Origin of the sequence: Micromonospora sp. CPCC 206171 (assembly GCF_036906755.1) — a bacterium.
Lineage (GTDB): Bacteria > Actinomycetota > Actinomycetes > Mycobacteriales > Micromonosporaceae > Micromonospora > Micromonospora purpureochromogenes.
In genome coordinates this window covers 55,252-169,756 of sequence record NZ_JBAKHT010000008.1, presented here as the reverse complement: position 1 = coordinate 169,756, position 114,505 = coordinate 55,252, and the positions used below count along the sequence as shown (strand labels likewise).

105 protein-coding genes, 2 pseudogenes and 1 riboswitch (2 of these 108 running past the window's edge) are annotated in these 114,505 nt (G+C 72.3%); of the genes and pseudogenes, 64 read left to right on the top strand and 43 right to left on the bottom strand.

Annotation, left to right across the window (positions count from 1 at the left end; translation table 11 throughout):
* The 4 genes from V6U89_RS12720 to V6U89_RS12705 form a co-directional block, all read right to left on the bottom strand.
* Positions 1-84, bottom strand: the 5' end (the start) of a protein-coding gene (locus V6U89_RS12720) for a putative glycolipid-binding domain-containing protein (protein WP_334571137.1). The gene continues 537 nt to the left of window position 1, outside the view; only the first 84 of its 621 coding nucleotides appear in the window; its start codon is at positions 82-84; its stop codon lies beyond the left edge, outside the window.
* A 99-nt stretch (positions 85-183) separates the two neighbouring features.
* Complete coding sequence (locus V6U89_RS12715) at positions 184-2,208, bottom strand: DEAD/DEAH box helicase (RefSeq protein WP_334571136.1); 2,025 nt, start codon at positions 2,206-2,208, stop codon at positions 184-186.
* A 232-nt stretch (positions 2,209-2,440) separates the two neighbouring features.
* Positions 2,441-3,904: a hypothetical protein gene (locus V6U89_RS12710; RefSeq protein WP_334571135.1), complete on the bottom strand. Its 1,464-nt coding sequence runs from the start codon at positions 3,902-3,904 to the stop codon at positions 2,441-2,443.
* Between the two features lie 136 nt (positions 3,905-4,040).
* Positions 4,041-5,624: an NlpC/P60 family protein gene (locus V6U89_RS12705; RefSeq protein WP_334571134.1), complete on the bottom strand. Its 1,584-nt coding sequence runs from the start codon at positions 5,622-5,624 to the stop codon at positions 4,041-4,043.
* Between the two features lie 239 nt (positions 5,625-5,863).
* Here V6U89_RS12705 and mqnE point away from each other — a divergent pair, with 239 nt between their 5' ends.
* The 4 genes from mqnE to V6U89_RS12685 are packed head-to-tail and all read left to right on the top strand — an operon-like array spanning position 5,864 to position 8,327.
* Positions 5,864-7,033 (top strand): aminofutalosine synthase MqnE, encoded by a 1,170-nt coding sequence (gene mqnE / locus V6U89_RS12700; protein WP_334452096.1) that lies wholly within the window; start codon positions 5,864-5,866, stop codon positions 7,031-7,033.
* A gap of 23 nt (positions 7,034-7,056) precedes the next feature.
* Positions 7,057-7,479 carry a hypothetical protein gene (locus tag V6U89_RS12695; protein ID WP_334571133.1) on the top strand — a complete coding sequence of 141 codons (423 nt, stop codon included), beginning with the start codon at positions 7,057-7,059 and terminating at the stop codon, positions 7,477-7,479.
* A gap of 43 nt (positions 7,480-7,522) precedes the next feature.
* Positions 7,523-7,801, top strand: coding sequence for a DUF4229 domain-containing protein (locus V6U89_RS12690; RefSeq protein ID WP_334571132.1), 279 nt, complete (start codon positions 7,523-7,525; stop codon positions 7,799-7,801).
* A 49-nt stretch (positions 7,802-7,850) separates the two neighbouring features.
* Positions 7,851-8,327, top strand: coding sequence for a hypothetical protein (locus V6U89_RS12685; protein ID WP_334571131.1), 477 nt, complete (start codon positions 7,851-7,853; stop codon positions 8,325-8,327).
* 115 nt (positions 8,328-8,442) lie between these two features.
* On the opposite strand, the gene V6U89_RS12680 is transcribed toward V6U89_RS12685, so the two are convergent.
* Entirely contained in the window at positions 8,443-9,771 is a 1,329-nt protein-coding gene (locus V6U89_RS12680) for a peptidase C39 family protein (RefSeq protein ID WP_334571130.1), read from the bottom strand.
* 204 nt (positions 9,772-9,975) lie between these two features.
* On the opposite strand from V6U89_RS12680, the gene V6U89_RS12675 reads away from it, so the two are divergent.
* From V6U89_RS12675 to V6U89_RS12660, 4 genes are all read left to right on the top strand, one after another.
* Positions 9,976-11,835 carry a M14 family metallopeptidase gene (locus V6U89_RS12675; RefSeq protein WP_334571129.1) on the top strand — a complete coding sequence of 620 codons (1,860 nt, stop codon included), beginning with the start codon at positions 9,976-9,978 and terminating at the stop codon, positions 11,833-11,835.
* 108 nt (positions 11,836-11,943) lie between these two features.
* Positions 11,944-12,007: riboswitch (cobalamin riboswitch) on the top strand.
* A gap of 110 nt (positions 12,008-12,117) precedes the next feature.
* A complete protein-coding gene (locus tag V6U89_RS12670; protein ID WP_334571127.1) occupies positions 12,118-13,056 on the top strand; it encodes an ABC transporter substrate-binding protein in 939 nt (312 codons plus the stop codon).
* Between the two features lie 205 nt (positions 13,057-13,261).
* Positions 13,262-14,290 carry a FecCD family ABC transporter permease gene (locus V6U89_RS12665; RefSeq protein ID WP_334571224.1) on the top strand — a complete coding sequence of 343 codons (1,029 nt, stop codon included), beginning with the start codon at positions 13,262-13,264 and terminating at the stop codon, positions 14,288-14,290.
* The gene (locus V6U89_RS12660; protein ID WP_334571126.1) at positions 14,287-15,063 is read left to right on the top strand and encodes an ABC transporter ATP-binding protein; all 777 of its coding nucleotides are present in this window, start codon (positions 14,287-14,289) and stop codon (positions 15,061-15,063) included. Before V6U89_RS12665 ends, V6U89_RS12660 begins: the two co-directional genes overlap by 4 nt.
* A gap of 64 nt (positions 15,064-15,127) precedes the next feature.
* Here the strand turns inward: V6U89_RS12660 and V6U89_RS12655 are convergent, their stop codons facing one another.
* Both V6U89_RS12655 and V6U89_RS12650 read right to left on the bottom strand, forming a co-directional pair.
* Positions 15,128-15,889: a VOC family protein gene (locus V6U89_RS12655; protein ID WP_334571125.1), complete on the bottom strand. Its 762-nt coding sequence runs from the start codon at positions 15,887-15,889 to the stop codon at positions 15,128-15,130.
* Positions 15,890-16,004: 115 nt separating this feature from the next.
* The gene (locus V6U89_RS12650) at positions 16,005-18,125 is read right to left on the bottom strand and encodes a HelD family protein (protein WP_334571124.1); all 2,121 of its coding nucleotides are present in this window, start codon (positions 18,123-18,125) and stop codon (positions 16,005-16,007) included.
* 519 nt (positions 18,126-18,644) lie between these two features.
* Here V6U89_RS12650 and V6U89_RS12645 point away from each other — a divergent pair.
* From V6U89_RS12645 to V6U89_RS12635, 3 genes are read left to right on the top strand one after another with little or no spacing between them, the layout of a single operon-like run.
* Positions 18,645-19,229 carry an ArsR/SmtB family transcription factor gene (locus tag V6U89_RS12645; protein WP_334571123.1) on the top strand — a complete coding sequence of 195 codons (585 nt, stop codon included), beginning with the start codon at positions 18,645-18,647 and terminating at the stop codon, positions 19,227-19,229.
* Positions 19,230-19,269: 40 nt separating this feature from the next.
* Complete coding sequence (locus V6U89_RS12640) at positions 19,270-20,571, top strand: MFS transporter (RefSeq protein ID WP_334571121.1); 1,302 nt, start codon at positions 19,270-19,272, stop codon at positions 20,569-20,571.
* A 33-nt stretch (positions 20,572-20,604) separates the two neighbouring features.
* Positions 20,605-21,456, top strand: coding sequence for a menaquinone biosynthetic enzyme MqnA/MqnD family protein (locus V6U89_RS12635; RefSeq protein WP_334571120.1), 852 nt, complete (start codon positions 20,605-20,607; stop codon positions 21,454-21,456).
* Between the two features lie 10 nt (positions 21,457-21,466).
* On the opposite strand, the gene V6U89_RS12630 is transcribed toward V6U89_RS12635, so the two are convergent.
* The gene (locus tag V6U89_RS12630) at positions 21,467-22,405 is read right to left on the bottom strand and encodes a hypothetical protein (RefSeq protein WP_334571119.1); all 939 of its coding nucleotides are present in this window, start codon (positions 22,403-22,405) and stop codon (positions 21,467-21,469) included.
* A complete protein-coding gene (locus V6U89_RS12625; protein ID WP_334571118.1) occupies positions 22,405-23,394 on the bottom strand; it encodes a hypothetical protein in 990 nt (329 codons plus the stop codon). Before V6U89_RS12625 ends, V6U89_RS12630 begins: the two co-directional genes overlap by 1 nt.
* 368 nt (positions 23,395-23,762) lie before the next feature.
* Here V6U89_RS12625 and paaA point away from each other — a divergent pair, with 368 nt between their 5' ends.
* Genes paaA through paaE form a run of 5 tightly spaced genes read left to right on the top strand, consistent with a single transcriptional unit; the run spans position 23,763 to position 27,415 of the window.
* Positions 23,763-24,830, top strand: coding sequence for a 1,2-phenylacetyl-CoA epoxidase subunit PaaA (gene paaA / locus V6U89_RS12620; RefSeq protein ID WP_334571117.1), 1,068 nt, complete (start codon positions 23,763-23,765; stop codon positions 24,828-24,830).
* Positions 24,827-25,114: a 1,2-phenylacetyl-CoA epoxidase subunit PaaB gene (gene paaB, locus V6U89_RS12615; protein WP_088959289.1), complete on the top strand. Its 288-nt coding sequence runs from the start codon at positions 24,827-24,829 to the stop codon at positions 25,112-25,114. Before paaA ends, paaB begins: the two co-directional genes overlap by 4 nt.
* The gene (paaC, locus tag V6U89_RS12610) at positions 25,111-25,836 is read left to right on the top strand and encodes a 1,2-phenylacetyl-CoA epoxidase subunit PaaC (RefSeq protein ID WP_334571115.1); all 726 of its coding nucleotides are present in this window, start codon (positions 25,111-25,113) and stop codon (positions 25,834-25,836) included. The genes paaB and paaC overlap by 4 nt, the downstream gene beginning before the upstream one ends.
* Positions 25,833-26,309: a 1,2-phenylacetyl-CoA epoxidase subunit PaaD gene (paaD, locus tag V6U89_RS12605; RefSeq protein WP_238447717.1), complete on the top strand. Its 477-nt coding sequence runs from the start codon at positions 25,833-25,835 to the stop codon at positions 26,307-26,309. The genes paaC and paaD overlap by 4 nt, the downstream gene beginning before the upstream one ends.
* The gene (gene paaE / locus V6U89_RS12600; protein ID WP_334571114.1) at positions 26,306-27,415 is read left to right on the top strand and encodes a 1,2-phenylacetyl-CoA epoxidase subunit PaaE; all 1,110 of its coding nucleotides are present in this window, start codon (positions 26,306-26,308) and stop codon (positions 27,413-27,415) included. Before paaD ends, paaE begins: the two co-directional genes overlap by 4 nt.
* A 195-nt stretch (positions 27,416-27,610) precedes the next feature.
* On the opposite strand, the gene V6U89_RS12595 is transcribed toward paaE, so the two are convergent.
* Both V6U89_RS12595 and V6U89_RS12590 read right to left on the bottom strand, forming a co-directional pair.
* Positions 27,611-28,120 carry a hypothetical protein gene (locus V6U89_RS12595; RefSeq protein WP_334571113.1) on the bottom strand — a complete coding sequence of 170 codons (510 nt, stop codon included), beginning with the start codon at positions 28,118-28,120 and terminating at the stop codon, positions 27,611-27,613.
* Positions 28,121-28,179: 59 nt separating this feature from the next.
* Positions 28,180-28,575: a hypothetical protein gene (locus tag V6U89_RS12590; RefSeq protein WP_334571112.1), complete on the bottom strand. Its 396-nt coding sequence runs from the start codon at positions 28,573-28,575 to the stop codon at positions 28,180-28,182.
* A 178-nt stretch (positions 28,576-28,753) separates the two neighbouring features.
* Here V6U89_RS12590 and mqnC point away from each other — a divergent pair, with 178 nt between their 5' ends.
* From mqnC to V6U89_RS12480, 22 genes are all read left to right on the top strand, one after another.
* Positions 28,754-29,944, top strand: coding sequence for a cyclic dehypoxanthinyl futalosine synthase (gene mqnC / locus V6U89_RS12585; protein ID WP_334571111.1), 1,191 nt, complete (start codon positions 28,754-28,756; stop codon positions 29,942-29,944).
* A gap of 167 nt (positions 29,945-30,111) precedes the next feature.
* Positions 30,112-31,329, top strand: coding sequence for a cell wall anchor protein (locus V6U89_RS12580; RefSeq protein WP_334571109.1), 1,218 nt, complete (start codon positions 30,112-30,114; stop codon positions 31,327-31,329).
* 404 nt (positions 31,330-31,733) lie between these two features.
* The gene (locus tag V6U89_RS12575; RefSeq protein ID WP_334571107.1) at positions 31,734-32,924 is read left to right on the top strand and encodes a hypothetical protein; all 1,191 of its coding nucleotides are present in this window, start codon (positions 31,734-31,736) and stop codon (positions 32,922-32,924) included.
* 552 nt (positions 32,925-33,476) lie between these two features.
* Positions 33,477-34,712 (top strand): LPXTG cell wall anchor domain-containing protein, encoded by a 1,236-nt coding sequence (locus V6U89_RS12570; protein WP_334571106.1) that lies wholly within the window; start codon positions 33,477-33,479, stop codon positions 34,710-34,712.
* A gap of 110 nt (positions 34,713-34,822) precedes the next feature.
* Complete coding sequence (locus V6U89_RS12565) at positions 34,823-35,533, top strand: demethylmenaquinone methyltransferase (protein WP_154940367.1); 711 nt, start codon at positions 34,823-34,825, stop codon at positions 35,531-35,533.
* A gap of 87 nt (positions 35,534-35,620) precedes the next feature.
* A complete protein-coding gene (locus V6U89_RS12560; RefSeq protein ID WP_334571104.1) occupies positions 35,621-35,845 on the top strand; it encodes a hypothetical protein in 225 nt (74 codons plus the stop codon).
* 134 nt (positions 35,846-35,979) lie between these two features.
* Complete coding sequence (locus tag V6U89_RS12555) at positions 35,980-37,257, top strand: geranylgeranyl reductase family protein (RefSeq protein ID WP_334571103.1); 1,278 nt, start codon at positions 35,980-35,982, stop codon at positions 37,255-37,257.
* 133 nt (positions 37,258-37,390) lie between these two features.
* Positions 37,391-37,756, top strand: coding sequence for an NADH-quinone oxidoreductase subunit A (locus V6U89_RS12550; RefSeq protein WP_088959279.1), 366 nt, complete (start codon positions 37,391-37,393; stop codon positions 37,754-37,756).
* 14 nt (positions 37,757-37,770) lie between these two features.
* Positions 37,771-38,448, top strand: coding sequence for a NuoB/complex I 20 kDa subunit family protein (locus V6U89_RS12545; RefSeq protein WP_088959278.1), 678 nt, complete (start codon positions 37,771-37,773; stop codon positions 38,446-38,448).
* Positions 38,445-39,182: an NADH-quinone oxidoreductase subunit C gene (locus V6U89_RS12540; RefSeq protein WP_334571102.1), complete on the top strand. Its 738-nt coding sequence runs from the start codon at positions 38,445-38,447 to the stop codon at positions 39,180-39,182. Before V6U89_RS12545 ends, V6U89_RS12540 begins: the two co-directional genes overlap by 4 nt.
* A complete protein-coding gene (locus tag V6U89_RS12535) occupies positions 39,179-40,504 on the top strand; it encodes an NADH-quinone oxidoreductase subunit D (RefSeq protein WP_334571101.1) in 1,326 nt (441 codons plus the stop codon). The genes V6U89_RS12540 and V6U89_RS12535 overlap by 4 nt, the downstream gene beginning before the upstream one ends.
* Positions 40,501-41,649 (top strand): NADH-quinone oxidoreductase subunit NuoE, encoded by a 1,149-nt coding sequence (nuoE, locus tag V6U89_RS12530; protein WP_334571100.1) that lies wholly within the window; start codon positions 40,501-40,503, stop codon positions 41,647-41,649. Before V6U89_RS12535 ends, nuoE begins: the two co-directional genes overlap by 4 nt.
* Entirely contained in the window at positions 41,646-42,962 is a 1,317-nt protein-coding gene (gene nuoF, locus V6U89_RS12525) for an NADH-quinone oxidoreductase subunit NuoF (RefSeq protein WP_179802750.1), read from the top strand. Before nuoE ends, nuoF begins: the two co-directional genes overlap by 4 nt.
* Positions 42,962-45,478, top strand: a complete 2,517-nt coding sequence (locus V6U89_RS12520; RefSeq protein WP_334571098.1) for an NADH-quinone oxidoreductase subunit G — start codon at positions 42,962-42,964, stop codon at positions 45,476-45,478. The genes nuoF and V6U89_RS12520 overlap by 1 nt, the downstream gene beginning before the upstream one ends.
* Positions 45,475-46,827, top strand: coding sequence for an NADH-quinone oxidoreductase subunit NuoH (gene nuoH / locus V6U89_RS12515; protein ID WP_334571096.1), 1,353 nt, complete (start codon positions 45,475-45,477; stop codon positions 46,825-46,827). The genes V6U89_RS12520 and nuoH overlap by 4 nt, the downstream gene beginning before the upstream one ends.
* 1 nt (position 46,828) lies before the next feature.
* Positions 46,829-47,485 carry an NADH-quinone oxidoreductase subunit NuoI gene (gene nuoI / locus V6U89_RS12510; protein ID WP_334571094.1) on the top strand — a complete coding sequence of 219 codons (657 nt, stop codon included), beginning with the start codon at positions 46,829-46,831 and terminating at the stop codon, positions 47,483-47,485.
* The gene (locus V6U89_RS12505) at positions 47,482-48,252 is read left to right on the top strand and encodes an NADH-quinone oxidoreductase subunit J (protein ID WP_334571092.1); all 771 of its coding nucleotides are present in this window, start codon (positions 47,482-47,484) and stop codon (positions 48,250-48,252) included. Before nuoI ends, V6U89_RS12505 begins: the two co-directional genes overlap by 4 nt.
* Positions 48,249-48,548 (top strand): NADH-quinone oxidoreductase subunit NuoK, encoded by a 300-nt coding sequence (nuoK, locus tag V6U89_RS12500; protein ID WP_088959269.1) that lies wholly within the window; start codon positions 48,249-48,251, stop codon positions 48,546-48,548. Before V6U89_RS12505 ends, nuoK begins: the two co-directional genes overlap by 4 nt.
* An 11-nt stretch (positions 48,549-48,559) precedes the next feature.
* Positions 48,560-50,488, top strand: coding sequence for an NADH-quinone oxidoreductase subunit L (gene nuoL, locus V6U89_RS12495; protein WP_334571091.1), 1,929 nt, complete (start codon positions 48,560-48,562; stop codon positions 50,486-50,488).
* 64 nt (positions 50,489-50,552) lie between these two features.
* A complete protein-coding gene (locus V6U89_RS12490; RefSeq protein WP_154940345.1) occupies positions 50,553-52,085 on the top strand; it encodes an NADH-quinone oxidoreductase subunit M in 1,533 nt (510 codons plus the stop codon).
* Positions 52,082-53,635 (top strand): NADH-quinone oxidoreductase subunit NuoN, encoded by a 1,554-nt coding sequence (nuoN, locus tag V6U89_RS12485; RefSeq protein WP_334571089.1) that lies wholly within the window; start codon positions 52,082-52,084, stop codon positions 53,633-53,635. The genes V6U89_RS12490 and nuoN overlap by 4 nt, the downstream gene beginning before the upstream one ends.
* A 91-nt stretch (positions 53,636-53,726) precedes the next feature.
* Positions 53,727-54,812, top strand: coding sequence for a polyprenyl synthetase family protein (locus V6U89_RS12480; protein WP_334571088.1), 1,086 nt, complete (start codon positions 53,727-53,729; stop codon positions 54,810-54,812).
* Between the two features lie 39 nt (positions 54,813-54,851).
* Here the strand turns inward: V6U89_RS12480 and V6U89_RS12475 are convergent, their stop codons facing one another.
* The 3 genes and pseudogenes from V6U89_RS12475 to V6U89_RS12470 all read right to left on the bottom strand — a co-directional run bounded on the left by V6U89_RS12475 (position 54,852) and on the right by V6U89_RS12470 (position 56,661).
* Positions 54,852-55,211 (bottom strand): hypothetical protein, encoded by a 360-nt coding sequence (locus V6U89_RS12475; RefSeq protein WP_334571087.1) that lies wholly within the window; start codon positions 55,209-55,211, stop codon positions 54,852-54,854.
* A 61-nt stretch (positions 55,212-55,272) separates the two neighbouring features.
* Positions 55,273-55,443, bottom strand: a pseudogene (locus V6U89_RS30180) (DUF6915 family protein); the annotation flags it as partial.
* Between the two features lie 33 nt (positions 55,444-55,476).
* Entirely contained in the window at positions 55,477-56,661 is a 1,185-nt protein-coding gene (locus tag V6U89_RS12470; RefSeq protein ID WP_334571086.1) for an MFS transporter, read from the bottom strand.
* Positions 56,662-56,817: 156 nt separating this feature from the next.
* On the opposite strand from V6U89_RS12470, the gene V6U89_RS12465 reads away from it, so the two are divergent.
* Positions 56,818-57,600, top strand: coding sequence for an IclR family transcriptional regulator (locus V6U89_RS12465; protein WP_334571085.1), 783 nt, complete (start codon positions 56,818-56,820; stop codon positions 57,598-57,600).
* A gap of 182 nt (positions 57,601-57,782) precedes the next feature.
* Here the strand turns inward: V6U89_RS12465 and V6U89_RS12460 are convergent, their stop codons facing one another.
* Entirely contained in the window at positions 57,783-59,903 is a 2,121-nt protein-coding gene (locus V6U89_RS12460; RefSeq protein ID WP_334571083.1) for a PhoX family protein, read from the bottom strand.
* Between the two features lie 234 nt (positions 59,904-60,137).
* On the opposite strand from V6U89_RS12460, the gene V6U89_RS12455 reads away from it, so the two are divergent.
* Positions 60,138-60,632, top strand: a complete 495-nt coding sequence (locus tag V6U89_RS12455) for a sigma-70 family RNA polymerase sigma factor (protein ID WP_280840715.1) — start codon at positions 60,138-60,140, stop codon at positions 60,630-60,632.
* Positions 60,629-61,327, top strand: coding sequence for an anti-sigma factor family protein (locus V6U89_RS12450; protein WP_334571082.1), 699 nt, complete (start codon positions 60,629-60,631; stop codon positions 61,325-61,327). The genes V6U89_RS12455 and V6U89_RS12450 overlap by 4 nt, the downstream gene beginning before the upstream one ends.
* Positions 61,328-61,334: 7 nt before the next feature.
* Here the strand turns inward: V6U89_RS12450 and rarD are convergent, their stop codons facing one another.
* From rarD to eccE, 4 genes are all read right to left on the bottom strand, one after another.
* Positions 61,335-62,258, bottom strand: a complete 924-nt coding sequence (gene rarD, locus V6U89_RS12445) for an EamA family transporter RarD (RefSeq protein WP_334571079.1) — start codon at positions 62,256-62,258, stop codon at positions 61,335-61,337.
* Positions 62,255-62,740, bottom strand: a complete 486-nt coding sequence (locus tag V6U89_RS12440) for a GNAT family N-acetyltransferase (protein WP_334571078.1) — start codon at positions 62,738-62,740, stop codon at positions 62,255-62,257. Before V6U89_RS12440 ends, rarD begins: the two co-directional genes overlap by 4 nt.
* A gap of 111 nt (positions 62,741-62,851) precedes the next feature.
* Positions 62,852-63,238, bottom strand: coding sequence for a phage holin family protein (locus V6U89_RS12435; RefSeq protein WP_334571077.1), 387 nt, complete (start codon positions 63,236-63,238; stop codon positions 62,852-62,854).
* A 55-nt stretch (positions 63,239-63,293) separates the two neighbouring features.
* On the bottom strand, positions 63,294-65,168 hold the full coding sequence (gene eccE, locus V6U89_RS12430; protein ID WP_442933911.1) for a type VII secretion protein EccE: 1,875 nt from the start codon (positions 65,166-65,168) through the stop codon (positions 63,294-63,296).
* A gap of 204 nt (positions 65,169-65,372) precedes the next feature.
* Here eccE and V6U89_RS12425 point away from each other — a divergent pair, with 204 nt between their 5' ends.
* Both V6U89_RS12425 and V6U89_RS12420 read left to right on the top strand, forming a co-directional pair.
* Positions 65,373-65,690, top strand: coding sequence for a WXG100 family type VII secretion target (locus V6U89_RS12425; protein WP_088959256.1), 318 nt, complete (start codon positions 65,373-65,375; stop codon positions 65,688-65,690).
* Between the two features lie 24 nt (positions 65,691-65,714).
* On the top strand, positions 65,715-66,008 hold the full coding sequence (locus V6U89_RS12420) for a WXG100 family type VII secretion target (RefSeq protein ID WP_334571076.1): 294 nt from the start codon (positions 65,715-65,717) through the stop codon (positions 66,006-66,008).
* Between the two features lie 67 nt (positions 66,009-66,075).
* On the opposite strand, the gene mycP is transcribed toward V6U89_RS12420, so the two are convergent.
* Complete coding sequence (gene mycP, locus V6U89_RS12415; RefSeq protein ID WP_334571075.1) at positions 66,076-67,299, bottom strand: type VII secretion-associated serine protease mycosin; 1,224 nt, start codon at positions 67,297-67,299, stop codon at positions 66,076-66,078.
* A 140-nt stretch (positions 67,300-67,439) separates the two neighbouring features.
* Between mycP and V6U89_RS12410 the strand changes: the two genes are divergently transcribed.
* Positions 67,440-70,655, top strand: a complete 3,216-nt coding sequence (locus V6U89_RS12410) for an SseB family protein (RefSeq protein WP_334571074.1) — start codon at positions 67,440-67,442, stop codon at positions 70,653-70,655.
* Complete coding sequence (locus V6U89_RS12405; RefSeq protein ID WP_334571222.1) at positions 70,652-71,017, top strand: hypothetical protein; 366 nt, start codon at positions 70,652-70,654, stop codon at positions 71,015-71,017. The genes V6U89_RS12410 and V6U89_RS12405 overlap by 4 nt, the downstream gene beginning before the upstream one ends.
* 16 nt (positions 71,018-71,033) lie before the next feature.
* Here the strand turns inward: V6U89_RS12405 and V6U89_RS12400 are convergent, their stop codons facing one another.
* The 7 genes from V6U89_RS12400 to acs form a co-directional block, all read right to left on the bottom strand.
* Positions 71,034-71,966, bottom strand: coding sequence for an alpha/beta fold hydrolase (locus tag V6U89_RS12400; RefSeq protein WP_334571071.1), 933 nt, complete (start codon positions 71,964-71,966; stop codon positions 71,034-71,036).
* Between the two features lie 74 nt (positions 71,967-72,040).
* Entirely contained in the window at positions 72,041-72,457 is a 417-nt protein-coding gene (locus V6U89_RS12395) for a hypothetical protein (RefSeq protein WP_334571069.1), read from the bottom strand.
* 289 nt (positions 72,458-72,746) lie between these two features.
* Positions 72,747-75,134 carry an immune inhibitor A domain-containing protein gene (locus tag V6U89_RS12390; RefSeq protein WP_334571220.1) on the bottom strand — a complete coding sequence of 796 codons (2,388 nt, stop codon included), beginning with the start codon at positions 75,132-75,134 and terminating at the stop codon, positions 72,747-72,749.
* Between the two features lie 319 nt (positions 75,135-75,453).
* On the bottom strand, positions 75,454-77,760 hold the full coding sequence (locus V6U89_RS12385) for an immune inhibitor A domain-containing protein (RefSeq protein WP_334571065.1): 2,307 nt from the start codon (positions 77,758-77,760) through the stop codon (positions 75,454-75,456).
* Positions 77,761-78,087: 327 nt separating this feature from the next.
* Complete coding sequence (locus tag V6U89_RS12380) at positions 78,088-78,441, bottom strand: hypothetical protein (RefSeq protein WP_334571064.1); 354 nt, start codon at positions 78,439-78,441, stop codon at positions 78,088-78,090.
* 94 nt (positions 78,442-78,535) lie between these two features.
* The gene (locus tag V6U89_RS12375) at positions 78,536-79,738 is read right to left on the bottom strand and encodes an amidase domain-containing protein (protein ID WP_334571063.1); all 1,203 of its coding nucleotides are present in this window, start codon (positions 79,736-79,738) and stop codon (positions 78,536-78,538) included.
* A 499-nt stretch (positions 79,739-80,237) separates the two neighbouring features.
* Positions 80,238-82,202, bottom strand: a complete 1,965-nt coding sequence (gene acs, locus V6U89_RS12370) for an acetate--CoA ligase (protein WP_334571062.1) — start codon at positions 82,200-82,202, stop codon at positions 80,238-80,240.
* Between the two features lie 344 nt (positions 82,203-82,546).
* On the opposite strand from acs, the gene V6U89_RS12365 reads away from it, so the two are divergent.
* Positions 82,547-83,293: an oxidoreductase gene (locus V6U89_RS12365; protein ID WP_210776147.1), complete on the top strand. Its 747-nt coding sequence runs from the start codon at positions 82,547-82,549 to the stop codon at positions 83,291-83,293.
* Positions 83,294-83,413: 120 nt separating this feature from the next.
* Here the strand turns inward: V6U89_RS12365 and V6U89_RS12360 are convergent, their stop codons facing one another.
* From V6U89_RS12360 to V6U89_RS12325, 8 genes are all read right to left on the bottom strand, one after another.
* A complete protein-coding gene (locus V6U89_RS12360; protein WP_334571061.1) occupies positions 83,414-84,217 on the bottom strand; it encodes an HAD family hydrolase in 804 nt (267 codons plus the stop codon).
* A gap of 353 nt (positions 84,218-84,570) precedes the next feature.
* A complete protein-coding gene (locus V6U89_RS12355) occupies positions 84,571-85,263 on the bottom strand; it encodes a tyrosine-type recombinase/integrase (RefSeq protein ID WP_334571219.1) in 693 nt (230 codons plus the stop codon).
* A gap of 204 nt (positions 85,264-85,467) precedes the next feature.
* Complete coding sequence (locus V6U89_RS12350) at positions 85,468-86,649, bottom strand: low temperature requirement protein A (RefSeq protein ID WP_334571059.1); 1,182 nt, start codon at positions 86,647-86,649, stop codon at positions 85,468-85,470.
* Between the two features lie 184 nt (positions 86,650-86,833).
* Positions 86,834-88,003, bottom strand: a complete 1,170-nt coding sequence (locus V6U89_RS12345) for a low temperature requirement protein A (protein ID WP_334571058.1) — start codon at positions 88,001-88,003, stop codon at positions 86,834-86,836.
* A gap of 343 nt (positions 88,004-88,346) precedes the next feature.
* Positions 88,347-89,528 carry a low temperature requirement protein A gene (locus V6U89_RS12340; protein ID WP_334571056.1) on the bottom strand — a complete coding sequence of 394 codons (1,182 nt, stop codon included), beginning with the start codon at positions 89,526-89,528 and terminating at the stop codon, positions 88,347-88,349.
* A 492-nt stretch (positions 89,529-90,020) separates the two neighbouring features.
* Positions 90,021-90,524: a HEAT repeat domain-containing protein gene (locus tag V6U89_RS12335; protein ID WP_334571055.1), complete on the bottom strand. Its 504-nt coding sequence runs from the start codon at positions 90,522-90,524 to the stop codon at positions 90,021-90,023.
* A gap of 662 nt (positions 90,525-91,186) precedes the next feature.
* The gene (locus V6U89_RS12330) at positions 91,187-91,816 is read right to left on the bottom strand and encodes a DUF1963 domain-containing protein (RefSeq protein WP_334571053.1); all 630 of its coding nucleotides are present in this window, start codon (positions 91,814-91,816) and stop codon (positions 91,187-91,189) included.
* 132 nt (positions 91,817-91,948) lie between these two features.
* Positions 91,949-92,731 (bottom strand): transposase family protein, encoded by a 783-nt coding sequence (locus tag V6U89_RS12325; RefSeq protein ID WP_334571052.1) that lies wholly within the window; start codon positions 92,729-92,731, stop codon positions 91,949-91,951.
* Between the two features lie 278 nt (positions 92,732-93,009).
* Between V6U89_RS12325 and V6U89_RS12320 the strand changes: the two genes are divergently transcribed.
* Positions 93,010-93,345, top strand: coding sequence for a hypothetical protein (locus V6U89_RS12320; RefSeq protein ID WP_334571050.1), 336 nt, complete (start codon positions 93,010-93,012; stop codon positions 93,343-93,345).
* A 153-nt stretch (positions 93,346-93,498) separates the two neighbouring features.
* On the opposite strand, the gene V6U89_RS12315 is transcribed toward V6U89_RS12320, so the two are convergent.
* The 3 genes from V6U89_RS12315 to V6U89_RS12305 all read right to left on the bottom strand — a co-directional run bounded on the left by V6U89_RS12315 (position 93,499) and on the right by V6U89_RS12305 (position 95,989).
* Positions 93,499-93,957, bottom strand: a complete 459-nt coding sequence (locus V6U89_RS12315) for a hypothetical protein (protein ID WP_334571048.1) — start codon at positions 93,955-93,957, stop codon at positions 93,499-93,501.
* 292 nt (positions 93,958-94,249) lie between these two features.
* Positions 94,250-94,696, bottom strand: coding sequence for a DUF6069 family protein (locus V6U89_RS12310; RefSeq protein ID WP_334571047.1), 447 nt, complete (start codon positions 94,694-94,696; stop codon positions 94,250-94,252).
* Between the two features lie 294 nt (positions 94,697-94,990).
* Positions 94,991-95,989 (bottom strand): RNA polymerase subunit sigma-70, encoded by a 999-nt coding sequence (locus V6U89_RS12305; protein ID WP_334571046.1) that lies wholly within the window; start codon positions 95,987-95,989, stop codon positions 94,991-94,993.
* Between the two features lie 82 nt (positions 95,990-96,071).
* Here V6U89_RS12305 and V6U89_RS12300 point away from each other — a divergent pair, with 82 nt between their 5' ends.
* The 3 genes from V6U89_RS12300 (at position 96,072) to V6U89_RS12290 (ending at position 97,179) form a co-directional block, all read left to right on the top strand.
* Positions 96,072-96,215, top strand: a complete 144-nt coding sequence (locus V6U89_RS12300; RefSeq protein WP_334571045.1) for a hypothetical protein — start codon at positions 96,072-96,074, stop codon at positions 96,213-96,215.
* A 51-nt stretch (positions 96,216-96,266) separates the two neighbouring features.
* Positions 96,267-96,599 carry a hypothetical protein gene (locus tag V6U89_RS12295; protein ID WP_334571044.1) on the top strand — a complete coding sequence of 111 codons (333 nt, stop codon included), beginning with the start codon at positions 96,267-96,269 and terminating at the stop codon, positions 96,597-96,599.
* 169 nt (positions 96,600-96,768) lie between these two features.
* Positions 96,769-97,179, top strand: a complete 411-nt coding sequence (locus V6U89_RS12290) for a hypothetical protein (RefSeq protein ID WP_334571043.1) — start codon at positions 96,769-96,771, stop codon at positions 97,177-97,179.
* Positions 97,180-97,300: 121 nt separating this feature from the next.
* On the opposite strand, the gene V6U89_RS12285 is transcribed toward V6U89_RS12290, so the two are convergent.
* Together V6U89_RS12285 and V6U89_RS12280 are read right to left on the bottom strand one after the other, a co-directional pair.
* Positions 97,301-98,155 (bottom strand): alpha/beta fold hydrolase, encoded by an 855-nt coding sequence (locus V6U89_RS12285; protein ID WP_334571042.1) that lies wholly within the window; start codon positions 98,153-98,155, stop codon positions 97,301-97,303.
* Between the two features lie 822 nt (positions 98,156-98,977).
* Positions 98,978-99,319: a hypothetical protein gene (locus V6U89_RS12280; RefSeq protein WP_334571041.1), complete on the bottom strand. Its 342-nt coding sequence runs from the start codon at positions 99,317-99,319 to the stop codon at positions 98,978-98,980.
* Positions 99,320-99,501: 182 nt separating this feature from the next.
* Between V6U89_RS12280 and V6U89_RS12275 the strand changes: the two genes are divergently transcribed.
* From V6U89_RS12275 to V6U89_RS12235, 9 genes are all read left to right on the top strand, one after another.
* Positions 99,502-99,801, top strand: a complete 300-nt coding sequence (locus V6U89_RS12275; RefSeq protein ID WP_334571039.1) for a DUF1330 domain-containing protein — start codon at positions 99,502-99,504, stop codon at positions 99,799-99,801.
* Between the two features lie 132 nt (positions 99,802-99,933).
* A complete protein-coding gene (locus tag V6U89_RS12270; protein ID WP_334571037.1) occupies positions 99,934-100,206 on the top strand; it encodes a hypothetical protein in 273 nt (90 codons plus the stop codon).
* Between the two features lie 404 nt (positions 100,207-100,610).
* A complete protein-coding gene (ssd, locus tag V6U89_RS12265; protein WP_334571218.1) occupies positions 100,611-101,666 on the top strand; it encodes a septum site-determining protein Ssd in 1,056 nt (351 codons plus the stop codon).
* Complete coding sequence (locus V6U89_RS12260) at positions 101,663-102,868, top strand: TadA family conjugal transfer-associated ATPase (RefSeq protein ID WP_334571036.1); 1,206 nt, start codon at positions 101,663-101,665, stop codon at positions 102,866-102,868. Before ssd ends, V6U89_RS12260 begins: the two co-directional genes overlap by 4 nt.
* Positions 102,865-104,142, top strand: a complete 1,278-nt coding sequence (locus V6U89_RS12255; protein WP_334571035.1) for a hypothetical protein — start codon at positions 102,865-102,867, stop codon at positions 104,140-104,142. Before V6U89_RS12260 ends, V6U89_RS12255 begins: the two co-directional genes overlap by 4 nt.
* Positions 104,139-104,906 (top strand): type II secretion system F family protein, encoded by a 768-nt coding sequence (locus V6U89_RS12250; RefSeq protein WP_334571034.1) that lies wholly within the window; start codon positions 104,139-104,141, stop codon positions 104,904-104,906. The genes V6U89_RS12255 and V6U89_RS12250 overlap by 4 nt, the downstream gene beginning before the upstream one ends.
* Positions 104,907-104,970: 64 nt before the next feature.
* On the top strand, positions 104,971-105,099 hold the full coding sequence (locus V6U89_RS12245; protein ID WP_208418639.1) for a DUF4244 domain-containing protein: 129 nt from the start codon (positions 104,971-104,973) through the stop codon (positions 105,097-105,099).
* Positions 105,096-105,464, top strand: a complete 369-nt coding sequence (locus V6U89_RS12240) for a TadE family type IV pilus minor pilin (protein ID WP_334571033.1) — start codon at positions 105,096-105,098, stop codon at positions 105,462-105,464. Before V6U89_RS12245 ends, V6U89_RS12240 begins: the two co-directional genes overlap by 4 nt.
* Positions 105,465-105,598: 134 nt before the next feature.
* Entirely contained in the window at positions 105,599-105,991 is a 393-nt protein-coding gene (locus V6U89_RS12235; RefSeq protein ID WP_334571032.1) for an Rv3654c family TadE-like protein, read from the top strand.
* Between the two features lie 344 nt (positions 105,992-106,335).
* Here V6U89_RS12235 and V6U89_RS12230 read toward each other — a convergent pair whose 3' ends face one another.
* The 3 genes and pseudogenes from V6U89_RS12230 to V6U89_RS12220 form a co-directional block, all read right to left on the bottom strand.
* On the bottom strand, positions 106,336-106,914 hold the full coding sequence (locus tag V6U89_RS12230; protein WP_334571031.1) for a hypothetical protein: 579 nt from the start codon (positions 106,912-106,914) through the stop codon (positions 106,336-106,338).
* Between the two features lie 47 nt (positions 106,915-106,961).
* Positions 106,962-107,168, bottom strand: a complete 207-nt coding sequence (locus V6U89_RS12225; RefSeq protein ID WP_334571029.1) for a hypothetical protein — start codon at positions 107,166-107,168, stop codon at positions 106,962-106,964.
* Positions 107,169-107,567: 399 nt separating this feature from the next.
* Positions 107,568-109,916 (bottom strand): annotated as a pseudogene (locus V6U89_RS12220) (DEAD/DEAH box helicase); the annotation flags it as partial.
* Positions 109,917-110,056: 140 nt separating this feature from the next.
* On the opposite strand from V6U89_RS12220, the gene V6U89_RS12215 reads away from it, so the two are divergent.
* The 5 genes from V6U89_RS12215 to V6U89_RS12195 form a co-directional block, all read left to right on the top strand.
* Positions 110,057-110,413, top strand: coding sequence for an STAS domain-containing protein (locus tag V6U89_RS12215; protein ID WP_088959229.1), 357 nt, complete (start codon positions 110,057-110,059; stop codon positions 110,411-110,413).
* Positions 110,413-110,847, top strand: coding sequence for an ATP-binding protein (locus tag V6U89_RS12210; RefSeq protein ID WP_334571028.1), 435 nt, complete (start codon positions 110,413-110,415; stop codon positions 110,845-110,847). The genes V6U89_RS12215 and V6U89_RS12210 overlap by 1 nt, the downstream gene beginning before the upstream one ends.
* 319 nt (positions 110,848-111,166) lie before the next feature.
* Entirely contained in the window at positions 111,167-113,518 is a 2,352-nt protein-coding gene (locus V6U89_RS12205; protein WP_334571027.1) for a sodium-translocating pyrophosphatase, read from the top strand.
* 114 nt (positions 113,519-113,632) lie between these two features.
* Positions 113,633-114,175, top strand: coding sequence for a hypothetical protein (locus tag V6U89_RS12200; RefSeq protein WP_334571026.1), 543 nt, complete (start codon positions 113,633-113,635; stop codon positions 114,173-114,175).
* On the top strand, positions 114,166-114,505 hold the 5' portion of the coding sequence (locus V6U89_RS12195) for a hypothetical protein (RefSeq protein ID WP_334571025.1). 278 nt of this gene lie beyond the right edge of the window; only the first 340 of its 618 coding nucleotides appear in the window; the start codon lies at positions 114,166-114,168; the stop codon falls past the right edge of the window. Before V6U89_RS12200 ends, V6U89_RS12195 begins: the two co-directional genes overlap by 10 nt.

Below are 114,505 nucleotides of genomic sequence, written 5' to 3'. Positions count from 1 at the left end.
CGCGACGAACCCGGGGCCGTCGTCGAGGACGGCGTGCTCGGCACCGGCGATGTCCGTCCGGCTCCAGAAGAGTGACCTCGGCATGATTCGGACGCTACGCCAGCCGGCCGACCCCGGCAGCGCATGCGGAAACGCCGCCGCGGAGCGCGAGCTCCGCGACGGCGTTCCGGGTGGTCGGACGGATCAGTGGGTACGCGCCGGCGGCCGGCCGCCGAAGCCACGCCGGTCGTCGCGCGGCCGGTCGTCGCCCCGGCCCTCGGGGCGGAACCCGCCCCGGCGCTCGGTGCCGCGCTGCTCGCCGCCGAAGCGCCGCTCGCCCTGCGGCCGGTCGCCGAAGCGCTCGCCGCGGTCGCCGTAGCGGTGCTCGCCGGCCGGCCGTTCGGTGCGGTCGCCGAAGCCGCGCTGGCCCCGGTCGCCGAACGAGCGGTCGCCGGTCGGCCGGTCGCCCCGGTCGCCCCGGTCGCCGAAGGAACGCTCGCCCGCCGGGCGGTCGCTCCGGCCGTCGAAGCGCCGCTCACCGAAGCGCTCGCCGCGCCCGTCGCGGTCGCCGTAGCGCCGCTCGCCCTGGGAGCGGTCGGCGTAGCCCCGGTCACCCCGGTCGCCGAAGGAACGCTCGCCCGTGGGGCGGTCGCTCCGGCTGTCGAAGCCGCGCTGGCCCCGGTCGCCGAAGGAACGCTCGCCCGCCGGACGGTCGAAGCGGCGCTCGCCGAAGCGCTCGCCGCGCCCGTCCCGGTCGCCGAACCGGCGCTCGCCGGTCGGCCGGTCGCCGTAGCGGCGCTCGCCGGTCGGCCGGTCGCCGTAGCGGCGCTCGCCGGTCGGCCGGTCGCCGTAGCGGCGCTCGCCGGTCGGCCGGTCGCCGTAGCGGCGCTCGCCGGTCGGCCGGTCGCCGTAGCGGCGCTCGCCGGTCGGCCGGTCGCCGTAGCGGCGCTGCCCGCCGGCGCGGCGCGGCTCCGGCTCCTCGCGGACCGGGACGCCGCTGGGCTCGCGGGCACCGGTCAGTTCGGCCAGGGCCGGGTCGCCGACGCGGACCCGGGTCTCGGCCGGCGCGACGCCGGCCTTCTCCATCATCGCCAGCGTGGTGCGGCGCTGCTTGGGCAGCACCAGCGTCGCCACCGCGCCGGACTCGCCGGCCCGGGCGGTACGGCCCGCGCGGTGCAGGTAGTCCTTCGGGTCCTTCGGCGGGTCGATGTGCAGCACCAGCGAGACCCCGTCGACGTGGATGCCCCGGGCGGCCACGTCCGTGGCGACCAGGACGTTCATCCGGCCCTCGCGGAACTCGGCCAGCGTCTTGGTACGCATCCGCTGGGTCTTGCCACCGTGCAGGCCACCGGCCCGTACGCCGACCGCGGCGAGCTGCTCGACCAGCCGGTCGACTCCGAGCTGGGTTCGCGCGAAGAGCATGGTCCGGCCGTCCCGGGCCGCGATGGACGCCGCCACCGCGAACTTGTCGTGCGGCGGGATCAGCAGCATGTGGTGGTCCATGGTGGACACCGACGCGGTCGACGGGGCGGTCGAGTGGGTCACCGGGTCGGTCATGAACCGCTTGACCAGCGAGTCCACGTCACCGTCCAGAGTGGCCGAGAAGAGCAGCCGCTGGCCGCCCGCCGGCGTCTTCGCCAGCAGCTCGGTCACCTCGGGCAGGAAGCCCATGTCGGCCATCTGGTCGGCCTCGTCGAGGACGGTCACCTCGACGTCGTCCAGGTGGCACACGCCCCGGTTGATCAGGTCGCCGAGCCGGCCCGGGGTGGCCACGACGATCTCCACGCCACGGCGCAACGCGTCGATCTGCCGGTCGTACGGCACGCCGCCGACGGCGGTCTTGAGGAAGATGCCGACGGCCTTGCCGAGCGGCATCAGGGCGTCGTTGACCTGCATGGCGAGTTCCCGGGTGGGGACCAGCACCAGGGCCCGGGGGTGCAGCGGACGGGCCCGGTTGCGGTCGGCGAGCCGGGCGATCAGCGGCAGCCCGAAGGCGAGGGTCTTGCCGGAGCCGGTCTGGCCCCGGCCGAGCACGTCCCGGCCGGCGAGCGCGTCGGGCATGGTGGCCCGCTGGATCTCGAACGGGGTGGTGATGCCCTGTCGGGCGAGCGCCTCGACCAGCGGCCGGGGCAGGCCGAGGTCGGCGAAGTCGACGTCGGCGGCGGGGGTGTCCCCGACGGTCGGGTCGAGGACGGACGGAGTGGTGCCGTGGTCAGCGAAGGTGGTCAAGAAATGCCTTTCGAGCGGGGCGCATCTTCGCGATGGCCCGCTGCGGCTGCACGCCGCCGAATCGCCCGCAAGATCGCCCATGGGCGCGCACCAGGCGCGCCGGGTCAGTGATCTCCACAAGTGTACGGCGGTCCGGCCACGCCGCCAGTCGATCGCGAGGGGGTAGTGGGCGGGCTCACCCTCGCCCCGGGTACCTCCACGGACCGGACGCCGTGGCCCGAACCGCCCTCGGTCACTTATTCAGGATGCTGCCCACCAGCCCGTCCATGGCGTCGTTGGCGAGCAGGACGACCAGCACGCTGATCGCCACCAGCAGCCCCAGCGAGGCGGCCAGGACGACCACCACCCGGGTGGTACGGGACCGTTCGGCGGGCGTGTCGGCCCAGCCCTGGGCCAGGATGTGCCCGGTCAGCGAGCCGGAGTTCTCCAGCGGGTTGCCGGCCGGGAAGGAGACCGTGGCGAAGCCGGGCCCCTCGGTGCCGCCGTAGACGGTGCTGGCCAGGTCCGGGCCGCCCCGGTAGGGCGTACCGGGCCGGCTGGCGACGCCGGCGGCCGGCGTACCCCAGTCGGGGCGCGCGACGGGGGCCGAGGCCGGCCGGACCGGCGCCGCCGGCGGGGCCGAGACGGGCGCGGCGGCCCGGGCGGGTGGCGCGGAGACCTGGGCGGCGGCCCGGAACGGCGGCGGGGCGGAGACCGGCGTGCCCGCCCCCGGTACGGCCGGCGGCGGCGGGAACGGCGGGGCCGGCATCGGGCCCGGCGGGGGCGGCGGCGGGGGGACCGCCGGCCCGGGCGGGGGTACCGGCGGGCCGGGCACGGGCGGGACCGGTCCCGGCGGGGTCGGGCGCGGAGGGGGCGGGGTCGGGCGCGGCAGCGGGGGCACCGGCGGGGGGAACGGCCCGGGCACCGGCGGTTCCGGGGTCGGCGTCGGCGCGGGCGGGGCGGGCGTGGGCGCGGGCGCCGGCCTGGGCGGTTCCGGGGTCGGTGCGGGCTCCGGCTCGGGCGTCGGCGGGGTGGGCGGCTGGGCCGGTTCCGGGGGCTGGGCGGGCTCGGGCGGTTCCGGGTTGACCGGCGTCGACCGGTAGACCGTGGGGGCTCCGCCACCGGACCGGGCGGCCGCGTCGGCCGCACCGGCGGTGGCCTCCTCGGCCGAGATCCGGCTCGGCCCCGGCACGGAGGCGCTGGCCCGGGTGCCCGGCGTCGAGCCAGCGCCGCGCTGCCCGGGTACCGGCGCGGCGCCCACCACGGGCGCGGCGCCGGTCGGGACGCGTGCCCAGCCGGAATCCTCGGCCCGGTCGGGGGCGCTCTCCCCGCCGGCCCGGGCGCTCTCCGGCGCGCCGGCCCGGTAGGTGGTGCCGGCGGCCGGCGGCCCCGGCAGGTCTTCGTCCTGCGGTGGCGCGGTCACGGTGGCGACGCTGGCCCGGGCGCGGGCGGGCGCGGCGGACGACGACGGCGGGGACACGGCCGGCGGCAGGTCCGCGCTCGCGCCCGAGCGGTCCGCTGCCGGCCCGGCGTCGGACGCGGACGCGGCCGGCGAGGCATCGGGTGCGGCCGGGGCGGCGTCGGGTGTGCTCGGCGCGACGTCCGCCCGCGGCCGGTCGACCGCGGAGCGTCCGGTCGGGGCGGCGCCGGTCGAGGCGGCCGGTTCGGGCACGGATCCCCGGTCGACGGTCTCCGCCGGAATCTGTCGCTCGCCCATGCTCGCCCTCCGCGCCGCGCTCGCACCCGCACCCCTGACACCGGGCCGGGTGTGCCTGGATGTCACGGTGCCACATTCCTACCCGCCGGCACAGCCGGAGCGCGTACCGGGCGGGGTGTCGGCCGGGTGGCGTCGGTCAGGCGCCGGTGCTCGCCGAGGCCGAGGCCGACGTCGACGCCGGGGCGCTGCTCTCCGGGGCCAGGCTGCTCGGCGCGGTGCTCGGCGCCGCGCTGCTGGTCGTCGGGCTCGGCGCGCTCGACTCCGACGGGGTCGGCGACGGCGACGGGCTCTGCGACGGCGACGGGCTCTGCGACGGCGACGGCGACGCCGGCGGCGTGGTCGGCGGCGTGGTCGGCGGCCGGGTGGGCACCTTCGTGGAGGTGGGCGAAGGGTTCGGCGCCGGGGTGGTCGGCTTCGGCGACGTCGATCCCGTCGGCTTGGGGGCCGGCGTGGTGGGCGTGACGGGCGGTGCCGGGGTGGTCGGCGCGGGTACCGCCCCGACGACCCGGGTGGCGGCGTACAGGCCGGACCACCGGACCGTGGAGATCTTGACGACGTCGCCGGTGGACGGTGCCTGCACCATCTTGCCGCCGCCGATGTACATGCCGACGTGGTGGATGGTCGTCCAACTGCTACCCGAGGCGAAGAAGAGCAGGTCGCCGGGGAGCAGGGCGCTGCGGTCCACCGAGCGGGCCCGGGTGGCGTAGTACTGGTCCCGGGAGACGCGGGGCAGGTCGTAGTAGCCGGCCGAGCGGTACGCCGCCCACATCAGACCGGAGCAGTCGAACCGGTCCGGCCCCTCGGCCGACCAGAGGTACGGGTCGCCGAGCTGCGCCAGCGCGTACCGGACCGCGGCCAGGGCCTGCGGGTTGGCGATCAGGCCGGTCGTGCTCTGCCCCTCGACGTACGCGGCACCCAGCTTCTGCTCGGCGGCCTCCTGCTGCCGCTCCAGCTCGATCAGCTGGGCCTGGTTGTCCGCGCGGAGCTTGACCAGCTTCCGCTCGTTCTCCCGCAGCGCCTTCTCCACCGCGGTGAACTGCTCCTCCGCCCGGCGGACCCGGTCCTGTGCGGAGGCGACCGCCTGGGTGGCGACCTGCTCGGCGGTGCGGGTGCGGGACAGCTCGCCGGCGGCGGCGGTGGTGGTGCCCTCGGACTGCTCGCCGCGGGAGATCCGCGACAGCCGGCTCAACCCCTGGAGGTCCTCGGCGATCTCGCCGGGCGGCAGGGCGGCGGCGGCCTTGAAGGCGTCGGCGGCCACGGAGTCGGCGCGCTGCTGGGCGGCGGCCAGGGCGTCGCGGGCCCGGGCCAGCTCACCCTCGGCGGCGGTGAGCTGCGTTCGGGCGTCGTCGCGCTGCTGGCGGAGCCCGAGCAGTTGGTCGCCGAGCTGGCCGTTCTGCGTCTCGAGGGCGGTGATCTGGGCCAGCAGCGGGCTGGTGACGACCCCGCCGACCGGCAGGGTCGGCCCGCCGGTGGGCAGGCCGGTCACGCCGCCGGACAGGCCCGGGGCGGCACCGGGCAGGCGCAGGCCGCCGGTGGCCACCGGGCGGGAGCCGGTGTCGGGAACGGCGTTGGGCAGCGCCGGTTCGGCGTACGCGGGGGTGGCCAGGGCCATCGCGGCGACGGCGCCGAGCAGGGCCGACCAGAGCGCGGGACGCAGCACCGGCGAGATCACCGGGCTCCTGCGTCGTCGCTGCCGTCGCCCGTGCCCGCTGTCGACCATTCCGCTCCCCGTCCGGCGCGCTCGTGCCGCGCACGGTGGGCGCGGCGACCGGGACGCTACCAGTGTGTGTCGCGCCCCACCCTGTCTTACCGCACCGAGGCAGCGATGTCGATGCGTCGCCCGGTCACGGGTACCTGAGAGTCCGGTGAGGTAGGTCGCTGGCGGTGCCCGTGTCGCCGGCTCGTCGGGGGCCCGACGTAGGCTCGACCGGGACACAGGTGGAAGGGACGTGGCTTTCGATGGACGCCGGACTCAAGCGCGAGCTCGAAGCGAAGGTGTACGCCGGTGAGCGGCTGACCCGGGAGGACGGGATCGCGCTCTACGACAGCGACGACCTGGCCTGGCTGGGGCGGCTGGCCCACCACCGCCGTACCGAGCTCAACGGCGACCGGGTGATGTTCAACGTCAACCGGCACCTCAACCTGACCAACGTCTGCTCCGCCTCCTGCGCGTACTGCTCGTTCCAGCGCAAGCCGGGCGAGAAGGACGCGTACACGATGCGCATCGACGAGGCCGTACGCAAGGCCAAGGAGATGGAGGACGAGCAGCTCACCGAGCTGCACATCGTCAACGGCCTGCACCCGACCCTGCCGTGGCGCTACTACCCGAAGGTGCTGCGCGAGCTGAAGGCGGCGCTGCCGAACGTCAAGCTCAAGTGCTTCACCGCCACCGAGGTGCAGTGGTTCGAGAAGATCAGCGGGCTGAGCGCCGACGAGATCCTCGACGAGCTGATGGACGCCGGCCTGGAGTCGCTGACCGGTGGTGGCGCCGAGATCTTCGACTGGGAGGTCCGGCAGCACATCGTGGACCACGAGTGCCACTGGGAGGACTGGTCGCGGATCCACCGGCTGGCCCACTCGAAGGGCATGAAGACCCCGTCGACCATGCTCTACGGCCACATCGAGGAGCCCCGGCACCGGGTCGACCACGTGCTGCGCCTGCGCGAGCTGCAGGACGAGACCGGCGGCTTCGCGGTCTTCATCCCGCTGCGCTACCAGCACGACTTCGTCGACTCGGCGGACGGCAAGATCCGTAACCGGATCCAGGCCCGCACCACGATGGCGTCGCCGGCCGAGTCGCTGAAGACCTTCGCGGTCTCCCGGCTGCTCTTCGACAACGTGCCGCACGTGAAGTGCTTCTGGGTGATGCACGGTCTCTCGGTGGCCCAACTGTCGCTCAACTTCGGGGTGGACGACCTGGACGGCTCGGTCGTGGAATACAAGATCACCCACGACGCCGACTCGTACGGCACCCCGAACACGATGCACCGGGACGACCTGCTGCACCTGATCTGGGACGCCGGCTTCCAGCCCGTCGAGCGGGACACCCGCTACAACGTGGTCCGGGAGTACGACAAGGCCCCGTCGCTGGCCGAGCGGCGTTCCGAGCCCCAGCAGGTCTGGGCCTGATCCGGCCGTATCCTCGTAGCACCATGACCGAGCAGCGGAGCGGATTCCCCCGGCGGGACGCCGAGGGGCGCGTCCTCACCCTGGGCGACCTGCTCGGGGTCAGCCTGGCCGGGTGGGTCATCGGGATGCTGGCGCTGGTGCTGTTCGACTGGGCCTTCGCGTCGATCGGCGCGGGGGAGTTCGGGCGCACCAACGGCTGGCTGGCGGTGATCCTGCCGGCGTGGCTGTACTGGGACGACTTCCGGGCCTGGGAGTTCGGCGCGGCCCGGGTGGTGGCGGCGCTGGTCGCCGCCGTGGTCGCGGTGGTCGGCGGGCTGCTGGTCGCCGGGGTGGCGGGCGGCCTGGCGCCGCTGCTCACCGGCGGCCTGGCCGCCCTCGCGTTCACCCTGGTGTACGCGGTGCTCTGGTTCCATGGCGTGCACTGGCTGGCCCGACGCACGGGCTGAACCCGACCCGGGTCACCCCGGCGGCGGAGAACGGAGTGGAAACGTGAGCGCGGCGGTCAAGTACACGCTGGGCCGGATCGGGCTGTTCGTGGTGGTCGTGCTGGCCCTCTGGCCGGTCGACATGGACATCTTCCTGAAGCTGATCCTGGCGCTGGCGTTCTCCGCCGCCGCCTCGTTCTTCCTGCTGCGGGGCTGGCGGGACGAGATGGCCGAGGAGATGGCCGCCGCGGCCGAGCGGCGGCGCGCCGAGAAGGAGCGGCTCCGGTCGGCGCTGGCCGGCGACGACGAGCCGGACCAGGCGGATCCGCATCGCGAGGGATAGCCGGCGACGGGGCAGCGAAACCGGGGCGGCCCGGCTAGGGTCTGCCGCCATGGACAAGATCAACGGGTGGCGGACGAAGGTTTTCGTCTGGATCGGGCTGCCGGTCATCGCCGCCATCGGGCTGATGATGGGCGCCACCGACCTCGTGCCGGCCTGGCAGGCCAAGGGCGGCAGTGGTACGGCGGGAACCTTCACGGCCGTGAGCGAGGAATGCTCACGGCGTAACTGTGAGTGGCACGGGGACTTCGTGGCCACGGACGGCTCTGCCGGGCGCACCGACGTCATCCTCTACGACGCGCCGGACAGCCTGGCCAAGGGCGGCACGGCCGAGGCGCGCGACACGGGCGCCCGCAAGGGCGTCTTCTCCACCACGGGCGGATCGACGTACCTGCTGGCCACGGGGCTGACCCTGGCCGGGGTGGTCGCCGCGGTGGCCTGGGTGGTCATCCTGGTCCGCACGGTCCGCCGCCGGCGGGCCGCCGACGAGACGTCCGCTCCGCCCACCACGTTCGCCCCGTCGCGCTGAGCCAGGGCCAGGAATCCTGACGGCCCGCCCTGACCGGGCGAGCCCCTACCGAACAAGCCCCACCGACGAGCCCGGCACGGAACTCGTGCCGGGCTCGTCGCGTCGGTGCCGGCTGTCACCAGTTGGTGGACCCCGCGACAACGGGCCACGGCACGTCGGTCGGCTTGATCAGGTAGGCGATGCCGCCGGAGCCGCTGCCGGTGCCGCCGCTGGCGGTGGTCCGCTTCGTCCGCAGCCAGATCTGCTCGAACTGCTCCCGCTGGTAGACGTTCCGGACCGCCTCGTTGCTGGACGAGGCGGGGTCGTTGGCGATGACGTCGCCGTCGGCGGTGAAGCCGACCACCACCATCAGGTGCCCGGAGGTGCCGTAGCCCGCCCCGTCCAGCTCGCTGGCGAGGAAGGACTGGCTGGTCACCACGGGGATGCCTGCGGCGATGAAGCGCTCCAGCTCGTCCAGCGAGTGCAGCCGGGTCACCCGCCCCTCCAGGCCCGGGAAGCTGGCCGCGTACGCGGTGTTGAAGGGCCAGTTGCCGGCGCCGTCGTACTGGTAGTCGTAGGTCATCCGGGCGGCGTGGTTGACCGTCGGGTCCGGGTACGTCGGGTCCACCCAGGACGTGTCGGCCGCCGAGGGCCTGCGGCCCCAGTACTCGACGACCATCTCGGTCGAGGTGGGGGAGCACCAGGCCTCGCCGCCTCCGTCGTACTCCGGGTAGTGGCCGGAGTGGATGTTCTGCGAGTAGCGCGGTACGGCCAGCTCGGTGCCCCAGGCGATGCCGCCGGCGCTCGGCGTGACGGTGAACCGGTCGGGCACGTGCGAGCTCATCGCGCCGACCGTGCGGACCACCGGCGACGCGGTGCCCGCCGGGTCCCGGTAGAGGGTCAGTCGCAGCTGGTACGCCCGCAGCAGCACCCCGGCGGCGGCGTCGTCGATGGCGAAGGTGTCGGTCCAGATGCTCGAGATCTTGTCGCCCTGCTTGTCGACGGTGGTCCGCTTGATGTCGGCGTCGCCGGAGGCCCAGCGCCCCATCACGTACCAGGGGGTCTGGGTGCCGGTGGTGTAGGTGCCCTGGAGCTCGACCTGGATCCAGGTGCCGGCCGGGGTGTCGGCGTTCCAGGAGGTGACCAGTTCGGTGGCGTCGAAGCCGACCTGGGTCACCGGTGACGTCCAGGTGCCGTACGCCCAGCTCCGCTTGCTCTTGTCGTGCGGGTCCTTGTAGACGGTGGTGCCGACCGGGGTGCCGAGGCTGAGCCCGGTGGGGGTGACCACCGTGCCGGCGGCGTCGCCGGTCGCCCAGTCGGTGTCGCTGGTCCAGTCCTGCCAGGTGATCTGCTCGTCGTGGACGAGGGCGGTGACCGGATCGGCCTGGGTCGGGACGGCGGTGCCGAGGAGGGTGAGCGCGGCGACGCCGGCGAGGGCGAGGGCGCGCAGGGATGTGCTGGCCATGGCAACTCCGCGAGGTGGGGAATCGTTGCCGTTCACTGTCCCGCTCGGAGGGAAGTTCCGCCAGGTATCCAGGGGTAGAAAATTATTGCCGGCAGGAGGATCCGGCCGGGATGGACCATGGCAGTGATGAATGTTGATATGACCATGTGGCTCCTGGTGAAGTGTGCGGACAACGGGATCTCCCGTACCCCGAGGAGGTTGTCCATGGCCCTCCGCATGTCCCCACTCCGCCGCCGGCTGGCGCTGGCCGTCGCCGTCGGGCTCGGCCTCGTCACCGTCGCCGCCGGGCCGGTCTCCGCCCGCCCCGCCCCGGACCCGGAACCGGCCGCCGCCGGCTACCGGGTGCTCGGACCACGCACCCTCGCCGACCGGAACGCCGTCGCCCGCACCGGCGCGGCGATCGACTACTCCGAGCACGGCATCCTGCACGTCTCGGCCACCCGGGCCGAGGCGGCGGCGATCACCCGGCTGGGCTTCCGGCTGGAGTCCGAGCCCGCGTCGACGCATTCCCACGACGAGGCCGGCACCCTCGCCTTCCCGCCGGCCGACTCCAACTACCACGACTACGCCGAGCTGACCGCCGTCGTGAACCAGGCGGTCGCGGACCACCCGGCCATCGCCCGCAAGATCAGCATCGGTACGTCGTACGAGGGCCGCGACCTGATGGCGGTGAAGATCTCCGACAACGTCGGCACCGACGAGAACGAACCGGAGATCCTCTTCAACGCCCAGCAGCACGCCCGGGAGCACCTGACCGTCGAGATGGCGATCTACCTGCTCAACCTCTTCACCGACAGCTACGGCAGCGACTCCCGGATCACCAACATCGTCAACTCCCGGGAGCTCTGGATCGTCCCGACGGTCAACCCCGACGGTAGCGAGTACGACATCGCCACCGGCTCGTACCGCTCCTGGCGGAAGAACCGGCAGCCCAACAGCGGCTCCACCGCCGTCGGCACCGACCTGAACCGGAACTGGTCGTACCAGTGGGGCTGCTGCGGCGGCTCGTCCGGCACCACCTCGTCGGACACCTACCGCGGCCCGTCCGCCTTCTCCGCCCCGGAGACCAGCGCGCTGCGCAACTTCGTCAACAGCCGGGTGGTCGGCGGGACGCAGCAGATCAAGGCCAACATCGACTTCCACACCTACTCGCAGCTGGTGCTCTGGCCGTTCGGCTACACCACCGCGAACACCCCCACCGGGATGGGCGCCGACCAGTACAACACCTTCGCCACCATCGGCCAGCAGATGGCGAACACCAACGGCTACACCCCGGAACAGTCCAGCGACCTCTACATCGCCGACGGCACCAGCATCGACTGGATGTGGGGCGCGCACGGCATCTGGGCGTACACCTTCGAGATGTACCCGGGCTCGGCCACCGGCGGCGGCTTCTACCCGCCGGACGAGGTGATCCCCGCGCAGACCTCCCGCAACCGCGAGGCCGTGCTGCTGCTCTCCGAGTACGCCGACTGCCCGTACCGGGCGATCGGCAAGCAGTCCCAGTACTGCGGCGGCGGTGGCGGCACCACGGTCTGGGCGGACACCTTCGAGACGGCCACCGGCTGGACCACCAACCCGGCCGGCACGGACACCGCCACCACCGGGGTCTGGGAGCGGGGCGCCGCCCAGGCGACCAACTCCTCCGGGGCCAAGCAGCTCGTCCCGTACGCCGGCGCCAACGACCTGGTCACCGGCCGGCTCGCCGGCACCGCGGCGGGTGACCACGACGTCGACGGCGGGGTGACCAGCGCCCGGTCCCCGGCGGTGACCCTCCCGGCCACCGGCACGCTCACCCTCTCGCTGGCCTGGTACCTGGCGCACGGGTCGAACGCCTCGTCGGCGGACTACCTGCGGGTCAGCGTGGTGCACAACGGCGGCACCACCACCCTGCTCAACCAGGCGGGCGCGGCCACCGACCGGGACGCCGCCTGGGCGGTGGCGAACCTCAACCTGACGCCGTACGCCGGGCAGTCGGTGCGGATCGTGGTGGAGGCGGCGGACGCCTCCGGCGCGAGCCTGGTCGAGGCGGCTGTGGACAACGTCACCATCACCAGCTCCTGACAGCCGGGTGGGGTCCCGTTCCGCCCCCGACGGGACCCCACCCACCCCTCCCGTCCGGACGATCTCCGCTGGTCGTGCGCTACCGTGGCTCCGACCAACCGCAGCGAAGCCGGTGCGAAACCGGCGCTGTCCCGCAACTGTGATGCCCCGCCCCGCGCGGGGACGAGCCAGGTCGCCTGCGTCGGTGGTCGCGACACGCGCTCTCGAGGAAGGGCGCCTCGCGGGCGGGCACCCAGGTTCCTGTCGGCGAAGCACCACGCTCCTCGACCGACAGGAGGACAAATGTCCGGACGTACCCCCCGGCTGCTCGCCGCGACCCTCGCGGTGGCCGCACTGACCCTCGGCGCCTGCGCCGAGAAGACCTCGAACGACACCCCCGCCGCCGGCAGCAGCAGCGCGGCGGCCAGCTTTCCCGTCACGGTGGGCAAGCTGACGCTGGAGAAGCGCCCCGAGAAGATCGTCTCGCTGTCGCCGAGCGTGACCGAGATGCTCTTCGCCATCGGCGCCGGCAAGCAGGTCACCGCCGTCGACGACAATTCGAACTACCCGCCGGAGGCGCCGAAGAGCGACCTGTCCGGCTTCCAGCCCAACGCCGAGGCGATCGCGGCCAAGACGCCCGACCTGGTGGTGCTCTCCAACGACACCAACAAGATCGTCGACCAGCTCACCACGCTGAAGATCCCGGTGCTGCTCACCCCGGCGGCGGCCACCCTGGACGACTCCTACCGGCAGATCACCGACCTGGGCGCGCTGACCGGTCACCCGGCCGAGGCCGACGACGTCACCAAGCGGATGAAGGACGACATCGCCAAGCTGGTCAAGGACCTGCCGCAGCGGTCGGAGAAGCTGACCTACTACCACGAGCTGGGCCCGGAGCTCTACACCGCGACCAGCAAGACCTTCATCGGCTCGATCTACTCCCTCGCCGGCCTGGAGAACATCGCCGACGCCTCGGACGCCGACGGCAAGAACGGGGGCTACCCGCAGCTCTCCCAGGAAGTGATCGTCAAGGCCGACCCGGACTTCGTCTTCCTGGCCGACACCAAGTGCTGCCAGCAGACCCCGGAGACGGTCAAGGCCCGCAGCGGCTGGGCCGGCCTCACCGCCGTCAAGAACAACCAGGTGGTCGTCCTCGACGACGACATCGCCTCGCGCTGGGGCCCGCGGGTGGTCGACCAGCTCCGCACGGTCGTCGACGCGGTCGCCAAGGTGCCGGCGTGACCGTTCGCCGCCGGTGACCGTGCGACCCACGCAACCCCGATCGGCCGGGACGCCCGACGCGTCCCGGCCGACCGGCGTGCCCGCGTCCCGCCACCCCGCCGGCCCCGGGTCGGACGGCCCGGCCTCGGCGTCGGGTCCCGGCCGTCCGTCCGTCGCGCCGCCGGTCGCCGGACCGGCGACCGCCGGTACGGCCAGGCCCGCCGGGCTGCGCCGGCGCTGGCTGGCCGCCGGGCTGGCCGCGGTGCTGGTCGCCGTCGTCGCCGGGGTGTCGCTCGGCCCGGTCAGCCTGCCGCCCGGCAGCGTCGCCGCCGAACTGCTCAACCTGCTGCCCGGGGTGCACCTGGACAGCGGCCTGACCGGCGGTGAGATCGCCATCGTCACCGAGCTGCGGCTGCCCCGGGTGGTGCTCGGCCTGCTGGTCGGCGCGCTGCTCGCGCTGGCCGGCGGCGCGTACCAGGGGGTGTTCCGTAACCCGCTGGCCGATCCGTACCTGCTGGGCGTGGCGGCCGGCGCCGGGCTGGCGGTCACCGCGGTGATCTCCCTCGGTGCGGCCGGTGCGGCGCTGACCGGACTGTCGCTGACCGTGCCGCTGGCCGCGTTCGTCGGCTCGCTCGGCGCGGTGGCGATGACGTACGTGCTCGGCGTGGCCGGCGCGCGCGGCCGGTCCCCGGCGACGCTGATCCTGGCCGGGGTGGCGGTCTCGGCGTTCCTCTCGGCCGGGCAGACGTACCTGCTGCAACGGCACTCGGACAGCATCCAGCTGGTCTACTCCTGGCTGCTCGGCCGGCTCGCCACCGCCGGCTGGCACGACGTGCTGCTGGTCCTGCCGTACTTCGCGCTCACCGCGGTCGTGGTGCTGCTGCACCGTCGCGAGCTGGACGTGCTGTCGCTCGGCGACGACGAGGCGGCCAGCCTCGGGCTGCACCCGCAGCGCTCCCGCTACCTGCTGATCGCCGCCGCCTCGCTCGGCACCGCGGCTGCGGTGTCCGCCTCCGGGCTGATCGGCTTCGTCGGGATCATCGTCCCGCACACCGTGCGGCTGCTCGCCGGGTCCAGCTACCGGGTCATCCTGCCGCTGTCCATGCTCTTCGGCGGCGCGTTCCTGGCGCTGACCGACGTGGTGGCCCGCACCGTCGCCGCCCCGGCCGAGATCCCGATCGGCGTGGTCACCGCCCTGCTCGGCGGTCCGTTCTTCGTCCTGGTGCTGCGTACCTCCCGGCGGGTGCTGTCGTGACGCCCGCGGTCGAGGTGCGCGACCTGCACGTGCGGCTGGGCGGCGCGCCCATCCTCGCCGGGGTCGACCTGACCGTCGCGGCCGGCGAGTGGGTCACCGTGATCGGCCCGAACGGCGCCGGCAAGTCGACCCTGCTGCGCGCCGTCGGCGGCCTGCTGCCCGCGCCGCACGCCGTCTCCCTCTTCGGTACGCCGCTGCGCGCGCTGCGCCCCCGGGAGCGGGCCCGGGTGGTGGCCACCGTCGCCCAGTCCCCGGTGGTGCCGGCCGGGATGTCGGTGCTCGACTACGTCCTGCTCGGCCGCACCCCGTACATCGCGCCGCTGGGGCGGGAGTCCGCCGCCGACCTGGCCGCCGTGTGGGAGGTGCTGGACCGGCTGGATCTGGCCGCGTTCCACGGCCGGGAGCTGGCCACCCTCTCCGGCGGTGAGCGGCAGCGGGTCTTCCTGGCCCGGGCGCTCGCCCAGGGCGCCACCCTGCTGCTGCTGGACGAGCCGACCAGCGCGCTGGACATCGGCCACCAGCAGGAGGTGCTGGAGCTGGTCGACCAGTTGCGGCGGGCGCACGGGCTGACCGTCTTCGCCACCATGCACGACCTCTCCGTCGCCGGCGAGTACGCCGACCGGCTGGTGCTGCTCGCCGACGGCCGGGTGGTCGCCGCGGGTCCGCCCCGCGAGGTGCTCACCCAGGAACTCCTCGCCACGTACTACCGCGCCCACGTGCGCGTCATCGACGGCGATCACGGCCCGCTGGTGGTGCCGATCCGCCCCCACTGACCCCCGCGCCGTCGCGGGACGGTCTCGGGCCTCGACCAGGCGTGCCGGATCGCCGGCAGCGCGCTCAGGGGAGGGTGATGACGGAGAAGAGGGCGCCCTGCGGGTCGCGGAGGGCGGCCAGGCGGCCCTGGGGGATGTCCCGGGGCGGGACGAGGATGGTGCCGCCGGTCGCGGCGGCCCGGGCGGCGGTCGCGTCGGTGTCCGCCACCGCGAAGTAGACCGACCAGTAGGCCGGCATGTCGGCGGGGAAGTCGTCGCCGAGCGGCGGCATCATCCCGGCCACGATCCGCGCCCCGCACCGCCAGCCGGTGTAGGGGACCGGATCCATCGGCTCGTCCTCCGGGTGCCAGCCGAAGACCAGCTCGTAGAAGGCCTTCGCACCCTCCGGGTCCGGGGTGACCAGCTCGTTCCAGCACATCGCGCCGGGGACGTTGAACAGCTCCGCACCCCTCATCGCCATCGGCTGCCAGACGCTGAACACCGCGCCGGCCGGGTCCGCGAAGACTCCCATCCGGCCCTGGTCGAAGACGGCGAACGGGGCGACCAGCACCTGCCCGCCCGCCCGCTCGACGCGGGTGGCGGCCAGGTCGGCGTCATCGGTGGCCACGTACGTGGACCAGATCGGCACCTGGTCCGGGGTGGCGGGCGGTCCGGCGCCCGCCACCGCCCGGCCGTCCTTGAGGAAGGTCGTGTAGCCGCCCGCCTCGGGCTGCGGCGAGACCCGGCCGGTCCAGCCGAACAGCTCGGGGTAGAAGCGCTTCGCGTCCTCCAGGTCGGGGGTGGCCAGGTCGGCCCAGCAGGGCGTGCCGGGCTCGACGCCGCTCACGATGGCCCCTCTCCGCCGGTGGCGGCCGTCGACGGCACGCCCTGCCGGCATCCTGGCACCGTCCCGCCGTCGGGTGCGCAGGAAACGGACGAAAGGTCAGCCGTACCGGCGACCCTCAGTCGGCCGGGTCGGTGAGCGGGGCGGGCAGCGGCGCGGTGTGCAGCACGGCCAGCCGGGACACCGCCCGGGTCAGCACCACGTAGAGGCGGTGCAGGCCACGCGGTTCGGCGGCGACGATCGCGGCCGGCTCGACGACCACGACGTGGTCGTACTCCAGGCCCTTGACCAGCGTCGCGGGGACGACGGTGACCCGCGCCGCGGTCTCGACGTCGTCGGCGGTGGCGGTCGGGACACCGGCGGCGGCCAGCGCTGCGCGGAGCCGGTCCACCGCGTCGTCGGCGGCGATCACGCCGACGGAACCGTCGTGCGCGAGCGCCGCCCGCACCTCGGCCACGGTCGCCGCGTCCAGGTCGGTCACGGTACGCACGTCCAGCCCGCCGTCGCGGCGCAGCGACCGCGCCGGGGGTACGTCGACGGCGAGCGCGGGCAGCAGCCGGTTGGCGAACGCGACCACCGCCGCCGGCACCCGGAAGCCGACGCTCAGCGGCACCACCGCCGCGTCCGGCTTGCCCAGGTGGGCCAGGGACTCCCGCCAGTCGGTGGCCGCCCACGGGGCGGTGCCCTGGGCCAGGTCGCCGAGGAGGGTGATCGAGCCGTGCTCGCTGCGCCGGGCGATGGCCCGGCACTGCATGGGGGAGAGGTCCTGCGCCTCGTCGACCACCACGTGCCCGAAGCCGGCGGGCCGTTCGATCAGGCCGGCGGCCTCGTCGATCAGCACCGCGTCGGCAGCGGTCCACTTCGTCGCCTTCGGGGTGCGCCCGAGCCTCGTCCCGGTCCGCGCGGTGGTGTCGGTGCCGTTCAACAGCGCCTGCTCCGCCGCCGTGAGCAGCCCGTCGGCGGCGGCGGCGAGCGCCTGCGGGTCGCCGAGCAGCGTGTGCACCAGCCCCTCCGGGGTGAGCGCCGGCCAGACCGCGTCCAGGAAGGCGGTGACCGGCCGGGCCTTGGCCATCCGGCGCAGCCAGGCGTCGCTGGGTGACTCGGCCCGGCGCGCCTCGGCCTGGCGTTGCAGCAGCCCCACCACCCGGGCCCGGACGCGGTCGCGGCCGGTGGCGTACGGCAGGCCCTCCCGGTGGGTCTCCTCGACCACCCGGTGCAGCGGGTCGAGGCCGATCCGCCAGCGGAACGAGCCGTCGGACACCATGATCGGCTCGGTCGGCGCGCCGATGTGCGCGTCGACGGCCCGGCGCAGCACCGCGGCCATCCGGACGTCGTGTTTCAGCGTGGCCACGGCGGGGTGGTCGACCGCGGTCACCGGCACCCGGGTGACCAGGTCCTCGACCGTGGCCTGCTCGACCTCGACCTCGCCGAGCGCCGGCAGCACCGCCGCGATGTACGACAGGAACGCCCGGTTCGGCCCGACGATCAGCACTCCCGAGCGGCGCAGCCGCTCCCGGTGCAGGTAGAGCAGGTACGCGGCCCGGTGCAGCCCGACAGCCGTCTTGCCGGTGCCCGGCGCGCCCTGCACGCAGATCGAGTCGGCCAGGTCGGCCCGGACCAGTTCGTCCTGCTCAGGCTGGATGGTGGCGACGATGTCGCGCATCGGGCCGACGCGCGGGCGCTCGATCTCGGCGGTGAGGATCCGGCTGGCCGTGCCCAGTTCCTCGCCCCGGTCGAGGTGTTCGTCCTCGAAGCTGGTCAGCGCGCCGCCGCTGAACCCGAACCGCCGCCGGACGGCGACGCCCTGCGGGTCCCGGGCGCTGGCCCGGTAGAACGACCGGGAGACCGGGGCCCGCCAGTCCAGCACCAGCGGCTCGCCCCGCTCGTCGGTGACGTGCCGCCGGCCGACGTGGTACTCCCGTCCGGCATGGTCAGGATCCGTGTGGCCGAAGTCGAGCCGGCCGAAGAAGAGCGGGGTGCTCGGGTCGTCGGCCAGCTCCTTGACCCGCCGGGCCATGTGCCGGCCGAGCTGCTCGGCGGTGTAGGCGTCCCCGGCGACCTTGTCGCCGGTGGCGAAGAGGGCCTCGGCGCGTTCGCGCATCCGGCGCAGCGCGGCGCGGGAGGTGTCCAGGTGGGCCCGCTCGGCGGCGAGCTGCGCGTCCAGGGTGTCGGCCGGGTCGGTGTCGGCGGCGGCGGAGGGTCGGACGGGGTCGGTGGTGGGCGTGGCGGCACGGGTCATCCGAGGCGACCTTCCGGTGGCGTTCGTGTGATCGGTTGACCTGGGCCGCCCGGCGCTCCGTCAGACGCGGTACCGGCTGTGCCCGGTGAGGAAGGCGCGCGGTCCGCGCGCGGCGCTCCACGTTACGCCCCGCCCTCGACGGCGGCCACGCATTTACGCCGACCCCCGGTCGCACCTGCCGCCCTCGCCGGTCCGGCGCCTGCGCCCGAGCTACTGGCCGGCGTCGGGAGCCGGGCGCCAGCCCGGCCCTCGGGAGGTTGCGATGCTCTACACGTCGCTGTGGAGCTGATGTCGCAAACGATTCAGCCCCGGCTCGGCACGACCCGGGCATCGCACAGGGCGGGCGACAGTCGTGACGGCACCCGGTCCGGTGAGTCGTTTGCGACATCAGGTCCACAGCATGCTGTGAGGACCCAGCCGGTGGGTGCGGGCGTCGGCAGGGGCGTGGAGCGGCAGGCCGTGTCGGGCGGGACGGACCGGTGCTGGTCCCGCCGGGCGGCGGGGCGGGATCATGGGGGGATGACGGAGGCGCGGCCCGAGCAGCGCCGGATGACGATCAGTGACCCGCAGGTGATGCGGGCGCTGGCCCATCCGGCCCGAATCGCGATCATGGAACACCTGAGCACCCGGGAGGGCGGCGCGACCGCCACCGAGTGCGCCGAGGTCGTCGGCATGTCGCCGAGCGCGACCAGCTACCACCTGCGGGCGCTGGCGAAGGCCGGCCTGGTGGAGCAGGCGCCCAGCCGGGGCGACGCGCGGGAGCGGCTCTGGCGCACCGTCAGCCAGAGCTGGTTCGTCGACCCGGGCCAGGACGCGGGCCCCGAGGCCCGCGCCGCCGAGCAGGCGCTGGTGGAGGCGCACGCCGCCCGGGACATGGAGCGGACCCGGGACTGGTTGCGACGCGCCGGGGACGAGCCTCCCGAGTGGTACGACGTGGCGCTGTTCAACGACAGCCTGCTGCTGCTCACCGCCGCCGAGTTGGCCGAGCTGAACGAGGCGGTGCTGGCCCTGCTCCGGCCGTACCGGCAGCGGAACCGGCAGGCCGATCCGCCGGCCGGTGCGCGGTCGGTGGCGGTGCAGTACAAGGTGGTGCCGTTGGCGTAGGGGGTTGTGTCGATCAGGTGTGAAGGATTATTTTCGAAGTATGTACTTCACATCTGGCGGTTCTCGGTGGTCCGACGTCTGGCTGGCCGCCACCGCGCGGGGCACCACCATCTGCGGCGACTTCCTCGCCGCCACCGCGCTCGCACTCGCCCTCCAGGCCGCCGGCGCCAGCGGGCTCGCCGTCTCCGGGCTGCTGCTGGCCGCGACCCTGCCGCTGGTGGTGCTCGCCCCGCTCGCCGGGCGGCTCGCCGACCGGGTGGACAGCCGCCGGCTGCTGGTCACCGTCGGGCTGGTGCAGGCCGGGCTCTGCGCCCTGCTCGCGTTCGCCGAGCATCCGGTCCTGGTCATCGGGCTGGTCGCGCTGCTCGCCTGCGGGCTCGCGGTCACCCAGCCCTGCCTGGCCGCGCTGCTGCCGGCGATGGTGCGTTCCGACGACCTGCCCCGGGCCAGCGCGGTCAACCAGACCGCCGTCTCACTCGGCGCGCTCGCCGGCCCGGTGCTCGCCGGGCTGCTGGTCGGGCAGTTCGGCACCCGCGTACCGCTGCTGCTGGACGCCGTCAGCTACCTCGCGCTGGTGGTCGCCGGCCTGCTGCTGCGTACCCGCCGGGGTGGCCGGCGGACCGCGACCGCCACGGCCGCGACCACGACCGGACCGGCGCCGGCCTGGCGGCTGCGCCGGGACCCGCTGCTGCTGGCCATGGTCGTCACCACGGCCGCGGTGATCGCCGCGATCGGCGGCATCAACGTGATCGAGGTGTTCTTCATCCGCGACACGCTGGACAGCTCGGCCACCATCTACGGCCTGGTCGGCGCGGCCTGGATGGCCGGCATGCTGCCGGGCAGCTGGCTCGCCGCGCGGCTGGCCCGCCGGCTCACCGACGACGGCGCCCTGGTCTACGGGGTGCTGGCCACCCTCGGCGGCTGTAGCCTGATGGTGGTGCTCGCCTCCGCCGTGCCGGCGGCCGGACTGCTGGTCCCGCTCTGGCTGGTGGGCGGCGCGGCGAACGGTGGGGAGAACGTCTTCGCCAACGTGCTGACCGCCCGGCGGGCCCCCGAGGCGCTGCGGGCCCGGGCCTACGCCACCTACGGCGCGGCGGTCCAGGGCGGTTCGATGGCCGGGTACCTGGCCGGCGGCGCGCTGCTGGCGGTGCTGCCGCCGCGCCCGTTGATCGCGGTGGCCGGGGTCGCCGGCCTGCTGGTCGTGCTGGCGTTCGTGCCCGTGGTCGTCCGCGCCGTCCGGCGCGCGGGACCGGCCGTCGGCCCGGTCGAGCCGGCAGCGGTGGCCGAGCCCGGTGGACGGGCGGTGAATGCGGAGTTGGCCACTCCGGTACCGGGCCGCTGAGCAGGCCGAGGAGCACGGGGCTACGGTCGGGTCATGGTTGAACGCGTGGCGCGCCCCCGGGTCGGGCACATCCAGTTCCTGAACTGTCTGCCCATCTACTGGGGGCTGATGCGCTCCGGCGCGCTGCTCGACGTCGACCTGCACAAGGACTCGCCGGACCGGCTGAGCGCCGCGCTGGTCGCCGGCGACCTGGACATCGGGCCGATCTCGCAGGTGGAGTACCTGCGGCACGCCGACGAGCTGCTGCTCCTGCCCGACCTCGCGGTCGGCAGCGACGGGCCGGTGCTCTCGGTCAACGTGGTCTCCACCAAGCCGCTCACCGAGTTGGACGGCGGCCGGGTCGCGCTCGGCTCCACCTCGCGTACCGGGGTGCTCCTCGCCCAGCTCCTGCTCGGCGAGCGGTACGGCGTCCGCCCCGAGTACTTCCGCTGCCCGCCGGACCTGACCCAGATGCTGCTGGAGGCGGACGCGGGCGTGCTCATCGGCGACGTGGCGCTGCGCGCACTCTACGAGGCCCCGCGTCGTGGCCTGGCGGTCACCGACCTCGGGCAGGCCTGGCGGGAGTGGACCGGACTGCCGATGGTCTTCGCCGTCTGGGCGGTACGCCGCGACTTCGCCGCCGCCCATCCGGGCATGGTCAAGGAGGTGCACGAGGCGTTCCTGCGCTCCCGTGACCTGTGCCTGGCCGAGCTGGACCAGGTGGCCGAGGCGGCCGCCCGCTGGGAGCCGTTCGACGCGGCGACCCTCGCCACGTACTTCCGTACCCTCGACTTCTCCCTCGGCGAGCGGCAGGTGGCCGGGCTGCGTGAGTTCGCCCGGCGGGCCGCGGCGATCGGCGAAGCACCGGCGCTGCCGGACGGCGGTCCCGAGTTCTTCGCCGGCTGACCCAGCCGGCTCAGGTGCCCGACCGGAGCACCGCCTCGGTGATCTTCTGGCAGTTCTTCATGCCGTACGCGTAGCCCATGCCGATCGGGTAGCGGACCATCACGCCCATCGTCCAGTTGTCGCCGATGGCCAGGCAGTTGATGTGCATCTCCTGCTCGCGGGTCCGGTCGACCCAGCCGTTCTTGATGGCGATGGTCTTCCGCTCGGCCTCGGGGAACGCCTTGCGGATCCCGAAGTCACCATCGCCGCGCACCTGCCGCATCTCGTTGAGCAGCCAGTTGGTCCACTTCGGGCCGGCGGCGCGACCGTCCTTGATGCACGCACCGAGCCGGGCGGTGTCCCGGGGGGAGAGGTTCGTCCGACTCCAGCCGCCGTCCGCGGCCGGGCTGCTGTCGGTGGTCTTGCAGATGGAGACCATCCGCTTGATCGAGGGGGACCGCCCGACGCTGTTGTAGAACTTCTCGGCGAGGGTGTTGTCACTGTCCCGGATGATCCGGGTGGCCTCGGCGAGCTTGGCCTGGCTCGGCTGCTGGCCGGCGTCGTCGGCCCGGCGCAGGTAGTCGGCGACGATCCAGGACTTGATCAGCGACGCGGTGGTGCTGGTCTCGTCCATGTTCTCCGAGCCGATGATCTTCCCGGTCCGGGTGTCCAGCACGCTCCAGCCGTACCAGCCCTTGATGTCGAGGTCGATCTGCTCGTCCCCGAACGGCAGCGGCTCCAGGGACGGCGTCGGGGACGGGGTCGGCTTCGGGCGGTTGCTGCGGTCGGTGGGCTCGCCGGTGGAGCGGTCCTGGGTCGCCTCACCCCAGTGCGAGGCGGCGGCCGACTGCAGCGGTGAGCCGGGCAGCAGCCGCAGTGACACCAGCACCAGGCCGATCAGGATGGCGGCGACGGCGGCCAGCGTCAGTGGCGTGGCGTTCCGCCGGCCTCCACGGCGGCTGCCGGCCATCAGAGCTTCCCGACCGGCTGCTGCGGCACCTTCAGCGCCGCACCGGGCTGCGGCGTGACCAACTGGGTCGCGACGCTGGCGCAGACCTTCGCGCCGTACTCCAGCTTGCTGCCCTGCGGGTAGCGCAGCATCACCGCGAGGCTCCACTTGTCGGTGACCGCGAGGCAGCTGACGTGCCAGTTGCCGTCGTAGTTCAGGGCGGTCCAGCCGTTCTTGATGGCGACCGGGCCCTGCGCCTTGATCTCGGCGGGCAGGCCGTCGACGATGCCCCACTTGCCGCCGCCGGACCTGGCCTGCTGCACCTTGACGCTGCCGCGGACCTGCGCCATCTCGTTGAGCACCCACTTGGTCCACTTCGGGCCGGCCGCCTTGCCGTCGGCGATGCAGTCGCCGAGCCGGACCGCGTCCCGGGGGGACATCCGGGTGAAGCTCCACCAGCCCTCGTAGCTGGGCACGTTGCCGCGCTTGGTGTCGGTGAGGCCGCAGATGCTGATCGCCCGCTTGACCACCGGGCCGGGCTGGCCGCCCCCCGGCACCTTGTACGAGCCGCCGGCGGCCTTGTAGACCCGGTTCGCCGCGTCGTCGTTGCTGTCCCGGATCGCGAGGCTCGCGTCCTTCTTGAGCGAGGCCGAGGGCTCCTTGTCGCCGAGCTGGCGCAGGTAGTCGGAGACGATCCAGGCCTTGAGCATCGACTCGGTCGAGCTGGTCGAGGCCATGTTCTTCGAGCCGGAGATCTTCCCGGTCTGCCGGTCCATCAGGGCCCAGCCGAAGAACTCGCCCTTGAAGTTCACCGAGACCGGGCCGGCGGCCAGCGTCGGCGGCGGGGGCGCGGTGGGCGTCGGCGCGGGGACCTGCTCGGCCGTGCCGCCACCGATGCCGCCGAGGCCGCTGCCGTCGCCGGCCAGCTTCGCGTACGCGGTGGGCACCAGCAGGCCGGCGCCGAGCAGGACCGCCAAGACGGCGAGCACCATGGTCACGCGAGATCGCATGAGTGGGTGAGCTCCAGATGTCAGGGCCGGGGGGACCGGCTGTTTCCGCATGGGTCGGCTCGACCGCTGAGGCCGGGGGATGGCCGTCGTGGTGGTGCGATCGTCAGCAGCCGATCGGTGGTGACCGGGGGAAGTCTACGTCCGGACGGGCGACTCGCCAGAACCCGACGCACGGCAACTTGCCGTGAACCCGGGATAAACAGCAGGTTTGCCGCCCTTGGGAGGATTCATCTTCGGTAAGTGACGCATGTCACAGCGCGCAGCCGGTGCAGGTGTCCACCCAGAGCGGCTGTCCGGTGACGCAAAGGCTTCTCGCAATCCTGTTACACCCTCTGGTGCCGTCGGGGATGAGCTGTAACACTTGGGCCATGTATGGCAACGACTTCGCCGCCGAGGGGGACGCTCCCGGTGGTGACCTGCTCGGTCAGGTCGAGGCGGCCGAGGCGGCGCTGCGCGAGGCGGCGGCGCGCGGTCGGCGCGGCGCTCCGGAGCCCGGTGCTGACCTGGCGGCCTACTTCGCCGAGGTCATCGACGCGGACCAGAAGATCGAGCCGCGCGACTGGATGCCCGAGGCGTACCGCCGGACGTTGATCCGGCAGATCGCCCAGCACGCGCACTCCGAGATCATCGGTATGCAGCCCGAGGGGAACTGGATCAGCCGCGCCCCCTCGCTCAAGCGCAAGGCGATCCTGCTGGCCAAGGTGCAGGACGAGGCCGGCCACGGGCTCTACCTCTACGCGGCGGCCGAGACCCTCGGCATCAGCCGGGACGAACTGGTCGAGATGCTGCTCAACGGGCGGCAGAAGTACAGCTCGATCTTCAACTACCCGACGCTGACCTGGGCCGACGTCGGCGCGATCGGCTGGCTGGTGGACGGCGCCGCGATCGTCAACCAGGTGCCGCTGTGCCGCTGCTCGTACGGCCCGTACGCGCGGGCGATGATCCGGGTCTGCAAGGAGGAGTCGTTCCACCAGCGGCAGGGCTACGAGATCCTGCACACGCTGGCCCACGGCACCCCCGCGCAGAAGGCGATGGCGCAGGACGCCGTCGACCGCTGGTGGTACCCGTCACTGGCGATGTTCGGCCCGCCGGACGGCGACTCGACCCACTCCGCGCAGTCGATGGCCTGGAAGATCAAGCGCTTCTCCAACGACGAGCTGCGCCAGCGCTTCGTGGACATGTGCGTGCAGCAGGCCGAGATCCTCGGCCTCACCCTGCCCGACCCCGACCTGCGCTGGAACGACGAGCGCCAGGCCTACGACTACACCCAGCCGGACTACGACGAGCTGATGCGGGTGATCAAGGGCGAGGGCCCGTGCAACCGGCAGCGGATGGAACACCGCCGCCGTGCCCAGGCCGAGGGCGCCTGGGTACGGGAGGCCGCCGCGGCGTACGCCGCCAAGCGGGCGCAGCAGAGGGAGAAGGTGGCCGCATGAGCAAGGAGTCCTCGCCGCTGTGGGAGGTGTTCGTCCGGGCCCGGCGCGGGCTGTCGCACACCCACGTCGGCAGCCTGCACGCCCCGGACGCCGAGCTGGCCCTGCGCAACGCTCGCGACCTCTACACCCGCCGCCAGGAGGGGGTGTCGATCTGGGTGGTGCCGGCGAGCGCCATCACCGCGTCCAGCCCGGACGAGAAGGACGCCTTCTTCGACCCGGCCGCCGACAAGGTCTACCGCCACCCCACCTTCTACGAGGTGCCGGACGGGGTGGCGCACCTGTGAACGGTCTCTTCGACTTCACCCTCGCGCTCGCCGACGACGCGCTGGTCGCCGCGCAGCGGCTCGGCGAGTGGGCCACCCGCGCGCCGGAGATGGAGGAGGACATCGCGCTGGCCAACATCGCCCTCGACCAGCTCGGCGCGGCCCGCCTGCTGCTGTCGTACGCGGGCGAGCTGGAGGGCGCCGGCCGGGACGAGGACGCGCTGGCGTACCTGCGCGACGACCGCGAGTTCCGCAACTGCCTGCTGGTGGAGCTGCCCAACGGCGACTTCGCGGTGACCATGGTCAAGCTGCTGCTGCTCTCGGCGTACCAGCTGCCGCTGTACACCGCGCTGGCCGGGTGCGCCGACGAGCGGCTGGCCGCGATCGGCGCCAAGGCGCGCAAGGAGTCCGCCTACCACCTGGACCACAGCTCGCTGTGGGTGAAGCGGCTCGGCGACGGCACCGAGGAGTCGCGCCGCCGGGCCCAGGCCGCGCTGGACCAGATCTGGCCGTACCACCACGAGCTGTTCACGGCGGATCCGGCGGCGCCGGTGGACCCGGCCACCCTGCGGGCCGACTTCGACACCACCGTGTCCGCCGTGCTCGACGAGGCGACGCTGACCCGCCCGGAGACCGGCTGGGCGCCGGCCGGCGGGCGCGCCGGCGTGCACACCGAGCACCTGTCGTACCTGCTCGCCGAGATGCAGGTGCTGCACCGCGCGCACCCCGGAGCCCGGTGGTGACCGACCCCAGGGCGGCCGTGGCGGCGGTGGTGGACCCGGAGATCCGGGTCATCACCATCGACGAGCTCGGCATCCTGCGGGCGGTCGACGAGGACCCGGCCACCGGCCGGGTCGTCGTGACCATCACCCCCACCTACACCGGCTGCCCGGCGATGGACGTGATCCGCGCGGACATCCGCCGGGCGCTGGCCGCCACCGGTCACCCGGACGCCGAGGTGCGCACGGTCTACAGCCCGGCCTGGAGCACCGACTGGATCTCCGACAGCGGGCGGGCCAAGCTGGCCGCCGCCGGCATCGCCCCGCCCGCCCCGGCCCGGACCGCGACCGTGGTGCCGCTGACCCTGGCCGTCCGCTGTCCGCGCTGCGGCTCCCCGGAGACCGAGCAGGTCAGCCGCTTCGGCTCCACCGCGTGCAAGGCCCTCTGGCGCTGCCGCTCCTGCTCCGAACCCTTCGACCACCTGAAGGCGCTGTGACTGTCACCATCACCCGACCGGTCCGCCGTCGGCCGGCCTTCCACCCGCTGACCGTCGCCGCCGTCGACCGGCTGACCGACGACGCCGTGGCGATCACCTTCGCCGTGCCCGAGGAGCTGCGGGAGACCTTCGCGTTCTCCGCCGGCCAGCACCTCACCGTGCGGCGCGCGGCCGAGGACGGGACGGACGTGCGGCGGTCGTACTCGATCTGCTCGACCCCGGACGACCTGGCCCGGCACGGGCGGCTGCGGATCGGCGTGCGGGAGATCCCCGGCGGCGCGTTCTCCGCGTTCGCCTGCGGGGCGCTGCGCGGCGGCGACACCGTCGAGGTGCTGCCCCCGCTGGGGCACTTCACCACGGCGTTCGCGCCGGAGCGGGTCCGGCACTACGGCGCGGTCGTCGCCGGTTCCGGCGTCACCCCGGTGCTCTCGCTGGTCGCGACCGCCCTGGCCGTCGAGCCGGCCAGCACCTTCACCCTGGTGTACGGCAACCGCACGGCCAACACGGTGATGTTCGCCGAGGAGCTGGCCGACCTGAAGGACCGCTACCCGACCCGGCTGCACCTGGTGCACGTGCTCTCCCGCGAGCAGGGCGAGTCGCCGCTGCTGTCGGGGCGGATCGACGCCGAGCGGCTGGGCCGGCTGCTGGAGACCATCGTGCCCGGCGACGCCATCGAGGAGTGGTTCCTCTGCGGCCCGTACGACATGGTGGTGGCCGCCCGGGAGCTGCTGACCGGGCGCGGCCTGCCGGAGTCGGCGGTGCACACCGAACTGTTCCACGTCGACGCCCCGCCGGAGCCGGTGCGCCGCCCCGGTGACGAACCCGGTGCCGGGGCGGAGGTGACGATCCTGCTCGACGGGCGGTCGTCGAGCTTCACGATGGGGCGCGACGAGCGGGTGCTGGACGCGGCGCTCAAGGTCCGCGGCGAGCTGCCGTACGCCTGCAAGGGCGGCGTCTGCTCCACCTGCAAGGCGAAGGTCGTCGACGGGGCGGTGACGATGGCCCGCAACTACGCCCTGGAGCCGGACGAGGTGGCCGCCGGGTACGTGCTGACCTGCCAGTCCAGCCCGACCACCGACCGGCTCACGGTCGACTACGACGCCTGATCCGTGTTCATAGCCGTGGCACCGAGCAAATTTTGGCTTGTCAGCTGCTGAACCAGCGCGCCAGCACGGCGTTGCCTTGTCTGGAAGCTTCGGACAGAGGTAACCTGCAAATGCCAGGGGCAGTAGCTCCGTGGAAGTGGACCCGGCAGCCTTCCGGACGGTGGGTGAGCCGGGTTTCGCGCTTCTCAGCCTGGGTCAGACCTGCCGCGATTCACTGACCATGTGCCGTACGGAGTTTCGCCATCGGCCACCCTTGGCCCAGCACCAGGCCAGTGCGTCGGGAATGGCCAGCAGGCATTCCTCGTGAGCTCGTAGCTGGTCGTAACGGAGCGCGCCCGCCATCCCGGATTGCCTGACCTGCTCGAAGAGCAGGCGCTGGTCGGCCCGGAATGTCGAGTCGTCGCGTTCCAGGACGAGACGAGCGGCGCTGATCTTTGCTGCATACTCCACGAGTTCGACGAGGCAGGCTTCACGAGCAGCTCTGGCGTTTCGGTGGTCCTTCGCATCGAAGATCACGGCATGCGCGGACAGGGTGGCAAGGGCGTCGATGATCTGTCGGCGCCTGTCGTCTCTCTCCTTGTGAAAGTGGATACGGCGCTGACCGGGGAGGATCAGCTCGCGAATCGTGCGCCGGGCGGCGGTCAGGTCCGCGGGAAGCACGACTGCGGCGGCGACGAGAAGGCCCCGCTCCTTCGTCTCGTCCACGAAGACGTGCGCATTTACGGAGCTGTCGACCTTCCTCTGGCGAGCGGAGAGCTTCCGGGTCAGGCGTTGACGATGTCCCGAATTCGTTCGAGCTTCTGTTGCGGGGTCAGCGCGCCCAGGTTCTTGGTGCCGATGACGTCGAGTTCCGCTCGAACGTTGCAGTCATCGGGCTGCAGCACCGCGTCGATCACTCGTGCCCGGGGACCACCGTCGCGGACATAGATCCAGACCGTCTGCCATTGGCGTGGCTCGGTGTTCAGTTCGGCGTTGAGTCGCTGCGGAGGGAAGAAGCCGAGACCGGTCGCCCTGAGCGTCTCGGCGATCTCCGCCAGGACCCAGCGGCCGAGCTTTCGGTAGCCCAGCTCGTCCCGCAACTCGCCGAGCGTCGCTTCCGTTAGTCCACCGTCGGCTCGGCATCGGGCGGCAATGCCCGGAGCCGTGTCCATCTCGCTCACGTCCGCCTCCGCTGACATCGATGTGGGCCAGCGGAATCTTTGCGTCTGGCGAGACATGATGTTAAGCGATCCGGAAATATCTTATTTCGATCTTCCAAATATGTTGGATGCTTGGCGACGCATCACATGTCGGGGCCGGCACGACGAGGTTCACCACGGCCGACGTAGGCTCGGGGGCGTGACGGTGAGCCGGGAGATCGACGACATCCTGCAGCGCGGCGCGGACGGCGGGCGGATCACGCCCGAGGAGGCCCTGCTGCTCTACACCGAGGCGCCCTTCCACGCGCTGGGCGAGGCGGCGGACGCGGTACGCCGACGCCGCTACCCGGACGACATCGTCACGTACCTGATCGACCGCAACATCAACTACACCAACGTCTGCGTGACGGCGTGCAAGTTCTGCGCGTTCTACCGGGCCCCCAAGCACAAGGAGGGCTGGACCCACCCGACCGAGGAGATCCTGCGCCGGTGCGGCGAGGCGGTCGAGCTGGGGGCCACCCAGGTGATGCTCCAGGGCGGCCACCACCCGGACTACGGCGTCGAGTACTACGAGGAGCTCTTCTCCTCGGTCAAGCAGGCGTACCCGCAGCTCGCCATCCACTCGATCGGGCCGAGCGAGATCCTGCACATGGCGAAGGTCTCCGGCGTGAGTCTGGACGAGGCCATCGCCCGGATCAAGGCGGCCGGGCTGGACTCGATCGCCGGCGCCGGCGCCGAGATGCTGCCCGACCGGCCGCGCAAGGCCATCGCCCCGCTCAAGGAGTCCGGCGCGCGCTGGCTGGAGGTCATGGAGCTGGCCCACCGCCAGGGCATCGAGTCGACCGCGACGATGATGATGGGCACCGGCGAGACCAACGCCGAGCGGATCGAGCACCTGCGGATGATCCGCGACGTGCAGGACCGCACCCAGGGCTTCCGGGCGTTCATCCCGTGGACGTACCAGCCGGAGAACAACCACCTCAAGGGCCGCACCCAGGCGACCACGCTGGAGTACCTGCGGCTGGTCGCGGTGGCCCGGCTCTTCTTCGAAACCGTGCCGCACCTGCAGGCGTCCTGGCTGACCACCGGCAAGGACGTCGGCCAGCTCTCGCTGCACATGGGCGTGGACGACCTGGGCTCGATCATGCTGGAGGAGAACGTCATCTCCTCGGCCGGCGCGCGGCACCGCTCCAACCTGCACGAGCTGATCGCCATGATCCGTTCGGCCGGCCGGATCCCCGCCCAGCGGGACACCCTCTACCGCCGCCTCGCGGTGCACCACACCCCGGCCGACGACCCGACCGACGAGCGGGTGGTCTCGCACTTCTCCTCGATCGCCATGCCGGGCGGCGGCGCCGGTAAGTCGCTGCCGCTGGTCGACGCCCGCTGACGGGCGGCGACCCGAGCCGACACCCCGGGGGTACGTGAATACCGTCCGGGGACGCGGCGATCGGCGGCGGTCGGAATGGTGACCGGACGGCGCACGGGACAGCACGGCGGATGACGCGCCGCTAGCCTGCGGCGTACCTGTCAGCTTTCCCACGGGGGGAACCTTCCATGATCTTCCGTAACCGGCCGTTGGCGCGGCTGGGCGCCGTCGCGCTGCTCGCCTCCGGCGCGTTCACCGTCCTCGGCACTCCGGCGTACGCCGACAACCCGGCCACCGACCTGTCGCTGGACGTCGCGGGCACCCGCGTCGCGGCGGGCACCCCGGGCAAGATCGCCTTCGCCAAGCTCTCCAACACGGGCGAGAACACGCCGACCGAGGTCGTGCTCGCCGTCGATGTGTCCAAGCTGGACCCCGCCAAGGTGGACGTCATACCTCTGCTCGAACAGTGCGAGGAGATCACGGTCGAGGGGCGGCGCACGTGGGCGTGCGCGCTGACCAAGGAGGAGATCCCGACGCCGGGCGCGACCCTCGAGCTGCCGGCGCTCGCGTTCAAGGACACCGACGCGGTGACGGGCGACTACTCGGCGCCCGTCACGTTCCAGATCCAGTCGGAGAACGACACCGACACCACGAACAACTCCCGGACCACCCAGGTGGAGTTCACCGCCGAGAGCGGCGTGGACCTGCTGGTGCTGGCGCCGGACGTGCGTACCCAGGTCTTCTGGCGGGCCGACGGCGAGCCGGACGTGAAGAAGTCGACCCTGAACCCGGGCGACGAGACGACCGTCTTCGCACTCATCCTCAACCAGGGCGACATGATCGCCGACGGGGTCGACCTGAAGATGTCCCTGCCCAGGGGCGTCACCTTCAGCCAGGACCTGAAGGAGTGCGAGTACACCGCCGACCGGCGTACCGCCGACTGCCGGAGTGGCCTCACCCGGCTCAAGCCCGGCGCCGACCTGTACGGCGTCTTCCCGGTGAAGGTGGCGGCCGACGTCGATGCTCCGGTCAGCCTGACCGGCGGCGCCGTCGAGGTCAGCTCGCGAGGCGCGCTGCCGGCCACCGAGCGGAGCCTGGCCGACACCCCGAGCGAGCTGGCCTCGTTCCTCACCACGACGGCGCCGGCCGGGCTGGCCACCGACGTGGACCCGAGCGACAACAGCGACAACTTCGCGGTGATCGTGGCGGCGAAGACCGGCGGCGATGGCGGCGGCGATGGCGGCGGCGAGGGTGGCGGCGGCGGGCTGCCGGTGACCGGTCCGCGGGCCGGCCTGCTCGGTGGCGTCGGCGCGGCGGTGCTGGCCGCCGGTGGCGCGATGTTCGTGCTGGCGCGTCGCCGCCGGGTGGTCCTGGTGACTCCGGGCGACGAGAAGCCGACCGCCTGACCGGCGGGAGTGGGACCGACCGGCCGCGACGAGGCCGGTGGACGCGGGTGGGACGGGTTGCCGTCCCACCCCGCGCCGTATCACGGGGTCCATCCCGCCGCGACCGACCGGAAGTCGTGCCCGAATGGTCGCGCACTTCTCCTCGATCGCCATGCCCGGCGGCGTCCCGGCAGGCAGTTGCCGCTGGTGGACGCCGGTTGACCGGCGGCGGTTGCCGGGTGGCGTGTTCCTGGTGGCCGTTCGGGCGAGAAGCCGGTCGCGGCTGTCCCCACAAGCTTGGGTAATCCGGGCGCTCCGGCGGATGATGCCCGGCCGGACCGCCCGGCACGGGGTGGCGGGACTGATCGACGGCCGCTAGCGTGCGGCGGCGTACCCGGCCGCTCTTCCCAACGGGGGAAAATTCCATGATCTTCCGCCACCGACCGCTGGCGCGGTTCGGCGCCGCCGCGCTGCTCGCCTCCGGTGTGTTCACCGCCCTCGGCACCCCGGCGCACGCCGAGGGGGCCGGCACCGACCTGTCGCTCGACGTCGCCGGCACCCGGGTCGCCGCGAACGTCGAGGGCAAGGCCGCCTTCATCAAGATCAGCAACAAGGGTACGAACGAGGCGTCCAGCGCCAAGGTGAACGTGGACGTCACCGAGTTGGACCCGAGCAAGGCCGAGGCGATCCCGCTGGCCGACGACTGCGAGGAGATCACCCTCGACGGCCGCCGCATCTGGCAGTGCGCGCTCTTCGACGGCAACCTGCCGACGCCGGGTCGCACCGCCGAGGTGCCGCTGCTGGTGTTCAAGGACAATGTGGAGGGCGCCTACTCGGCGCCGGTCACCATCACCCTCGTCTCGCCGGACGACACCACGCCGGACAACAACACCAGGACCGTGCAGGTGGAGTTCACCGAGGAGAGCGGCGTCGACCTGGGCGTGCGCGTCCCCGACGTGACCAAGCACATCGGGCCGGACGAGTACGACCCCGACACCGAGGGCCTCCCGCCGCTGCGTCCCGGCGACACCACCGTGCTCGTCGGTCACATCTTCAACCAGGGTGACCTCGCCACCGACGGCCTCCGGGTGACCCTGGAGCTGCCGACCGGCGTCACCTTCGCCACCACCTTCACCGACTGCGAGCACTCCACCGGCAACCGGAAGGCGACCTGCGAGATCGAGAACCTCGCGCTCACCGCCGACGGCGACGACCTGCACATCTTCGTGCCGATCACCGTCGCCGCCGACGTGGCGGCGCCGGTCGCCCTCAAGCCCGGCACGGTGACCGCGACCGCCCTGGGCCAGGCGCCGGCGGACCGGCCGTCGGTCAAGGCCGGCACTCCGAAGCTGCCGTCCATCATGAAGCTGGTCCCGGCGCACGAGGTCGACCCGAGCGACAACAGCGACGACTTCGCGGTGATCGTGGCAGCGAAGACCGGCGGCGGTGGCGGCGGCGAGGGTGGCGGCGGCGGGCTGCCGGTGACCGGTCCGCAGGCCGGCCTGATCGGTGGCGTCGGCGCCGCGGTGCTGGCCGCCGGTGGCGCGCTGTTCGTGCTGGCGCGGCGTCGGCGGGTGGTGCTCGTGACCCCGGGCGACGAGAAGCCGACCGCCTGACCGGCGGGTGTGGATCCACCGGCCGCGACGAGGCCGGTGGACGCGGGGTGGGACGGGCGGCCGTCCCACCCCGCGCCGCGTCCCGGGTCTATCCCGCCGCGACCGACCGGAAGTCGTGCCCGCGGGGGTCGGACGGGCATTCATGGCGGCCGTTCGGACGACGGTTGACGGGTGAGCATCGGTGCAAGGCCGGTGGTCCGGACAATCGCCTGGTGACGGCTGGGGCACAGCTCGGAAACGATCGGCGCGCAGGGATGGCGGGGCCGCGCCGGCGACGGCTAACGTGCGGCCGACGCACCTGCTACTTCGCGGGATTCGCCGGCGGCGGGAAGCGGGCAGCCGGGGGCACGTCCTCCATCGGCCCATGAGGGCCGTTCACATATAACGCACGGCAGTGGGGGCGGGATGGGTGACCATCCCGCCCCCACTGTTTCGTCCGGACGGGCGCCGATGGCCGCGAATCGCGCGGCGGCGCTGGCGCACGCCCGTCGATCTCCGATACCGTCCGCTCGGTCCGCAACCCATTCCACAGTCCCTAACCCCGGGGGATCGATGACACTGTTCCACCGCTCGGCCCTGGCGCGCGCCGGTGCCGTCGCCCTGCTCGCCGTCGGTGGTCTCGCCACCGTCGCCGCCCCGGCGTACGCCGCCGACCAGGCGGATCTCGAGCTGATCCCGATCAGCAAGGAGCTGGCCAAGGGCGTCAAGGAGGCCAAGGCCAAGCCGTTCAAGTTCCAGGTCGACAACACGCGCGGCACCGTCGACGCCAAGGACGTCGCGGTCACCGTCGAGACCAAGGGCCTCAAGGCCGGCAAGGTCGGCGTGGTCGTCCCGGACGGCTGCGAGGTCGAGGACACCCGCTTCACCTGCCTGCTCGGCGACCTGACCGCCGGCACCACTGAGGACTTCGGCATCCCGCTCTTCTCCACGGGCGGCCGCGGCGACGCCGGCACGCTGACGGTCACCATCAGCGCGGCGACCGCCGACCCCGACCTGGAAAACAACACCGTCGAGCACGACATCACCGTCGCCCGACCCGGCTACGACCTCACCACCTGGGTGCAGGACGTGTACGCCGACGTGGCGGTCGACGGCGACGAGGCCGGCGAGTCGGGTCTCACGCCGGTCAAGCCCGGCGACACCGCCCCGCTGGACTGGGCGATCTACAACGACGGCAGCCGGAAGGCGACCGGCGTCGCGTACGGCATCACGCTGCCGGCCGGCGTCACCTTCGCCGAGGTGCCCGAGGGCTGCGTCGAGCAGGAGCTGGGTGGGCTCGCCCAGGCGTACTGCGAGGACGCCGGCGCGGTGCTGCGGCCGGGCCAGTTCTACACCTCTGACGTACGCGTGAAGGTCGGCGCGGACGTCACCGAGAAGGTGCTCCGGCCGGGCTTCGTCTTCGCCGCCGGTCTCGACGGCGCCCAGGGGCAGCCGGAGGAGGAGCCGCAGGTCGCCAGCCTCGGCCAGCGCCGGGCGTTCACCGAGACCGACGACCTGGACAACACCGCCCAGTTCGACGTCTTCGTCGACCTGAGCACCGGGCCGTCGCCGAGCCCGAGCCCGACCGGCCAGCCCACCGCCACGCCGAGCGGCCAGCCGACCGCGACCCCGACCTCGGGCGGCGGCACCGGTGGCGGTGACGGCGGCCTGCCGGTGACCGGCGTGCAGGTCGGCCTGATCGGTGGCATCGGCGGCGCCGTGCTGCTCGCGGGCGGCGCGCTGCTGGTGCTCTCCCGCCGCCGCAAGGTGGTGCTGGTGACCCCGGGCGACGAGAAGTCCGAGGACTGATCCGACGAACGACGCGAGGGCGGGATGGGCGACCATCCCGCCCTTTCGCGTACCCGCCGGCCGGCCGACCCAGCGCCCGTCGGGCGCAGCCGGGCTGGCAGAGTGGAGGGGTGAGCCGAACTCCGCAGGGCCAACGCGCCAGCCTGGACAAGCAGCCGCACGAGGTCGCCGCGATGTTCGACGGCGTGGCGGCCCGCTACGACCTGACCAACACCGTCCTCTCCTTCGGGCAGGACCGGTCCTGGCGGCGGGCCACCCGGGCCGCGCTCGACCTGCGGCCCGGGGAGCGGGTGCTGGACGTCGGCGCGGGCACCGGGGTCTCGACCGAGGAGCTGGCCCAGTCCGGGGCGTACGCGATCGGCGCCGACCTGTCGCTGGGGATGCTGCACGCCGGCAAGCGGACCCGGCCGGGAGTGCCGCTGCTGGCCGGTGACGCGCTGAAGCTGCCCTTCGCCGACGCCAGCTTCGACGCGGTGACCATCTCCTTCGCGCTGCGCAACGTCAACGACACCGACGCGGCGCTGCGCGAGCTGGCCCGGGTGACGAAGCCGGGTGGCCGCCTGGTGGTCTGCGAGTTCAGCACCCCGGTCAACCCGGCCTTCCGCACGGTCTACCTGTCGTACCTGATGCGGTCGCTGCCGACGGTGGCGCGCGCGGTGTCCAGCAATCCCGACGCGTACGTCTATCTGGCGGAGTCGATCCGGGCCTGGCCCGACCAGGCGGCGCTCGCCGCCCGGGTCGGTGCGGCCGGCTGGGGGCGGGTGGCCTGGCGCAACCTGACCGGCGGCGTGGTGGCGCTGCACCGGGCGATCCGCGATTGACGACGCCGGGCCGGTGGCGATCCGGTCAAACAACCTTCTTTCGTGAATATCCGTCTTTGGTCCACTTTGCCCCGTAGGCTCGCCCCCATGACGGGATCAGAGCAGGTGGGTGGGGCCACCGACGAGGACGCCGCCGAACTCATCGCCCAGCTCAAGGAGCTGGCCGGCGCGGATCCCGCGGACGTCCGGCAGGTCGTCGCCGAGGTGCTCGCCGCGCTGGACCGCGCCGCCGGCGGGGCGCTGCGCGAGCACCTGCCCGAGACGATCCGGGTCGACGCCGGCCTGGACACCGCCGCGCCGGCCCGCCCCTGACCTCGGCACGGACGCCGAACGGCGGATTTCCGGCGAGTTAGGTACCCCTCATCCGGCAGTGGTGTAACGCCGGTCATAGACTCCAACCCGATCGGCTTGTGAAGCATTTCACGAGCATGCGGGAGGAGGCGCAGATGACCGCGGTGGAGAACGACGCCGACGTGATCGTCGTGGGCGCCGGTCCCGGAGGATCGGCGACCGCGTACCACCTGGCGCGGCACGGCGTGCGTGTGCTGCTGCTGGAGAAGACCGAGTTCCCTCGGGAGAAGGTCTGCGGCGACGGGCTCACCCCGCGCGCCGTACGGCAGCTCGTCCGGATGGGTGTGGACACCTCACCCGAGGCGGGTTGGCTGCACAACAAGGGCCTACGGGTGATCGGCGGCGGCGTACGCCTCGAACTGGACTGGCCCGACCTGGCCAGCTTCCCCAACTACGGCCTGGTCCGCACCCGGCTGGACTTCGACGACCTGCTCGCCCAGCGCGCGGTCGCCGCCGGCGCCAAGCTGCGCACCAGCGTGAACGTGGTCGGTCCGGTGCTCGACGCCGACGACCGGGTGATCGGCGTGCAGGCGGAGGTCGGCCCGGAGAAGGAGCCGGCCACCTTCCGCGCGCCGCTGGTGGTCGCCGCCGACGGCGTCTCCGGCCGCTTCCCGCTCGCCCTCGGGCTGGCCAAGCGCGAGGACCGGCCGATCGGCGTGGCCGTCCGGCGCTACTACCGCTCCCCGGCCAAGCACGACGACAACTACCTGGAGTCCTGGCTGGAGCTGCGCAGCAAGGACAGCGGCGACAACCTGCTGCCCGGCTACGGCTGGATCTTCGGCCTCGGCGACGGCCGGGTCAACGTCGGCCTGGGCGTGCTCAACTCCTCCTCGGCCTTCGGCAAGACCAACTACCGCCGGCTGCTCACCGACTGGCTGGCCAACACCCCCGAGGACTGGGGGATGACCGACGAGGCGAACGCCGAGGGCCCGATCCTCGGCGCGGCGCTGCCGATGGGCTTCAACCGGGTTCCGCACTACACCCGGGGCGTGCTGCTGGTCGGCGACTCCGGCGGCATGGTCAACCCGTTCAACGGCGAGGGCATCGCGTACGCGATGGAGTCCGGCGAGCTGGCTGCCGAGGTGATGGTGCAGGCGCTGGCCCGGCCCGCCGGCCCGGAGCGGGAGCGCGCGCTGGCGGCGTACCCGACGGAGCTGAAGGCGCGGTTCGGCGGCTACTACCGGCTCGGCGGGATCTTCGTGAAGCTGATCGGCCGTCCGGAGATCATGCGGATGGCCACCAAGCACGGCATGCCGCACCCGACCCTGATGCGCTTCGTGCTCAAGCTGCTGGCCAACCTGACCGACCCCCGGGGCGGGGACGCGATGGACCGGGTCATCAACGCGATGACGAAGGCGGCGCCAGCCGTCTGAACGACCACGTCCGGGCCGGTGCCGGCCCGGACGGGGAGAGAGATCGACCCCCGCCGGAGGACCCGGCGAGGGACGTGAATAGTGTGATTTTCGTCAAGCACCAGGGGCAGGGGAAGGACGAGCAGGAGAAAAGATGTCGCTCTCGCCTTACGCACCGATCATCGGGCTGTTCGCCCTCGCCGCGGGGTTCTCGCTGTTCTCCGTGGCCGCCGCCCGCTTCGCCGGTCCCCGGCGCTTCAACAAGGCCAAGCTCGAGGCGTACGAGTGCGGCATCGAGCCGAGCCCGCAGCCGGTCGGCGGCGGTCGGTTCCCGATCAAGTTCTACCTGACGGCGATGCTCTTCATCGTCTTCGACATCGAGATCATCTTCCTCTACCCCTGGGCGGTCTCGTTCGACGCCCTGCCGATCTTCGGCTTCGTGGAGATGGTCATGTTCATCGTCGCGGTCTTCGTCGCTTACGCCTACGTGTGGCGGCGCGGCGGCCTGGACTGGGACTGAGGGAGGTACGTCAGATGGGCATCGAGGAGAAGCTCCCCGCCGGCGTCCTGCTCACCTCCGTGGAGAAGCTGGTCAACTGGTCGCGGAAGTCGTCCGTCTGGGGCGCCACCTTCGGCCTGGCCTGCTGCGCCATCGAGATGATGGCCGCCGGTGGCCCGCACTACGACATGGGCCGCTGGGGCATGGAGGTCTTCCGGGCCTCGCCGCGTCAGGCCGACCTGATGATCGTGGCCGGCCGGGTGAGCCAGAAGATGGCTCCGGTCCTGCGCCAGATCTACGACCAGATGGCGGAGCCCCGCTGGGTGCTCTCCATGGGCGTCTGCGCCAGCAGCGGCGGCATGTTCAACAACTACGCGATCGTCCAGGGCGTCGACCACGTGGTGCCGGTGGACATGTACCTCCCCGGCTGCCCGCCCCGGCCCGAGATGCTCATCGACGCGATCCTCAAGCTCCGCGAGAAGATCATGTACGAGCCGCTGGGCGCGAACGGCCGCAAGATGCTCCAGGCCCGCCAGGAACGCGGCGACGTCCCGGTCGTGCCGTACGGCTCGATGCCGTCCTCGTACCGCAACGACAAGGCCCGGCGTGCCGAGTGGACGAAGGCTGTCCGCGAGGGGCGCGAGGAGCAGCTGCGGATCGAGAACTGGATGAACGCCCAGAACCACCTCCACGCGCACGGGGGCCCGAAGTGACCGCACCGAACGACAGGACCACCGACGGCGGGGTGCCGGTACCGGTAACCCCGGCGGGGGCCAGCAGCGGCGCCCCCGCCGAGCACCCGCCGTCCAGCCCGGCCGGCCGAGGCATGTTCGGCAACCAGGGCAGCGGTGACGTCTCCGGCTACGGCGGCCTGGTCCGCCAGCGCCGGCCGATCGAGGAGACCCCCCGGCCGTACGGCGGGTACTTCGACGAGGTCCGCGACGCGCTGGAGGAGGCGTACCCGGCCTTCGGCGACGCGATCGAGAAGGTCGTCGTCGACCGCGGCGAGCTGACCCTGCACGTCCGCCCGGAGCGGATCGCCGAGGTCTGCCAGGTGCTGCGGGACGACCTGGCGCTGCGCTTCGAGCTGTGCTCCTCGGTGTCCGGGGTGGACTACCTCGGCGCGGACGACCGGCGGCTGCACGTCGTCTACCAGCTCACCTCGATGACCTACCGGCGTCGGGTCCGGCTGGAGGCCGCGGTCTCCGCCGAGCAGCCGCACCTGCCGAGCGTCACCGCCGTCTACCCGACCGCCGACTGGCAGGAGCGGGAGGCGTACGACATGTTCGGCATCGTCTTCGACGGCCACCCCAACCTCACCCGGATCCTCATGCCGGACGACTGGGAGGGGCACCCGCAGCGCAAGGACTACCCGCTCGGCGGCGTGCCCGTCGAGTACAAGGGCGCGGAGATTCCCCCGCCGGACCGTAGGAGGTCCTACCAGTGACCACGTCCAACTACGCGACCGAGCGCGAGACCACCGAGGGCAGGGTCTTCACCGTCACCGGCGGGGACTGGGACCAGGTCGTCGCCGGCACGGACCCGATCAACGACGAGCGGATCGTCGTCAACATGGGTCCGCAGCACCCGTCGACGCACGGCGTGCTCCGGCTGATCCTGGAGCTGGAGGGCGAGACGGTCCGCGAGGCCCGCTCGGTCGTCGGCTACCTGCACACCGGCATCGAGAAGAACCTCGAATACCGCAACTGGGTCCAGGGCTCGACCTTCGTGACCCGGATGGACTACCTCTCCCCGCTGTTCAACGAGACGGCGTACGCGCTGGCGGTGGAGAAGCTGCTCGGCATCACCGACGAGGTGACCGAGCGGGCCACCACCATCCGGGTCCTGATGATGGAGCTGAACCGGATCTCCTCGCACCTGGTCTGGCTGGCCACCACCGGCATGGAGCTGGGCGCGATCTCGATCATGCTGTACGGCTTCCGCGAGCGGGAGTACATCCTCGACATCTTCGAGACCATCACCGGCCTGCGGATGAACCACGCGTACGTCCGACCGGGCGGCGTCGCGCAGGACGTGCCGGACGAGGCGGTCGCCAAGATCCGCGACTTCCTCAAGATGATGCCGAAGAAGCTCAAGGAGTACGAGGACCTCCTCTCCGGCCAGCCGATCTGGACCGAGCGGACCAAGGGCGTGGCGGTCCTCGACGTGACCGGCTGCGTCGCGCTCGGCGTGACCGGCCCGGTGCTCCGCTCCGCCGGCCTGGCCTGGGACCTGCGCAAGACCATGCCGTACTGCGGGTACGAGACGTACGAGTTCGACGTCCCGACCCACCCGGACGGCGACGTCTGGGGTCGCTACCAGGTCCGGCTCGCCGAGATCCGCGAGTCGCTGAAGCTGGTCGAGCAGGCGCTGGACCGGTTGAAGCCGGGCCCGGTGATGGTCGCCGACCGCAAGATCGCCTGGCCGGCGCAGCTGGCCATCGGTGTGGACGGCATGGGCAACTCGCTGGAGCACGTCGCCAAGATCATGGGTCAGTCGATGGAGTCGCTGATCCACCACTTCAAGCTGGTCACCGAGGGCTTCCGGGTTCCTCCGGGCCAGGTGTACGTCGGCATCGAGTCGCCCCGCGGCGAGCTGGGCGTGCACGCGGTCTCCGACGGCGGCACCCGGCCCTACCGGGTGCACTACCGGGAGCCGAGCTTCGTCAACCTGCAGGCCCTCCCGGCGATGGCCGAGGGCGGCCTGATCGCCGACGTGATCGCCGGTGGCGCCTCGCTGGACCCCGTGATGGGTGGATGTGACCGATGACGACGACTTTCACTGAGCAGACCCGGGAGCGGGCGCGGGAGATCATCGCCCGGTACCCGGCCGACCGGTCCCGGTCGGCGCTGCTGCCGCTGCTGCACCTGGTGCAGTCCGAGGAGGGCTACGTCTCCCCGGCCGGCGTCGAGTTCTGCGCCGAGGTGCTCGGGCTGAACAAGGCCCAGGTCGGCGCCGTGGCGACCTTCTACACCATGTACAAGCGCAAGCCGACCGGCGACTTCCTGGTCAGCGTCTGCACCAACACCATGTGCAACGTGCTCGGCGGCCAGGAGGTCTACGACACCCTCGCCGAGCACCTGGGCGTGGGGCACGACGAGACCACCGCCGACGGCAAGATCACCCTGGAGCACGCCGAGTGCCTCGCGGCCTGCGACTACGGCCCGGTGATGACCGTCAACTACGACTTCTTCGACGGCGTCGACCCGCAGGGCGCGCTCGGGGTGGTCGAGGAGCTGCGCGCCGGCGGCCGGCCGATGCCGACCCGGGGCGCCCGGCTCTGCACGCTCAAGGAGATGGCGGTGCAGCTCGCCGGTTTCGCCGACGAGCGCGAGGGCGCGGTCGCCGACGGCGGGCCGGGTGAGCCGACCCTGCGCGGCCTGCGCCTGGCCGAGCAGCACGGGATCTCGGTGCCCGGCTTCGACCCCAGCACCCCGATCCGGAGCAAGGCGGAGGCCGACCAGGCCGCCGCGCAGGCGAAGGCCGCGGAAGCCGCCAAGGCCGAGCCCGCCGCGGCCCCGCCCGCGAGCGGCAACGGCGCCAAGCCGGGTACGCCCGGCAACGCCGGTGCCGGCGAGCCGGCTCCCGCCGCCGCGGCCAGCGGCAGCACCGCCCCGGACGTGAAGGCGCCGGACGACAAGTCGCCGCAGGTGCGTACCGCCGAGACCCGGCAGCCGGACGCGCAGACCGCCGTGCCGGACGCCCCGGGCACCAAGGTCCCGACGGACAGCAGCGCGCCGGCGCCGCGCGACGCGCAGGAGGCGGAGGCCGCCGGCGTGGCGGCCAACCCGCCGGCCGGCGACGGCAAGCCCGCCGGCGACGAGGCCGGTGCGCAGCAGCGCAACCTCAAGGAAGCGGAGGCGGGAGCCAACGCCGGCCCCGCCGTCGCGAGCGAAACGGGGGGCCAGAAGTGACCACGCCTCGGCCGGAGACGCTGGCCAAGCTCACGCCGGTGCTCACCAAGCGCTGGCTGTCGCCGGACGCCTGGCGGATCGGCACCTACGAGAAGCTCGACGGCTACGCGGCGCTGCGCAAGGCGCTCAAGGCGCACCCGGACGACCTGATCCAGCTGATCAAGGACTCCGGCCTGCGCGGCCGTGGTGGCGCCGGCTTCCCCACCGGTCTCAAGTGGGGGTTCATCCCGCAGGGCGACGGCAAGCCGCACTACCTCGTGGTGAACGCCGACGAGGGCGAGCCGGGCACCTGCAAGGACCTGCCGCTGATGACGCACGACCCGCACTCGCTGGTCGAAGGCGTGATCATCGCGTCGTACGCGATCCGGGCCAACCGGGCCTACATCTACATCCGGGGCGAGGCGGTGCACGCCGCGCGCCGGCTGCGCAACGCCGTGCAGGAGGCGTACGCCAAGGGCTACCTCGGGCGCAACATCCAGGGCACCGGCTTCGACCTCGACCTGGTGGTGCACTCCGGCGCCGGGGCGTACATCTGCGGTGAGGAGACCGCGCTGCTGGACTCGCTGGAGGGCTTCCGGGGCCAGCCCCGGCTGCGCCCGCCGTTCCCGGCGACCCACGGCCTGTACGCCAGCCCGACCGTGGTCAACAACGTCGGCACCATCGCCAGCGTGCCGTACATCGTGCTGGGCGGCGCGGACTGGTGGAAGACCATGGGCACGGAGAAGTCCTCCGGCCCGATGATCTACTCGCTCTCCGGCCGGATCGCCAACCCGGGCCAGTTCGAGTGCTCAATGGGGATCACCCTCCGCGAGCTGATCGAGCTGGCCGGCGGCATGCAGCCCGGGCACAACCTGCGGTTCTGGACGCCGGGCGGCTCGTCGACGCCGCTGCTGACCGCCGAGCACCTGGACGTGCCGCTGGACTTCGAGGGGGTGGCGGCGGCCGGCTCGATCCTGGGCACCACGGCCACCCAGATCTTCTCCGACCAGGACTGCCCGGTCTACGCGACCTACCGGTGGCTGGAGTTCTACCACCACGAGTCGTGCGGCAAGTGCACCCCGTGCCGCGAGGGCAACTACTGGATGGTCCGGGTCTACCGGCGGATCCTCGCCGGTCAGGGCACCCACGAGGACCTGGACACCCTGCTCGACACCTGCGACAACATCCTGGGCCGCTCGTTCTGCGGCCTCGGTGACGGTGCGACCAGCTCGGTGACCTCGTCGCTGAAGTACTTCAAGCAGGACTACCTCGACTACATCGAGGGACGTACCGCGCCGAAGCTGTCGGACAAGCAGTTGGTGGGAGCGCACTGATGACTGACGTCGTAAAGGCCCCCGACACCGTCACGCTCACCATCGACGGCGTCGAGGTCACCGCTCCCAAGGGGGCGCTGCTGATCCGGGTCGCCGAGCAGTTGGGCACCGAGATCCCGCGCTTCTGCGACCACCCGCTGCTGGCCCCGGCCGGCGCCTGCCGGCAGTGCCTGGTCGAGGTGGAGGGGCAGCGCAAGCCGGTCGCCTCCTGCACCCAGACCGTCGCCGACGGCATGGTGGTACGCACCCAGCTCACCTCCCCGGTCGCCAAGAAGGCGCAGGAGGGGGTCATGGAGCTGCTGCTGCTCAACCACCCCCTCGACTGCCCGATGTGTGACAAGGGCGGCGAGTGCCCGCTGCAGAACCAGGCCATGTCCACCGGCCGCACCGACTCCCGGTTCCACGAGCACAAGCGGGAGTACGAGAAGCCGATGCCGATCAGCACCCAGGTGCTGCTCGACCGCGAGCGCTGCGTGCTCTGCCAGCGCTGCACCCGGTTCTCCGAGGAGATCGCCGGCGACAAGTTCATCGACCTGATGGGCCGGTCGTCCGCCGAGGAGATCAACATCTACCGGGACGACGCGTACGGCGCGGAGTCCGGGGACGACAGCGGTGACGTGCCGTTCAACTCCTACTTCTCCGGCAACACCGTGCAGATCTGCCCGGTGGGCGCGCTGACCGGCGCGCAGTACCGGTTCCGGGCCCGCCCGTTCGACCTGGTCTCCAGCCCGAGCGTCTGCGAGCACTGCTCGGCCGGTTGTGCCCAGCGCACCGACTGGCGGCGGGGCAAGGTGCTGCGCCGGCTGGCCGGCGACGACCCGGCGGTGAACGAGGAGTGGAACTGCGACAAGGGCCGGTGGGGCTTCCAGTACACCCGCGCCTTCGACCGGCTCAGCACCCCGCTGGTCCGCGACGAGCGCACCGGCGAGCTGCGTGAGGCGTCCTGGAGCGAGGCGCTGACCCGGGCCGCCGACGGGCTGCGCGCCGCCCGGGACTCCGCCCGGGGCACGGCGGTGCTGACCGGCGGCCGGCTGACCGTCGAGGACGCCTACGCGTACGCGAAGTTCGCCCGGGTCGTGCTGCACACCAACGACATCGACTTCCGGGCCCGGCCGGTCTCCCGCGAGGAGGCCGACTTCCTGGCCAGCACGGTCGCCGGAGCCACCGAGGTGACCTACGCCGACGTGGAGAAGGCGCCCGCGGTGGTGCTGGTCGGCCTGGAGCCGGAGGAGGAGTGCCCGATCCTCTTCCTGCGGCTGCGCAAGGCGTACCTGAAGAAGAAGCTGACGGTCTACGCGATCGCCCCGTTCGCCACCCGTGGCCTGGAGAAGCTCGGGGCCAAGCTGGCCCGGGTGGTGCCGGGCGAGGAGGCGAGCGTGCTCGCCGAGCACGACACGGTGGCCGAGGCGCTCAGCGCCGAGGGCGCCATCCTCTTCGTCGGCGAGCGACTGGCCACCGTGCCGGGCGCGCTCTCCGCCGCCGCGGACGTGGCCCGGCGTACCGGGGCGAAGCTGGCCTGGGTGCCCCGGCGCGCGGGTGACCGCGGCGCGGTCGACGCGGGCTGCCTGCCCAACCTGCTGCCCGGCGGGCGTCCGGTCACCGAGCCGGCCGCCCGCGCCGAGCTCGGCGAGACCTGGGACATCCCGGCCGGGGTGATCCCCAGCCAGGCCGGGCGGGACACCGACCAGATCCTCGCGGCGGCCGCCAGCGGCCAGCTCGGCGCCCTGGTGGTGGCCGGCGTGGACCCGGCCGACCTGGCCGACCCGCGCCTGGCCGAGCAGGCCCTGGACGCGGTGCCGTTCCTGGTCAGCCTGGAGCTGCGCAACTCGGCGGTGGCCCGCCGGGCGGACGTGGTCTTCCCGGTCGCCCCGGTGGTCGAGAAGGCCGGCAGCTTCCTGGACTGGGAGGGCCGGCTGCGCACCTTCGAGGCGGTGCTGAACACCGCCGCGATGACCGACGGCCGGGTGCTGGACGCCCTCGCCGCGCAGCTCGACGTCCGGCTGGGCACCGGTGACGTGCCGAGCGTCCGGCGCGAGCTGGGCGGCCTGCCGCCGACCCGGGTCGACCGCCCGGCCGCGCCGTCCGTCGCGCCGGCCACGGTGCCGCAGCCCGGCGCCGGCCAGGCCGTGCTGGCCACCTGGCACCAGCTGATCGACCTGGGCAGCCTGACCGACGGCGACGAGCACCTCGCCGGCACCGCCCGTCCGCCGGTGGTCCGGCTGGGCAAGGGCACCGCCGAGACGCTCGGCGTCGCCGACGGCGACCCGGTGACGGTGGGCACCGACCGGGGGGCGCTGACCCTGCCGGCGGAGATCACCGAGATGCCGGACGGCGTCGTCTGGCTGCCGACCAACTCACCCGGTTCGACCGTCCGGCGCAGCCTCGGCGCGACGTCCGGCGCGGTCGTACGGATCTCCGTTCCCGCCGCCACCGGCACGGCCATCCCGGCCGGGCGGGTCGCGGCGGACGAGACCGGCCGTCCGGGTCCCCTCCTCAACGCTGGGGGTAACCAGTGAACGCGCTCTACCTGGCGCAGGACCCGACGCTGGCCGACTTCGGCAAGGACCCGTGGTGGCTGGTCCTCGGCAAGATCGTCTTCGCCTTCGTCTTCGGCCTGCTGGCCACGCTGCTCGGCGTCTGGTTCGAGCGGCGGGTCGTCGGCTACATGCAGGTGCGGCCCGGCCCCAACCAGGTCGGCCCGTTCGGCCTGCTGCAGACGCTCGCCGACGGCCTGAAGATGGCCTTCAAGGAGGACATCCTCCCGCGGGCCGCCGACAAGGTCGTCTACTTCTTCGCGCCGACCATCTCGGTGATCTGCGCGGTCACCGCGCTGTCGGTGGTGCCGTTCGGCCCGATGGTGAGCATCTTCGGCCACTGGACGCCGTTGCAGGTCACCGACGTGCCGGTGGCGGTGCTGGTGCTGCTGGCCTGCTCCTCGATGGGCATCTACGGCATCGTGCTCGGCGGCTGGGCCTCCGGCTCGACGTACCCGCTGCTGGGCGGCCTGCGCTCCAGCGCCCAGATGATCTCGTACGAGGTCGCGATGGGGCTGAGCATCGTGGCGGTGTTCATGACCGCCGGCACGATGTCGACCAGCGGGATCGTCGCCGCCCAGGCGAACGGCACCGAGCTCAGCATCGGCGGCGCCAACCTCCCGGCCCCCGGCTGGTACGCGATCCTGCTGCTGCCCAGCTTCATAATCTTCTTCATCTCCACCGTCGGGGAGACCAACCGGGCGCCGTTCGACCTGCCCGAGGCGGAGTCCGAGCTGGTCGCGGGCTTCATGACCGAGTACAGCTCGCTGAAGTTCGCGCTCTTCATGCTCTCCGAGTACGTCTCGATGGTGACCATGTCCGCGGTCACCACGACGCTCTTCCTCGGCGGCTGGCGGGCACCGGCGCCGATCACCACCTTCTGGGCCGGGGCCAACTCCGGTTGGTGGCCGATGCTCTGGTTCTTCGGCAAGGTGCTGATCCTGGTCTTCGTCTTCGTCTGGCTCCGGGGCACGCTGCCCCGGCTCCGCTACGACCAGTTCATGCGCTTCGGCTGGAAGGTCCTGCTCCCGATCAACCTGGTCTGGATCCTGGTCCTGTCCGGGCTGCGCTCGATCGAGGACTGGCAGTCCCGGGACCGGCTGCTCGCCACCGCCATCGGCGCGGGCGTGCTGCTGCTGGTGACGCTCTTCTGGCCGAGCCGCCGGCAGGAGCGGAAGCCGACCGTGCAGGAACAGGTCAACAGTCGGCCGCACGGCAGCTTCCCGCTGCCTCCGATGGACCTTCAGGTACCACCGAGCCCGCGCACCAAGCGCGTGGTCGCCGAGCGGGAGCCGGCCAACATCGCCGGCTCGGACTCCAGGGAGGTGTGACGTGGGCGCGATCACCGGAACGTTCAAGGGCTTCGGTGTCACCTTCTCGCACATGTTCAGGAAGGTCGTCACCACCGACTACCCGTTCAAGCCGCCGGTGTCGGCGCCGCGCTACCACGGGCGGCACATCCTCAACCGGCACCCGGACGGCCTGGAGAAGTGCATCGGCTGCGAGCTGTGCGCCTGGGCCTGCCCGGCGGACGCGATCTTCGTCGAGGGTGGCGACAACACCGACGAGCAGCGCTTCTCGCCGGGTGAGCGGTACGCCAGCGTGTACCAGATCAACTACGCCCGGTGCATCTTCTGCGGGCTCTGCATCGAGGCCTGCCCGACCCGTTCGCTCACCATGAGCAACGAGTACGAGCTGGCGCGGGACAACCGGCAGGACCTGATCTTCACCAAGGAGCAGCTGCTCGCGCCGCTGCTGCCGGGGATGGAGCAGCCGCCGCACCCGATGCGGCTGGGTGACAGCGAGAAGGACTACTACGTCGGCGCGCTGACGAACCCGGGCACCTCGGCCGGTGCCGAGCACGCGGCCAACAGCCCGGGCCGTTACCAGGTCGAGGAGCACCCCGGGGTGACCTTCCCCGGCGCCGAGCAGCACGCCCAGCGGGCCGCCGCCGACGGGTCCGCGGCAGGCAAGGGAGCGGGAGCATGACCACGCAGACGGTGCTCGCCGCGGCGGGCCAGGTGTCCGGCGGCGAGGAGGTCACCTTCTGGATCCTCGCCCCGCTCGCGCTGATCGGCGCGATCGGCATGGTCTGGGCCCGCAACGCCGTGCACTCGGCGCTCTGGCTGGTGCTGACCATGCTCTGCCTGGGCGTGTTCTACGTGCTCCAGGCGGGTCCGTTCATCGGCATGGTGCAGATCATCGTCTACACCGGCGCGATCATGATGCTCTTCCTCTTCGTGCTGATGCTGGTCGGCCGGGACGCCTCCGACTCGCTGATCGAGACGCTGCGCGGCCAGCGGGTCGCCGCGGTGCTGCTCGGGCTCGGCTTCGCCGGCCTGGTCGGCACCGGCCTGTCCCGGGCGCTCGACGGGGTCACCGCGGTCGGCCTGGAGCAGGCCAACGCCGAGGGGAACGTCCAGGGCATCGCGCGGCTGCTCTTCACCAAGTACGTCTTCGCCTTCGAGCTGACCTCCGCGCTGCTGATCACGGCGGCCGTGGGCGCGATGGTGCTGGCGCACATCGAGCGGCGCCGGGAGGACAAGATGGACCAGGTCGCCACCATGCGGTCCCGGTTCCGCCCCGGCAACTACCCCGGTCCGAAGCCCGGGCCCGGCGTCTTCGCCACCTCCTCCTCGGTGGCCACCCCGGCCCGCCTGCCCGACGGCCGGCTGACCGACCGCAGCACCCCGGCGATCCTTCCGCAGCGGGAGCTGACCGCCGAGGAGACCACGCTGAAGGGGACGGACAAATGACGCCGGACTACTACCTGATCCTCGCCGCCGTGCTCTTCACCATCGGCGCCGTCGGCGTGCTCGTGCGACGCAACGCGATCGTGCTGTTCATGTGCGTCGAGCTGATGCTCAACGCGGCCAACCTGACGCTGGTCACCTTCAGCCGGATCAACGGTGACCTCAACGGCCAGATCATGGCGTTCTTCGTGATGGTGGTGGCCGCGGCCGAGGTCGTGGTCGGGCTCGCGATCATCATGTCGATCTTCCGGACCCGGCGCTCCGCGAGCGTCGACGACGCCAACCTGCTGAAGTACTGAGGGGCCCTGCGGTGGAAGAGACTGTGGAATACGCCCACGCCACGGGCCTGCTGAGCAGCGTCTGGCTGCTGGTGGCGATCCCGCTGGTCAGCGCGGCGATCCTGCTGCTGCTCGGCCGGCGGGCCGACCGCTGGGGGCACTGGCTCGGCGTGGCGGCGATCGGCGCCGCGTTCGTGCTCGGGCTCAGCTACTTCTTCCAGCTCCGCGGCCTGGACAACAAGTCCGTCGAGCTGAGCCTGTGGGACTTCATCACGGTCGGCAACCTGAAGGTGGACTTCGGTCTGCTCTTCGACCCGCTGGCCGCGGTCTTCGTCCTGCTGATCACCGGGGTGGGTTTCCTGATCCACCTCTACGCGGTCGAGTACATGGCGCACGACGAGGGCCGGCGACGGTTCTTCGGGTACTTCAACCTCTTCGTCGCCGCGATGCTGCTGCTGGTGCTCGGCAACAACTACGTGATGCTCTACTTCGGCTGGGAGGGCGTCGGCCTGGCGTCGTACCTGCTGATCTCCTTCTGGTACGGGCGGCCGAGCGCGGCCACCGCCGGCAAGAAGGCGTTCCTGATGAACCGGGTCGGCGACGCCGGCCTGGCGATCGGCATCTTCATCATGTTCGCCACCCTCGGCACCACCCAGTACGACGAGGTCTTCAACGGCGTCGGCGCGCTCCAGGCCGGCACCGTGCTGGCGCTGGGCCTGCTGCTGCTGCTCGGCGCGGCCGGCAAGTCCGGCCAGTTCCCGCTCCAGGCGTGGCTGCCGGACGCGATGGAGGGCCCGACCCCGGTGTCGGCGCTGATCCACGCCGCCACCATGGTCACCGCGGGCGTCTACCTGATCGCCCGGTCCAACCCGATCTTCACCGCCAACGCCACGCTCCAGCTGGTCGTGGTGAGCGTCGGCGCGCTGACCCTGCTGATGGGCTGCGTCATCGGCGCCGCCAAGGACGACATCAAGCGGGTGCTGGCCTGGTCGACGGTTAGCCAGATCGGCTACATGTTCCTCGGCGTCGGCCTCGGTGGCGGCGCCTACGCGCTGGCGATCATCCACCTGCTGGCGCACGGCTTCTTCAAGGCCAACATGTTCCTCGGCGCCGGCTCGGTGATGCACGGCATGAACGACCAGGTGGACATCCGCCGCTTCGGCGGCCTGTCGAAGCACATGAAGATCACTTGGATCACCTTCGCCATGGGCTGGCTGGCGATCATCGGCATTCCGCCGCTCTCCGGCTACTTCTCCAAGGAGCCGATCATCGCGGCGGCGTTCGAGCGGGAGGGCTGGACGGCCTGGCTCTTCGGCGGCGCCGCGCTGCTCGGTGCCGGGCTGACCGCGTTCTACATGACGCGGCTCTTCGTGCTCACCTTCCACGGGCCGAAGCGGTGGACCGAGGACATCGAGCACCCGCACGAGTCGCCGAAGCTGATGACCATCCCGCTGATCCTGCTGGCCATCGGGTCGGTGCTGGCCGGTGGCCTGATGGCCTGGAACGACGGGGTCGCCTCCTGGCTGACGCCGGTGCTGGGCGAGGAGGCCGGCGGTGAGGCGCACGGAGTGCTGTCGCATGGCGTGATCACCGCGCTTTCGCTGCTGGTCACGGTCCTCGGCGCCGGGCTCGCCTGGATGCTGTTCCGTAACGGCACGGCCACCGCGCCACAGCCGGCCGGCGTGCTGGTCACCGCGGCCCGGCGCAACCTCTACACCGACGCCTTCAACGAGGCGGTCTTCGAGAAGCCGGGCATCTTCCTCACCCGGGCGCTGGTCTTCCTCGACAACCGGGGCGTCGACGGGCTGGTCAACGGCCTCGCCGCGGCGGTCGGCGGTGGGTCGGGCCGGCTCCGGCGGCTGCAGACCGGCTTCGTCCGGTCGTACGCGACGTCCATCCTCACCGGCGCGCTGCTCGTGGTGGCGGCGTTCCTGGCCGTGCAGGCGGGGTGGCTGGCGTGATCGACCTCAACACGCCCGCCCCCACCGGCGGAGGGCGCAGTGACGACGGAGGTAAGGCCGAATAATGTCCAACTTCCCGTTCCTCTCGGTGCTGACCGTGGCACCGCTGGTCGGCGCCCTGGTGGTGGCCTTCCTGCCGCGCCGCCGGCCGGAGCTGGCCAAGCAGGTGGCGTTCGGCTGGTCGCTGCTGGTGCTGGTGCTCTCCGTGGTCATGTGGGTCTCGTTCCAGGCCGACGGCGACCGGCTCCAGTTCCGTGAGTCGTACGCCTGGATCCCGACCTGGGGCGTCAACTTCACCTTTGCCGCCGACGGCATCGCGCTGGTCATGCTGATGCTGATCGCGGTGCTGGTGCCACTGGTGATCCTGGCCTCCTGGCACGACGCCGAGTCGTCGAAGCGGTCGGTGCCGGTCTACTTCGCCCTGCTACTCGTCCTCGAGTGCACGATGATCGGCGTCTTCGCCGCCGCCGACGTCTTCCTGTTCTACGTGTTCTTCGAGGTCATGCTGGTCCCGATGTACTTCCTGATCGGCAGCTACGGCGGCCACCAGCGGCAGTACGCGGCGGTGAAGTTCTTCCTCTACTCGCTCGTCGGCGGGCTGTTCATGCTCGCCGCGGTGATCGGCCTCTGGGTGGTCGGCGGGAAGACCTTCGACTGGCAGGCGCTGACCCAGGTGGACATCTCCACCGGCACCGAGCGCTGGCTCTTCCTCGGCTTCTTCCTCGCCTTCGCGATCAAGGCGCCGTTCTTCCCGTTCCACACCTGGCTGCCGGACGCCGGTGGCGCCGCTCCGGCCGGGGCCGCCGCCCTGCTGGTCGGCGTGCTCGACAAGGTCGGCACCTTCGGCATCCTGCGCTACTGCCTGCCGCTGTTCCCCGAGGCGTCGAAGTGGTTCGCCCCGTGGGCGCTGGCGCTGGGCCTGATCGGCATCATCTACGCGGCCCTGCTCGCGGTCGGCCAGTCCGACCTGAAGCGGCTGGTGTCGTACACGTCGATCGCGCACTTCGGCTTCATCGGCGTCGGTATCTTCGCCTTCACCACCCAGGCCGGCACCGGCGCGGTGCTCTACATGCTCAACCACGGCCTCGCCACCGGCCTGCTCTTCCTGGTGGTGGGCATGCTGATCGCCCGTCGCGGCTCGGCCCTGATCAAGGACTTCGGCGGGGCGGGCAAGCTGGTGCCGCTGCTGGCCGGGGTGCTCTTCTTCGCCGGTCTGGCCTCCCTGGCCCTGCCCGGCACCGCGCCGTTCGTCTCCGAGTTCCTGGTGCTGATCGGCACCTTCACGGTGAACAAGCCGGTCGCGGTGATCGCCACGCTCGGCATCATCCTGGCCGCCGCGTACGTGCTCTGGATGGTGCAGCGCACCACGCAGGGCACGCTCAATCCGGAGCTGACCGAGGTCGAGGCCATGCGCCGTGACCTCAGCCTGCGTGAGAAGGTCGTGGTCGCACCGCTGATCGCCCTGATCGTGCTGCTCGGCTTCTACCCCAAGCCGGTCACCGACGTCATCAACCCCGCCGTCCAGGCGACCATGAACGACGTCGGCCGGACCGATCCCGCCCCGACGGTCGGCAGCGTCCAGGAGGCCGCAAAATGACCGAGCTGAAGTTGCCGTCGATCGACTACGCGGCGCTCGCTCCGATCCTGATCATGCTGGGCGTCGCTCTGCTCGGCGTACTGGTGGAGGCCTTCGTGCCGCGCCGCCGGCGGCACGCCGTGCAGCTCTCGCTCGCCCTGCTGGCGGTGCTCGCCGCGCTGGTGATGACGGTGCTCAACGCCGACGACCGGCTGCTCACCGCCGGTGGGGCGATCGCGGTGGACGGCCCCACGCTCTTCCTCCAGGGCGCCATCCTGGTGCTCGCCGCGATGGCCCTGCTGCTGATCGGTGACCGCACGGTGGAGCGGGGCGGGGCGTTCGTCGCCCAGGCCGCGGTCACCGCCGAGTCGGCCGACGACCGGCGGCAGGCCGAGGGGAGCAACGGCGCCACCGAGGTCTACCCGCTGACCACCTTCGCGATCGGCGGCATGCTGATCTTCGTGGCGGCGAACGACCTGCTGACCATGTTCATCGCGCTGGAGGTCTTCTCGCTCCCGCTCTACCTGCTCTGCGCGCTGGCCCGTCGCCGGCGGCTGCTGAGCCAGGAGGCGGCGATGAAGTACTTCCTGCTCGGGGCGTACGCGTCGGCGTTCTTCCTGTTCGGCGTGGCGCTGATCTACGGCTTCACCGCCGGCATCCCGGGCCGGTCGGCCGGCGTCGACTTCGCCACCGTGCACGCCGCGGTGAAGGAGTCGCCCGCCAGCCAGGTGCTGCTCTTCGCCGGGATGGCGCTGCTCGCCATCGGCCTGCTCTTCAAGGCCGCCGCCGCGCCGTTCCACGTCTGGACCCCGGACGTCTACCAGGGCGCCCCGACGCCGGTCACCGGCTTCATGGCGGCCTGCACCAAGGTGGCCGCCTTCGGCGCCCTGCTGCGGGTGTTCCACGTGGCGTTCGCCGACGCGGCCTGGGACTTCACCCCGGTCCTCGGGGTGGTCGCGGTGCTCACCATGCTGGTCGGCGCGGTGCTGGCGGTCACCCAGACCGACATCAAGCGGCTGCTGGCGTACTCCTCGATCGCCAACGCCGGCTACCTGTTGGTCGGTGTGCTCGCGCCGACCGGCGAGGGCGTCTCCGGCACCATGTTCTACCTGGCCGCGTACGGCTTCTCGGTGCTCGCCGCGTTCGCCGTGGTGACCCTGGTCCGGGACGCGGACGGCGAGGCCACCCACCTGTCCCGCTGGGCCGGGCTGGGCCGCCGGTCGCCGTTCTACGCCGGGATCTTCACCTTCATCCTGCTGGCCTTCGCCGGTATCCCGCTGACCAGCGGCTTCACCAGCAAGTTCGCGGTCTTCGGTCCGGCGCTGGAGAGCGGCCACGCCTGGCTGGTGGTGGCCGGCGTGCTGACCAGCATGGTGCTGGCCTTCCCGTACCTGCGGGTCGTGGTGATGATGTGGCTCTCCGAGCCGGGCGAGAGCACCCCGACCGTCACCGTGCCGGGCGGGTTGACCGCGACCGCGCTCATGATCGGCGTGGCGGCCACCCTGGTCCTGGGCGTGGCCCCGGCTCCCCTGCTCGACCTGGCCACGGACGCCGCAGCGTTCGTGCGGTGAGACGTCTGCCCGAGGACGCGGGGCCGGTGCGCGATGGCGCGCCGGCCCCGCGCCTGTATCCCCGCTCCCTAGCAGGTCGAACGGGTGTGGCATGGTGGAAGGCGTGGTGAATCCGGCTGGCGAGCGTTCAGGCGTCGTCGGCTCCGGCGGTCGTCGGAGCCGGGCGGGCACGAGTCAGGTCGGCGCGCTCGGGGTGCATCTCACCGATCCGCGCGTCGAGGCCTCCGTGCTGGGCGTGCTCGACGGCGTCGAGGCCGAGCTGCGGGCCAGTGTGGCCAGCGCCGACCCGTTCGTCACCGAGGCCGCCCGGCACCTGGTGGAGGCCGGCGGCAAGCGGTTCCGGCCGCTGTTGGTGGCGCTGGGGGCGCAGTTCGGCGACCCGACCGACGCGCAGGTCGTCCCGGCCGCCGTGGTGATGGAGCTCACCCACCTGGCGACGCTGTACCACGACGACGTGATGGACGAGGCCGCCGTGCGGCGGGGCGCCCCGAGCGCCAACTCCCGCTGGACCAACTCGGTGGCGATCCTGGTCGGCGACTACCTCTTCGCCCGCGCCGCGGATCTCGCCGCCGACCTGGGCACCGAGGCCGTCCGACTCCAGGCGCGCACCTTCGCCCGCCTGGTGCACGGCCAGATCGCCGAGACCGTCGGCCCCCGGGCCGACGAGGATCCGGTGGCGCACTACCTGCACGTGATCGCCGAGAAGACCGGCTCGCTGATCGCCACCTCGGCCCGCTTCGGCGGCATGTTCGGCGGGGCGTCGGCGGAGCACACCGAGGCCCTCGCGGGCTACGGCGAGACCATCGGGGTCGCCTTCCAGCTCTCCGACGACCTGCTCGACATCGCCAGCGAGTCGGTGCAGTCGGGCAAGACGCCCGGCACCGACCTGCGCGAGGGTGTGCCGACGCTGCCGGTGCTCTACGCCCGGGCGGCCGACGACTCCGACGCGGCCTCGGTGCGGCTGCGGGAGATCCTGGCCACCGGCCCGCTGGTCGACGACGCCCTGCACGCCGAGGCGCTCGGCCTGCTCCGCGAGTCGCCGGCGCTCAAGCGGGCCCGGGAGACCGTCCGCAGCTACGCCGAGGACGCCCGCGCCCAGCTCGCCCCGCTCCCGCAGGGCCCCGCCCGCGGCGCCCTCGAATCCCTCTGCGACTACATCGCCGACCGCACCAGCTGACACCGCCGCCCTGGGCCGCCCCACCTCGGGCCCGGCCCGTCAGTCGTGCTCGTAGAACTGCACGGCGATGCCGTCGCGGCGGACGGTGACCGTGGCGTGGTCGCCGAACGCGTCGAGCAGCACGTCGTCGAAGCCCCCTTCGGCCAGGGCGTCGGCAAGCGCCCGGACCCGCTCGTACCGGGGCTCGTCCGCGCCCGTGTAGGGCCACTCCCGGCCGGCCTCCCACCCCCGCCAGCCGAGGGTCGGGTGGGGGTCCTCGTACCTGCCGACGCGCAGGTCGTCCGGGTCGGCGTCGGGCCGGTCGGCGGTGGTCCGCACCCAGAGGCGGTCGATGCCGAAGTGGCACGGCTCGCCGTCGTTGAAGTAGGGCGTGTACTGCTGCCAGCCGAACTCGACCACCGCCTCGTCGTCGAGGAGCGCCCGGAGCAGGGGTTGCAGCTCGGCCAGCGGTCGCTGCGCCGAAGATCCGCTGGCAGAGGTAGATGCCGGCGGTGTGGTGGTACATCGAGCGGTGCCGGACGTCCCCGATGAGCTGCTTCGAGGAGTCGATGAACTCCTCGATCGGCAGGTAGTCCTCCGGGGTGCCGCCCCACTTCCGCGCCGCGGACTGGGCGTGGTGCCACGAATTCATGATCGGCAAGGTAGTCGCCGGCACCGACAGATGTCAGCCCCGGTGGATCAGCATCCGGCTGCCGAGCAGCATGAACGCGGCGGCGGCCAGCATCGCGACGGCGGCGGTGAGCCACATCGCCGGATAGCCGGCCGCGCTGGCGGTCGCGCCCAGGGCGAGCGGGCCGAGGCAGCCGCCGGCGTACACCCCGGTCTGGGTGATCGAGGTGGCGGCGGCCGGGGCCTGCGGGTGCAGCCTGACCACCGCGAAGTTCATCAGCCCCGGCCACGCCCAGCCCAGGCCGAAGCCGAGCACCACGCCGACCACCAGCGGCACCGCGCCGGCCAGGGCGAGCAGCCCCAGCCCGGCCGCCCCCACCACCAGCATCCCGGCGATCACGGCCACGTGCCCCTCGGCCCGCCGGTCGGCGAGCCAGCCGGCCCCGATCCGGGCGGTGACGCAGACCGCGCTGCCCAGGGTGAGGGTCAGTCCCGCCAGCCCCGGCGCGAGGCCGCGCGCCACCGACGAGTCCACCACGAAGGTGCCCAGCGCGTTGGCGGCCGCCGCGGCGAGGGTCGCCGCCACGCCGACCACCACCAGGGCCGCGGTGGCCCGCCCGCCGCGCGCCCCGGCGGCCTTGTCGGCCGGGGCGGCCTGCCCCGGGGGTACGGCGGGCAGGGCGGCCAGGGCGGCCCCGGCGGCAGCCACGAACGCCCAGCGCCAGCCGGCGGTGAGCGCGATGGTGGGCACCGCCGCGCCGGCCAGCAGGGTGGAGACCGGAATGGCCGCCTGCTTCACCCCGAAGGACAGGCCCTGCCGCCGGGCCGGCACGTGCCGGGCCAGCGCCGCGTTGCTGGCGAGCTGCCCGAGCGCGTTCGCCGCGGCGCTCAGCCCGAGCAGGGCCACCAGCACCGGGTACGACCGGGCGAGCACCGCGATGGCGAACAGGCAGCCGGCGGCCAGCAGGATGCCGGCCCGGGCCACCACCGCCGGGCCGTACCGCTCGACCAGCCAGCCGGACGGCACCGAGGCCAGCGCGCTGATGCCGAAGTAGACCGAGACGGCCAGACCCAAGCCGGCGGGGGAGAAGCCGAGATCGTCACCCATCTGCACGGCCAGGCCGCCGACGAGGAACACCGGCAGGACCGAGGCGACGGTGGTGGCGATGGCGCCGGCGCCGGCCCGCAGCGGGGCTACGGCCGGCGGGCTGGGCGAGGGAGTGAGCGCGGTGTCGGTCATCGTCTGGCCAACCTACGTGAGCCCAGCTCACGGGCGCTCGGCGTGTCGCAGCGATACACGCCACGTGCGGTCCGATCTGGAATCCTCGACCCGAACGGGCGTTCCGTCCCCGGGCGGTTTTTCATATGGTGTAAGTCCCTGGCTGCGGAGGTGGTTGTGCGCGACCCCCTGGCGGAGCCTTCGGATCTCATCCGGAGCGTCTCCCGCGCGCTACGCGTGCTCGAGTCGGTCGGTCGCGCCCCCAAGGGGCTGACCGTCAAACAGATCGCCCGGCGGTGCGAGCTGACCGTCGCGACGACCTACCACCTGGTCCGCACCCTCGCCTACGAGGGCTACGTGATCCGGCGGGAGGACGGCACCTACATCGTGGGGCTGGAGGTCGCCGACCGGTACCGGGAGCTGGTGACCGCCTTCCGGGGGCCGCCAGCGGTCGGGGAGACGCTGCGCCGGGCCGCCGCCGACACCGGCTGGAGCCACTACCTGGGCCGCTTCGTCGGCGGGCAGGTGGCGGTCACGGCGGTCGCCGAGGGGCCGCGCTCGCCGCACCTGGAGGATCTGGTCCCCGGCTTCGACGAGGGGGCGCACGCCACCGCGCTCGGCAAGTGCCTGCTGGCCACCCTCACCGCCGAGCAGCGCTTCCGCTACCTGCGCGAGTACGGCATGCGCCCGTTCACCACGGCCACCCTGACCACGGTCGAGGCGTTCGAGGCGGACCTGGCCGCCGGGGACCGGCGCGGCATGCAGTTGGAGCTGGGCCAGTTCCGGCAGGGGGTGGCCTGCGCGGCGGTGCTGGTCACCCCGGACAAGGACATCGAACGCCGGGTCGCGCTGGCCTGCGCCCTGCCGGCCAGCGAGATGATGACCTCGGCCCGGGTGGTCCGGGCCAAGCTGCTCACCGTCGCCCGCGCCGTTGCCGACGGCATCGCCGCCGACGCCTGACCTTCCCACGCCCCCGCCACTGCCCGCGCAGCGCTGCGCCGCGTCGCGGTGCCCCGCGTCGCCCCGCGCGCGGCGGGGCTGGCGGGGGTGGCAGGTCCGGGCGTGCGGGAGGACGCCGAAGGGCCCCTCCGCACCGGAGGGGCCCTTCGTGGACGGTCCGACACCGGACCGTCGGGGTGGGGTCAGCTGCCGATCGGGCCGCCGTCCAGCCGCCAGGTGACCACCACGCCCGGCTTGGCGTAGTCGCCGTCCGGCCAGGTGGACGCCGGCTTCTCCACCGAGGCACCGGTGATCTCACCGGGGTGCTGCACGGCCACGAAGACCGAGCGGTTGTCGCCGGTGATGAACGGGCCGCAGGTCTCGGCGCCGACCGGCACGGTGAGGAACTGCTTGAGGTGCCCCCGCTCCGGCCCCTCGACCGCCGTGGCGAAGAGGCCGTCGTTGCTGCCCAGCGCGTTGCCGTCGGTGGAGATCCAGAGGTTGCCGGCGGCGTCGAAGGCGACGTTGTCCGGGCAGGAGATCGGCGAGACCCTGGTCTTGTCGTACCCGGCGAAGTAGGTCGACGGGTCGGTCGGGTCGCCGGCGACGATCGGCAGCGACCAGGCGAAGCTCTCCGCCGTGTTGTCGCCCCGGTCCTCGACCAGTTCCAGGATCTGGCCGTGCTTGTTGAGGTTGCGCGGGTTGACCTCGTCGGCGGGCGCCTTGCCCGGCTTGCCCCGGTCGGTGTTGTTGGTCAGCGCCACGTACACCTTGCCGGTGAGCAGGCTCGGCTCGACGTCCTCCGGCCGGTCCATCTTGGTCGCGCCGACCTTGTCCCCGGCGAGCCGGGTGAAGGTGAGCACGTCCGCGGCGGTCATCCCGTCGACGTACGAGCGGTTGCCGCTGACCAGCTTGATCCACCGGCCCCGGCCGTTGAACGCGCCGTCGGCCGGGAGCTTGCCCGAGCCGTCGATCTCGGCGGCGCTGGTCTGCTCGAACTGCGCCACGTAGAGCGTGCCGGACTCCAGCAGGGTCAGGTTGTGCTTGCGGGCCACCCACGAGTCGCCCGGCAGGAACTTCTTGTCCGAGACGAACTTGTAGAGGTAGTCGAAGCGCTCGTCGTCGCCCATGTACGCGACCACGTGCCCGCTCTTCGCCACGATGACGTTGGCGCCCTCGTGCTTGAACCGGCCCAGCGCGGTGTGCTTGCGCGGGCGGCTCTCCGGGTCGAACGGGTCGATCTCCACGATCCACCCGAAGCGGTGCGCCTCGTTCGGGTGCTTCGCCAGGTCGAAGCGCTCGTCGGCCCGCTCCCACTTCCGGCTGCCGCTGGGGTAGCGGGCGGTGGTGGTGATGCCGTAGCGGGCCAGCTTCGGCTTCAGCTCCTCCGGGGCGGCGTCCGCACCGACGAAGTACTGGTTGAAGTTCTCCTCGCCGGAGAGCACCGTGCCCCACGGGGTGACCCCGCCGGCGCAGTTGTTCAGCGTGCCGACGACCGTACGACCCTTGGGGTCGGCGGCGGTGCGCAGCCAGGCCGAGCCGGCGGCGGGGCCGGTCAGCTCGAACTTCGTGCTCAGCGCGGTGACCCGCCGGTTGTACGGCCGGCGGCCGCCCGCGACCGGACGCCACCGCCCGGTGCCGTCGACCCGCTCCAGCTCCACCACGGACATGCCGTGCGCCGCCATCGCGGTGCGCAGCTGCTCCACGGTCAGCGCGTCCAGGCCGGTGAAGCCGGGGAACATCAGGTCCTCGTTGGTGTACTCGTGGTTGACCACGAGCAGCGCCCGCCGGCCCCGCCGGTCCAGCGGCAGCACGCCGACGAAGTCGTTGTTGTAGCCGAACTGCTTCGACTGCGCGGCGGCGGTCTGCCCGTGCAGGTCGAACTCGGGGGCGCCGGGGACCACCGGGTCGCCCCAGCGGATGACCACCGCGTGGTCGTACCCGTTGGGGACGATCAGGGTGTCGAGCCGGTTCGGCGGGATCGGCGTGAAGGTCAGCGCGCCGGTGGACGGCTGCGGGCGGCCGAAGTCGGTCGCCTCGGGCACGACCGGCGTGCCGGGGGCGGCGGCGGCCGGGGCGGCCCCGGCGAGCGCGCCGGCGGTAGCGCCGCCGAAGCCGAGCACCAGTGCGCCGACCGCGCCGGCCCGGACCACGCCGCGCCGGGACACCTCGGCCTGCACCAGGTCCCCGAAGTACGCGTTGTCGGAAGAATTCGGCACCGGGTGGTCGCAGGCGTTGCCGCACCGGTACAGACAGGTCATCGCATCGCGGCTGCCGTGGCGGGTGCCGCCCAGCAACGGGAGCAGCCGGGGACGGTCGCTCATGTCAGGAGCCTCCTGGAAGCAAGGTCGGTGGCACGCCGGATCACCGGATCGACGTGCGTACCGGCCGGAGGCTGCCAGGGTGCGGTGAGCGGTCGCCGGACTCGGCGTGAACCGGATGTGAACAGCGGTCGCAGGTGAACCGATCGGCGTGACGGCGCGTATCCACGGGCGAACGCATTCGCCGCACTCGCCGCGGAGAGCGAGGGGATCACCATCAGCGACCACGACGCCCAACTGCTGCGCGCGCTGCACGACGAGCACGCGGAGGCGCTGTACGCGCACGCGCTCCGGCTGGTCAACGGCGACCGTACCCGGGCGGAGGACCTGGTGCAGGAGACCCTGCTGCGGGCCTGGCGCCACCCCGAGTCGCTCGACCCGCGGCGCGGCTCCGTCCGGGCCTGGCTCTTCACCACGGCGCGGAACCTGGCGATCGACGCCTGGCGGCGCCGGTCCACCCGGGTCGGTGAGGTGTTCACCGACGAACTGCCCGAGCCGCCGGAGGCGGTCGACGAAGCGGAGCGCGCGGTGGAGGCGTGGACCGTCGCCGAGGCCCTGAACCGGCTCAGCCCCACCCACCGGGAGGTGCTGGTCGAGTGCTTCTACCAGGGCCGTTCGGTGGCCGAGGCCGCCGCCCGGCTGGGGGTGCCACCGGGGACGGTCAAGTCCCGCACGCACTACGCGCTGCGCTCACTACGGTTGGTCCTGGCCGAGATGGGGGTGACCGGATGACCCGCTGCGAGTTCGCGCACGACGACGGCGCGTACGTCCTGGGCGCCCTCGCTCCCGGCGACCGCGCCGCCTACGAGCGGCACCTGGCCGGCTGCGCGGCGTGCCGGGAGGCGGTCGCCGAGATCGCCGTGCTGCCCGGGCTGCTCGGCCGGCTCGACCCGGCCGCGCTGGACGAGTTCCTGCCCCCGCCACAGGAGCCGAACCGGGTGCCCGCGCTGGTCGCCGCCGCGAAGGAGCGCCGGCGTCGGGAGCGGTCCGGCGCGCGCCGACGGTACGCGCTGACCGCCCTGGCCGCCGCCGCGCTCGCCCTGGTCGTGGGGGTCGGAGGCGCGGCCGTGCTGCGTCCTCCCACGCCGCCCGGGCCGACCGTCCAGGCGGTGCGGATGGTCGCCATGCAGCCGGTGGCGACGAAGGCCCCGGTGCACGCCGAGATCGGGTTGACCGGCACCGACTGGGGCACCGAGGTCACCATGCGCTGCGGGTACGACGCGACCGCCGGCTACGGCAAGGCGTACACCTTCCGGCTGGTGGCGCACGGCCCGGACGGCGCCACGGAGCAGATCGGCTCCTGGCTGGCCGCCCCCGGCGACGAGGTGCGCCTCAGCGGCGCGACCCGCTTCACCGACGCGGAGCTGGTCCGCCTGGAGCTGGTCCGCGCCGACGGCACCGCCGTGCTGGGCTACGACGTGCGCTGAGTCCCGGTCACCGCCCGGCGGCGGTGACCGGGACCGGGGTGCGGGCGGCGGCCCGGGTGCGGCGGGTGTGCCGGACCGCGTCGACGGTGAAGACGATCAGCGCCACCCAGACCAGCGCGAAGCCGGCCAGCCGGGCCGGCGGCATCGGCTCGTGGAAGATCAGCACCCCGCAGCCGAGCTGGAGGATCGGCGCGAGGTACTGCAACATGCCCAGGCCGGACAGCGGAAGCCGGTTGGCCGCGCCGGCGAAGAGCAGCAGTGGGACGGCGGTGGCCGCGCCGGCGAGCACCAGCAGCAGGGTGTGCCCGAGCGAGACGTGCCCGAAGGTCGACTCGCCGCGCCGCGCCAGCCACCCCAGGTAGGCCAGGGCGGGCAGCGCCAGCACCGCGGACTCGACGAAGAGCCCCTCCGCGGCCGGCAGCCCGAGCCGCTTCTTGACCAGGCCGTACCCGGCGAAGCTGAACGCCAGCGTCAACGCCAGGTACGGCAGCCGGCCGTAGTCGACGGTGAGCACGACGACGGCCGCCGCGCCGACGCCGAGCGCCGCCCACTGCGCCGGGCGCAGCCGTTCGCGCAGCACGAAGACGCCGATCAGCACCACGACCAGCGGGTTGATGAAGTACCCCAGCGCCGTCTCCACGACCCGGTCGGAGTTCACCCCGTAGATGTAGGTGCCCCAGTTCACCGCGATCAGCGCGGCCGCGACGACGATGGCGGCCAGCGTCCGGGGCCGGCGGGCCAGCGCGCGCAGGAAACCGATGTTGCGCATCGCGGCCAGCAGCAGCGCGACGAAGACCACCGACCAGACGATCCGGTGCGCCAGGATCTCCACCGGTCCGGCCGGTCGCAGCAGCTTCAGGTAGAGCGGAAAGAAGCCCCAGAGCAGGTACGCGCCGAAGCCGTACAGGTAGCCGAGCCGGATCGGATTCACCCGTCCACCGTAAGGGGCGCGGCGGGTGGCTGTTCCTTTCCGGTGACCGGCTTCACCGGACGGTGGTCCCACTCCATCCAGCGGCCCGGCTCGACCGGGGCGAAGCCGACCTTCGCGTACACCCCGTGGGCGTCGTGGGTGGCCAGCAGGATCCGGCGTACCCCCAGCCCGGCCAGGTGGTCCCGGACGGCGGTGGCCAGCCAGGTGCCCAGGCCGCGACCGCGCTGCGACGGCGCGACGTAGACGTCGCAGAGCCAGGCGAAGGTGGCCCGGTCCGTGATCACCCGGGCCACCGCCACCTGCTCGCCCCCGGCGTAGACGCCGTAGGGGATCGAGCCGGCGAAGGAGGCGGCCACCGTCTCCCGGCTCCGGCCGAGCGCCCAGTACGCGTCGGTGGAGAGCCAGCGGTGCACCCGGTCGAGGTCGATCCGGTCGGGATCGGTGCTGAGCAGGTAGCCGTCGTCGCGGGTCAGGGTGAACACCCCGGCCACGCTAGCCGGGACGCCCCCGGCCCGCGCGAGCCAATTCCCGGCCACTGGCCGCCTTCCCGCCCGGGCGTCGCGCCTGCGCGTCCCGCCCGGGCGGCACCGGGGTCAGTCGCGGTCGAGGATGGCGCCGAGGATCCAGGTCACGATGCTGACGAAGAGTGCGCCGAGCACCGCCTCGGGCCAGAAGCTGTCGACGTGGAAGGGCAGCCCGGCCTCGCCGGCGATCCAGCTCGTCAGCAGGAAGAGCAAGCCGTTGACCACCAGCGCGATCAGGCCGAGGGTCAGCAGGTAGAAGCCGCAGCCGACGGACTTGATGACCGGCTGGAGCACCGCGTTGACCACGCCGAAGATCACCGCCACCAGTAGCAGCGTGGTGACCGTCTCGACGGCCGAGTCGGAGTCCAGGGTGATGCCCGGGATGAGCAGCGTCGCCAGCCAGAAGGCGACGGCGGTGGAGCCCAGCCGGATCAGGAGGCCCTTCAGAAAACCCATGGCGGGGATCGTGCCACGCACGGTCCACTCGGGGAACCCTCCGCGTACCCCGGCTTCAGCGCCGGGCCGGCCGGCCGATCAGCTGCGACTCGATCGGGGTGGGCGAGAGCAGCGCCCAGCGCAGCGCCCGGCGGTTGACCACCGCCACCATGTCGTCCCGGATCCGGGTCAGCCACTCCGCCGACCCGCCGAGCCCGAGCGCCGCCCCGGCCAGCACCGCCTCCCGCTGGTCCAGCGGTTGCAGCACGGCCAGGTCGGCCCGGCCCAGGGTGTCCGCGTCGGCTGCGGTCAGCTCGTCCCGGACCACCAGGGTCGCCTGCCAGGCCGGCCCCGGCCCGGGATCGTCGGCCGCCGCGCCCGCGTCGACGACCAGCAGCAGGGGGCAGAGCGGCGAACCGGGCGCACCGCCCAGCGGGCGGCCCGGCGGCAGGACCGCGATGCCGCCGCCGGTGCCGCCGACACCCCGCACGAACGGTTCCCAGGCCCGGGGCCGGCCGGTGCGCACCGCCACCCGGGCGCCGAGCGCCATCGCCCGCAGCACCAGCAACTGCGCCGCGCGGACTCCGCCGACGAGCACCAGCCGGGTGCCCTCGGCGCGGAACAGCCGGACGGTCACCGCGCCGCCGTGCCGGTTGGCGCCGACCATCAGCCCCGCGTCGCCGAGCGACAGCTCCAGCGGCTCCGGGTCCGGGCCGGGCGCCACCGGGCCGGCGGCCACCGCCAGCGGCAGCGTGGCGGCCAGGGCGGCGAGCTGCGCACCGTCGAGCCGGCGTACCTCGCCGCCGGCGTCGGCGACGAGCCGGTGCAGCGCCTGACCGGCCAGGGCCAGCTCGTCGGGCGTCCGGGCGGTGAGGCGTACCGTCAGCTCGGCCGGCACCGGCGCGGCGTCGGCGGCGGTGCGCGGACCGGCGCAGAGCGACACGCTGATCGCCGTGGCGGGCAGCGCCAGCAGTCGGGGCACCAGCCGCCGGCCCAGCTCGGTGCCCGGGTCGGGCCAGCGGGCCAGCCGGAAGCCGACCTGGAGCAGGTCGGCGGAGCGGACCGCCGGCCAGGTCTCCCGGATCGGCCGGCCACCGTCGTGGTGGGCCAGTTCCCCGAGTACGCGCAGCGCCGCGTGCTCGCCGAGCGGCCGGGCGCCGACCGGGCCGAGCCGGCGGACCAGCCGGCGGACGGTGCCGGAGAGGGCCCGGCGCAGCTCCTCGTCCGACCAGCCGGCCACCCGCAGCGCCCGGACGGCGAGCAGCGCCCGCTCCTGGCCCGGCAGCCGTCCCTCGGTCAACTGCCGGTACGACGTCCCCGCCGTCCCGCCCGCCGCGCCGGGCGCCGGGGCGGCGTGCAGCAGGAGCTGGACCCGCAGCGGCGGGTGCCCGATCGCGGCGGGCGGCAGCAACGCGGCCGGCCCGGGCAGCGCGCGCGGGCCGTCGCCGAGCAGGTCGCCGGGGTCGCCCAGCTCGATCAGGGCGGTCAGTCCGCTGGCGTCGTCGACCACGGCGGCGGGCCCGCCGGCCAGCTCCACCGACCGCACCACGGCGCCGGGAAGCACCAGGTCCAGCAGCGCGGCCGGACCGGTGGCCGGGGCGAGCAGCCGCCGGCGTCGGGTGGCGTATCCGAGGCCGGTGCCGAGCCACTCGAACAGCCACCGGCCGCGCCAGCGCACCCAGGTTGTGGCGAGCAGCAGCCCGGCGGCGGGCAGGGCGAGCGCGAGCACCGCCCCGCCCCGGCCGAGGGCCGCGACCGGCAGCGCCAGCGCGACCTGCGCGGCCACTACCTGACCGGCGCGGACGGAGGTCGACCGCCGGGCGGGGACCGCGTTCCACTGTGGTGGGAGGGGCTGGCGGTGGGCCGGCCGTGCCGTCGTGCTCGCCGTCACCGCGTCTCCTCCGCTCGACGTGTCGGGCCGCCGGGCCGCCGCCGGACCACCGGTGCGCACCGTACCGCGACGGCGACGTGACCCATGGTAAGGGGGCCGCCGGTGCCGGTTGTCCACAGGGGAGGGCCAGGGGGTAGCACAACGGCGATCGGGCCGCTACCGTCAGCGACGAGTTCGGCTGACCGTCGCCGCCGTGGGCCCCGCCCTGAGGCGTCCATGGATCGTCCGACGGCAGCCACGACGAAGAGACGAGGTGACGTCCGGGTGGCCCAGACCCAGGCAGAAGCCGCGGTGATGCAGCAGACCGCCGCGAAGTTCGAGCAGGTGGACCAGTCGCTGCAGAGCATGCTCAGCGGCCTGATGGCCGAGCTGGAGGTGCTGCAGCAGGCCTGGCGCGGCGCCGGTGGCCGCTCCTTCGAGCAGGTCAAGCAGCAGTGGTCGCAGGACCAGGCGGCGTTGCAGCGCGCCCTGCGGGAGACCGCGTCGGCGATCCGCACCGCCGGCCGGCAGTACGACGTCTCCGACGACGAGGCGGCCAGCCGGGTCTCCGGCACCAACCGCGGCATCCAGCTGCCGCTGTAACCAACCCAGGGGGAGGAGCATCCGATGGACCACGGTGTCCTGGTCGTCAACTTCGCCGCGCTGCAACAGGCCAGCGCGGACATCCAGAAGGCGTTGAACACGCTCGACTCGCAGCTCGGCCAGCTGGAGCGCGACGCCGCCCCGCTGGTGGCGAGCTGGGCCGGCGAGGCGCAGCAGGCGTACGAGCAGCGGCAGGCGCGGTGGCGGTCCGCCTCGCAGGACCTGCAGGCCATGCTGCGCGACATCAAGCTCGCGGTGAACGACTCCGCCACCGACTACCTCGACACGGAGAAGAAGAACGTCGGCCTGTTCCAGTGAGCCCGGCCGCACGGCGGCGCCCGACCACCTCGGCGGCGCCGCCGTCGCCGTGCCCCGACAGGTGGGGTCAGGCCGGGCCGGCCGGGCGCCAGCCCCGCCCGGCGCCGCGCGGCAGCACCAGGGTCAGCAGCACCGCCGCCGCCACTGCCGCGCCGGTGACTCCGGCGACCAGCAGGGCGCGGTCGCGCGCCGCCGCGCGTCGCGCCCGCTGGGCCAGCAGCGCCGGATTGGGCCGGTCCGCCGGCAGGGCCGCCGCCCCGCGTGCCCCCGCCGTCGCGGCCGCCCCGGTCTCGGTGACCGCCCGGTACGGGTTCAGCACGCCCGCGCCGTACCCGCCCCTACCGTCGCCCGGGGCCGGGTCGGTGGTGCCGACGATCCGCCGCGTCACCTCCGTCGCGCTCAACTCGGGCCGGTACTGCCGGACCAGCGCCGCGGTGGCGGCCACGAAGGGCGTGGCGTAGCTGGTCCCCTCGGCCCGGTGGTGTCCCTGCTCCGGAGCGGCCATCAGCACGTCGCTGCCGGGCGCCACCAGGTCGACGTAGGGGCCGGCCTGGGAGAAGGCGGCGCGGGTGCCGTCCGGGGAGATGGCGCCCACCCCGAGCACCCCGTCGTAGGAGGCCGGGTACGGGCGGGGGTCGCCGCTGTCGTGCAGGTTGCCGGCGGCGGCCACCACCACCACGTCCCGGCGCACCGCGTAGCTCACCGCCTCCCGGACGGCCGGGTCGTCCGCGTACAGCACGACGGAGAGGTTCAGCACGTCGGCGTCGTGGTCCACCGCCCACCGGATGGCCCGGGCGAAGTCCGCCGCGCCGACCGTGCGCCCCGACTCCCGCCCCTCGACCACCTGCTGCTCGCTCACCCGTACCGGCAGGATCCGGGCCCGGGGTGCCAGGCCGTGGAAGGCGATGCCGTCGACCGATGCGGCCGCGATGATGCTGGCCACCCCGGTGCCGTGACCGGCGCAGTCGCGGGTGCCGTCGCCGCCCGGGTCGAGGAAGTCCGCGCCGTCGAGCACCCGGCCGCGCAGTTGCGGGTGCCGCCGGTCGACTCCCGAGTCGATCACCGCGACGATCACTCCCGCGCCGGTGGCCAGCGGGATCAGCCGTTCCGGGGCGTACCGGCGCTGGGCCCACGGGACGCCGGTGACCGAGCGGGCCGGGGCGAGCGGGGCGGAGCAGGCCGGTGCGGCGGCCCGGGCGGGAGTGGCGGACGACACGGCGAGCGCCGGCAGGCCGGTCAGCAGGACCGCCGCCAGGCCGGCGAAGGTCGGCCGCGCGCTGGGCCGGTACATCGACCGCCTCCGTATCGTGTCGACTCCGGAACGCGATGTTATCGCCTCGCGACCGCACGCGGTCGGCCCATTGTGATCTTGCTCGTACCTTGTAGGTTGTACGCGATGCCTGTGGCCTGTTAGCGGGAGGAGAGGTGGCCGTGACCGACTGGGAGCCGGCTACCGAGGCCGAGACGGCGATGCGCGACGCGCTGCACGCCAACAACCAGGAACTTTACTTCCGCATCCTGGCCGGCACCGACCTGCTCCTGCCGGTCTCCGCGCAGGCCCTCGCCGGCGAGGCGCCGATGGGCTGGGGCACCTGGACCACGGGCGGCCGGACGCACGTGCTGGCCTTCACCTCCACCGCCGCACTACGCGCCTGCCTCGGTGCCACGGCCGGTCCCAGCCGCCGTGCCTCGTACGCCGACCTCGCCGCCACCTGGCCCAACCACGAGTGGTGGCTGGCCGTCAACCCGGGGCTGCCGATCGAGGGCTACCTGCCGGCGTGGTTCGTCTCCCAGCTCTCCCGTGGCGACGTCCGCCTGCCCGGCCGCACGATGGGCGCCCGCGCCCGCCTGGAGCGCGTGGAGTCGGCCCACGGTCCGGCCGACACCACCGGCCCCGCCCTGGGGACCGAGGCGCGGGACGCCGGCCCGGTCGCCCGGTCGCAGCCGCGCCCGGTGGCGCCGCCGACCCCCACGCCCGCCATCGGCGCGGGACCGGACGCCTCGGCCGCCCGCCCCGGTGCTTCCGGGCCGGCGCGGGTGCCGCACCCCGCCCGCCCCTCGGCCGCGCCGTACCGCCCGGAGCCGGACCGGCCGCGCCCGTCGGGTACGGACCCGGTGGTGCCGGCGGCCGCGTCGTACCCGGAGGTGCCGGCGGCCGCGTCGTACCCGGACGTCGTGCCGGCCGCCACTGGGACGCGGCCGGGCGGCGAGCCTCGACCACCGACAGATCCGGCCAACGGCCGGCCGGCTGCCGCGTCACCGTCCGATCCCGACGGGGCGCCCCGACCGCCCGTCGCGCCGTGGACCACCTCGCCCCGGCGTCGGCTCCTCGGGGAAGGGCTGGGCGCCCGGCTCGCCGGGGACGGCGGCCCGCCCAACGGCCGCAGCTCGTTCTTCGAGCCGGCCTCCGAGCGGGGCGCCTCGACCCGCGCGTCCCGGGACCCGCTGCGGACCGGTGAGCGGGCCACTCCGCCGCCGCGGCCCGGGCTCGGTGGCCAGGCCTTCCCCCGGCGCCGCCCGGCGACCGCGCGGCCGGGGGAGGAACCGACCAGGGCGTTCCAGTTCGACCGGCCCGACGGACAGGCCGCGTCCGCGCCGGCGGACCGACGGCCGGACCCGTTGGCGGAGGAGCCCACCCGGGCTTTCCGGGTGCCGGCGCCGGACGCCGAGGCGACCCAGGCGCTGCCGCGGCGGCACTCCACGCCCGCGGCGCCGCGGGAGGAGGAGCAGACCCAGCGCCTTCCCGACCCGTCCGCGCGGCCCACGCCCCCGCCGGCCGAGGATCTGCCGGTGTCGATCGCCGAGCCGGTCTCCGGGCCGCCAGCACCGCGGCGCGGCTTCTCGCCCATCGTCATCGAGGGCACCGTCATCGAGTCCCGGGACCTGCCCGTCATCCCGGCGCCGGACCGGATCCCGCCGGCCACCGCCGGCTTGGACAACAGCGCCAGCATGAACGGTTCTCCCGGCGGCGGGCAGTTCGCCGCCTCCGGTGCGGCGGGAAGGGCCTTCCCCCGCCCGGCCTTCGCCGCCCCGTCCGCCGACGACCCCACCGAGCCGATCTCCCCCGCCCCTGGGCAGCGCACCGAACCGGTCTTCCCGGCTCCTGAGCAGCGGACGGAGCCGATCGCTCCGGTGCCGGGCGGCGGGTCCGCGGCGCGGGCCGCTCCGGACGACGAGGAACCCACCGAGCCGCTCACCCCGGTTCCCGACGACCGCACGGAGTCGCTCTTCGCGGCACCGACCGCGCCCGTCTCGCCGCCTTTCGGCGGCCGGCCCGAGGGCGCGCCGTCCGCTGCCGCCCCCCGCTCACCGGCCTTCGGTGGCCCGGCCGAGGGCGCGCCGTCCGCCACGGCGCCCGTCTCGCCGGCCACGGGCGGCCGGACCGAGGCGGCAGGGCCGTCGACCGCCGCGCCCGTCCCGCCGGCTCTCGGCGGGCGGCCCGAGGCGAGTGTGCCGTCTCCCGTCTCGCCGACCTTCGGCGGTCAGCCGGCGGCGACCGTGCCCGTACCCACCCCGCCCATCGCCCCGGCCTTCGGCGGCGCGCCGGAGGGGGTGCCCGAGGCCGCGCCCGCCGGGCCGGCCCCGGTCGGCCCTTCTGTCGCCGAGCACACCCCGCCGGGCGGGGCGGCTCCGTCGTCCGGTGGCACCGGCCGCGTCACTCCGGCTCAGGCGGCCGAGGCGTTCCAGCCCGCCAACCCGGTCGAGGAGGATCTGCTGGACGCGGCCGGCTCCGGCAGCACCGACACCTTCCTCTCCACGCTGCTCCTGGCCCGGGTGCTCCTGCCGGTGGCACCGGACTCGGCGCCCGGCAGCCGTCCCGGCGATCCCGGTTTCGTGTGGCGTACGGAGGAACTCGACGGCGAGACGTACGTGGTGGTGCACACCTCGCCGGAGCGGTTGGCCGACCACTGCCCGGAGCCGGTGGAGACCGTCGAGGTCCGGTTCGTGCAGCTGATCCGGCGCTGGCCGGACGAGGTGTGGTCCTTCGCGGTCAACCCCGGCAGCCCGATCGGGGCGAAACTGCCCGGCGAGCAGATCGTCGGGCTGGCCAACTGGGCGGCCGAGGTGGGGCTCGGTGACGAGACCGAGCCGGAGGCGGTCGCGGTCGCGGTCGAGGAACCGGCCGAGCGGCCCCGGTACGCCCCGCAGGTCGCCGACCCGACCCGGCCGGTGACCATGCAGAAGGCGGTGGCCCCGAGCCAGCTCGCCTACTACCTGGAGCGCGGGTACGACCGGGTCTCCGGTTTCGTGCACCGGGCCAACGAGCTGGCGCATCTCAACACCCCGGCGCAGTTGCACGACGCGCTCGGTCTCGGCTACCCGGACTCGCCGTTCGCGCGCGACGCCGACCGGATCTACGTGCTGCGCTGGCCCGCGTACCGGCCGAGCCTCTACCGGATTCCGTACGGGGGGCAGAACGAGGCCGCCATGCGGGCGATGGAGGGCTGGGTCATCGAGCGCCCGCCGTTCCGGGGCAACGGCTTCGCCCCGGGCGACAGCACCGAGGTGGTGGCCGAGTTCAAGGTGGACAGCGCCCGGCTGCCGCACGGCGCGCAGCTGTGGCGGATCGGCGCGGACGGCACCGAGCGGGTGGTCGCCCTGCTCGACACCGACGCGCTGCTCTGGCGACAGGTGGGTGAGCCCTGATGCGGGACGGTTACGTGGCCCGGTGGCGCGGGCGGGAGTACCAGGCCAGCCCGGACGGCGACGACGTCCGCATCTACCAGCCCGAACCGGGGGACGGCTTCGCGGAGGTACGCCCCGGCCGGCACGTCCGGGTGGTCCCGGCCGGCGAGGTCGAGGACCTGGCGTACGTGCGCACCACCTGCACCTGGCAGGGGCAGCCGTTCGTGGTGCTCGGCGAGCACGACGGCTGGCTGCGGGTGGAGTACACCGGCGGGCGTTGGCCGATGGCGCAGGCGATGGGCCTGGAGGTCTTCGACTTCGGGGTCTACCAGGGCTGGGCACCCGCCGGTGAGGTGGCCGACCTGCGCGAGCAGCGGGTCTGACCCGCCGCCCGCCCGGTCACGACTTCGCCCAGCGGAGGATCTCGCCGAGCACCGTCTCCGGGGCCTCGACGTGCGGGAAGTGCCCGACTCCGTCGAGCAGCCGCCACTCGTATTCGGCGGTGACATACCGGCCGGAGCCCTGGGCGGTACGCGGCAACGAGGCGGTGTCCAGCGCCCCGTGCAGTTGCAGGGTCGGGGTCACCAGCGGCTTCTGCATCAGCCGGACGAACCGGTAGCCGTGCAGCCGCAACACCGACCGGAACGCCCAGCGGTAGCCCTCCAGCGCGCAGAACGCGGCCTGCGGGATCTGGATCGCCTCCCGGCAGCACCGCGCGTACGCGTCGAACTCCGGCCCCCGGGTCCACTGCGGGCCGCCCCAGCGGCGCAGCATCTCCTCGACGGCGGCACCGCCGTCCCGGGTCAGCAGGTGCTCGTAGCGGGGCAGCTGGAACTTCAGGGTGGGCGTGGAGGCGGCGAACTGGCCGCGCGGGTCGGCGAAGATGGCGGCCCGCAGGCGCAGCGGGTGCGGCGCGCCGAGCACCACCAGCCGGCGGACCAGCGTGGGGTGGAACGAGGCCGCCGTCCAGCCGATCAGGCCGCCCGCGCCGGTGCCGACCACGGTCGCGGAGCGTTCGCCCAGCGCCCGGATCAGTCCGGCGACATCGGCGGCGAGGGTGTAGCCGTCGTACCCCCGGGGTGGCTTGTCGCTGGCGCCGTAGCCGCGCAGGTCGACGGCGACCGCCCGGAAGCCGGCGTCGGCGACCGCCGGCAGCACCTGGTGCCAGGCCCACCAGTACTCCGGAAAGCCGTGCAGGAACAGCACCATCGGGCCGGCGCCGGCCTCGACGACGTGGAAGCGGCTGCCGTTCGCGCCGACGAACCGGTGCGTCCACGGCCCCTCGGTCAGAACGCAGGACTCGTCGACGGGTCCGCCACGCTGCTCGGTCATGTGCCACAGCCTAGGACCCCGGTGCAGCTTGACCGTCCCGCCGACCCCAGGGGTGACCGGGACCGTGGGGCCGGTCAGCCGACCGGCTGGATTTTCACGATGCTCGCGGCGTCGCCCGGCCCGCAGTCGTGCGCAGGGTCGGCCGGCCCGATGGTGACCAGCACGGTGGTGCCGGTGGCGAAGCTGCCCATCCCGGGGCCGTGCAGCGCGTACTGCCGGCCGTCGTCGGTGACCAGGCCGTAGCAGGGCCCGGGGCCGCCCCGGTTGATCCGGCCGGCGAGCACGTCGGTCGGCCGGTTGTCGGTGGGCTTCTTCGGCAGGCCGCTCGGCGGTGGCAGGGTCGGCAGTGCGGTCGCGGAGAGCGGGGTGGGCCGGTCGGCGGGCGGTGCCGGGGTGCCGGACGGCGCGGTGGCGGGCGGGGTCGCCGGCGGGGACGCCGCCGCGGCGGAGCCGGGCGGGGTGCCGGGGGTCGTCGGACGGTCGTCGGACACGGGACCTCCGTTCCCGGCGCAGCCGGCGAGGGGGACGAGCAGGGCCAGCGCGAGGGCGGCCGGCAGGACGACGGTACGTGGCGTCACGCCGGTGGGACGCGCCAGGATCCGGTGCGGTTCCCGCCCGCCGGGCGCCGCGCTCAGGCGCGAGCCGGGCCGACCGGTGCCGACGGGGCGGGCGGGCCGATGTCGATCGGGCGGGCCGGCGGACAGCGGTGACGGCCCCCGAGAAAGGGCGATGCCCGGGCAGGTGACCTGCCCGGGCATCGGTGGAGCGCTGATCAGCGGATCAGGAGAAGCGGACCTTCAGCGAGGTGCCGTCCTGCTCCAGGACCCGGATCTTGGTGCCGGTGGCCGGGAGCTTGACGCCGTGGTTCGGCAGCTCCGCGTACCAGTACTTCTGGGTGTCGTCGAACAGCGGCTGCGCGGCCTGACCCCGGATGTAGGAGGGCTGGCTGTTGACGTGCAGCGTGAACGAGTCGGCCTTCTTCAGGCTGAACGGCGCGTCGTAGACCTGGACCCGGGCCCGCCAGGGGTTGCCGGTCAGGTTGTAGATCGGCCGCGGGTGCGCGTCGATGATCATGTTACGACCCTCGCCCGGGTGGACGAACGTGTCGTTGTCGGCCCACCGGAGGTTCCAGTAGGAGATCAGCAGACCCGTCTGGTACGCGTAGTGGTCCACGTAGTCCGGCCGGGTGTTCGCGTAGCCGAAGAAGTACGGGCCGGTTTTGAGGTACTGGTCGTACGAGACGTACGACCGGTTGCCGGCGATGTAGTAGTTGTCGAACTTGCGCTTGTAGGTCTCCTCCACCACGGTGAACCCGTTCAGGGTCCAGCCGGTGGCGCCGGCCTCGGCACCGTCGCTGAGCACCGTCTGCCCGTCGGCGGTGACGGTGATCGCGTCACCGTAGAAGCCACCCGAGGAGACACCACCGTCGGTCTGGTAGCGCAGCCGGAACTGCGCCACCTGGCCGGCGAGGGCGTTCATCGGGATGGTGACGTCGACCCAGTTGTCGCCGCTGGAGCCGTCCAGGGCGAAGCGCCCGGGCGAGATCTCCTTGAGGGCCTTGCCGTTGGCCGTACCCGGCAGCGTCGCCCAGGTCTGGCCGTTGTCGGTGGACGCCTCGAAGAAGAGGTAGTCGTAGTCCTCTTCGATGTTGTAGCGACCCTTCATCGACAGCGCGGCGCTGGTCTTCCCGGTGAGGTCGATGGTCCGCGTCATCGTGGTGTTCAGGTCGTCGTCGTTGCCCGAGAAGAACTGCTTGGTGCCCTCGAACGGCTTACCGTTCTGGAAGGTGTACTCCCGCTGCGGCAGCACCACGACGGCGCCCTGGGCCTTGGCGGTGTTGTACTCCTGCGGCCCGAGCTCCAGGGTGCGCTGCTGGCCGGCCACGATCACCTCGTAGTCGAGCCAGCCGAGCTGGAGCTTGTTCCAGGCGCCGAGGTCGCCGCCCCGCTCGCCGATGCCACCGTCGTTCTTGGCGCCGAGCCGGCTCTGGGCCATCAGGGTCCAGTGCTCGTTGTTGTTGTCCCCACCACTGGTGACGTTGTAGTCGTCCGGCAGACCGAGGTCGTGGCCGTACTCGTGGTAGAAGACGCTGCGGCCGCCGTTCTCCGGCTGGATCGTGTAGTCACCGATCCACACGCCCGTGTTGCCGATCTGGGTACCGCCGGCCGGGAAGTTGGCCGGGCCGGTGTTGCCCTGGTCGGAGGCGAAGGCGTACCAGCGGTGGCTCCAGATGGCGTCCTCACCCTGGTACGGGTCACCGTCGGCCTGGTCGCCGCCGGAGTGGACGATCTGGAAGTGGTCGATGTAGCCGTCCGACTCGTTGAAGTTGCCGTCGGCGTCGAAGTCGTAGCGGTCCCACTCGTCCATCGCCTTGACGTCGGCGGCGATCTCCGCGTCGGAGCGCCCCTGCGCCTTCTGGTCGGCGACCCACTTGTTCGCGGCGTCCCGGACCAGGGCCCAGGTGTTGGTGCAGACGTTCGAGGCGCACGGGTAGCCGTCGGAGCGGCCGTACCGAGCCTCGTTGTACTGCACCTTGACCCAGTTGGTGACCTCGCCCTCGACGCTGTAGCGACCCGAGGACTGGGCCTCGTAGTACTGCTTCAGCGACTCGTCGCCCTGACCCGTTCCGAAGTAGAGCTTGCGGAAGTAGTCAGCGCTGTAGTCGGCCTGCCAGACGGTGGAGTTGTCCACCGCCCGGTTGGGGGCCGGGATCTCGTTGTGCAGCGGACCGTCGAACCGGGTCGGACCTGCGGTGTCCGGGTCGGTGTCCTGGTCCGGGTAGTTCGGGTGCCGATCGTTGCCGAACTCCGCGAGGATCACGAAGATCTTGTCGGTCCGCTCGCGGGAGAGCTCGACGTACTGGTCCTGCGTCAGGGCGGCAGCCGTGGCCGTGCGGACGGTCTGCCCCTCGGCCTGGGTCTTGCCGACCTTGACGACCGTGCTGCCGTTGATCTTCTGTGCCTTGGCCTTGCCGGAAAGGACCTCGCTCAGGCCCTCCTGGCGCAGCGCCCGCCGCTTGTTCTCGAGCGGGTTGGGCAGATCGTGGTCGACATGGGCAGGCTCGGCGACCGACGGGGCGGCCGCCGGCAACTTCGGCGTGGGCGCGGCGCTGGCGGACGTGCCCGCCGCCAGACCTGTCGCCGTCAGCGAAAGCCCGAGCAGACCCACTGCGACTTTGCGCACGTGGTACCTCCGGTGTGAGGGAACCGGCCCAACGGGGGTACGGGCCGGTGAAGTCGTCCCACTAGTGGGACTGATGGTGAAGATAGACACTCCTGCGACGCGTGGGAAGACAGACGCGTCGATTTGTTGCAAGATTTTGTTGGGAATGCTTTTCACCGTCACACCGGTGCGGTTCATCAATGCGATGAGCAGGGCGAATCCGCGAGTGGTGGATCATAGTGACAGATTTCGATCAGATTGCGGCGGGCGCAAAACAGTGGGGCCGGTGGCGTCACCGCCACCGGCCCCACTGTTAACACATCGATCAGTTGCTGACCTTCACGACCATGTCGTCGGTCGGGTTGGTGCCCTGCTTCAGGATCTGGATCGTGGTGCCGGTGCCGGCCACCTTGACCGAGTTCCACGCGTTGCCCGAGGTCCAGTACTTGCCGATGCCCTTGTCACTGAAGATCGGGTTCGGGGCGAGCTCCGGCAGCGTGACCGCCACACCGTTGCGGTGGAAGGTCTGCGCCGGCTTGGCGTACAGGCTGAACGTCGCGTCGAAGCCGTTGCGACGGTTGCTGATGGTGCCCTGGCCGCCGACGTTGATCTTGTCGGGGCGAACGTCCACCGGCAGGTTCAGGCCGTAGCCCGGGTGCTGCGAGGTGTTGTTGTCGCCGTACGCGTAGTTCACGTACCAGACCAGCATGCCCTGGTGGTTGGAGTAGCGCTCCACCCAGTTCGGGCGGGTGTTGAGGAACCCGTAGTTGTACCCACCGGTCCGCAGCGTGTCGTCGTACCCGAAGTAGGTCCGGTTCTCCGCGATGTAGAAGCGGGGGTACACGGCGGTGACCGAACCGGTCATCCGGGTGAAGCCCTTCGCGGTCCACGCCGCGTCCAGCGTCTCGGCGTCGTCGGTCCAGGCGGTGGCGCCGTTCTTGACGAGCGAGACGTTGTCCAGGAACGCGCCGGCGAGGTGCACGCCGCCGTCGGTCTGGTAGCGGTAGCGGAACTGCACGGTCTGCCCGGCGTACGCCGACAGGTCGTAGGTCAGGTCGACCCAGTTGCCGCTGGTGGAGCCGTCGACGCCGGTCTCGCCGGAGTCGATGAGCGAGTTGCTCAGCGAGGCCCAGGTGGCGCCACCGTTGGTGGACACCTCGGCGTAGAGGTAGTCGTAGTCCTCTTCGATGTCGTACCAGGCCTTCGCGGTGATCGACGCGGAGGTCGCACCGGTCAGGTCCAGCTGACGGGTCAGCGTGGTGTTCAGGTCGTCCGCGCTGCCGCCCCACCACTCGTTCACACCCGCGAACGGGGTGTTGTACGAGGTGGTCTGGGTCTGCGGCGGCAGGTTGACCACGACCGCCTGGGCCTTCGGCCCGTTGCTGTCGCCGGCCGGCCCGAGCGTCACCTGGGTGCTGCCCTTGCCGTACTCGACGGTTTCGTGGTTCAACCAGCCGAGGAACAGCTTGGAGTACGGGTCCATGTAGCCCGGGGTCGAACCGATGTCGTCCTTGCCGTGGCTCAGCCACGAACCCGAGGCCATCAGGCTCCAGAAACCGACGCCGTTGTCGCCGCCGGCGGTGTCGTAGTAGTCCGGCAGACCGAGGTCGTGGCCGTACTCGTGGGCGAACACGCCCAGACCGCCGTTCTCCGGCTCCGTGGTGTAGTCACGGATCCAGAGGCCGGTGTCACCGATCTGCACACCACCGGAGAGGTTGCCCGCCGGACCCGCGGAACCCGCGAGGTTCGGGAAGGCGGCCCACCGGTGCGACCAGATGGCGTCCTCGCCCTCGGCGCCGCCGCCGGCCTCTTCGCCCTCACCGGCGTGCACCGCCTGGAAGTGGTCGATGTAGCCGTCGGCCTCGTTGAAGTTGCCGTCGCCGTCGAAGTCGTACCGGTCCCAGATGTCGAACTGGGCCAGGTACTCCTTGATCTGGGCCGGGGTCTTGCCCGCCGCCACCTGGGCGTTGTACCAGGAGGTGGCGCTGTCCTTCACGAAGTTCCAGTACCCGTCGGCCTCGGAGATGGCGTTGCTGCCGTACCGCGCCTCGTTGTAGGGAACCTTGACCCAGTCGCTCACGTCACCGCTGACGGTGTAGCGCCCGCCGGACTGCTGGAAGTAGAAGTCCCGCATCGACTCGCCAGGACCGAACATCATGTCCTGGAAGTGGGCCCGGTTGAAGTCGGACCGCCACAGCGTGCTGTTGTCGTCGGTGGCGCTGCCGTCCCAGTTGCGGTCCGGCTGGGGGATCTGGTTACGGACCGGGCCGGCAGCTCCACCGGTCCGGGGATCCGTCTTGTCGCCGAACTCGACCAGCATCGTGAAGATCGGGTCCGTCTTCGGTGCCTGCTGGTACTCGACGAACAGGTCGTCCTTGACCTGGATGACCTTCGAGCCGTTGCGCGTCTGAAGCTTGGCCTTACCGGAGAGCAGGTCGGCAATGGCCTGCTTGCGGACCTCCCGCTGCTGATCCGCCTTCGGATCCGGGAGGCTGTCCTTGCCGTGCTTCGCCTTGTCGGCGCCGGGGGTCGGCTCCGCCGCCGGGGCAGCGGATGCCGGCGCCGTGACGACGCCGGCCGCCAGCAGCGCGGCCGCGGCCGAGGCCAGACCGGCTGTGACTCGTCTCCTCAAAGGTCCTCCTCCTTTGTGGAACTGTTACATGACGGGGACAACCAAAGCCGTCTCTGTCATGTCATGCGTCACTCACCATGACAGAGGTTTAAACAGTTGTCACGAGTCAATTACGCCGAGGAGCGCCCATCATTCCGCCCCAAATCGGCACCAACCAGCCCGCAAATCAACCACCGGCTCACGTTACGGTTTGGCCACGATCACTTAGAGTGACGGTGATTATGAGTCCCCAAGATGGAGCGCTCGTGCCGACGAAAATGTCACACCGATCGGCGAAGACAGGTGGGCGAGCGTAAGAAAGTGGGGCCCGTGCCTCCGAAGGTGGCCTCAACCCGGCGGTGAGGTGTGGGCCGGTGGTGTGCCCGGATCCGTGACTGCCGAGCCCAGCGCTATCCACCACCTGTCGTCGACCTTGGCGAGCGGAACCGACATGGCGATCGGCTTGCCCGTCCCGTCCTTCGCCGTGACATCAGCGACGGCCGCGCCGGCAAGGTCGCCCCTGCGCCAGGAGACCTCGACGTTCCGCCACTGCCGCCCGCCGACCGCACTGACTGCGGCGTCGATCTCTGCCGTGGCGTCCACTCCCGGGGTGCACATCTGGCCGATACGGGCCCGGTCGCCTGCCTGCACCGCCGCCAGATAGTCGGTGAGCAGCCTCTCCTGTGCCTGCTCGTCCGGCACGTCGGGAGAGCAGGCGGCCAATATGCAGAGGATCAGCAGGGAGCCCCTAGCGAACCATATACGGACATTGTTCATGGCGGGGCTCCCTGGTTGATCACGTGCGGTACGCGTAGTACCAGGAGGACGTGTAGGAACTGAGGATATCGGTGAGCGGGCGGTTCTTGTGGTCGCTTGAGTGATACGTCAGGTAAATGTTCGACGAGCTGCGGTAGGTGACCAGCATGGTGTGGTCCATGATGCCGTCCCGGTTGAAGTCCATTTGAAGGACGTCCGCCAGAGACATGTACCAGACATTGCTCAGTGAGTTGGTTCGCCGGGGGGCGAATTGCGACCAGTTCTCAGCGCCGGCCCAGGTGTACGTCTGGTTAAGCGAGTTGTACCACCAGTTCCAGCTGTATTTGTACCACCCGTAGTCGAACGTCCATCCGCCGTATCGCATGATCTGGGAGATGAAGTTTGTGCAGTCCCCGCCGCCGCCGTTCGCGGCGAAATTGCGGTACGAGGTGTTGTAATTGTCCCAGTACCGATACGCGTAGTCGCGCATGCATGTGTAGCAGAGACCAGCCGGGATCGCCTGGGTTCCGAACTCGCCGCTGCTCAACGCGGGCGGAGGGGCCGCATCGTCGGGCTTGCCGTCGCCGATCGGGGTGGTACCGTCCTCCGACGACGGCATCTCGAGCGGAATCTCTTCGCCATTGGTGTCACTCGCGGCGTCCGCGTAACTCAACGGCTCCGTGGTGCCGTAGTTGTACTCGGCGCTCCCGCTCCCACTGGCGGCACTCGCCGCGGAGACCCGGGGCACATCGGCGGCTTCCGTGATCGGCGGGATGCCCTCCTTCTCGCCGATGCCCTGGTCGATGAGGCGCCAGTCGGCGCCGTGACGCTCGAAGGTGAAGATCCGGTCCACGGAATAGGCGGTCGACGGCTCGGCGCTGTCCGCCGGTGGGAATAGTTCGGCGACCTCGTGCACGCCCAGCACCGCGCGGGTTCCGGTGCTCTCGACCGTGGTGGGTGTCACCGAGACCGTGGCGGTTTCGTACGTCAGGCCGGTTCTCGCCAGACGACCGCGCTTGTCCTCGAGGAATTTGTCGAGCGACGAGACGCGGGCCGACATCGCCACGCCCATCGGTACGCCGGCTGCGGGCGTGGGCGCCTTCTTGGTGAGGAGTTTGTCCGCCCGTTCGGTGAGGTACCGCTGGGCGAGTGAGGTGAGCTTTTCCTTCTCCTGGGCCACGGACGCGCCCGCCGGCGTGGGTGCCGTGAATCCGGGCGCGGCGACGCCGATCGCGATGGCCAATGCCGTCAATCTGCGGCGTTGGCGAGACGTGTTGGATTTACTTCCGACCCTCATCTAAGGCCCCCATGCGGCGAGGATGTTGTAGATGGAGGGCCGACGGGCCATCCATCTATTCGGATATAGGCATCCAACCATGGAGAATGTTGCTGGTCAATGAAATGTTCTTGAGCCGTTTTTAACCTGGGTGGCGCCGCTCCTCGACCAGTTGAAGGACGAGGATCGCGCGCATCGGCTCGGGGAGGTTGCGGCCGTAGAAGGGACGACAACCGTGCCGCGGGCACCGTGGTAGCTCCTGCTGGGGGAGGTCGTCAACCTGGCCGCGTCGGTGAGGGCAGGGCTCCTTGCCGGTGAACAAACGCCGACGCGTCAGTTAAGGGTGAAAGGGCAGGATATGTGCGTGGCCGCATTCAGATGAGGTGAGACCGGAGTATTGCTGGAAAAACAAGGGTGGGTGACGGTCCGTCCGGACCGCCACCCACCGATCGGGGTACGCCTGTCGTCAGTCCTCGTCGGACTTGCCGCCGCTCATCCCCGAGGAGATCAGCTCCATCACCGAGGAGTCCTGGAGCGTGGTGACGTCGCCCAGCGAACGGTGCTCCGCCACGTCCCGCAGCAGCCGGCGCATGATCTTGCCGGAGCGGGTCTTCGGCAGCTCCGGCACCAGCATGATCTGCCGGGGCTTGGCGATCGGCCCGAGCGTCTTCGCCACGTGGTTGCGCAGCTCGGTGATGAGCTTCTCGCCCGCCTCACCCGCGGTGTCCGTCGTGCCGCGCGGGATGGCGAACGCGACGATCGCCTGGCCGGTGGTCGGGTCGGTGGCGCCCACGACCGCCGCCTCGGCGACGGAGGGGTGCGACACCAGCGCCGACTCCACCTCGGTGGTGGAGATGTTGTGCCCGGACACCAGCATCACGTCGTCGACCCGGCCGAGCAGCCAGATGTGCCCGTCGTCGTCCTTCTTCGCCCCGTCACCGGCGAAGTACATGCCCTCGAACCGGCTCCAGTACGTCTCGATGAACCGGTTGTCGTCGCCCCAGATGGTGCGCAGCATCGACGGCCACGGCTCGCGCAGCACCAGGTAACCGCCCCCACCGTTCGGCACCGACTTGCCCTGGTCGTCCACCACGTCGGCGCTGATGCCCGGCAGCGGGGTCATCGCCGAGCCCGGCTTGGCCGCGGTGACACCGGGCAGCGGCGAGATCATGATCGCGCCGGTCTCGGTCTGCCACCAGGTGTCCACGATGGGCAGCTCGCCCCGCCCGACGTGCTGCCTGTACCACATCCAGGCCTCGGGGTTGATCGGCTCGCCGACGCTGCCGAGCAGGCGCAGCGAGGACAGTTCGAAGCCGGCCGGGATGTCCTCGCCCCACTTCATCATGGTGCGGATCAGCGTCGGCGCGGTGTAGAGGATGGTGACCCGGTACTTGTCGACGATCTCCCAGAACCGGCCCTTGTGCGGGGTGTCCGGGGTGCCCTCGTACATCACCTGGGTGGCGCCGTTGGCCAGCGGGCCGTACACGATGTAGGAGTGCCCGGTGACCCAGCCGATGTCGGCGGTGCACCAGTAGACGTCCGTCTCCGGCTTCAGGTCGAACACCGCGTGCGCCGTCCAGGCCGCCTGGGTCAGGTAGCCGCCGGTGGTGTGCAGGATGCCCTTCGGCCGGGCCGTGGTGCCGCTGGTGTAGAGGATGAAGAGCGGGTGCTCGGCGTCGAACGCCTCCGCCGTGTGCTCGGCCGGCGCGGTCTCCACCGTCTCGTGCCACCAGTGGTCCTTCGCCGACCAGGCGACGTCCTCGCCGGTACGGCGGACCACCAGCACGTGCTCGATCGACGGGCAGTTCGCCACCGCCTCGTCCACCGTCGGCTTCAGCGCCGACGGCTTGCCCCGCCGGTAGCCACCATCGGCGGTGATCACCACCTTGGCGCTGGCGTCCTGGATCCGGTTGGTCAGCGCGTCGGCGGAGAAGCCGCCGAAGACCACGCTGTGCGTCGCGCCGATCCGGGCGCAGGCCAGCATCGCGACCGCGGCCTCCGGAATCATCGGCATGTAGATCGCCACCCGGTCGCCGGCGGTCACGCCCAGCTCGGTCAGCGCGTTCGCCGCCTGGCAGGTCAACCTGTGCAGGTCCGCGTAGGTGAGGGTGCGGGTGTCACCCGGCTCGCCCTCCCAGTGGATCGCCACCTTGTCGCCACGACCGGCCTCCACGTGCCGGTCCAGGCAGTTGTACGCCACGTTGAGCCGGCCGCCGACGAACCACTTCGCGAACGGCGGGTTCGACCAGTCGAGCACCTGGTCCCACTGCTTCGCCCAGGCCAGCCGCCCGGCCTGGCGCTCCCAGAAGGCCAGCCGGTCCTCGCCGGCCTCCCCGTACGCGTCGGCGGTGACGTTGGCCTCCGCGGCGAGTGCGGCCGGCGGCGGGAACTGGCGCGTCTCGTTCAGCAGGTTGGCCAATGCCTCGCTCATGCGGTGACTCCTTCTACGGGTGACCTACGTCTCCTACCCGGCTGAGGGTAGTCGTGGGCCCGGAAGGCCGCGACAACTCGTTCGGCCGGTACGCGCCGAGCGGCCCGCACCGCGCGCCCGGCGGCCTCCGCCCCCGGAGCCGACCCTTGCCGTCTTCGCCGCCGTCCCCGGAGCCGCGCGGTTCGCGGCGTGTCGTGGGGTCCGCAGCGCTCGTGGCCCCGGCATGCCGCCAAGCCGCGTCGACCGGGGGTGCGGTCGGGCGATCGCCCGGCGGGGCGGTGGCGCGGGTCGCGTTCCCGGCGGGTGGCGGCCGGTGGGGGCGGCCGGGTCGCTAGCGTGGCGGGGTGACCACGGATCCGCTCGCCCCGCTGCTCGCGCTCGCCGACATCGCCCCCGCCGTCGAGCGGGCCCGCGAGCGGGTCGACGAGGCGATGCGGCACCGCGCGTTGCGCCGGCACGGCGGTCAGGTCGCGGCCGAGGTCAGCCTCCGGTCCGCGGTGGCCAGCGCCGCCCTGGAGGGGTACGCCCACGAGCGCGAGACGGTCCGCGCCGGCACGGTCACCGAGCCGGTGCTCCAGGGGGCGCTGCGGGTGGCCGGGGCGCTGCCCGGACTGACCGAGCTCTGGCCCAAGGCCCCCCGGCAGGCGCTGGCCAAGCTGCACGTGCTCGCCGCCCGCAACGTGGTGACCGAGGACGAACTGGGCCGTCCGGTGGCCGATCCGGTGGTCGGCGCGCGACTGGACGGCCTCGCCGGACTGGTCGCCGGGGGCACCAACGTTCCCCCGCTGGTGCTGGCCGCCGTCGTACACGGCGAGTTGCTGAACCTGCGCCCGTTCGCCGGCCCGTCCGGCGTGGTGGCCCGCGCCGCCGCGCGGCTGGTGCTGATGTCGCGCGGCTTCGACCCGCGCGGGCTGGTCGCCGTCGACGTCGGGCACCGGGAGCGGGAGCCGGAGTACGTCGGCGCGGCCGGCGCCTTCGCCACCGGCACCCCGGACGGGCTGCGGTCCTGGCTGCGGCACTACATGTCGGCCGTCGAGGTGGGCGCCGACCAGCTCACCGTCATCGGCGACGAGATCCTCGCCGCCGCCTGATCCGTTCCGGACCGGATGACCGCGCTTCTGTCGCCCCTGCGGGATGTCCTCGCCGCCGTCCTGCCCGCTCCGATCGGCGGTCCTTGCCGCCTCCCTGGCCGCCCCGGCCGGCGGGTGCGCTCAGGCGACCGGAGTGACCTTGGCGCGGCGGTGCCGGCCGTACCAGGCGATGCCGATGGCGACTCCCACGCCGACGCCGAGCGCCGCCGCGGCCACCGGCACGGCCGGGCGCTCCCGCAGCCGCCGGCCCAGCGGGATCGGGTGCCGGAACTCCAGCACCGGCCAGGCGTTCTCGACCGCGAGCTTGCGCAGCGCCCGGTCCGGATTGACCACGGTGGGGTGGCCGACGCACTCCAGCAACGGCCGGTCGCTGTACGAGTCGGAGTAGGCGTACGAGTCGGCCAGGTCGTAGCCGCGGGCGGTGGCCAGCTCGCTGACCGCGTCGACCTTGCTCGGGCCGGCGGCGTAGAACTCCACCTCGCCGCTGTAGCGGCCGCCCTCGACCGTCATCCGGGTGGCGATCACGTCGGTCACGCCCAGCAGCTCACCGATGGGGCGGACCATCTCCTCGCCGGAGGCGGAGACCAGCACGACGTCCCGACCGGCGGCCTGGTGCTCCTCGATGAGGGCGGCGGCCTCGGCGTACACGTAGGGGTTGATCAGCTCGTGCAGCGTCTCCGCGACGATCTGACGGACCTGTTCCACCTGCCAGCCCTTACAGAGCGTGGCGAGATAGTCCCTGGTCCGGGCCATGGTCTGCTCGTCGGTGCCGCCCAGCCGGAACATCAGCTGCGCGTACGCCGACTTGACGACGTCACGCCGAGTGATCAGCCCGTCCCGGTAGAACGGCCGACCGAACGCCAGGGCGCTCGACTTGGCGATGACGGTCTTGTCCAGATCGAAGAAAGCGGCACTTCGGCCCACGGCGCGAAAGTCTAGCCCGATGGTCTAAGGTCGGCGGGTGCCCGGGGTCACCAGCCCCTCCGACCTGCGGGCCAGCCGTTGCAACCCCTGCTCTACGTGATGGCTATCACACGCTGTGGTCACATTTTCGCCCTGAGTGGGGTCAACACCACTCGACGTGAACACTCTGCTCGGGCATGCTTGTCCTCACGACGAGTATTCATATCTCGGACAACTCGCAGGCCCTCGGCGGTTGCACCCCCCGTGACCGCTGAGTGGTTCGGCTCAACCCCCCCGGAGCCGAACCTCCCGACGACCCCCGTCTCCCCCCGACGGGGGTCGTCCCTATTCCGGGGTGAATGCTCCGCCGCAGCTCACAGGCCCTCCTCGTCCTCAGCCAATGCGCTCTCGGACGGCGCTTCCCCGGCCAGAGGCAGCAGAGGGGCAGCAGAGCTGTCAAAGGCAGCCAGCACACGAGCCGCGTAGTCGTCCGGAGTGTGCGTGTACCGGTTGAGCGTCGTCGACGCCTGCTCGTGGCCCATGACCCGCTGCACCAGGTTGACCGGGACGCCGTCAGTCACCACCCAGGTGGCGTAGGCGTGCCGCAGATCGTGGAACCGCATCTCGCCCGCAGCCTTGGCCGCCGCGCAGGCAACAGCCTCCCGCTCGGTGGTGAACTCCGCCGACCACTCGACGCCCTCCCGGTCCGGCCAGGTCGCGCGATACCGCTGCGGGCCGGCGGTCACGACCCGGCCGAGCAGGCCGGCGCGGACCAACGAGGGCAGCCAGATCCGACGCCGGAAGTTCGACCGCCGCAGTGGCCGCCCCACCCGGTCACGGAAGACCAGCGTGCGCGGGTCCGGATCCTCGGCGGCAGCGCGCAGCTCGCGGAGGGCGGCCAAGAGGATGTCGGGCAGCGGCACGGTCCGGACCCCGGCGCGACTCTTCGGGTACGGGCGCAGCGCGATCCCGCCGTGGGTCTCCTCGGCCACCTGGACCACCCGCAGCGATGCCCCGTCGAGGTCGACCGACGACCACGTCAGCCCGGCGCACTCACCCCAGCGCAGCCCCGCCCCGGCCGCAGCGGCGACAATCCCCCGGTGCCGGGCTGGGACGGCAGGCAGCAGCCGACCGACGAAGTCTTCCCGGCTGATCGTGACCGGCTTGACGTCGCGGGACCGGTCACGTTCGCCCGGCCGGTTGCCGGCCGTGTCGGGTCTCGGGACGTCCGCGACAGAACAGTCTCGGGGACGTGGGTGACACCTTCCTGGCTAGCCGGGTGGTGAGGGCTGCTCGGGTGGGCGTCCTCGGGCGCGAGCTGTGTCGGATGCGGCGATTCCGGCCAGGACGAGGGCAGGTGCCATGGCGACCAGCAGCGGCGGCAGGAAGAACGCCGCTGGCGATGTGGCGGCGAGTACGAGGACCCCGATCGGCCGGGAGCGGGAGACCCGGCCGAACACCTCGTACTCGAAGATGGCCCGTCCGGCGAGGAACAGCGCGGGTCCGCCGAGGATGACGGTGATCCAGGCCGGTGGTGTGTGTCCGAGCGGGTGCTCGATGACAAGTTCGTCGCCGACGGAGATGACGACGATGCCAGCCACCATGATCAGGTGGGCGAACACGGCCGGGATTACGGCACGGAGTGGGTCGGGGGCGGCTGCGATGGCCTCCGCCAGCAGGCCCCCGGCGCGGTGGATGTAGATCCGCCACAGCAGCGCCGTGGTGGCGAACGCGACCACGACCGCGGCAATCCGGTCAGGCTCGAACCCGCCGCGGCTGAACGTCAGCCCGGCAACGAGGACGAGCTCGCCGAGCGCAATGATGAAGAGCTGCCGGTAGCGTTCGGCCTGGTGCTCGCCGGAGATCGCGAACTCGGACATTCGCATGAACGCGCGACCTAGCCGCGGTGTGGGCAAGCCGACCGCGATTGCCACGTACCCCACGGCCAGCGCCAGCGCCCACAGGACCCCACGGGCCGTGTCGTGCGTGAGGGCACCCGCGATCCACGGCACCGCGGACACGGCGAACCAGAAGAGCGGCCGCGCGAAGGCCGCCCGCGCCTCGTGGCCCCGCAACAGAAGCACCACGACGGCGCTGCGACCAGTCTGGGTAGCGACGTACACGCCGGCGAACACCAGACCTTGCTCGCCGAACGCCTCCGGTGCCGCGGCGGCCATCAGCAGGGTGCCGAGCATGGTCCCGATCACCAGCAGCTGCGTCGGCGGCTGCTGGGGGTCCAACCTGTCCGTGAGCCCCGCCGTGTGACCCCAAACCGCCCACAGGGCGAGCAGCAACACCAGCGTCTGGAAGGCACCGCTCCAGCTCAGATGCTCCAGCAGCCCCTGCGAGAGCCGCGCGAGCGCGAAGACGAACACCAGGTCGAAGAACAGCTCCAGGTACGTTGCTCGCGGTTCCTCGGGCTGGCGCAGGAGCCCGGCTGCCCCACTCGTCATCGGCTCGTCCCGTCTCTGCCGCTTCTGTCAGCCTCTGAGAACACTCGTACCACCCGGCAGCGCTAGTGGATGCGATACCGATGTGTCACGCAGGTCCTGAGACCCGACCGGCAGGTTGCCGGCCGTGTCGAGTCTCAGGAGGTCCGTGACAGAACAGTCTCGGGACGTGGGTGACACTTTCCGGCTAGCCAGGTGGTGAGGGCGGCTCGGGTGGGCGTCGTCGGGCTCGGGCTGCGTCGGATATGGCGATCCCGGCCAGGACGAGAGCAGCGGCGGCGGTGACCAGGACCGGTGGCAGGAAGATCATTGCCGGCGAGATGGCGGCGAGCACGAGGACCCCGACCACGCGGTTTCGGGACACCCGGCCGAACACCGCGTACTCGAAGATGGCCCGTCCGGCGAGGAACAGTGCGGGTCCGCCGAGGATGACGGCGACCCACGCCGGTTGGGTGTGCCCGAACGGGTGCTCGATGACGAGCTCGTCGCCGACGGAGATCGCGACGACGCTGGCGACCATGACCACGTGGGCGTACAGCGCCGACAGGCCAACGCGGAGCGGATCACGGGCCGCGGCGACGGCCGCACCCAACACCTCCCCGGCACGGGAGATGTAGATCCACCACAGCAGCACCGTGGTCGCGAACGCCACCACGACCGCCGCGCCGCGGTCCGCCTCGAAGCCGCCGCTGCTGAGCCCCAACCCCGTCACCAGAATCAGCTCGCCCAGCGCGATGATGAAGAACTGCCGATACCGCTCGGCCAGGAACTCGCCCGAGACCGAAAACTCCGCAGCACCGGCGCGACCCAGCCTCGGCATGGGCCAGCCGAGTCTGGCCACCGTGTAGTCCACGACCACCGCCAGCGCCCACAGCACCCCACGCGGCCAACCCTGCACGACAGCGCCCGCGAGCCACGGCACCGCCGACACGCCGAACCAGAACAGCAGCCGCATCTCGGGAAGCTCGTCGCCACGCGTAACGATCACGAGAACCAGGCTGCGACCGACCTGGACGGCGACGTACGCGCCGGCGAAGACCAGGCCATGTTCGCCGAACGCCTCAGGCGCTGCGGCCGCCAGCACCAAGCTGCCGAACATGGCTCCGATGGCCAGCCGCCGTATCGCGGGCTGCCACGGGTCGAACCTGTCGGCTACCAACGCCGACTGGGTCCACACCCACCACAGGGCGAGCAGCAGCACCAGCGTCTGGAAGGCGCCGCTCCAGTTCAGATGCTCCCGCAGGCCTAGGGAGAGCCGGAAGAGCGCGAAGACAAAAACCAGGTCGAAGAACAGGTCCAGGAACGTCGCCCGCTGCTCCTCCGGTCCCCGCACCAGCCGGGCTGCGCCACTCGTCATCGGTTGGTCCCGTTTCCGCCGCTTCTGTCAGCCTCTGAAACAGTCGTACCACCCGGCACCGCTGGTTGATGTGGATGTGCTGCTGCGGCCCAAGATCGAACGGCCTTGCCGGTGGCGGGCGACGGTAGAGGGCGATTAGTTCCTTCCAGCCGTCGCCGCCGGCTCTGATCAGCTCGTCGACCTTGACCAGCCGTCGGGCCAGTACTACAGGTGGCGGAGTGTTAGCCAGGTCCTGATACCGATCTGTCATGCAGGTCCTGAGACACGACACCGGCTGCCGGCAATGTCGGGTCTCAGGACGTCCGTGACGGAACAGTCTCGGGACGTGGGTGACACTTTCTGGCTAGCCGGGTGGTGAGGGGCGCTCGGGTGGACGTCCTCGGGCGCGAGCTGTGTCGGATGCGGCGATTCCGGCCAGGACGAGGGCAGGTGCCATGGCGACCAGCAGCGGCGGCAGGAAGAACGCCGCTGGCGATGTGGCGGCGAGTACGAGGACCCCGATCGGCCGGGAGCGGGAGACCCGGCCGAACACCTCGTACTCGAACACGCCCCGTCCGGCGAGGAACAGCGCGGGTCCGCCGAGGATGACGATGATCCAGGCTGGTGGTGTGTGTCCGAGCGGGTGCTCGATGACAATCTCGTCGCCGACTGCGATGGCGACGATGCCAGCGACCATGAGCAGGTGGGCGCGTAACGTCCCGACGACCGCGCGGTGCGGGTCGGGGACGGCTGCGATGGCCTCCGCGAGCAGTCCCCCGGCGCGGTGGATGTAGATCCGCCACATCAGCGCCGTGGTAGCGAACGCGACCGCGACCGTGGCAACCCGGTCAGGCTCGAACCTGCCGCGGCTGAACGTCAGCCCGGTGACCAGGATGAGCTCGCCGAGCGCGATGATGAACAGCTGCCGGTAGCGTTCGGCCAAGTGCTCGGCGGAGATCGCGAACTCGGACATCCGCGCGGTCGAGCGACCCAGCCGCGGTGTGGGCATGCCGAGTGAGAGTGACCCGTACTCCACGACCACCGCCAGCGCCCACAGGGCCGCACGGGCCGTGTCGTGCGTGAGGGCACCCGCGATCCACGGCATCGCGGACACGCTGAACCAGAAGACCAGCCGCGCAAAGACGCGCCGCGCCCTGTGGCCCCGCAGCAGGAACACAGCACCGGCGTTGCGACCGATCTGGGTGGCCACGTACACGCTGGCAAAGATCAGGCCTTGCTCGCCGAACGCCTCCGGCGCTGCGGCGGCCATCAGCAGGGTGCCGAACATGGTCGCGATCACCAGCAGCTGTATCAGCGGCTGCTGCGGGTTCAACCTGTTCGTGAGCCTCGTCGTGTTGGCCCAAACCGCCCACAGGGCGAGCAGCAACACCAGCGTCTGGAAGGCGCCGTTCCAGTTCAGATGCTCCAGCAGCTCCTGCGAAAGCCGTGCGAGCGCGAAGACGAACACCAGGTCGAAGAAGAGTTCCAGGTACGCCGCTCGGGGTTCCTCGGGTCGTCGCAGGAGCCCGGCCGCCCCACTCGTCATCTGCTCGCCCGTTTCTGCGGGTTCCGCCCAGCTTTTGGGTAGTTTGTACCACGGGGTAGCGCCGTCAGGTGCGGATGTGCTGCGGTGGCCCGGGTTCGAGCGGCTCCGTTTACCCGCCAGGCGGCGATAGATGTCGGTGAGTTCCCTCCATCCGTCGTCGCCCGCGCGGATCAGGTCGACCTTGTCCCAGGCGTCGGGCCGGCGCTACAGACGGCGGAGTGTGTCACCCAGGTCCTGATACCGATCCGTCACGCAGGTCCTGAGACACGACAAACCGGCTGCCGGCAATGTCGGCCGCCGGCGATGTGGTTCAAACTTTCTGTACGTCTTCAAGGCGGGCCGCAAGCGGCCCGCTCGCCCCGCTCGGGGCACGCCGCGCCTTGCCGCTTCGCTCCCGGCGCGGCGACCCCGGCGGTGCGTAACCCGCAGTGGGCACCACGAAGCCCCGGCAAGTACCGACTTGCGGGGCCTGCCGGGGCTCCGGGTCAAGGGTCAGTCGCCGTGCTTGTCGAGCCAGGCGGTCGCGGCGGCCACGGGATCGTCCTGCTTGTGAAACCGGCGGCGAACGATCTTCCCGAGGCTTTCAACGGCGCAATCCCGCGTATCGCCGTCAGTGTTGTCCGAACGTATTAGTGCTGCTAACGCCGGCACTGCCGCCCGGTTCTTCAGGGCGCCCAACGCCAAGACGATGCCGTCGCGTGGCTGGTCCTCGTGCTCACCGCGGAGCGCGGTCAACAGCTCGCTCACGACACCATCGGAGTCCTGGCCCAACCATGCCAGAGCCCCTGCGGCGTCCTCCCGGCTGTCCGGGTTGCTGCTCCTCAGCATCAGGATCAGGTACGGCAGGGAGTCAGCGCCGCGCGCGATCAGCCCCCACGAAGCGGTCACCCGGTTGTGGAAGTCATGTTCCCGCGTCGCTTCCAGGTGTAGCCGGTAGTAGCTCTCCGCCGAGTCGCAGTACTCCCTGAGGTCCGGGACACCCCGCCGATCAACCATCCCGATATCATGCAGAAGGCCCATAGGCGGCAGAGCGGCGGACCCGGCCGGGCGCACGAGCACGATGCCTCCGGGTCGTAGGGCCTCCGGCCCTACGACCCGGAAATAGCCTCCGGCGGCCGGGGCTACTCGCCCCGGACCCTCGGCGACTCTGGGATGCCTCGGCCGCGACCGGGTACCCGTCGCACACCGGAGGCCACCAGACCGCGCCGACCTGGTCCAGGTCGTTCGTCCAGTGGGGCGCTCCACCTGGACCAGGTCGGCGCGGCCCGGCAGGGCGGAGCCTGCGCGACGGGATGCCGGTACCGGTAGGAGCCAAGTACAGGCCCCTCCCCCTGGGAGAGAACTGGGAGACGATCTTGCCCGGAGACGCTTTCGACGCCTCCCCCAACCAACAAGCACCAACGCCCTGACCAGCATGAATAGCCATACGTACATCTCACGGCGCGACCTTGACCTAGTTCGGGACGAAGACATCGTGAGTCGATTACCTGCCGTGCTACTTGCAGGGCCCAATGGGGCGGGGACCACCTGGGGACCGCACGTCCAGCCGGAACGCCCACGTACAGCACCCCAGCCGACGCCCCTCCAACCGATAGATCGGGGCTGACGTGCGCGAACGTCTACCGCTACGTCCTGGGGGTCAAGGGGTCGCCGTGAGTTCACCGCTGCCACAGGAACGCGGCGGTCTTGCAGGGCCGGCATCGAAATCCGTAGCCGCATCCGCCACCGCCGAAGTTGATGGCGGTGCGATAGTCGTGGCCTTCCTCCAGCTGCACGACAAACGACATCGGTAGGCCGCACATCGCACAGATGGGTGTCTCGTCGGCCTGCAGCCACGCGGGCAGGCCGCCCAGCTGGCCGAGCACGTCTCGTTGCGGGCGACCGGATTCACCGGACCACTGCTCACATGCCTCGCCGTAGTTCTTGGAGTCGTTCATCGGCACGTAGGCGACCGCGGATGTCTCGGCCAGCAGGATGTCCTCGCCTGAGGGCAGGGCGGCCGGGGCCAGCTGGTCGAGCCCGAACACGAATGCGCAGTTTCCGCCCGAGGTCGCGTCCCACTCGTCGCACAGCCCTGGATCGTTCTGACACATGAAGATTGAGAACAGGCCGCACTCGGCCGAGTCGAGGTCGTCGAGTCGGACCTGGGCCAGGAACTGCATCGGCCCGGCGCACTCAGAGCACCGTGGCCAGCGAAATTCCGATGGCACGAGCGGGACCCCTCCGGTGCGCGTCCCGGCCGCATCTGCTGCCACGTTCGCACCCGCGTAGATCATCAGCGTCGTCATGGCGCGCAGCGTATGGAAGCAAGCCTCCTTCGTCGAGGGCCGGCATGGGAGCCAGCCAAACAGCCAGGCCGGGCCGTCTCGGCGCCGTCTGGGCCGTGGCTGGCCCGTCAGATGCCGACCAATGAGCCATTTTCATCCTGCGTAGCGGCTCGCTTCGATGTGGTGCAGGACGAGGATGGCCTGCACGATCGCGGTGGCGCGGCGCGGGCAGCAACGCAGCTTGGCCAGGATCTTCCAGGTCTTGAGCGTGGCGATGGCGCGTTCGCCACGGGCACGGATTCTCGCGTTGGCGCGGTTGATCGCCTTCTGTCGGCGTGACAGCTTCGGCCGGAAGCAGCGCCGTTTGAACGGCGTGCGCACGCTGCCCCGAGCGCCTTGATAGCCCTTGTCGGCGAAGGTCATCACGTCCGCGGTGGTCAGCGCGTCGATGATGCCGTGGGCGCGGGCGGCGGTGAGGTCGTGCGTCGAGCCTGGCAGTGCCGGTGAGGCCCATACGAGCCGGCCAGCGGCGTCGGCTACGACCTGCACGTTCACGCCATGCTTCTTGTGCTTGCCGGAGTAGTACGGCTTCTGGTCTGCCACGCGGTCGATCGGGATCAGCGTGCCGTCCAGGATCGCGTAGGCCAGTTGCCGGATGCGCCGCATCGCCGTGGCCAGGTCCTCGGCGTCCGCGGCGAGCAGCATGATCGCTTCCTGGACGTAGCGCCAGGCGGTGGCGACACCGATCTCGAACCCGGCGGCGAGCCGGCTGTAGGTGTCGCCGTTGCGCAGATGGGCCAGGGTGAGCAGCGCCTGTCGGCCCGGCGCGAGACGCCGCCACCGGGATCGACGCTGGCTACGGTGGGCTCGGATGCGGTCGGCGAGGTGGTTCAGCGTTCGGCTGGACATCGGGATCGCGGAGGGGTAAGACAGCACAGGCGAGGCTCCCGGTCGGGGCATCGGATCTTGGTCGACTGCTGTCTTACCTGGAGCCTCGTCTTCATCGATCTCCGGGCTCGCCACACCCGCGCTGAGCTGCAAGATCAGCCTGGAAAAGGCTCAATGATGACGGACGACGACCGGCATCACCCGGAAAAGCAGCAGGTCAGCTACCACGTACTAACGGCTGACCTGGTGGGCGACGGACGAGTCGACCTGTACGCCGGATTCTGGGGCGGGTGCATACTGGGCGCCCTGAGATGAGGACGGTGGCAGTGGCGGAGACAGAACTCGACAAGGCCGTTGCGGGGATCCAAGCGAGCCGCGGCTACCGCAACTTGGTTTGGGCATACCGGTGCCTCGCCGTCGGGCTGATCTTCGGTCTGTTGGTCCTCGTGTCGGCGCTCGTTCGCTTCCTACCGCTGACCATGACGTTGTTCGCCATGGCGGCGGTGGCGATCGCCGCTGGCGTGGGTCTCTGCTGGGCAGGCATGATCAAGCTGTGGTCGGACCGCTTGATGCCGCGTGGCGGGACCAATCGACATCGGGCCCTGATGCGAGAACTGTGGCGAGACGTGATCAAGCCAGTGCAGCGCAACAGGCGGGAGTAGTTGCCGACAGCAGCGGTGACAGCAACGGGCCCAGACGAAGTCAACCAGGGTCGGCGTCGCACGGACTGTTCACCGAGACAGCTGACGATGCAGGACGCAGGCGGACGACGCGCCCAGAACTTGTAAATGAGTGTTCAGCGCAGTCTCGGGTGGTCACCGGTCCCGGTTCCAGAGCGAGGCGCTGGCGAGAGCCGTAAGCGCTTGACGTTCGAGAGCGACGGCCGTCTCTCTGTCAGCCGTTGTTGCCCAGCTGATGTAAAGGTCCGCGTGATGGATGGCATCTTGAGCCCACGAGGCCGCCCTACGCGGGTGTCCAGCCTCTACCTCCGCCACTCGCTGCCGTAGCCACTCCAAGTCCGCGAGGGCGCGATCGAGGGCCGCCTCGCCGAGTCCACTGACGGCCGCCTTGCCGCGGTAGTAGACCGTGAGGCGGCCCTTGATGCCCAGACCCCGACGCTCGCCTGCCATCCCGACATAGACGAGCGGTCCGGTCGGCCGTTGGCGGGCGAGGTACACACCAGGTAAGCGTGGGGCCTGCTGTATCGCGAGTGCGAAGGGCATCCACGGGGACCAGGGTGCGAGGTCGGCGATGAAGCCGAAGGCGTCGGCCATGTCAGGATGCTGCCCTGAAGTGCGCGACCGAGCAACCGGCGGGCTGCGCGTGGCAGTCGAGGCACCCGAGTCAGCCGAAAGTCAGCGAACTCGGTGGTACGTGATCGATACCAGCGGTCATAGCGGCGAGACGTCGAGGGCTGGACCACACGGCATGTCATCTGCCGACACTGGTCGACAACACCGACCAGGTTCCCCCCGACGGGGGTCGTCCCTATTCCGGGGCAGTGCTCCGCCGCAGATGACAGGCCCTCCTCGTCCCCATTCAACGGGCTCTCTGGTTGCGGGATCGTCAATGGGTCCGGGTGCGGAGGCTCCGCGCCAGGGTGGGGATCATCACCGTCGCAGGGACAAGGTGTAGCCCGAGGAGGGCGGTGGTGGTGGCGGTGTTTGCCCCGGAGAGGAGGGGCGGGACCAACGAGATCGCGGTCAGCGACACTGCCGTCCACACGAAGCGCTCGGCGGGGCGAGCGCTCCAACGAAGAAGAGCGACGGCAATGACGATGCCCACGACCGAGAAGAAGCCGGTCACCACGGCGAACCCGGACAACGGGATCGCCTCGCCATCATCGGGGACCTCGAAGTCGACGCCAACGGCCTGGGCAAGTGCAGCGGCGAGGGTGGTGGCCACCATCGCTGCGAGCGTGGCAATGAAGCCGGTGCCGGCGAGCCCGCGGAGTCGGTTGGTGTCGCTGGTCTGGCCCGATGCCGGGGCTGCGACGCCCCCGGTGTCCTTCATGTCGTTCCTCCATCATTCGTAACTGGCGTACGGCGTGTGTTGACTGGCGTGACGGTCCTGGCCCTGGGGGTGACGATGCGCATCCTCGCCGTGCGACGGCCGGGGTTCCGCAGGGCGCGGACGCCGGTGCCGCGGAGCCAGAACCGGCGTCGCGTCCGAGGACCGGCCCGGGCTCGCCGTCGCGCCGCTCCAGCTGCACCCGCCCGCGGGTGACGACGCCGAACGCGTCGTACCACTGCGCCGAGGCCACGGCGACAGGCGCGCCACCGCGCAGCGCGAGCGTTTACACCGGGACTACTCCGTGCCGTCCGCCGGCAGGCGCTCCGGCAGCCCGAGCCGCGGGAACTGGTCGTCGTGGAAGGTGACGATCTCGGTGATCGCCCCGCCGGTGATGCGCAGGACGTCGATCGTCAGCGGCAGGTACGCGCCCGCCTGCTTCCGCCAGTGGTAGAAGGCGACGGCGGGCTGCCGGTTCACGGAGGTGGGGACGGCGCGCAGGCCCGTCATGTCCGCGAAGCCGCTCTCCATCCAGTCGTTCACCACCGCGTCGCGGCCGACGTACAGGCCCGGCGTGGGCGGCATCGAGCAGCGGACATCGTCGCGCAGCATCGAGGCGATCGCCGGGATGTCCGTGGCCACGCTGGCATCGGTGAAGCGGCGCACCAGCTCGCGCGTCCCGGCGTCCTCCTCGCCGCCGGTCCAGTCCTGCCGCTCGGCGGGCAGGTGCTCCCGCATGCCGGCGCGGGCCCGCTGCAGCGCGCTGTTCACGGAGTTGACGGAGTCGCCGAGGAGCTCCGCGACGTCCTTCGCCGGCCAGCCGAGCACGTCCCGCAGGACCAGCACGGCCCGTGGGCGCGGCGCGAGGTGCTGGACTGCGACCAGGTACGCCAGCTCGATCGTCTCCCGCGCGACGGCGACGGTCTCCGGCTCGTCCGCGTCGCGCGCGGGCAGCTCGTCGAGCAGCCGGTCCGGGTAGGGCTGCAGCCACCGCACCTCGCCGCCGGTCGCAGGCTCCGGGCGACACTTGGCGAGCAGGTCCAGGCAGGCGTTGGTGGCGATCCGGTACAGCCAGGCCCGGAACGTCGACCGCCCCTCGAAGGTCTCCCGCCGCCGCCAGGCACGGAGGAACGTCTCCTGCACGGTGTCCTCGGCGTCCTCGAACGACCCGAGCATCCGGTAGCAGTGCACGTGCAGCTCCCGCCGGTGCCGCTCCGCCAGCCCCGAGAACGCCGGTTCGTCGATCTCGCCCAGACCGCTCACGCCCAGCTCCTCCAGCCGCGTGTCCGCACTCATCACGTCATCCTTCCGTCTCGTCGTGTCCCGTCGTAGGTGTGACGGGTGCGGGCGCGACAACTCATCACCAGGGTCGGTCGGCATGGCTGATCCAGCGACGGATCCGGTGGCGGAGCACGACGCGCGGTACGGCGAGGAGGGCGCGGGTCCGCCGGAGTGGGCGCGGGTGCGCGACCGCCTGGCGCGTGCCGGGGTCGCCTGGTTCACGCCGACGCGGCGGGCATGAAAGCTCGAACCGACCCGGTAATCAGCGATGACAGTTGACTCGGCTACTGAAATGACAGCGCCTGGCGAACTCATCCGCCCGGCGGCGACGCCGGTTCGGTTCCTGCTGCCGCGCTGGACACCGGCCCTGGCGTCAGGATTCCTCCTCGTGATGTGGGCCGCGGCCATCTGGGTATCGGCCCACGCCCACGTCGACCCGGCGGTGCGGCGCATCGCGCTGTTCGTCCACCTGATCTCGCTGGTCGTCGGGTTCGGCGCGGTGTTTGTGCCTGGTCCGTCAACCAGCGCGCAGCGACGCACCACGCCGCTCTGCCCCGGCACCTGCTCGCCCGCTCCGCCCTCGTCGTACTGGTCTCCCAGGCTGGGTGGTGGGGCGCGAAGGTGATCGGGTTTCTCAACAGCCGGCATTGACCTGCCGGAGGCATCTCGACTACCGGCCTGCGCCCGAGTGGCTCGTGCAGCGTCCCAGGCTGGCAGATACCCCGCTCAGGGTTGACAACCTTGGTTGTCGAGCGGACGCTGAAGTGCGAAACCACTGACGAGGGAGTGCTGTCATGCGCGACCTGACTCCGGAAGAGCGGCAGGAACTGGGGCGGGAGCTGAGTGCTGTCGCGGCCAACTGGGCGCGGCGGCTGAACGCCTCCGACATGGACGGCCTGCGCAGAGCAGACCAGGAGCGGAGCTACCCGGAGCGGATGCGGACTCACCTGGGGCGGATGGCGGCAGGTGAGCAGATGCGTCGTCTTCTCGCCGACTTCGTGTCCGCCAGCGCCGAGGAAGCGGTGCAGTGCGGTGCCGGCTATCCCGAGCTTGGCGCAGCGGTGGGCGCCAGCCGGCAAGCAGCGCGCAAGCGTTGGCCCAACCTATTGATCTCGAAGAGGCGTGCCAAGGAGTGGAAGCAGCCACCCGGAGGCATCGGCTGGGCCGGTAGCCATCTGGGATACCCGGGACCACCCGGGACCTGAGCAGTCTGGTCGGCTGACATCGGGTGGGGCGGCAAGGAGGCGGCGAGCCGCGCAGGTAGCGAGTCGGCGAGGGAGGGTAGCGACCGGCCAACTCGGTGGGCCAAAGGCTGAGTCGGCTCGGTCAACTCCTCAGGAACGCGAGCAGATCTTTGTTGACCTGGTCCTGGAGCGTGGACGTGATGCCGTGCGGCGCGCCCGGGTAGTAGATGTCCTTCGCGTTCGCGACGAGCTGAGCCGTTTTCCTCGCCGAGTCCTTGACCGGGACGATCTGGTCGTCCTCGCCGTGCAGCACCAGGGTGGGGATGTCGAACTTGGCGAGATCGTCGCGGAAGTCCGTCTCGGAGAAGGCCTTGATGCTCGCGTACGCGTTCCACAGGCCGGCCTGCATGCTCCACAGCCAGAACTGGTCGAGGATCCCCTTCGAGACCTTTGCCCCCTGTCGGTTGGCGCCGTAGAACATCTCCGCCAGGTCCTGGTAGAACTGCGACCGGTCCTTCACCAGGTCGGCGCGCAGCCCATCGAAGACCTCGATGGGCAGGCCCTCGGGGTTGTCCGGCGTCTTCACCATGATCGGCGGCACGGCGGAGATGAGGACGGCTTTGGCGACCCGTCCCGTCCCGTGGCGGCCGATGTAGCGCGCGACCTCACCACCGCCGGTCGAGTGCCCGACCAGCGTGGCGTCGGTGAGGTCGAGCGCCTCGATGACCGCCGCGAGGTCGTCGGCATAGCCGTCCATGTCGTTGCCGCCGGAGGCCTGGCTCGACCGGCCGTGACCGCGGCGGTCGTGGGCGACGACCCGGAAACCGTTCTGCATGAGGAAGAGCATCTGCCCGTCCCACGCGTCCGCGTTCAGCGGCCAGCCGTGGGAGAAGGTGACAACCGGGCCCGTACCCCAGTCCTTGTAGTAGATCTTGGTACCGTCCTTGGCCGTGATGTAGCTCATGCCGCTTTCCTTCCGATTCGTCACGGTCGGCATGCAGGCCGGACCGGCCGATACCGCAGGACTGCTGAAATGTCGCGAGAGAGGGTCCAGTAGTCAGCGCCCGTGATGTCGGGTTTACCCGATATTAGGCGGCGCTGCGTAAATCATGCTGCCGGATCGCCGAACGCGGGGAGGATTCATGACCGCTTCAATCCTGTAGCGGGGGCAGTGCCCCGAATCGTGGAGGCGACGGGGTGACCGCTGGTCCGGCACACTGTCCGACGTGGGGACGCCGGCGCCGGTGACGGCTCACGACATGACGGTCGCACTGGACTATGGGCAGTTCACTCTCTCCGGCACGTCCGAGGGCGACTCGGACACGAGCATGCTCGGACGGGAGGCGCAGATGGGCCCGCAGATCGCCAGCGACGATCACACGGTGCTCGTTTGCGTGCCGCACCAGAACAACTTCGACATGGCGCTACGGGTGGAGGTGTGGGCCGAACCGCCGCCCCGGGATTTCGGGCAGTGGGAAGAGATCTTCGAGTGCGCGCTGGAGGTCGACGGCGGAGAGCTGTCATACGGCTCGCCGACGATGGGGTCCCGGCGGTGCGAGGTGCCCGACGGGCGGTACGGGGTCCGCATCTGCGGTGGGGCTTCGTCAACCGGGGCTGGCCCGGATCCACGACACCCGGCGACGTCTGGCGGGTGCAGCTCTGGCCGACCAGGCGAAACCTGCCGGACCGGAGGATCCGGGCCTGGCGTCCGCCGGAGCCGGGGGCCGCGCCTGTCCTGCCGATCGCCCGGGCCTGATGGCGCGAGCGAATAGGCAGGGCAGCTACGCGGGCGGAAACGAGCACGATGGGCTGTCGCAGTTCAGCGACCGAGGACGAAGTACGCAAGACCCAGGACGCCGCGGTAGACGTCGACGTACTCCCGCAGCCGGTCATCGAGTTCCGCGCGTACCTCTGTCGCGCGCGGGTCTTCCGGGTGTTGCAGCAGCCACTCCTGCTGTCCCAGGCGCCAGGTTGACTCGAAGTCGTCCCATTCTCGCTGGTCGGCGGTGCTGAAGTGCAGGACTCTCCAGCCCAGTCCACGGGCGAGCTCGATGAGGTCCGCGAGCGGCACCGTCTCTTCTCCGAAGATCTCTACCGCCTCGGGCGTCGGTGGCCGCTCCCAGTACGCGTCGCCGAACAGGAGGCGGCCACCGGGCCGCACGGACTCGACGAGTGCCGTGAGGGCATCCGCCGTCCCACCGAAGGCATGCGAGGCGCCAATGCACAAAACGCGGTCGCCGGTCTCCCGCGAGGAGGCCGCTTTCCCCTTCTCGAAGGTGACCGGCGGCGCATCCGCGTTTCGCGACCACCACAGCAGATGCTACTCGTGAGTAACATGAGCCGATGACCGTGTACGCGCTCGCGCAGATCTCCATCAACGACCGGCAGCGGTACGACCGGTACGTCGCCGCCTTCATGCCGATCCTCGCCAAGTACCACGGACGCCTCCTCGCTGCCGACGAGCACCCGCAGGTCGTCGAGGGGACCTGGCCCTACGACAAGGTCATCCTCATGTCGTTCGACAGCCGCGACAGCTTCGAGCGTTGGGCCAGCTCCCCGGAATACCGGGAGATCTCCCGGGACCGGGTGGCGGCGACGGACGGCGTCGTCCTGGTGGCCGACGCCGTCCCCGACAGCCGGTGATCCAGGCCGCCATGACTCCGGGCCGCCCGTCCCTGTCGGATCACCGCTCGGCTGACGTCGGGCGCGGCAGGAAGCAGACCAGTGCGTGTCCGCCGGCGTCGGTGACCACGGGCGGGACTGCGCGGCCGGTCGGTGGATGACGCGGCGGGGCTGGGCGACCGCACCGAGGCCCGGGTGGAGAGGGACACCGGCGCGGGGGAGAAGCTGACGGTGGGTTGGCCGCTCGCCGGCTCGGGCACGGCCGCCTGGTCGAGACCGGTTGCCGGCGTGGCGGCCGGCGGGCCTTTCCCGGGACGCGGCGGAGCCGTCCAGATCGGCCACGACGCGACGGCGAGCGCGCCGACCACGGCGCAGCCCAGCACCAGCGCCCGCCCCGGACCGCCGGCGCGGGGTGACGGCTCCTGAGCGACCGGCCGCGCCGGTCCCGGCGCGGGATCGCCGGCGCGGCGTCGTGCGTCTCCAGGTGGGATCGACGGGTACGGCGGGAGCCCGTCCACCCGGCGGGCTCGGGCAGCCAGCCCCCGATGCGCAGTTGTCCGCCAGGCCGGCGCGGCGACGTGACGCCCCGCCTCCCCACGGCGCTACGTCGGTGCTCGGCAACGGTGTGGGAAGCGGATGGCCTTAGCAGATCCAGCGGCTGGGCGCGGGTTGTCCACAGGGGTAGTGGTTGTCCACAGGCGACCGGTCGAGGCCGGTGGACCGGAGGGTGATCGGAGCAGGGTCTGGGCCAGCACCCCTGAGCCGGACCGCTGGAGGCCGCGATGCCACCCCGTACCTCACTTCCACCGCACCGGCGACTGCCGCTCCTGGTGACCTCGGACGGTGACCTCCTCGACGAGCTGCTCCGGCTCGCCGCCGCAGGCGGTACGGAGGTCGAGCTGGCCGCCGATCCCGCCGCCGCCCGTGCCCGGTGGCTACCCGCGCCGCTGGTGCTGGTCGGCCGGGATCAGGCGCAGGCGTGCCTGCGGGCGCGGCTGCCCCGGCGGCCCCGCACGGTCCTGGTCGGCCGCACCGGGGAGCTGGACCCGACATGGGAGGTCGCCGACCTGATCGGCGCGGAACACGTGGCCACCCTCCCGGCGGCCGAGCCCTGGCTGGTCGACCGGTTCACCGAATGCGGATCCGACCGCCCGTTCGGCGGGCCGGCGCGCACCGTGGCCGTGCTCGGCGGGCGGGGCGGCGCGGGCGCCAGCGTGCTCGCCGGCGCTCTCGCGGTCACCGCCGCCCGGGCTCGCCTGCGCACCCTGCTGGTCGACGCCGACCCGCTCGGCGGCGGGCTCGACCTCGTTCTCGGCTGGGAGGAGCTGGACGGGATCCGCTGGCCGGCGCTCACCGACGCCGACGGCCGGGTGGACGCGCCGGCGTTGGTCCGCGCGCTGCCCAGCCGGGGTGACCTGGTGGCGCTCTCCTGGGACCGGGGAGACCTGCTGGCCCTGCCCGCCCAGGCGATGGCCGCCACGATCGACGCCGCCCGGCGAGGCCGGGACTTCGTGGTGGTCGACGTGCCCCGCCAGCTCGACGACGCGGCGGTGGTCGCGTTGCAGTCGGCCGACCAGGCGTACCTGGTGGTGCCTGCCGAGCTGCGGGCGACCGCGGCGGCGGCCCGGGTGGTCGCCGCGGCCGCCCCGCACTGCGCCGCGCTCGGCGTGATCGTGCGCGGACCGGCGCCCGGCCGGTTGAAGGCCACCGAGGTGGCGCGGGCCCTCGGTCTCCCGCTCGCCGGCACGCTGCGGCCCGAGCCGGCGCTGTGCCGGGGGCTGGAACGGGGGGAGGCGCCGGCCGGGGCCGGGCGGGGTCCGCTCGCCGCGCTCTGCCGGCGGATCGTCAGCGAGCTGACCGGCCTGCCGGTCCCGGGTGCGGCATGACCGGCCGGCCCGACGACCTGTCCGCCCGGGTCCGGCAGCGGATGGCCGACACCGCCGCCCCGGTCACCCCGGCCGCGATCGTCTCCGCCGTCCGGGCCGAGCCCACCGCCGCCGTCCTCGGTGACACCGCCGTGCTGCGGATGGCCGACCAGGTCCGCGACGACCTGGTCGGTGCCGGGCCGCTCGCCCCGCTGCTGGCCGATCCACAGGTCACCGACGTGCTGGTCAACGGCACCCGGGTCTGGGTCGACCGGGGAGAGGGCCTGCGGCAGGTGGCGGTGCCGCTCGGCTCCCTCGACGACGTACGGCGGTTGGCGCAGCGGCTCACCGCGGCCGCCGGCCGCCGGCTGGACGACGGCTCCCCGTACGCGGACGCGCGGCTGCCCGACGGCACCCGGCTGCACGCCGTACTACCCCCGGTGGCGACCGACGGCCCCTACCTGTCCCTGCGCACCTTCCGGCAGCGGCCGTTCACCCTCGACGACCTGGTACGCCAGGGCACCGTCCCACGGCCGGTCGCCCCGGTGCTGGCGGCCGTGGTGGCCGCCCGGCTGGCGTACCTGGTCACCGGCGGCACCGGCTCGGGCAAGACCACCCTGCTCAACACGCTGCTCGGGCTGGTGCCCTCGACCGAGCGGATCGTGCTGGTCGAGGACGCCGCCGAGCTGCACCCGGTGCACCCGCACGTGGTGGGGCTCCAGGCTCGTACGGCCAACGTGGAGGGGACCGGCGCGGTCGGGCTCAGCGAGCTGGTCCGGCAGGCGCTGCGGATGCGCCCCGACCGGCTGGTGGTCGGGGAGTGCCGGGGCGGGGAGGTGGTCGACCTGCTCGGGGCCCTCAACACCGGCCACGACGGCGGTGCCGGGACGCTGCACGCGAACACCCCGGCCGACGTGCCCGCCCGGTTGGAGGCGCTCGGACTGCTCGGCGGGCTGCCCAGGGCCGCGCTGCACGCCCAGGTGACCGCCGCGCTCCAGGTGGTGCTCCAGGTACGCCGTGGCCCGCGCGGCCGGGTGCTGGAGTCGATCTGTCTCCTGCTGCCGGAGGGGCCCGATCGCCTGGTAACCGTGGTCCCCGCCTGGGTGCGGGGACGGGGGCTGGGGCTGGCCGGTCGCGCCCTCGGCACGCTGTTGCGGGACCGGGGCGTGGCGGTGCCGCCGATCCTCTGCGAACCGTGGCCGGGGTCGGCGGGGCCGGCATGAGTCTCGCGATCTGGCTGGTGGCGGCGCTGCTGGTGGGCGCGGCGGCGGTAGTGGCCTGGCCGGTCCGCAGCAGCCGCCGGCGACGCCGCTCACTGCTGGGTGCCGGCGCACCCGGCCAACCCACACCCACGCCGCACGACCCCGAGCCGTTCCACACCGCCCCGGCCGCCTTCCTCGCGTCTGTGCCCGCCACCGAAGTGCCGGAGACACCGCTGCCGGGAGTCGCCGCCCCCGCCGCCCTTCTCGCGTCCGAGGCCGCCACCGAAGTGCCGGAGACAGCGCGACCGGTCGCCGCTCCGGCCGCGGTCGTACCGCCCGGCCCGCCCCGGTTCGCCGGCACGAGATCGAGCCGGCTCGCACCTGCCGGCGACCGCCCGTGCACGGTTGCGGTGGCCGTCGCAGGCCCGACGCCTGCTCCCCTGGCCGACGGCCGGCTCGCCGGTCCGGCGGGAGCACTGACCAGGCCAACGTCGTCCCGGCCGCCCGGTCGGCGCGACTCCCGCCGACCGCTGGAGCCGCTGCGGCTCGGCGCTGGCGAGATCCACCGCCTCCACCGAGCCGCCGGTTCGGACGGCGTCCGGACCGCCGACACGAGCGCGCGGTGGCCGGGTGCGTTGGCCACTGGCTGGCCGCTGACGCAGGCGCAGGGCGCGGAGGGGTTCAGGGCCCTCCTCGCGCCGCTGGTGGCTCACCCACGCCGGACGCTGCTCCTGGTCGGGCTCGCGGCGGCGGCGCTCGGCGCCCTCGCCGCCGGGCCGGTCGCCGGGATCCTCCTCGCCGGGTACGGCGCGCTGGGCGCCCGGGCCCTGCTTCGGCGGCGGGTGGTGCGGCACGCGGTCGGGGAACGCCGCCGCAGGTTGGACCAGCTCTGCGGTCTCGCCGCCGACCTGCGGGCCGGACTCCCCGTTCCCACACCGGACGACGACGGGGACCGCCTCGCGAGCCTGAGCCGGGCCGCGGTGCGACTCGCCGACCGGACTGGTGCGCCGCTGGCCGAACTCCTGGAACGGGTCGAAGGAGACGCCCGGGCACTGGACCGGGGACTGGCTGCCGCCTCGGCCCAGGCCGCAGGCGCCCGGGCCACCGCCCTGCTGCTCGCCGCCCTGCCGCTCGGCGGGATCGGCCTCGGCTATGGCATCGGCGCCGATCCGGTCGCGGTGCTGCTGCACACCCCGGTCGGGGCGGTCAGTGCGCTGACCGCCATGGGGCTGCAGATCGGTGGCCTGCTCTGGGCGGAGCGGTTGGGCGGCACGCCGGACGCGAGCGCCCGATGAACCGGCAGGAGTGGACAGCCGGCGCTCTCGTCGCCGCGGCGGCCCTGGTGGTGGCGCTCCGTGCGCCGGGCGTCCGCCCCTCCCGACGGCTGCGGGACCTGGGCTCACAGGTCCGGCCGGCAGGAGACCGGCGTCCGATCCGGCCGGCAGGAGACCGGCGTCCGACGTGGTGGCCGGACCGGGTACGGCTCGGTGCCGGGCTGGCCGGAGTGGCGGCGGCGATCCTGCTCGGCGGGGTGTCGGGTTGCCTCGTCGGGGCGGTGGCCGCGCTGGTGGCGGATCGACTGCTCCGGCGGATCGAGTCCCCGGCCGCCCGGGGCCGCCGGCTGCGGGAGGCCGCCGACCTTCCGCTGGCCGCCGACCTGCTGGCGGCGACGTTACGTGCCGGCGCGCCGGTCGACCGCTCGGTACTCGAGGTCGCCGACGCGCTCGGCGGGCCGCTGGCCGAGCGGCTCCACCGGATCGGTCGGACGCTACTGCTCGGCGGCGCACCCGACGAGGCCTGGGCGCACCTCGGCGCGGTACCGGGGGCGGACCGGATGGTCGCTGCCGCGTTGCGCACCTCGCGCAGTGGGGCCGCGCTCGCCGGGGCGCTGACCCGGGTCGCCGACGACCTGCGGGCGGACCGGTCCATCGCCGCCGAGGCCTCGGCCCGCCGGGCCGGCGTGCTCATCGTGCTGCCGCTGGGGCTCTGCTTCCTGCCGGCCTTCATTCTCGCCGGCCTGGTGCCGGTGATCGTCGCCGTCCTCGGCGACGTGCTCTGAGAAACCATCGAGAAGGGACACGCCAGTGCGCAAACTCCTCGCCCGGCTCCGGGGGGACGCCGGGATGAACACCGCCGAGTACGCCGTCGGCACGCTCGCCGCGGTCGCCTTCGCGGGCATCCTGCTCAAGGTGCTCACGTCCGGCAACGTGCAGTCCGCCCTGACCGCCGTCATCGACCGGGCGTTGAAGTGAGCCGGCGCCGGCCGGCCGGCCGTGACCGGGGTTCGTTCACCGCCGAGCTGGCGGCCGGCCTGCCGGCGCTGCTCCTGCTCCTGCTCGCCGGCCTCACCGCGGTCGACGCGGTCACCACGAAGGCCGCCTGCCTGGACGCGGCCCGGGAGGCGGCACTCGCCTCCTCCCGGGGTGAGAGCGGCACGGCGGCCGGGACGCAGATCGCGCCTTCGGGCGCGGTTGTCGCGGTGTCGGTGAACGGCGAGCGGGTCACCGCCACCGTCCGGGCACCCGTCCGGGCGCTCGGTGCGCGACTACCCCGGATCACCGTGGCCGCCACCACGGTCGCCGCCGTCGAGCCGGGCTCACCCGGGGCGCAGCCGTGACGCCGGGGCGACGCTCCGGCGCGGCCATGAGGCTCGGACGGTCCGGCGCGGCGGTGACGTTGGGGTGGTCAGACCCGGCCGTGACGTCGGGGTGGTCTGGCGCGCCCGCTAAGCTCCGGCGGTCCGGCGCCGTCGTGAGGCTCTGGCGGTCCGGCGCCGTCGTGACGCTCGGGCGGTCCGGCGCGGCGGACCGAGGTGGGGCGACGGTGTGCCTGCTCGTCGTCGGCCTGGTGTTCGTCCTGGCCGGGGTCTTCGGTGCGGCGATCGGCACCGCCCGGACGGCCCGGCACCAGGCCCGGGTCGGCGCCGACTTCGCGGCGCTCGCCGGGGCGGGCCGGGCCCTGGACGGGGACGGCGTGGCCTGCGCGGCGGCCGCCGAGATCGCCCGCACCAACGGTGCCAGGCTGACCGGCTGCCACCTGGACGGCCTCGACGTGCTGGTCACCGTGGAGGTGCCGGTGACCCCGTTGCCGGGTTTCCGGCGGACCGCCACGGCCACCTCCCGCGCCGGCCCGATCCGCGACTGACTGGTCGAGGCGGGTCGCCTGGGACTGGCGATGATCTTGGCCGGAGCTCGTGGGGCGACAACCCGGCCGGGTGCGCGCCGTGCGCGAGCCCCGCCAGGTGTCGGTGCCGCCAGGTGGCAGGGCTCAGAGACGAGCCCCGTGAGGTGTCGGTGCCGCCAGGTGCTCAGAGCGAGCCCCGTGAGGTGTCGGCGCCGCCAGGTGCCAGGGCTCAGACCGGCCCTGCCCGTGGCGGCGGGCTGGTTCGTGGGCAGCGGTGGCGGCGACCCGGCACGAGTGCGCCGCCGCAGCCGCGACACAACGGCCGGGGGCGCGCCCGCAGGACGCGGCCCCGGCCGGTCGGTGGGTCAGCGGCCCTGGAGCGCGTCCAGCCCGACCGCCATGGCGATCACCAGGCGGCGGTCCACCTGCGGGTTCTGCACCTCGACGACGTACTTGTCGCGCAGGCCCCACTTCTTGACCACCGTGAAGACCGGCTGACCGCCGGCGACGAAGTCGAAGTGGTACGGCAGCCAGGAGAGCGAGTCCACGAACCGGCGCAGCAGCGCCACCGGCATGCTCCGCTCCTGACCGGTGATCTGCGGCAGGCCGGGCTGCTCGACGTGCCAGGTCGAGCGCAGCAGCGACTGGGCGAAGTCCTTGCGGAACAGCCCGATCGGGTTGCCGGCCGCGTCGGTGACGTCGTACGTGGCGCCGAGGTCGAGCCGCTGCCGCGCCTTGAAGCCGAGCAGGGGCTGCTGCTTGGAGTCGTCGGTGTAGATCGTGACCTGCTCCTTGAAGGCGAGCCGCTTCTGCTGTGCGAACGCCAGCAGCTCTCCCTCGGTGCCGTCCGGGGCCACGGCGCGGACCTCGTACTGGTTGACCATCATCCGGATCCGCTGCCGGACGTGGAACTGGTGCTGCGTCTGCAAGTTGTCGAGCTGCATGTGGGTCTCCTCCGAAGTTTGCGCCGGAGTCTCGCACAACCTGCGGCTCAACGTCCGCCCTCGACCGTCGCCTTCAGTGCCCAGGCGTGGAGCACCTGGTGAATCCCGCGCAGCCGCTCGTTGATCTGTCCGAGGCGTTCCGCCTGCGCCAGGCTGGCCAGCGCGGTGCCCAGGGCGATCTGCTGGTCGGGGGTGAGCTTCTCCTGGTCGATCGTGTAGAGCAGGTCGACTGTCTCGGCGATGGTGTCGGCCACGGCTCCTCCTCCGGTGCGGAAACGACGGGTCGGCTGGTGTGTCGAGCGCCGCGTCAGGACGGGACAGCCATCCATGGCAGCGCTCCCATGCATCAATGCCCACCCGTCGTGCGGGTCATGCACGCATCCCGGAAAGCGGAAGGCTCAGCTCGGGGAAGTGACGTCCGCGCCCGCCCGTCCGTCCTGATGCGGCAGGAGCGGTGCGGCCGAGACGCAACCCGCCGAGGCGGCCGGCAGGTCCGCCACCGCAGGTGCCCCCGACGCGACCGGAACGAGGCCACCCGACGCGACCGGAACGAGGCCACCCGACGCGACCGGAACGAGGCCACCCGACGCGGCCGGAGCGAGGCCAGCCGACGCGGCCGGAGCGAGGCCATCGGGCAGGGCCGGCGACGGCTCGGCGTCGCGGGGCAGGTTGGCGAGCACCACGTCGAGGACCCGGACGGCGTCCGGCTTGGAGAGCGGGTTGTTGCCGTTGCCGCACTTCGGCGACTGCACGCAGGACGGGCAGCCCGCCTCGCAGCCGCACTCGGCGATCGCGTCCCGGGTGGCGCGCAGCCAGGCCGCCGCCGTCCCGTACGCCCGCTCGGCGAAGCCCGCGCCGCCCGGGTGGCCGTCGTAGACGAAGACGGTCGGGGCCTCGGTGTCCGGGTGCACGGCGGTGGAGAGCCCGCCGATGTCCCAGCGGTCGCAGGTGGCCATCAGCGGCAGCAGCCCGATCGCGGCGTGCTCGGCGGCGTGCAGCGCACCCGGGACGTCGGCCGCCTCCACCCCGGCGAGAGCCAGCGACTGCGGGGAGAGGGTGAACCAGACCGCGACGGTGCGCAGTTCCCGGGCCGGCAGGTCCAGCGGGCGGGTGTCGATCACCTCGCCGGAGGCGATTCGCCGCCGCTGGTACGACACCACCTGGCTGGTCACGTCCACCTCGCCGAGGAAGAGCCCGACCGGCCCGGCGTCCACGTAGGAGCGGACCGACACCACCGACAGCGAGGTGACGTCGCGGGCGTGGGTGGACCAGTCCGGCTCCTCGGCGTGCACCAGCGCGCACCCGTCGGCCAGGTCCAGCGAGTCGACCACGTACGAGACGCCCTGGTGCAGGTAGACCGCGCCGGGGTGGATGAGAAAGTGCGAGGAGCCGCCGTCGACGGTGCCGAGCAGCCGTCCGGTCGAGGCTTCCACCACGCAGACCGGCGCGCCGCCCTCGCCGCGCAGGTCCACCTCGGGGCGCTCCCGGTGCCGCCAGTACCAGCCGGTCGGCCGCTGCCGCAGCGCGCCGGCCTCGACCAGCGAGTCGACGGCCTCCTTCGCCCCGTCGCCGAAGAGGTCCAGGTCGGCCGGGGTGAGCGGGGCCTCCGCCGCCGCGCAGGCGAGCTGCGGGGCGAGCACGTACGGGTTGGCCGGGTCGAGCACGGTGGCCTCGACCGGCCGCCCGAACAGCGCCTCCGGATGGTGCACCAGATAGGTGTCGAGCGGGTCGTCCCGGGCCACCAGCACCGCCAGCGCCTCGTCGCCGGAGCGGCCGGCCCGCCCGGCCTGCTGCCAGAGCGACGCCCGGGTGCCCGGCCAGCCGCAGATCAGCACCGCGTCCAGCCCGACCAGGTCGACGCCGAGTTCCAGCGCGTTGGTGGAGGCGAGGCCGAGCAGGTCGCCGTGGAGCAGGGCGCGTTCCAGCTCGCGTCGCTCCTCGCGCAGGTAACCGGCCCGGTAGGCGGCCACCCGGTCGCCGAGCCCCGGCACCGCCTCGTCGAGCGACCGCCGCGCGTTCGCCGCCACCACTTCGGCGCCCTTTCGGGAGCGGACGAAGGCCAGCGTGCGTACCCCCTGGGCGACCGTGTCGGCGAGCAGGTCCGCGGTCTCCCGCAGCGCCGACCGGCGCACCGGCGCGAGGTCCGCGGCCTCCCTGGAGGAATCGGGGAGCAGCGGCGGCTCCCAGAGCGCGAAGGTCACCCCGCCGCGCGGCGAGGTGTCCTCGGTGACGGCCGCCACGGGCAGGCCGGTGAGCCGCCCGGCCGCCGTCGCCGGGTCGCCCGACGTCGCCGAGGCCAGCACGAAGACGGGGGTACGGCCGTACTTCGCGCACTGCCGGCGCAGGCGGCGCAGCACGTGCGCGACGTGCGAGCCGAACACGCCCCGGTAGGTGTGGCACTCGTCGATCACCACGTACGCCAGCCGACGCAGGAAGCCGGACCAGTGCGCGTGGCCGGGGAGGATGCCGTGGTGCAGCATGTCCGGGTTGGTCAGGACGAACCGGGAGTGCCGGCGGATCCACTCCCGCTCGGCGCGCGGGGTGTCCCCGTCGTAGGTGGCGGGGCGTACCCCGTCGAGCTCCAGGCCGGCGACGGCGCGGAACTGGTCGGCGGCGAGCGCCTTGGTCGGGGCCAGGTAGAGCACGGTGGCCCTGGGGTCGGCGAGCAGGGTGGCCAGCGCGGGCAGCTGGTAGGCCAGCGACTTGCCGGAGGCCGTGCCGGTGGCCACCACCACGTGCTGTCCCGCGTACGCCAGCTCGGCGGCCTCGGCCTGGTGCCGCCAGGGCGCGACCACGCCGCGTCGGGCGAACGCCGCCCGCAGGTCCTCGGGCGCCCACCGGGGCCAGGGGGCCGGCTCGCCGGGTCGGGCCGGGACCCGCTCGACGTGGGTGACCGGATCGTCGCCGTGCCGGGCGCGCAGCCGGCGCAGCAGGTCGCCCGGCGCCGCCGTCGGCGGTCGGCCGGGGCCGGGACCTGCGGATACGGTGGCTGCGGGATTCACGTCCTGCACTCTCGCACTGGTGTTCGGGGTGTTCAACTCCGGGCGTGGGTAAGGAGGGAGCCTCCGCCGGTGACCAGAGGCCGTCGCGGCGGGGATGGTTAGATGCCCAGGAGAGTTTACGGCTCTCGGAGGAGGGACTGATGGAGCTGTCGCTGGCGACCCGCACCGTGGGGGAGCACACGGTGCTCGAGGTCGGCGGTGAGGTGGACGTCTACACCGCCCCCCGCCTGCGCGAACGGCTCCTCGAGCTGATCGACGGGGGCTCCCGGCGGGTGGTCGTCGACCTCGGCCGGGTGGACTTCCTCGACTCGACCGGCCTCGGCGTGCTGGTCGGCGCCCTCAAGCGGCTCCGCTCGGCCGGTGGCTCCTTCGCCCTGGTCTGCGACAAGGAGCCGCTGCTCAAGATCTTCCGGATCACCGCGCTGGATCAGGTGTTCCCGCTGCACCCCACGGTCGAGGCGGCGATCGCGGCGGACCCCACCGGCGCCGGCGCGTGATGGCGACGGTTCGACTCTCCTTCTCGCCGGCTCCGGTGCACGTGCGCACCGCCCGCCTGGTCGGCGTCGCGGTGGCCCGCCGGGCCGGGGTGCGCGAGAACCTGCTCGACGAGGTGCGGCTGGCCATCGGCGAGGCGTGCACCCGGGCGGTCGCGCTGCACCGGCAGTACGGGCTGTCCGACCCGGTGCTGGTGGAGATGTCCGACGCCGGGGCGTACTCGGTGCGGGTGGTGGACCGGGCGCCGATCGAGGCCGGCATCGGGTTGGCCGCGTTGAACGCCGACGACCTGGCCAACGAGTCGCTGACCGACGAGGCGCTGACCACCGGTGTCGGCTTCGCCCTGCTCGCCGGTTTCGTGGAGGACCTCCAGGTTCGTCCGGTCGACGAGGGTGTCGGCACCGAGGTCCGGATGGTGTGGCCGGTCGGCCGCTGACCTGCGCACTCTGCGTCATCGAGGCCGCGACCCTTCGGGGTCGCGGCCTCGACGTGCTGATGGGCTCCTATATCAGATTTTTCCTCATAACACAGTTACGAAGATCATCCGGACACGGTGTCCCCCGGATGTGACCTCCAACACTGCACGGGGCTACAGTACCGGGGTTGTCAGCAAGTGATCCTTCCCGCAACCAGCGGGTATGTGCGTTCATCGCTGGTCCGTTGGGGTGGGTTGGTGCGCTTGCGCAACCGCATCCAGGCGTCGGGTCAGTGCGTCCGCTGGCCGGCGCGACAGTGTTCGGTACAGGAGGACATAGATGTCCGGGACTTTGGCCGCCGAAGGCGGCGGGCTGTCCCTTTCCGGAGGAAACCTGACGTACGTCGTCATCGCCGCGGTGATCGCGCTGGTGGCACTCGTCTTCGCCGCCGCCTTGACCAAGGCCGTGCTGGCAGCCGGTAAGGGCACCACCAACATGCAGGAGATCTCCGGAGCGGTACAGGAGGGTGCCTCCGCGTACCTGCTCCGGCAGTTCAGGACGCTGGCGATCTTCGTCGTCGTCGCCGTCGTGCTCCTCTTCCTGCTCCCGGTGCACGACACCGACGGCAGCGAGCTGGCGGTGAAGCTCGGCCGATCGGCGTTCTTCGTGGTCGGTGCCCTGTTCAGCGCGTCCATCGGTGGCGCCGGCATGTGGCTGGCCACCCGCGCCAACCTGCGGGTCGCCGCGGCGGCCCGCGAGGCGCAGGGCGGGCGCGAGGCCGCCATGAAGATCGCGTTCCGGACCGGCGGCGTGGTCGGCTTCCTCACCGTCGGGCTCGGCCTCTTCGGCGCCGCGATGGTCGTCCTGCTCTTCAAGGGGGACGCGCCGACGGTGCTGGAGGGCTTCGGCTTCGGCGCCGCACTGCTGGCCATGTTCATGCGGGTCGGCGGCGGCATCTTCACCAAGGCCGCCGACGTCGGCGCCGACCTGGTCGGCAAGGTCGAGCAGGGCATCCCCGAGGACGACCCGCGCAACGCGGCCACCATCGCGGACAACGTGGGCGACAACGTCGGCGACTGCGCCGGCATGGCGGCCGACCTGTTCGAGTCGTACGCGGTGACCCTGGTCGCGGCCCTGATCCTGGGTCGCGCCGCGTTCGGCGAGGACGGCCTGGTCTTCCCGCTGATCATCTCCACCATCGGTGTCCTCGTCGCGATCGTCGGCGTCTTCATCACCCGGCTGCGCGTCTCGGACCGCAACGGCCTGACCGCGATCAACCGGGCCTTCTATCTCTCCGCGGTGATCTCGGCGGTGCTGGTGGCGATCGCCGCCTTCGCGTACCTGCCGGCGACCTTCGCCGAGCTGGAGGGCGGGCTGACCGACGTCGACCAGAACCCGCGGATCGTCGCCATCGGCGCCGTCGTCATCGGCATCGTGCTGGCCGCCGCCATCCAGGCGCTGACCGGCTACTTCACCGAGACCAACCGGCGCCCGGTGCAGGACATCGGCAAGAGCTCGCAGACCGGCGCGGCCACCGTCATCCTCGCCGGCATCAGCGTCGGCCTGGAGTCGGCGGTCTACTCGGCGCTGCTGATCGCCGCCGGCGTCTTCGGGGCGTTCCTGCTCGGCGGCAGCTCCATCACGCTCTCGCTCTTCGCGGTCGCGCTGGCCGGCACCGGCCTGCTCACCACCGTCGGCGTGATCGTCGCGATGGACACCTTCGGCCCGATCTCCGACAACGCGCAGGGCGTGGCGGAGATGTCCGGCGACATCGACGAGAACGGCGCCCGGATCCTCACCGAGCTGGACGCGGTGGGCAACACCACCAAGGCGATCACCAAGGGCATCGCGATCGCCACGGCGGTGCTCGCCGCGACCGCGCTGTTCGGCTCGTACACCGACACCCTGCGCACCGCGTACGCCGACGCCGGGGTCGGGGACGTCGGCACCGAGATCCTCAACTCGCTGAACGTGTCCAACCCGCGCAACCTGGTCGGCCTGATCATCGGCGCGGCGGTGGTCTTCCTCTTCTCCGGGCTGGCCATCAACGCGGTGTCCCGCTCGGCGGGGGCCGTGGTGATGGAGGTCCGCCGGCAGTTCCGTGAGCTGCCCGGGATCATGGACCGCACCCAGCGCCCCGAGTACGGCAAGGTCGTCGACATCTGCACCCGGGACGCGCAGCGCGAGCTGATGACCCCCGGTCTGCTGGCCATCCTCGCGCCGATCGCGGTCGGCTTCGGCCTGGGACCGGGCGCGCTGGCGGCGTACCTGGCCGGGGCGATCGGCGCCGGCACGCTGATGGCGGTCTTCCTGGCCAACTCCGGTGGCGCCTGGGACAACGCCAAGAAGCTGGTCGAGGACGGCGCGTACGGCGGCAAGGGCTCCGAGTCGCACGCCGCGACGGTCATCGGCGACACCGTCGGCGACCCGTTCAAGGACACCGCCGGCCCGGCGATCAACCCGCTGATCAAGGTGATGAACCTGGTTTCGCTGCTGATCGCGCCGGCCGTGGTGGCGTGGAGCGTCGGCGACGACCGCAACACCCCGCTGCGGGTGACGATCGCGCTGGTCGCGACCCTGATCGTGGTGGCTGCGGTGGTGTTCAGCAAGCGCAAGGGCGTGGCGATGGACTCCTCCGACGGCGGTTCCGGGGCGGGCAGCCCGGAGCGGGCGGAGACGGTCAACGCCTGAGTCGACGGTGGGTTCCCGGCCGGCCGATCGCCGGCCGGGAACCCGTCCGCCGCGCCCCGAGGGCGGCAAACCTGAGCGGTGGCGCATCGGCGCGGAGGCCGTACGCTGCAACGCATGCGAACGTGCCGGGCGGCAGCCGCCGGAAAGCTCACGGTTGTCCTGGCCACGCTCGTACTCGCCGTCGCCGCCTGCGGCGGTGGGCCCACCCCGCGCGCCTGGGCCGCCTCGGTCTGCGAGGCGCTCACCCCCTGGCGGGCCGAGATCAGCAAGCTGACCAGCAGCACCGACCAGCAGATGACCGCGCAGACCACCCCGGCGCAGGCCAAGGAGAACCTGGTCCGGCTCTTCGGCGGTGCGGCGGACGCCAGCGAGACCGCCCGGCGCAGGGTTGCCGACGCCGGTGTCCCGGAGACCGAGCACGGTGCGGAGATCTCCAAGGGGTTCCAGACCACCCTGGAGAAGGTCCGGGACGCGTACGGCCGGGCCCGCGACACCATCGACGGGCTCGGCACCGGCGAGGCCACCACCTTCTACGACGGCGTCAAGGCCACGGTCGAGACGCTCACCAGGGATTACGACGCGAGCGCGCTGGACACCAGCCGGCTCAACGATCAAGAGCTCAAACAGGCCTTCGCCGAGGTTCCGGAGTGTCGCTGACCCCTCCCGACTCACCCCCCGAACCGGTGCGCCAGCTCTCGCTGTTCGGCACCGAGGCGGCGGACCCGTCCGTCGCCGATCTGGCCGGCCTGCTCGCCGGCCCCGGTGAGGTGGGCCGGATGGGGCGGACCGCCCGACTGTCGATCGTGGTCGACGCCGCCTGGCGGGTGCACGTGCTCGTCGCCGAGCTGGGGTTGCGGGGGCTGGCCGCGAGCTGGGAGGCGACCGAGGACCAGCGCTACGCCGTGCGCACCTCGTACGCGCGGACCCTCGCGCCGCTGGCGACGGCCTGGCTGACCGACGCGGGCCGCAAGCGCCCACCCGCGCATT

Bases quoted from the DNA above. Each gene is read 5' to 3' on its own strand.
- V6U89_RS12560 (WP_334571104.1), top strand. From the start codon at position 35,621: ATGACGGGATCAGAGCAGGTGGGTGGGGCCACCGACGAGGACGCCGCC.
- V6U89_RS12400 (WP_334571071.1), bottom strand. From the start codon at position 71,966: ATGACCGAGCAGCGTGGCGGACCCGTCGACGAGTCCTGCGTTCTGACC.
- V6U89_RS12490 (WP_154940345.1), top strand. From the start codon at position 50,553: ATGTCCAACTTCCCGTTCCTCTCGGTGCTGACCGTGGCACCGCTGGTC.
- V6U89_RS12305 (WP_334571046.1), bottom strand. From the start codon at position 95,989: ATGAGTGCGGACACGCGGCTGGAGGAGCTGGGCGTGAGCGGTCTGGGC.
- V6U89_RS12470 (WP_334571086.1), bottom strand. From the start codon at position 56,661: ATGACCGACACCGCGCTCACTCCCTCGCCCAGCCCGCCGGCCGTAGCC.
- V6U89_RS12350 (WP_334571059.1), bottom strand. From the start codon at position 86,649: ATGACGAGTGGGGCAGCCGGGCTCCTGCGCCAGCCCGAGGAACCGCGA.
- V6U89_RS12450 (WP_334571082.1), top strand. From the start codon at position 60,629: ATGACCCGCTGCGAGTTCGCGCACGACGACGGCGCGTACGTCCTGGGC.
- V6U89_RS12435 (WP_334571077.1), bottom strand. From the start codon at position 63,238: ATGGGTTTTCTGAAGGGCCTCCTGATCCGGCTGGGCTCCACCGCCGTC.
- V6U89_RS12555 (WP_334571103.1), top strand. From the start codon at position 35,980: ATGACCGCGGTGGAGAACGACGCCGACGTGATCGTCGTGGGCGCCGGT.
- V6U89_RS12290 (WP_334571043.1), top strand. From the start codon at position 96,769: ATGCGCGACCTGACTCCGGAAGAGCGGCAGGAACTGGGGCGGGAGCTG.
- V6U89_RS12345 (WP_334571058.1), bottom strand. From the start codon at position 88,003: ATGACGAGTGGCGCAGCCCGGCTGGTGCGGGGACCGGAGGAGCAGCGG.
- V6U89_RS12275 (WP_334571039.1), top strand. From the start codon at position 99,502: ATGACCGTGTACGCGCTCGCGCAGATCTCCATCAACGACCGGCAGCGG.
- V6U89_RS12640 (WP_334571121.1), top strand. From the start codon at position 19,270: ATGTACTTCACATCTGGCGGTTCTCGGTGGTCCGACGTCTGGCTGGCC.
- acs (WP_334571062.1), bottom strand. From the start codon at position 82,202: ATGAGCGAGGCATTGGCCAACCTGCTGAACGAGACGCGCCAGTTCCCG.
- nuoN (WP_334571089.1), top strand. From the start codon at position 52,082: ATGACCGAGCTGAAGTTGCCGTCGATCGACTACGCGGCGCTCGCTCCG.
- V6U89_RS12480 (WP_334571088.1), top strand. From the start codon at position 53,727: ATGGTGGAAGGCGTGGTGAATCCGGCTGGCGAGCGTTCAGGCGTCGTC.
- paaA (WP_334571117.1), top strand. From the start codon at position 23,763: ATGTATGGCAACGACTTCGCCGCCGAGGGGGACGCTCCCGGTGGTGAC.
- V6U89_RS12695 (WP_334571133.1), top strand. From the start codon at position 7,057: ATGACCGAGCAGCGGAGCGGATTCCCCCGGCGGGACGCCGAGGGGCGC.
- V6U89_RS12300 (WP_334571045.1), top strand. From the start codon at position 96,072: ATGGCTGATCCAGCGACGGATCCGGTGGCGGAGCACGACGCGCGGTAC.
- nuoK (WP_088959269.1), top strand. From the start codon at position 48,249: ATGACGCCGGACTACTACCTGATCCTCGCCGCCGTGCTCTTCACCATC.
- mqnE (WP_334452096.1), top strand. From the start codon at position 5,864: ATGGACGCCGGACTCAAGCGCGAGCTCGAAGCGAAGGTGTACGCCGGT.
- V6U89_RS12680 (WP_334571130.1), bottom strand. From the start codon at position 9,771: ATGGCCAGCACATCCCTGCGCGCCCTCGCCCTCGCCGGCGTCGCCGCG.
- V6U89_RS12570 (WP_334571106.1), top strand. From the start codon at position 33,477: ATGACACTGTTCCACCGCTCGGCCCTGGCGCGCGCCGGTGCCGTCGCC.
- nuoE (WP_334571100.1), top strand. From the start codon at position 40,501: ATGACGACGACTTTCACTGAGCAGACCCGGGAGCGGGCGCGGGAGATC.
- V6U89_RS12675 (WP_334571129.1), top strand. From the start codon at position 9,976: ATGGCCCTCCGCATGTCCCCACTCCGCCGCCGGCTGGCGCTGGCCGTC.
- mycP (WP_334571075.1), bottom strand. From the start codon at position 67,299: ATGTACCGGCCCAGCGCGCGGCCGACCTTCGCCGGCCTGGCGGCGGTC.
- V6U89_RS12260 (WP_334571036.1), top strand. From the start codon at position 101,663: ATGACCGGCCGGCCCGACGACCTGTCCGCCCGGGTCCGGCAGCGGATG.
- V6U89_RS12460 (WP_334571083.1), bottom strand. From the start codon at position 59,903: ATGAGCGACCGTCCCCGGCTGCTCCCGTTGCTGGGCGGCACCCGCCAC.
- V6U89_RS12650 (WP_334571124.1), bottom strand. From the start codon at position 18,125: ATGACCCGTGCCGCCACGCCCACCACCGACCCCGTCCGACCCTCCGCC.
- V6U89_RS12710 (WP_334571135.1), bottom strand. From the start codon at position 3,904: ATGGGCGAGCGACAGATTCCGGCGGAGACCGTCGACCGGGGATCCGTG.
- V6U89_RS12575 (WP_334571107.1), top strand. From the start codon at position 31,734: ATGATCTTCCGCCACCGACCGCTGGCGCGGTTCGGCGCCGCCGCGCTG.
- V6U89_RS12245 (WP_208418639.1), top strand. From the start codon at position 104,971: ATGAACACCGCCGAGTACGCCGTCGGCACGCTCGCCGCGGTCGCCTTC.
- V6U89_RS12205 (WP_334571027.1), top strand. From the start codon at position 111,167: ATGTCCGGGACTTTGGCCGCCGAAGGCGGCGGGCTGTCCCTTTCCGGA.
- paaB (WP_088959289.1), top strand. From the start codon at position 24,827: ATGAGCAAGGAGTCCTCGCCGCTGTGGGAGGTGTTCGTCCGGGCCCGG.
- V6U89_RS12625 (WP_334571118.1), bottom strand. From the start codon at position 23,394: ATGCGATCTCGCGTGACCATGGTGCTCGCCGTCTTGGCGGTCCTGCTC.
- V6U89_RS12545 (WP_088959278.1), top strand. From the start codon at position 37,771: ATGGGCATCGAGGAGAAGCTCCCCGCCGGCGTCCTGCTCACCTCCGTG.
- V6U89_RS12255 (WP_334571035.1), top strand. From the start codon at position 102,865: ATGAGTCTCGCGATCTGGCTGGTGGCGGCGCTGCTGGTGGGCGCGGCG.
- V6U89_RS12550 (WP_088959279.1), top strand. From the start codon at position 37,391: ATGTCGCTCTCGCCTTACGCACCGATCATCGGGCTGTTCGCCCTCGCC.
- V6U89_RS12315 (WP_334571048.1), bottom strand. From the start codon at position 93,957: ATGGCCGACGCCTTCGGCTTCATCGCCGACCTCGCACCCTGGTCCCCG.
- V6U89_RS12340 (WP_334571056.1), bottom strand. From the start codon at position 89,528: ATGACGAGTGGGGCGGCCGGGCTCCTGCGACGACCCGAGGAACCCCGA.
- V6U89_RS12295 (WP_334571044.1), top strand. From the start codon at position 96,267: ATGACAGCGCCTGGCGAACTCATCCGCCCGGCGGCGACGCCGGTTCGG.
- V6U89_RS12580 (WP_334571109.1), top strand. From the start codon at position 30,112: ATGATCTTCCGTAACCGGCCGTTGGCGCGGCTGGGCGCCGTCGCGCTG.
- V6U89_RS12215 (WP_088959229.1), top strand. From the start codon at position 110,057: ATGGAGCTGTCGCTGGCGACCCGCACCGTGGGGGAGCACACGGTGCTC.
- V6U89_RS12630 (WP_334571119.1), bottom strand. From the start codon at position 22,405: ATGGCCGGCAGCCGCCGTGGAGGCCGGCGGAACGCCACGCCACTGACG.
- V6U89_RS12520 (WP_334571098.1), top strand. From the start codon at position 42,962: ATGACTGACGTCGTAAAGGCCCCCGACACCGTCACGCTCACCATCGAC.
- V6U89_RS12335 (WP_334571055.1), bottom strand. From the start codon at position 90,524: ATGGTTGATCGGCGGGGTGTCCCGGACCTCAGGGAGTACTGCGACTCG.
- V6U89_RS12670 (WP_334571127.1), top strand. From the start codon at position 12,118: ATGTCCGGACGTACCCCCCGGCTGCTCGCCGCGACCCTCGCGGTGGCC.
- V6U89_RS12230 (WP_334571031.1), bottom strand. From the start codon at position 106,914: ATGCAGCTCGACAACTTGCAGACGCAGCACCAGTTCCACGTCCGGCAG.
- V6U89_RS12200 (WP_334571026.1), top strand. From the start codon at position 113,633: ATGCGAACGTGCCGGGCGGCAGCCGCCGGAAAGCTCACGGTTGTCCTG.
- V6U89_RS12420 (WP_334571076.1), top strand. From the start codon at position 65,715: ATGGACCACGGTGTCCTGGTCGTCAACTTCGCCGCGCTGCAACAGGCC.
- V6U89_RS12330 (WP_334571053.1), bottom strand. From the start codon at position 91,816: ATGACGACGCTGATGATCTACGCGGGTGCGAACGTGGCAGCAGATGCG.
- V6U89_RS12635 (WP_334571120.1), top strand. From the start codon at position 20,605: ATGGTTGAACGCGTGGCGCGCCCCCGGGTCGGGCACATCCAGTTCCTG.
- V6U89_RS12250 (WP_334571034.1), top strand. From the start codon at position 104,139: ATGAACCGGCAGGAGTGGACAGCCGGCGCTCTCGTCGCCGCGGCGGCC.
- V6U89_RS12285 (WP_334571042.1), bottom strand. From the start codon at position 98,155: ATGCCGACCGTGACGAATCGGAAGGAAAGCGGCATGAGCTACATCACG.
- V6U89_RS12210 (WP_334571028.1), top strand. From the start codon at position 110,413: ATGGCGACGGTTCGACTCTCCTTCTCGCCGGCTCCGGTGCACGTGCGC.
- V6U89_RS12505 (WP_334571092.1), top strand. From the start codon at position 47,482: ATGACCACGCAGACGGTGCTCGCCGCGGCGGGCCAGGTGTCCGGCGGC.
- V6U89_RS12645 (WP_334571123.1), top strand. From the start codon at position 18,645: ATGACGGAGGCGCGGCCCGAGCAGCGCCGGATGACGATCAGTGACCCG.
- V6U89_RS12705 (WP_334571134.1), bottom strand. From the start codon at position 5,624: ATGGTCGACAGCGGGCACGGGCGACGGCAGCGACGACGCAGGAGCCCG.
- V6U89_RS12685 (WP_334571131.1), top strand. From the start codon at position 7,851: ATGGACAAGATCAACGGGTGGCGGACGAAGGTTTTCGTCTGGATCGGG.
- V6U89_RS12310 (WP_334571047.1), bottom strand. From the start codon at position 94,696: ATGAAGGACACCGGGGGCGTCGCAGCCCCGGCATCGGGCCAGACCAGC.